This is a genomic window from Acidimicrobiales bacterium, from assembly GCA_016716005.1.
GTDB lineage: Bacteria > Actinomycetota > Acidimicrobiia > Acidimicrobiales > JADJXE01 > JADJXE01.
Genome location: JADJXE010000001.1, coordinates 227,041 through 339,869, shown reverse-complemented (window position 1 = coordinate 339,869; position 112,829 = coordinate 227,041). Strand labels below are relative to the sequence as shown.

The following is a 112,829-nucleotide window of genomic DNA, read 5'->3' as shown; positions in this document are numbered from 1 at the left end:
CCGCCGACGTACCTTCGCTACCTGGAGCGTCGGATCCGTGAGCACTTCGGGTTCGGTGCGACGCCGATCAAGCTGCGGGTGCGCCGCCGCTCCTCGTAGGGCGGGGCAGCGAGGAGCGAGCGTGGAGAACCTGGAGTTCCTGCTGGAGCGGGCCCGGTCGGGCAACCTGGCCAAGGAGGCCGAGAAGCTCGCCCGCCAGAAGAAGCTCTTCGTGCGGGACCGGCTGGCGCTGCTGCTCGATCCGGGGAGCTTCGTCGAGGACGGGCTGCTCGCCAACGCCGCGGCACCGGACCTCCCGGCCGACGGGGTGGTCACCGGGGTGGGGCGTGTCGACGGGCGGGCCGTCTGCGTCATGGCCAACGACCCGACCGTGAAGGCCGGCTCGTGGGGCGCCCGGACGGTGGAGAAGATCGTGCGGCTGACGGAGCACGCCCTGCGACACGAGCTGCCGGTGTTCTGGCTGGTCGACTCGGCCGGCGCTCGCATCACCGACCAGGTCGAGCTGTTCCCCGGCCGTCGGGGGGCGGGGCGGATCTTCGCCAACCAGGTGCGGCTGTCGGGGAAGGTGCCCCAGATCTGCTGCCTCTTCGGGCCCTCGGCCGCCGGCGGCGCGTACATCCCCGCCTTCTGCGACCTGGTGATCATGGTGGAGGGCAACGCCTCGATGTACCTGGGCTCGCCCCGGATGGCCGAGATGGTGATCGGGGAGAAGGCCACGCTGGAGGAGATGGGCGGGGCGCGGATGCACGCCTCGGTGTCGGGGTGCGGCGACAACCTGGCCGTCGACGACGCGGACGCCATCGATCAGGCCCGGCGCTGGTTCTCCTACCTGCCGTCGCACTGGCAGGAGCCGCCCCCCGAGTACCAGCCGGAGGAGCCGGCCCGGCCCCTGCACGCAGGCGTGGTGCCCGACGAGGAGCGGCGCGCGTACGACATGCACCACGTCATCGACGGCATCGTCGACGCCGGGTCGTTCTTCGAGCTGAAGCCGCTCTTCGCGCCGGAGCTGATCGTGGGGCTGGGCCGGCTCGACGGCCGCACCGTGGGCTTCGTGGCCAACAACCCGATGCAGAAGGGTGGCGTGCTCTTCGTCGACTCGGCCGACAAGGCGGCCCGGTTCATCTGGCTCTGCGACGCGTTCAACGTCCCGCTGGTCTTCCTGGCCGACGTGCCGGGGTTCATGGTCGGCACCCAGGTGGAGCGACAGGGGATCATCCGCCACGGGGCCAAGATGATCACGGCGGTCACCGAGGCCACCGTGCCCAAGGTGTCGGTGATCGTGCGCAAGGCGTACGGGGCCGGCCTGTACGCCATGGCCGGGCCGGCGTTCGACCCCGAGGCCACCATCGCCCTCCCCACGGCCAAGATCGCGGTGATGGGTCCCGAGGCCGCCGTCAACGCCGTCTACGCCAACAAGATCGCCGCCATCGACGACCCCGAGGAGCGCGAGCACTTCGTGGCCGAGCGCCGGGCGGTCTACGAGGCCGACGTCGACCTGCTCCGGCTGGCGTCGGAGCTGGTGATCGACGCGGTGATCCCGTTCGAGGCCCTGCGGGGCGAGCTGCTGCAGCGCCTCGAGCTGGCGGTGGGACGCGACCGCCATCTGGTCGACAAGCGCCACGGCATCCCGCCGGTGTAGGGCCGATGCCCTGGTGCGACGAGTGCTCCAAGTTCTGGAGCCCGAACAGCCTGCCGGCCGACGGGCGCTGCCCCTCGTGCGGCCGCGAGCTCGAGGCCACCAAGCCGGCGGCGGTCGCGGCGGCCGAGGAGCGCCGAGAGGGTGAGGCCGAGCCGCGCCCCAAGGTGCCGTGGCACTTCACGCTGCTGGTGGTGGCGGTGGCGCTGTACCTGGGCTGGCGTCTCTGGCAGCTGGTGGCCTGGCTCGTGGGCTGAGCCCGCTCGTCTCGTTCCTGTCGCCCCGACCCCCCACCCCCCCGGGGTCTTCATCGCGCCCGCGACGCGTGGGCCGGCGCCGTCGCGACGTACACGGCACGACCGCCATGCCGTCCGCGGCGGCGACGCGCGAGCCGTCGTCGGCGCGATGAAGACGGGGGGTGGGTCGGGCTGCCCGGTTCCGCGCCCGGGCCGGGCTCGGGTAGGGTCTCGGGTCTCGCGGGCTGTGGCGCAGCTTGGTTAGCGCGCTTGACTGGGGGTCAAGAGGTCCGGGGTTCGAATCCCCGCAGCCCGACCACGAAGAGGCCAGGTCACAAGGTTGACCGGGCCAGCGGGACGGCTCCCCCGCGGGCTTCCTCCGCTGCAGATCAGTCGTGGCATGATGACCGTCGAGGAGTGGCCCGATGAGCGTCAGCAGCCGCACAGCGACGGTGGGTCAGCCCGCCCCCGACTTCACCCTCACCGACCAGCACGGTGCCGAGTTCCGCTTGGCCCATGCCGTCGAGAGCGGTCCGGTCGTCGTGGTGTTCCTGCGAGGGTTCGGCTGACCGTTCTGCCGACGGCACCTCTCGCAGTTGCGAGACGACATCGACAGGTTCCGCCAGGCCGGCGCGTCCGTGGTGGCCATCGCGCCGGACAGCGCTGAGGGAGTCGCTCGGTTCGTACGGGACAGCGACTACCCCTTCTCTCTGTTGCCCGACGCCGACCACACCGTCTTCGACTCCTACGACGTGGTCAGCAAGCTGGTGAGCCTCGGCCAGCGTCCCGCAGTGTTCGTCGTCGACCGGGCCGGGATCGTGCGCTTCGACTCGATCGGCACCCAGCAGTGGGAGATCCCCTCGAACGACAACGTCCTGGGGGTGCTGTCGTCGCTGTGAGCCCCTCAGGGCTGCAGCGTTCGGGGGTCGAGATCGCGCGTCGGAGGCACCACGGCTACAGCTTCGCCCGCCGCTCGGGGTGTCGGTGCCGCGGGTGGTGGGCCCGGGCGTACTGCTCGGCGCCGCGGTCGTCGTCGGTCATCTCCAAGTGGTCGACCTCGAGCCCGGTCGCGCAGATGCCGCCGGACGACATCGTGAGCACACGGGTGGGTGCCGAGGCGCGCAGCCGAACGAGACGGGACCGGACGTCACAGCCCACGCGGGTGACGCTCGTGACCACCGGCATCTCGATGAGCGTGTCGATCACCTCGGACACGTCCACTACCGCACTGGCTTGCCGTCGAGTGCCTCGCGCAGACCGGCCGCGGCACGGTCACCGATACGCCCGAACACCAGACGCAGCCCGGGGTCGGCCAGACGGAGCACACCGTTGAGCCGGAGGTCGGCGTCGTAGGTGACCACCGTGCCCGCGCCGTCGGTCTCGACGGTGATGCGGTCCTCCGAGGTGAACAGGGTGCTCGCGGCGAGCACGAGGAGGTTCCCGGGCGGGGCGTACTCCACCGTGCGGTAGCGCAAGGTGAGGTCACGACCGACGCCGGCGACGGTCACGTCGAAGACGGCACCCGGTCCGGCGCCGTCGCCTTCGACTTGGGCGACGCGACGGATGCCCGGGTCCCACTCGGCGAAGTTGCGCAGGTCAGCGAGGTAGGCGAACACGTCGTCGGCGGGACGGCCGGTGCGCACCTTGGTGATGTAGCGGGCCATGAGCGGTCTCCTCGAGGGGGGTTCTGGCCTGGCGGGAAGGAGCTCCAGGATGCCGACACTCGCACGCCGTTCAACCCCATGGTTCGCCGACGGTCAGGGGCTCGCCGCGAACTGCTCCGAGGCGACCTCGGTCTCGCCCTGCTCGATCGCCGTGACGATGCGGGCAGCGACGAGGTCGGGGTGCAGGCCCGTGCGCAGTGGCGGCGACTGGCCGGCGAGCGGCCTGCTGGCGAGACCCGTCTCGGTGTGCGGCGGCCGCGCATCGCACACGTGGATGCCCGAGCGGCGGAGCTCTCGGGCGAGGGCCCGGTCGGCTGCGGTCAACGCCGCCTTCGTGGCGGAGTAGACCGCCATGTTCGCCAGGGGCTGTTCGGCGACGACGGCGCTGATGTTGAGCACGAAGCCTTGCGACGCCGCGAGCAAGGGCACGAGCCGGCGGAGCAGCCACAGCGGGCCGATGACGTTGGTGAGGAACAGCTCCTCGATGGTCACGTCGTCCGTGTCGGCGAGCGCGCCGAACGCGACGACTCCGGCGGCATTGACGACGCCGTCGAGCCGGCCATGGCGTTCGAGGGCGATCGCGGCCACCCGGTCGCCCGCGGCGGTGTCGCGGAGATCGACGTGGACGGCGACGGCACCGGGGATGGCCAATGCGTCCAGGCGGTCGATGTGTGGCCCGGCCAGCACGAGGTGCGCGCCCCGTTGGGCCAGGGTGCGAGCGATCGGCGTGCCGAGACCACCGCTGGCACCGACGACGGCCACCACGGCTCCGGCCAAGAGTCGCTCGCTCATGGTCGGACCATACGGCGAGACGCTGGGGGGGTCGAACCGGGCGTGATGAGGGAATGCGCTTGCTCAGCAGGAGGTTCTCGATCTGGCACGAGACAACAGATCCCACTCCACGACCCCCGAGGACGTCCCGCTGCGCTCCACCGACCTCGTCCACGGCACCGAGCCCGGCCACGCGGGGCCACCTGCCCGAACCCGTGCGCCGACCGGTGATGGTGCAGCGATGGACCGACGTCGTGTTCCTCCATCGGCCGTTCCGTCCGGACGTGGTGCAGCGACTGCTCCGCTTGGTGTCCCACGCCGGTGGGCGCCGGGGCGTGTGGTTCTTCTCCCTCGACGTCGACCGGGTGCTGCCGGTGGCTGTGGCCCGGTCGACGACCACCTGCCGTACTGCCTGGCCCGAGCCGACCATGGCCGCGTCGGCGACATCGTGACGAGCCGGGTGCAGCGGTGCTGGCCGCGCAAGCATGCTGGTGCGACGACGGGCGTGGCCGTGCAGACCGGTCGACGCGTCGACCAGTCCGACTCCTTCGTCACCTTCCTCACCGCTCGGTGGGGTCTGCTGTCGGCCTCTCGCCGGGGCCGTCTCTGGTATGCGCCCGTCGAGCATCCGGCGTGGTCGCTGCATGAAGCCCACGTCCACCATCTCGACGACCACCTGGTCGGCGCCGCCGGCCTGCCCGCTCCGAGCGACCGTCCTCACGTGCTGTGGGCTCCCGGCGTGGACGTCCGGGTCGGCCGGCCCACCCGCCTCCCGAGGAGCCACTGATGGCCCCGGTCGAGATCCGGACCCCCGAAGGCGAGCGGTCGCATCTGGCGCCGGTCGAGCCTGCCGGCATGCGGAGGCTTCGAGCGAGCCGTCTGGTCGCGGCGCCGCAAGCCCTCGTGTGGGACCTGCTCGTGACCGTGGCGCGTTGGCCCAGGTGGGGTCCGTCGGTGCGTGCCGTCGAGCTCGACACCGAGCGGATCACGCTCGGGAGCCGTGGCGTGGTCGAGACCGTGGTCGGCGTCCGGCTCCCGTTCGAGGTCACCCGCTTCGAACCCGACAGATCGTGGTCGTGGTCGGTCCGGGGCGTGCAGGCGACCGACCACGCCGTGGAGACCACCGCCACGGGCACCCGGGTGAGCTTCGGTGTGCCGTGGGTTGCGGCGCCCTACCTCGGTGTCTGCGCGGTGGCGCTGCGGCGCCTCGAGCGGTTGGCCGTGCAGGAGATCGGACCGTGAGGGTCGCAGTGATCGGGGCGACGGGCTATGTCGGCGGGCGGCTGGTGCCCCAGCTCCTCTCCGCTGGCCACGCGGTGCGCTGCCTGGCCCGCAGCCCGGAGCGACTCGACCGGGTGGCGTGGCGGGACCAGGTGGAGGTCGTGGCCGGCGACGTGCTCGACCGCGACTCCCTCGAGCGGGCCTTCGTCGGGATCGACGCCGTGTTCTACCTCGTCCACGCCATGGGTCAGTCCGGTGACTTCGAGCAGCAGGACCGCATCGGCGCAGAGAACACCCGGACGGCCGGCGAAGCCTGCGGGGTGTCGCGGATCGTCTACCTCGGCGGCCTCGGCCGCGACGATGCCGAGCAGCTCTCACCGCACCTGGCCAGCCGCCACGAGGTCGGCGCCGTGCTGGCGGCCGGCACCGTGCCGGTCACGGAGCTCCGCGCCGCGGTGATCATCGGGTCGGGCAGCGTGTCGTTCGAGATGCTGCGCCACCTCTCCGAGGTGCTGCCGATCATGGTGTGCCCCCGCTGGGTCACCCGGACGAGGTGCCAGCCGATCGGCATCGCGGACGTGCTGCACTACCTCGTTGCCGTCCTCGCCAGCCCGCAGACGGCTGGCCAGGTGCTCGAGATCGGCGGACCCGACGTCTTGACCTATCGGGAGATGATGGACCGCTACGCCGCCGTCGCCGGCCTGCGCCGGCGGGTCATCATCCCGGTGAACGTGCTGTCGCCGCGGTTGTCGTCGCACTGGATCAACCTGGTGACACCCCTTCCGTACCAGCTGGCCAAGCCCCTCGTGGAGAGCCTCGTCAACGACGTGGTGGTCCATCCCGACCGGGACATCCGCCGGCTGATCCCGCACCAGCCCCTCAGCTTCGACGAGGCAGTCCGGCGCGCACTGGACCGGGTGCAGGGCCTCGCCGTGACGACGAGCTGGATCGACAGCGCCCCCAACCGGAGCCCGGCGGCGCCGATGCCCCAGGACCCCGACTGGGCGGGCGGCAAGGTCTTCGAGGACCGCCAGGTCGTGACCACCGCGGCCACCGCCGACGCCGTGTTCGCCGCCGTGTCGGGCATCGGCGGCGAGCGGGGCTGGTACGTCGCCAACTGGCTGTGGACGCTACGAGGCTGGATCGACAAGCTCATCGGCGGCGTCGGCATGCGACGCGGCCGGCGGCACCCCGACAACCTTCGGGTCGGTGACGCGCTCGACTTCTTCCGCGTCGAGGCCTACGACCCGCCGACGCTGCTGCGTCTGCGCGCCGAGATGAAGGTGCCCGGCGACGCCTGGCTCGAGTGGACCATCACCACCGACGACGGCCGAAGGACCACGACGCTGTGCCAGCTCGCCCGCTTCCACCCGCGGCATCGCCGGGCGGCTCTACTGGTGGGGGCTGCTCCCCGTCCACCGCGTCATCTGGCGCCGCCTGGCCCGTCGGCTCGCCGCACCCGCCCGGCGCGAACTGAACCACCTGGCGACCGACGACCGGCTCTCGATCAGCCCCGGCCGCGACGCCCGCCCAGCCGACGGCGACCGAGTCGCCGCGCCGACCACCGACCCGCACGCCTGAGACACCCTCTACCTGAAGACCCACAACTACCACTGGAACGTCACCGGGCCGATGTTCCAGACCCTGCACCTCATGTTCGAGACGCAGTACAACGAGCTCGCCCTCGCCGTCGACCTCATCGCCGAACGCATCCGCGCCCTCGGCGCCCCCGCCCCCGGCAGCTACCGCGAGTTCGGCGCCCTGTCGTCGATCACCGAAGACACCGACCGACCGGACGCGACCGAGATGATCCGGCGCCTCGTCAAGAGCCAGGAGACCGTCGTGCGCACCGCCCGCTCGGTGTTCCCCGTCGTCGAGCAGGCCCACGACGAACCCACCGCCGACCTGCTCACCCAACGCATGCAGGTCCACGAGAAGACCGCCTGGATGCTCGGCAGCCTCCTCGCCTGACGGCGCCCTTCCGGCACGATCGGCCGAGTCGCGGCCAGTGGACCTGCCCCGCTGGCTGCGACTCGCTGCCGGTCGGTCCCCCGCACCCGGCACGAGGCGGGGGAGGTGCATGTCGTCGAGCCTGCGGAAGACGTCGATCTCCGCGGCATCGCAATCGGGTGCTACTCCAGGATCTCGATGGGGCAGCGAGGGCCGGGGGCGTTGGCGAGGCGGCGGTCGAGGGTGATCAGCACGGCATCCAGTGCTTCGGCGAGTGCGACATAGGCGGCGTCGTAGATGGTGAGGCCGGTGCGCAGCTCCCAGCACCGGTCGAGCAGTGGCGTGTGTGGGACACGCTCGATCCGCAGGGCTCGGAGGTCCGCCAGTGCCAGGTTGGCGCGTCGCTGGTCGAGATCGCCGGCCGATGCCAGTCGCCGCCACGCCGACGTGACCTCGAGGTCGATGAGGTGGGGGGCGATCAAGCGTTCGTGCATCAGCCGGGTCCTGGCGGTGTCTCCGTCGGGACCGTCGTCGGCCAAGGCCGTCACGATGACGCTGGCGTCAACGACGATCACCGGGCGTCACGCTCGGCCCGGATCGCGCGCACGGCTGAGGCGAAGCCTGCTCGGCCGCCGGCTCGCGCGCCGGCGCGCTCGAGCACTTCGTCGAGCGTGGGAGCTCTCGCCTGCTCGATGAGCTGCGCGAGGAGGTACTCCTGGAGGGATTGCCCAGCTGCGGCGGCTCGTCTGCGCAGCGTCGCGTGCACGTCGTCGGGCACGTCTTTCACCTGGATGCTCGGCACGCCCCAAGAGTACCGCCAGTCTGGCGCCAGCGCATGCGATGTGGCGCCAGCGGTGTCGAACGGGCGGCACAGCATCGTGGAGCGCTCGACCCGATCACGGCTCGAGCCGCTCGTCCGGCGGCCGTTCGAGGGCGGCGAGCAGTCCGGCGAGCCGGGAGCCGTCGAGGTCTATGGCCAGCCAGAGCGGGGCGCCGCCGTCGCACGATGCCGGCGTCGTCGTTGCCAGCAGCAGGTTCCCGGTGAGAGCGGCGTGCTCGAGCACCTCGAGATGGTCGGGGAGGCCGAACTCGATGGAGAACCGGGCCCGCACCGGCCTGGTGAGCCGGACGGTGAGGATGAGCCCGACGTCGGTCACTTCCAGCGTGGTGGAGAGGTCGCCGATGCCCTCGATGGCGTGCACGCGGGCCAGGTCGGCGACGTCGGGGCGCTCGACCACGTCGAGCACGACGGTCGGGTAGGCGGTGCCGTCGGCGTCGAAGGTGATGCCGACGTCGAGGACGGCGATGGCGGTCACCTGCGGTTCGCCGATCGGGTCCCGTGCGCGGGGGCGGCCGTCAACCGATCAGGCGGAGCGACTGCCATGCGATCACGCCGAGGCCCAGCGCGCGGCGCCAGGGGTTGACACCGCGGATCAGCTCGTCGAATCCCCAGTAGAGCCAGAGCCCGGTCGTGGCGACCGCGATGACCTGGTGCAACGTCGACCCCTCGTTGGTCAGCCGCTCCGCCAGCCACCCGATCCCGATCGCGAAGAGCGGCCAGTTCGGGAACTGGGCGATGGTGATCTCGTGGGTCTCCCGGTTCTCGAACCACCAGCGCCACGAGCCGACCCTCACGGCGCGCATCCTGGCACCACGGGGACCGCATCCGGTTGCTCGACGGCCTGCTCGGTGAGCCGGACAGGCCGGCGCCTCGAGACCGTGGCCTGCCGCCATCAGGGCGCCAAGCCGGCGACGCCCAGGCAGAGCAGCACGATCGATGGCGCCGGGCGCTCACGTGCAGGTTCGCGTCGACCACGCTCAACCGGCCGCCGGCACAACCGATGCCGGCTTGCGCCACGGCTGGAAGGGGAGCGGGCAGGTGAGCAACGAACGGACTGATGCGGAGGCGTACTGCAACGCTTGCACGCCGCCGATCTCCAGGAGGTGCTTGATGTCGATGGCCTCGTGGAGCAGCGGGGGGATCAGATCGGCGCCCCCGACGGTCAGGTCGATCGGACCGACCTGGGCAAGCCCGCGATGTCCACCGAGGTCGAGCACCCAACCGATCTGGCGGAGGTCGACCGCTTCGGCCGGCTCGCCCTGCACCGTCCTGACCGCATTGCGGCCGGCGGCGGTGCCGGCCCGGACGGCGATCTGCGCGGACATGGGCAGGGGGTCACCGTTGACATCGCGATGGGCGGCGATGTCACCGGCGGCAAAGGTGCGCTCGCGGCCGAGTACGCACAAGGTCTCGTCCACGAGGATGCGACCATCTTCGGCTGTCGGCACGCCGTATCGCTGGGCGAGTGCTGAGAAGCCACCGGCCCAGACCACCAGACCTTCGAGGTGAGTGGCGTCGACGACGGCGCCGTGCTCGGTGATCCGTTCGACGCTGTGGCCCAGGTGGATCTGGACGTTGCGGCTTTGGAGGATCCGCTTCGCGCCGGGGCCGAATGCCCTGGGCAGCCCGGCGAGGAGTCGGCACGTGGCCTCCACCAGGTGGATCGTGAGCGACGGGTGCGCAACGGCGGCCGCGCCTGCGAGCTGGACCCCCGTGGCGCCGCCGCCGATGATCACCACCGACGGTGCGCTTCCGATCGATCGACGGAGCGCCAAGGCATCTTCGGCGGACCGGAGGTCGTGGGCGAACTCGATGCCTTCGACACGCGGCCTCGACGGGGAAGACCCGGCGGTGACGACGACTGCGTCGGCTCCGATCGTGCGTCCGCCCGCCAGGGTGACCGAGCCGTCCCCGATCTCGACAACGGAGCCCACCTCGACCCGATCCACGAATGACCGAAGGGGTTGGGAGGCGTCCTCGATCGGGGCGGTCCCCCCGGCCACGGCGGCGAGTCGAGTCACGAAATCGTGCCGCCCGGTGCGATCCACGACGGTGACCGGTACGTGAGACCGACGAACGGCTCGGGCTGCGTGGAGCCCGGCGTACCCGCCGCCGACGACCAGCACGCCCTCGACGTGGTCGGCTTCTGGACTGTCTTGGCTCATGTCGGTCTGCTCTCCCGTGCTCTCCAAGCGGGTTCGGCCCTGCGTCGCGCCCTGGAGGCCGTTCAGCTTCGGCTCCTCGGCCGGCCGACCATCGGTGATCAACCCTTGTAGGGGCCTCGCGGCAACAGCACGCCGAGCTCGGCCTGCTCGACGAAGCCATCGGGCGCAACTGCGGCCACCGTCATCTCGCGGCCCCCCAGCTCGAGCGCGACCTGAAGACAGGCGCCACAAGGGAAGGTGATCGAGCCATTCGTGCGGGGTGAGGCGAGCACCAGGGCCTTTGGACGCTCGCCCAGAGCAATCGATGTGAACAGCGCCACTCGCTCGGCGCACATCGCCAACCCCAATGACACGTTCTCGACGAGCGCACCGGTCACGATGGTGTCGTCGGTGGTCAACACCGCCGCTCCCATGAGAAACCCGGAATAGGGCGCATAGGCACGACCCTGCGCTGCAATCGCAGCCTCGATCACGGCCGTGATGTCCATGGAACCTCCGGATGAGAAGCGATTCGATGGTGACCGGGGTCGCTGGGGAGACTCGTCGTTGCCGGTCGCCGCCGGCTCATCAGCGCGGGCCGGCATCCGCGGGTTCGAGTGCTGAGGAATATTTAGCACTAAAGCCGGTTGCAGCCAACAGTGCCTCCTGGTTGTGACGAAAGGACTTCCGTTGCGAGCGCTCACCCCTTCCCTCCGCCTCAGACTGCCGTTCCTGGCGGCAGGCTTCTTCTCGTTCCTCTTCTCCGTCTACCTCTACTTCGTGGCAGACGAGCAGACCGCAGGCATCTTCGTCGGGCTCTGGGTCCCCTCGATCCATTCGCTCGGAACCCTCTTGCTGGCGCCGGTCGATGACTCGGCGTCCGACCACCGGGCACAGGTGACCTCATGAGCGAGATCATCATCTTCGTCATCGGAGCGGTCATCTTCGCCATCACTGTCTACGGCAGCGTGATGGCGGGCGGGCTGGCCCTCACCCGTCTCGAGGTCAAGGAGAACGATGCGATCGGCCCACGGGTCGACCGTGAGACCGTGAGCTCGGTTCCGCCCACTGAATCCGAGCAGTGACAGGGCCCGTCGCCGAGAGCCCCTGTGCGTCTGACGGCACCGATGGCGGTCGGCTCGACGTCAAAGGCCCGCCCGATCGAGCCGCTCCAGTACCTCTGCGGCCTGGGCGCGCACCGCGTCGAGGTCGGTGAGGCGCTGCGAGGCCCGTACTTGTCGCACCACTCGCGGGTTGCGGGCCAAGCGCTCGGCGTGGCGGGCCAGGAAGTCCCAGTACAGGGTGGTGAACGGGCAGGCGTCGGCACCGGTGCGGCGCTTGCGGTCGTAGGCGCACCCGGCGCAGTAGTCGCTCATGCGGTCGATGTACGCCCCTCCGGCCGCGTAGGGCTTGGTGGCCATTCGTCCCCCGTCGGCGTGGAGGGCCATGCCCACCACGTTGGGGAGCATCACCCACTCGGCCCCGTCGACGAAGCTGCTCCACATCCACTCCACCAGCTCGCGGGGGCGCACCCCGGCCAGCAGGCAGAGGTTCCCCAGCACCATGAGCCGTTGGATGTGGTGGGCCCAGCCGTGGTCGTGCACGCTGGCCAGCGCGTGCGCGACACAGCGCATCCGCGTGGGCGCCCCGAGGAACACCGGTGGGAGCGGCCGGATGGCGGCCAGCTCGTTGAGGTCGCGGTAGGCGGGCATCCACAGCCAGTAGACGCCCCACACGTACTCCCGCCAGCCGATGATCTGGCGGAGCAGCCCCTCGGCCGAGGCGATGGGCACCGCGCCGGCGCGGTAGGCGGCCTCCACCTCGTCGCACACCTCCCGTGGGTGGAGCAGCCCCAGGTTGAGGTACGGGGAGAGCAGGGTGTGGGCGAGGTGCCAGCTGGAGCTGAGCATCGCATCCTCGTGGGGCCCGAAGCGGGGGAGCACCTCGTCGATGGCGTGGCGCAAGCGGCGCCGCGCCTCGACGCGCGTCGTGGCCCAGGTGCCGTCGGGATCGGCGCCCCAGCACGCACCGGGCAGCTCGGCCAGCACGTGGCGGTCGAGGTCGTCCAACTCGTTCCGTACCGGCTCGGGCCAGGACCGGCCATCTCGGGGCGGGCGCTCACGGTTCTCCGTGTCGAAGTTCCACCGACCCCCGGCCGGCTCGTCGCCGTCCATCAAGAAGCCGAGCCGGCGGCGCTGCCACCGGTAGAAGTCCTCCATCTTCAGGGATCGGCGCGTGCCCGCCCACGCGGCGAAGTCGTCGGGGTGGCAGAGAAACTGGTCGGTGCGGACGAGCTCGACGTCCAAGCGTCGAAGCAGCTCCCGACCGTCCCACGAAGCGGGCTCCGTCGCCAGCACGCGCACTGGCCGATGGTCGGCCCGGTGGGCGACCAGCCCGGCGGCCAGCGTGTCGGCGCGCCGGTGATCCACCTCGAAGCCCTCTGCGGCCAGCTCGGCGGCGAACCGGCGCATCGCGGTGATCACCAGGTGAGCCCGCTGGCGGTGCCAGCGCCGCGACGCCAGCTTTGCCCGGCTCTCCACCAGGAGCACCCGGTGGGTGTCGGGACGGGCGGAGCCGAGGGCGCCCAGTCCACGTTGGAGCTGGTCGCCCAGCACCCAGATCGTCAGCACGTTCCGGCCGCCATCACCGGAGTCTCCCGCGCTGATCCTGGGATGATGGGTCTCGCTGCCGGTTGCCGGTGCGGGGAGCTGGGCGGGAGGAGATGGGCATGCGGGCGGTCGTCGTGTACGAGTCGATGTTCGGCAGCACCCACGTGGTGGCCGACCGGATCGCCGAGGGCCTGCGGGAGACCCATGAGGTACTGGTGGTCCCCGTCGGCGACGCCACCGCCGAGGTGCTCGTCGGCATCGACCTGTTGGTCGTGGGTGGCCCGACCCACATGCACGGGATGAGCAGCCACCGGAGCCGCTCGATGGCCGTCGACATGGCGGCCGAACCGGACAGCGACCTCGAGCTGGACCCCGACGCCGAGGGTGAGGGCCTCCGCGACTGGTTCCACCACCTCCCGAAGCTCGAGGGCGTGCGTGGGGCGGCGTTCGACACCCGGCTGGCTTCGGTCGCGCTTGTGATGTCAGGGCAAGCGTCGAAGGGCATCGCGCGCCGCCTGCGTCACCACGGCGCGGTCCTCGTGGCCGAGCCGGAGAGCTTCTCCATCGACGACGACAACCACCTCGTCGAGAGTGAGGAGGACCGGGCCCGCGCGTGGGGTGCCTCGTTGGTCGCCAGCGGCTGAACCGTTCCGTGCCCGTCACTCCTCGGAGGGCGGCGACGGCCGGTCGGCGCCGTGCCCGGCGTCGGCCGACGCCTCGGCGGCCTCGTCGGGCTCGACCCTGCGAACCCGCAGGCACTGCTCGACGCGGAAGGTGCGGAGGTTGCGGCGCTCCTTGTCGGGGAGCGCATCGGCGACCTCGGTGAGCGGGATGATCTCGGGCCGGTGGACCTCGTAGGTCCGGCCGTCGGTGACGAGCGTCGCGGACCCGGCGGCGAGCACGTTCTTCAGCCAGTCGGGGCTGGTGCCGTAGGGGAGCGCGATCACGAACCCCCCTTCGGTGGCGAAGGGCCCGACCGGGGTCTCGTACTCGCTGCCCGACCGTCGTCCGACGTGGCGGATGATGCCGGCGTAGGCACCCGGCGTCCCGGCCGTCTTCATCTGCCTCGGGTTCATGTACCGCCGGTTGAGCTTGCGGACCGCGGTCTGCACCGCCGGCGACTTGGTGCGCATCCCGACCAGGAAGACGACCAGCAGGAGGACCACCCCGACGAGCAGGGCGCCCAGCGCCATCAACAACCGCTTGACCATCCGACGACCTCCTCGCGGGCTGGTGCTCCAGCCTGGCTCCTGCTCGGCGGCTGGGACCAGTCCCGAGAATCGTCCGCATCGGACCCGCGCCGGATCCTGCACCCGTCGGCCGCAGCCCCGGCCCGGCGACCGACCTCGATGAGGGTGAGGTACTCGCGGGCCGTCACGTCGGGAACGATCACCCCGGCCGGGTCGACCCCGGAGCGCTCGCTGGAGGGACGCACGCGTACAGGTGGGCGCCGGGCCAGGCCGTCGTCGATCGGCCGCCTGCCGGCGTCGTTCCCCGCCCTGGGTGCCGCCCCGGGGATCCCGCGTCGAGCGTGTCGCGCGACGATGGCACCTGTGGGGCGGTTGGCGACGTCGTCGGTGGCGGCCGCATCGGCGGCTGGTGTGGCCTATCTCACCTGGTTGCGGCCGCGGCTGCTGCGGTGCGGGGCGACGGACGAGGAGGTGGCGGCCGAACAGCCGGGTGACGGGCTGCTCCCGGTCGCGGATGCCCAGTCGACCATGGCCGTGACCCTGCACGCTGCCCCTGCGCAGGTGTGGCCGTGGTTGGCGCAGATGGGCTGTGATCGGGCCGGGTGGTACAGCTGGGACTGGCTGGACAACGCGCGCCGGCCCAGCAGCGAGCGGATCGTCCCCGAGTGGCAGGAGATCGGCGAAGGCGCCCGGCTCATGTCCACCCCGAGCGGGTCGAGCTGGTTCACGGCGGCGATCGTCGAGCCGCCGCACACCCTCGTGCTGCGCGCCGACATGCACCTTCCCGGTGGGACGCCCTTCGAGCCCGACGAGGCCCCGCCCCGCTGGCACATCCGCTCCACCTGGGGCTTCCACCTCGTGGAGCGCCCCGATGGGTGGACCCGACTGGTGGTGCGGACCCGGTCGACCGGTCGACCGGCGACGTTGTTGCGGCTCTCGAACCTGGTGATGTGGGAACCGGCGCACCTGATCATGCAGCGGCGCCAGTTCGACAGCCTCCGGCGGCGCACGGAGCAGCCAGGACGGGGCTCGCGTTGACCAGAGGGGACACGGGATGAAGGCGATCGTCCACCACGCGTACGGGCCGCCGGATGAGGTGCTGGCATTGCAGGACGTCGACGAGCCGGCCGTCGAGCGCGACGAGCTGCTGCTGCGGGTCCACGCCGCAGGGGTGAACCCCGGTGACTGGTACGTGCTGTGGGGCACGCCCTACGTCCTGCGCGCGGCGAGTGGGCTGGTGAGACCGAGACACCAGGTGTTGGGACTGGCCGTGGCCGGCACGGTCGAGTCGGTCGGCCGTGACGTGAGCCGGTTCCGGCCGGGTGACGAGGTCTACGCCGAAGTGCCCCGTGGTGGCTTCGCCGAGTACGCGCGGGTGCCGGTCGACGCCGCCGCGCCCACGCCGGCCAACGTGGGCTTCGAGCAGGCGGCGGCGGTCCCCGTCGTCGGCGTCACCGCCCTGCAGGCGCTGCGCGACGTCGCTCAGGTGCAACCCGGCCAGCAGGTCCTGATCACGGGGGCGTCCGGGGGTGTCGGCACGTTCGCCGTGCAGGTCGCCAAGACCCTCGGCGCCGAGGTGACCGGCGTGTGCAGCACCGCCAGTGCGGACCTGGTCGAATCGATCGGCGCCGATCACGTCGTCGACTACACCCGCCAGGACTTCACCCGCGGCGGACAGACCTACGACCTCATCCTCGACAACGTGGGCAACCGTTCCCTGTCGGAGCTCAGGCGGGCGCTGGTCCCCGGCGGGATGCTCATCCCCAACAGCAACAGGGGCGGTCGCTGGATCGGCGGCTACGTCCGGCGGGCCACCCACGCGCTCGTGGTGTCGCCGTTCGTGCGCCAACGGCTCCGCCCCTTCTCGGCGAGCGGCAAGGGCGAGGACCTGGCCACCCTGACCGAGCTCGTCGAGGCCGGGAAGGTGACTCCGGTGATCGACCGGACCTACGCGCTCAGCCGGACGGCAGAGGCGCTCGGCTACTACGGGCAGGGCCACGCCAGAGGCAAGGTCGTGATCGCCGTCCGAGCCGCGGACCGTGGCGCCGACAAGACGTGGGGGACCGGTGACGAGCGAGCAGCACCGCTCGAACCGCAGACGAGGAGGCGCACATGACCGGGAAGCCGAAGGCCCCGCGGGTTCCCCCGCGCTGGTTCGTGACGACGGCGTGGAAGGTGCACCGCGGCCTGTACCGGCTCGGCGGCGGCACGAGGTTCCTGTGGCCACCCGGCGGCAAGCGCGGCTGGGGAGCCCTGCGGCTGACGTCGACCGGACGTCGGTCGGGCGAACCACGCAGCGTCATCCTCGGCTACCTCGAGGAAGGCCCCACGATGTTCACCCTCGCGATGAACGGCTGGGGCGAGGGTGATCCCGCCTGGTGGCTCAACCTGCAGGCGCACCCCGACGCCACCGTGCGCACGGTGGAGGGTGAGCGTCCGGTCCGCGCCCGGGAGGCCCAGGGCGAGGAACGAGACAGGCTGTGGGCCCGCTTCGCCCAGGTCGACGAGGGTCTCGACCAGTACGCGCAGCGGCGGGCGACGCCGACCCCGGTCGTCGTCCTGGAGCCCCGCTGACCCGTTCCGACGACCTGGGGATCGCGGGAGGGGCGGCGACTGGACGGGCCGGCTCGGCTGCGTTCAGGGGGCCGGGGCGCTGGGCTCGGCGGCCTCGGGGGGGCCGTGCCACCGCCACCACGGCTGCGCGGCGAGGAGCGCCACCTCGTGCGCGGCCGGCCTGGCGCGATCGCCGGCCTGCTCGACCTCGCGCAGCCAGTCCACGGCCCAGAGGGTCCGCACCGCGGCGGCGGTCTCGTCCCGCCCGCGCTGGGTGGCCCCGGCCAGCACGTCGGCGGCCTCGGGGATCGTGGGGAGCGGGAGGACGAAGCGGACCGCCTCGCGGCTCACCGTGTCCGCCACCGCGCCGAGGCTCGCCGAGGCCGACATCCGCGCTTGCACGAGCACGGCGAGCCCTCCCCGCAGGCGAGCTGCGTCCTGCTCGGGCGAGAAGGCGTTCAGCAGGTCGGCTCCCATCCGCGCCGTGCCCGCCGCGGCGAGCAGCCCGGCACCCGCGTTGCCGGAGAGCGCCTTGCCCCGGCGCGAGCGGAGGAGGTCTTCGTAAGCCACGTCCGCCCGGCGCCGGGCCCGGGTGACGAGGGCGCGGGTGGAGCGGCTGCGACCGCCCGGCGGGGGGATGCTCGCCATGTCGGCGCTGGCGGCCCGGCAGAGCTCGGCGACCGTCCTGGCGAAGGCGGTGGCGGCGCCGCGGGGCCACAGCAGGAGGCTGGCCACCACCGCGATCGACACGCCGAGGGCGACGGCCTCGAGGCGGATCACCCCCACCTCCCAGCCGGCCGGGTCGAGCAGGTTCACGAGCACGACCACGAACAGGGCGAAGGCGGCCTGCCCGGCCACGGCCCCGCCGAACACCGGGGCGGTGGCCGCCAACCCGATGACCAGCGGGAGCACGATCCAGAGGCCGACCGAGCCTGGTTGGAGCACGACGACCACACCCCCGGCGAGGAGCACGCCGAGGACCGTGCCGATCACGGCCTGGACGGCGATGCTCCCGGTGTCGATGGCGTTCGAGCGCAGGGCGCCGATCGTGCCGAGGGCGATCCAGAAGCCGTGGGGCATGTCGGTGAGCTGGGCGGCGACCACGGCGAGCGTGAGGGCCAGCGAGGTCTGCACGCTCGTGCGCAGCCACACCGATCCGCCCGCCACGTGGGCGCCGAGGATCTCCCACGCCCGCCGCAGCGAGGCGGCGGGTCCCGGCCCGCCGACCGGCCCGTCCGGCGGCACGGCCAGGCCGTCGGGCACGTGGAGGCCTCCGATCCGGCGGGCGTTGGCGGCGATCGAGACGGTGAGGATGCTGAGGCCGCGGAGGGGCAGGCGCCCGTGCATGTCCCTCACGACCCGTACCGGATCGACGCCACGACAGAGGCCGTCCACCTCGTCGCCCTGGACCGCGACGCGGTACGCCTCGCGGGCCTCGTCCAGCTCGGCCAGGTCCGGGCCGGGGCCGCTGCGCTCGAGGGCGGCCGCGCAGGCGGCGTACTGACCGGCCAGCAGGGTGCGGAGCCGCCGCGAGTCGGGGTCGGTGCGCCGCATCGCTCCGACCACGAAGTGGAAGGCGAGCGACAGCTCGTCGATTATCGAGCTGAGCGCCTGCCCGCCTTCGCTGGGCCCGTTGGAGCGGTTGGGGATGCGGGCGTACAGGGCCTGCATCTCGCGCAGGTCGCCCTGGAGCCGATCCACGCGGCCGCCGTGGTCGCCCTCGGCGAGCAGAGCGCTGACCTCGCGACACACCAGGGCCATGCGCCGGCGCAGGGCGCGCTGCTCGTGGGCGGGGAACACCAGCATCAGCGCCACCGCCCCCAGGGCACCGGCGGCAACCACGCCGAGCACCCGGGGGGTCACCTCGTCGGTGCCGCCGGGGGTGAGCACGCCGAGGGCGAAGAGGATGAGCAGCGGCGTGGATGCCGCGCTGATGCGACCCCCGAGCACGGCGGCGAACCGGAGCACGAAGCCGACCACCACGGCCGACGCCACCGCCGCCCATCGGTGCTCGCTCACCACGGTGCCGCCGGCCATGAGGGCGGCGCCGACGGCGGTGAAGCCGACGCAGGCCGCGGCGCGCGAGCGGTAGGGGCCCTGGAAGTCGGCCATCACGAGCAGCGAGAACGAGCCGAACGAGGCTGCCAGGGCGAAGCCGGGCTCGTCGAGCACGAGGCCGCCCAGGGCGAAGAGGGGCGTGGTGACGAGCATGGCGCGCAGCGCGCGCCGCGCCGCCATGGCATCGGGGTCGTGGCGGAGCCAGGAGGCCCGCAGCCGGTGCCGCATCGGCTGCAGTCTGGCACCGGGCCGCTGCGATCGCCGGGCCGGCCCATGGGCCCTCAGCTGGGCGGGGTCCACTCCTTGTGGAGGACCCGGCGGACCATCGGCTCGAAGGTCGACATCGGCTCGCTCGGGTAGTCGGGGTCGAAGGACACCTCGTCGTAGAGGGCGCAGAACTCGGCGGTTCGCTCGAAGTGGGGGCTGTCGCGGTAGGCGTCGCGCTCGTTCGGGTCGATCCCGAGGTGCTGGCCGTAGAAGTACACCTGGAACACCGGGTGGTGGGCGAGCATCCAGTGGTTGGCCTCGGAGATGAAGGGGTGCAGGATCGCCGCGACGACCTCGCCGTGGTTGAACGGCCCGAGTGACTCGCCGATGTCATGGAGGAGCGCGCAGACGACGTACTCCTCGTCGCGCCCGTCGCGCAGCGCTCGGGTGGCGGCCTGCAGGCTGTGCTGGCAACGGTCGACGGGGTAGGCGGTGTCGGCCTCGAGATCGGTGAGCATCCCCATGAGCAGGTCCGGCAGTGCCGCCACGTTCTGCTCGTGGACCCGTGCCAGCACCGCGAAGTCGGCGTCGGAACCCTCGTCCATCCGCCGGAAGTGCATCCGCTCCGCGTCGTCCATCCGAGCAGGCTAACGGCGCGACGGGTGGCCGAGCACCCAGCGCTCGAACGACGAACGCGCCTCTGTGACGCGAGACGGCGCGGCCGTACACTCGAGTTGGAGCGTTCTACCGAGAGGGGGCCGACGATGGTGTTGGGTCCCGTGGTCTTGGTCGTCGTCGCGTTGGTCGTGGCGGTCGTGTACGCCCTGGGCCGGTCGAGGCCCGGAGCGCCCTCGGAAGGCGGCGCGACCGGTGTCGGCGCTGCGGCGTCGACCTCGTCGGGGGCGCGGGCGGATCCCGAGGCGCCGCCCGGCCCGGGGCTCCGCGAGGAGCTGTCGCGCTGGGTCGCCGCCGGGTTGCTGTCGCAGGAGCAGTCGTCGGCCATCGAGGCCCACGAGCGGGCGCGTCAGGAGCCGGTGCCGGTGCCGGTGCCGCGTCCGGTGCCGTCCGCGCCGGCCACCCCTGCGCGCCCTCGGCGCATCCCCGTGGTCGCCGAGTCGTTGGGGTACCTGGGCGGGATGCTCACGATCATCGGCGTCGGCCTCGTCGTGGCCCGGTACTGGCCCGACATGGCGACGGCCGGCCGGCTGGCGCTGAGCGGCGCCGGTGCCGTCGCCCTGCTCGCCGGCGGGGCGCTCGTGCGCGAGCAGTCCGATCCCGCGCTGGCGCGCCTGCGCTGGTTCCTGTGGCTGGCGGCGACGGCCGCCACCGGCCTGTTCGCCGGCGTCCTGAGCGCCGGCGCGCTGGGCCTCGGCGTCGAGTCGGTCGTGGTGGTCTGCGCCGGTGCGGTGGCCGTCGAGAGCGGGCTGCTGTGGTGGTGGCGCCCGCGGCCGCTCCAGCAGCTGACCTGCCTGGGCGGCGTGGCCGTGTTCGTGGGCGCCCTCGTGGCCCTGCTCGCACCTGACGCGGCCGTCGGGCTGGCGGTGTGGGCGATCGGGGCGACGTACGTCGCGCTCGGGTTGCGGCGCCGCACGCCGCTGCCGTTGCTGACCGAGGGCGTCGGCACGCTGGCGGTCGTCGCCGGCGCCGGGCTCACGACGGGCAGCTCGCAGACGTTCGGGCTGATCTTCGTCGTGGCCACGGCGATCGGCCTGCTGTCGCTGGCCACGGTGCCCGGGTTGGCCCCCGAGCGGGCCGACCAGGTCATCACCGGGGTGGTCGGTGGGCTCGCGCTGCTCCAGAGCGTGCCGCCCACGCTCGCCTACTTCGCGTACGAGGCCGGCGTGGCCACCGGGACGGTCACCTGGCTGGCCGGCGGCGCGCTGGTCTTCGTCGGGGCTCGACGCCTCGTTCGGCTGCCGCTGGTCGCACAGGCGCTCGGCGGTGTCGCGCTGATCGGGGGAGCGGCGCTCACCGGTGTGCAGTGGCCCGGCTTCGCACCGCTCTTCGGCATCGCGACGGCGGTCGGCCTCATCGGGCTGGGGATGCTCCCCGGCCAGGTGCTGCTGTCGGTGTTCGGCTCGCTCGGGTTGCTGATCAACGTGCCGTGGGCCATCAGCCGGTACTTCCCGGGCGAAGGGCGCGCGCCGCTGCTCCTCGCGGTCTGTGGGGGCCTGATCCTCGCGGTCGCCGTGTGGATGACGCGGATGGGGAGCCGGTTCCGGCGCGACCTGGGCGGCCCTCACCGCGGCGCGCCGCGTCCGCCGGCCGGGATGATGCCGAGGCCCTCGCACTGACCGGCTCACGGTTCGCCGCCCGGCCGGTGATCGGCTGGGCTGCGACGAGGAGGGCACGATGCCGACGTTGGCCTGCGACATCGGCGGGACGGTGATCAAGGTGGGCGTCGTCGAGGGCGCCCGGCTGCTCGCCCGACGGTCGATCGACGCCCGCTCGGAGGAGGGCCTGGCCGCGCGACTCCCCGCGATCCGCGAGGCGCTGGAGCAGGTGGCGCGCGAGGCCGGGACCGCCCCGGGCGACTGCCGCGGCGTGTTCGTGGCGATGCCCGGCATCATCGACGTGCGCGCTGCCCGCGTCGTGTCGGTGCACCAGAAGTACACCGATGCGCCGACCGTCGACCTGCGGGCCTGGGGCGCCGGCCTCTGGGGTCTGCCCCTGCGGGTGGAGAACGACGCTCGCGCGGCGCTGGTCGGGGAGTGGCGGGCGGGTGCCGGGCGCGGCGCCGACGACCTGGTGATGGTCACCCTGGGCACCGGGATCGGCACCGCCGTGCTCACCGGCGGCCGGCTGCTGCGGGGGCCACACGGCACCGCCGGCAACCTGGGTGGCCATCTCACGGTCGACGTCGACGGACGGGCGTGCACGTGCGGCAACATCGGGTGCGCCGAGGCCGAGGCCTCCCAGTCGGTGCTGGCCGACCTGGTGGCCGCCCGGCCCGGGTACGCGGCGAGTCCGCTCGCGGCAACCGATCCGCTCGACTACCGCGCGGTGTTCGACCTGGCCGCCGCCGGCGATCCCACCGCGGCATCGATCGCCCGACGCAGCCTCGACGTGTGGGCCGCACTGGCCGTCACCCTCGTCCACGCCTACGACCCCGACCGGCTGGTCGTGGGCGGAGGCATCGCCCGCGCCGAGCCGGTCGTTCCCACCCTGCGCCAGCACGTGGCCCGCCACGCCTGGACCCCGGATCGCACGGTCGACGTGGTCCCCGCCCGGCTCGGTGACGACGCCGCGCTCCTCGCCGCCGAGTGGGCCCTCGGCGCTCCGGACGGCCACTAGCCGTGGCGGACCCGGCCCGGCGACGCTCGACGTACGACAAGCAGCCGTTCATCGGCGTGCCCGGCGGCGCAGGACGGTGCGTCGCCGGGTGGGAGGCCGCCGGCGCACGGCTCCGTGCCCACGTGGACACGCGCGGCGCTCGCCGGGCCGTGGTGGTCGTCGACTGCTACGTGGGGACGCACGAGCGCGAGATCCGTGCCGCCCTCGACACCGCCCTGACGCCGGTGCTCACCGTGGACCCCGGTGCCGCGCTGCGCCCCGAGGCGGAGATCGAGGCGCTCGCGGCCCCGTACCTGGGCGGCGACGATCCCCTCTTCGGCACGCTGAGCGACCTCGAGCTCCCGCAGCTCTTCTCGCCGCAGGCGCTGGCCGCGCTCCGCCACCGCGTGGAGGCCGTCACCGAGGGCATCGTGCTCGTGGTGGGCTGCGGCGCGCGCCTGGTGCACCCCGGCGACGTCGTGGTGTACGCCGACCTGGCCCGGTGGCAGGCACAGCAGCGCCAGCGGGCGCACGAGATCCCGGCCCTCGGCGTGGACAACCGGGCCCTGGAGCCCAACCTGCAGCTCAAGCGGGCCTACTTCGTCGACTGGAGGGTGTGCGACCGCTGGAAGCTGGCCTGCTGGGAGGGCCTCGACTTCCTGCTCGACACCAACCGGCCCGGCGACCCGAGGCTCGTGGAGGCCGCCGCGCTGCGGGCCGGCCTCGACCACGCGGCGCGCCGGCCGTTCCGGCTGGTCCCGTTCTTCGACCCGGGCCCGTGGGGTGGCCACTGGATGGAGGAGGTGTGCGACCTCCCCCGGGACGCGCCCAACCACGCCTGGTGCTTCGACTGCGTGCCCGAGGAGAACAGCCTCGTGCTCGGCTTCGGACCGCACCGGGTGGAGATCCCTGCCCTCGACCTCGTGCTCACGCGCCCTCGCGAGCTCCTCGGCCCCGACGTGCACGGCCGCTTCGGCGCGGAGTTCCCGATCCGCTTCGACTTCCTCGACACGATGGGGGGCGGGAACCTGTCGTTGCAGGTGCACCCGCTCACGGCCTACGCACGCGAGCACTTCGGGCTGCGCTACACCCAGGACGAGAGCTACTACCTGCTCGACGCGGCCGGCGACGCCTCGGTGTACCTGGGCGTGCGCACGGGGGTCGACCGGGGGGAGATGGTCGCCGCGCTCCGCGCGGCACAGGCCGGCGGGCCGCCCTTCGACGTCGAGCGCTACGTCAACCGGTGGCCGGCCCGGCGCCACGACCACTTCCTGATCCCGGCCGGCACCGTCCACTGCTCGGGCGCGGGTTCGATGGTGCTGGAGATCAGCTCGACCCCGTACCTCTTCACCTTCAAGCTCTGGGACTGGGGCCGCCTCGGCCTCGATGGACGGCCGCGCCCCATCAACATCGATCGGGGTGTCGCCAACATCCAGTGGCACCGCGACACCGAGTGGGTGCGCGGGCAGCTCGTCAACCGCATCGAGCCGCTCGGCGAGGGGACGGGCTGGCGGGCCGAGCGCACCGGCCTGCACGAGCGCGAGCTGCTCGAGACGGTTCGGCACTGGTTCACCGACGCCGTCCCGCTCGACACCCTCGACACGGTCCGCGTCGTCAACCTGGTGCAGGGGGAGGAGGTCGTCGTCGAGAGCCCCGCGGACGCCTTCGAGCCCTTCGTCGTCCACTACGCCGAGACCTTCGTGGTGCCCGCCGCGGTCGGGCCCTACACGGTCCGCCCCTGGGGCGCGGCCGTGCGCCACGAGTGCGCCACGATCACGGCGTCGGTGCGCCCGACGGGCGGGGCGAGCGGGCCGTCGACCCCTCGGGGGTGAGCGAGACCCCGTCGGCGTGCAGGGCGAGGCGCCAGCTCCCGGCGGCCCAGCGCAGGTGGTGGAGCACCCCGGTGGCCGGTCGCGCCTCGTCCGACCGCCACCGTGGGTCGGCCGCGCCGATCTCGGGCCGGAACCCGAACACGTGGGTGACGACGGTCTCGGCGAACGCACCTCCCGCCGAGCCCTCGCGCAGACAGAAGCCCCGCGCCGCGATGCGCACCGGAGCGTCGACCGTGTCGCGCTCCGGTCCCCACAGCTCGTAGGCCTGGCCGACGACGCCCTCGGCCAGCGCCCCGACGACCCGGTGCAGCAGGTCGACGCCCTCCGCGAACCGGCCGAGCTCGAACATCGCCTGCGCGGTGAGCGCGGGCCATGCGCCGAAGGCGCCGTAGGGCCCGTGGTCCGGCCGGTCCGAGGCGGCGGCGGCAGGGTCGAGGAGCGACTGCGCCCGCATCCACGACGCGGTGAGCAGCTCGCGCTGCACGAAGCCGACCATCTCGGCACGCACGGAGTCCGTCAGGCGGTCGCCCAGGAAGGCCCCGGCGCAGATGAAGTCGTAGCAGTGCCGGACCTCGAGCCGTCGACCCTCGTCGTCGAGGCAGCACCAGGTCCCCTCGCCCGGTCGGTAGAGGCCGACCACGGCGTCGGCCACCCGCTCGGCGTCGGCGAGCAGCGCCGCCGCCCTGGCCTCGTCGCCGCGCCCGCGGTGCAGGGCCGCGACGGTGCGCAGCATCCACACGTTGGCGGCGTTCAGCGAGACCACGCGATGGACGTAGGTCGGCACGCACTCGAGGAGGTTGTCGGCGTCGCCGTAGTCGGCGAGGGGGAGCGCCGGATCGGGTACGAGGGCCCGCCACGCCGTGGCCAGCGACTCGAGGTGCGCGAGCACCGTGCGCCCGGCGATCCGCTCGTCGAGGAAGGCGACCTCGCCGGTGACCGCCACGTAGTCGTGGACGAGACGGAAGAGCGCCAGGTGGTTGGCCGCGTACCACGGACCTCGGCGTCCCTCGGCGGACTGGGAGGCGAGGTAGTCGACGGTGTCGAGGTCGACCAGGGCGCCGCCGAGCGGGTCGAGGGCGAGGAACAGCCGGACCTGCTCGCGCAGGCCCCGGGGCTCCAGCAGGGCGAGCAGCCGCGAGATCATCGAGGTGTCCCAGAGGAAGACGGTTCCGTGGGCGCGCTCGCCGCTGGTGACGAACACCCGGTCGCACAGGCCCAGGTCCGTGCGGTGCAGGACCAGCAACGTGAGCACGGCCGTGTAGTAGAGGTGCGCCAGGGCCTCGTCGGCCGTCTCCAGCACCGGCAGGTGGCCCGAGAAGTGCGGGTTGGCGGGCGCGAACACGTGCGCCCAGCGCTCGGCCCACCGCTGTCCGGTGGCGTGCCAGGCGTCGTCGAAGCCCGCGACGAGCTGGTGCGCCCGCGCGCCGACGCTGCGGCGATCGGGCCCCTCGGCCTGGGCCAGCCGCACCGTCGCCGCCTCACCCGGCCCGAGCACGAGCCGCCACGTCGCGGTCGCGCTCCCGGCGCGGGTCGAGACCCCGTGCGGGGCGTCGGCGGGCACCGTCAGCAGCTGCCCGGGACCGGCGTGGCCCCAGGCCAGGTCGTCGACGGCCTCGCCGAGCCCGGAGACCGCCAGCTCGACGATCCGGGGCCCGGGGCCGGGGTTGCGCACGGTGATCCGGGTGAGCAGGCCGGACTCCTCGAACAGGAGGCGCACGACCGTGGCGACCTCGACCCCGCCGACGGTGGCGCGCCGCAGCGCCTGGTAGGCGAACCACCGGCAGGCGTCCGCCTGCACCTCGGTCCCGTCGAGCGAGAGGGCGAGGCGCGGGTAGGAGCGGTAGTCGAGGAACTGCGGACCGACGCGCGCGTACAGGTCGTCCGGCCCGGTCCAGTAGTGCACCCCGAGCACGTCGGGGGCGCACACCGCCATGCGGTGGAAGTTGTGCAGCGACGGCATGTGGGCGAGCTGGGCCACCGCCAGCCACTCGGTGGCCAGGTCGTCGAGCGACGGCACCGACGGCTCGGGCACGGCCCGGACGGTACCCCCACCTGCCGGCTCCCCGCCGCGACCTGCCCCGACCACCGAGACGCGGGCCGGTCCCGCTCCGCTGTGTAGGGTCGACGCCATCGTGACCGGAGATCCGACGACCCCGGCCGCTCCCGCCGGTGACATCGTGGCCCTCGCCCGCTCCGTCGACGAGGCGGTGCGGAAGCTCGCGACCCTCGACGAGCCGGCCCTGTCGCTGGCGCTGGCCCTGCAGGAGGCGGTCGAGGCCCTGCACCACGAGGCGCTCCAGCGCATCGTCTCGAGGCTGGCGTCCGATCAGCGGGGGCAGGTGCTCCTGGCCGAGCTGCTCCGCGACCCGGCCGTGTCCACCGTGCTCGTGCTGCAGGGCCTGGTGCAGGTCGGCGAGCCCGGAGCCCGGGACGTGGAGATCGTGGAGGGCGCGGGCAGCCAGGCCCTGCCGGCCGATCCGTCGGCCGCGGTGATCACCATCGACCTCCCCGAACCGCCCCGCTGACCCCGGGGGCGCCGACCGCGGCCGTCAGGCCCGGTGCAGGCGGCGGTAGCGCCGGATCAGCGCCGAGGTGGAGGAGTCGTGGGCCAGGGCCGGCTCGTCGGGCGACTCGAGCTCGGGGATGATCCGCGTCGCCAGCACCTTGCCCAGCTCCACCCCCCACTGGTCGAAGGAGTTGATCCCCCACACCGCCCCCTGGGTGAACACCTTGTGCTCGTACAGGGCGACCAGCTGCCCGAGGACGTAGGGCGTGAGCCGGTCGGCCAGGATGGTGGTGGACGGCCGGTTGCCCGGGAAGGTGCGGTGGGGCACCAGCTCGGGGGCCACGCCCTCGGCCGCCACCTCCTCGGCGGTCTTGCCGAACGCCAGCGCCTCGGCCTGGGCCAGGCAGTTGGCCATCAGCAGGGCCTGGTGGTCACCGAGCTCCTCGACCGCGTTGGCGAAGCCGATGACGTCGAGCGGCACCAGCTGGGTGCCCTGGTGGAGGAGCTGGAAGTACGCGTGCTGCCCGTTGGTGCCGGGGGTGCCCCAGACCACCGGGCCGGTCTGCCACGACACGGGGGTGCCGTCGAGCGCGACGCGCTTGCCGTTGCTCTCCATGTCGAGCTGCTGCAGGTAGGCCGGGAAGCGGTCGAGGTACTGGCTGTAGGGCACCACGGCCTGGGTGGAGACACCGAGGAAGTTGCGGTACCAGACCCCGATCAGGCCGAGCAGGACCGGAGCGTTGGCCCCGAGGGGGGCGGTGCGGAAGTGCTCGTCGACGCTGTGGAAGCCGGCCAGCATCTCCCGGAAGTGGTCGTGGCCGATGGCGAGCATCAGCGAGAGGCCGATCGCCGAGTCGTAGGAGTAGCGGCCCCCGACCCAGTCCCAGAAGCCGAACATGTGCTGCGGATCGATCCCGAACCGGGCGACCTCCCCGGCGTTGGTCGACACCGCGACGAAGTGGTGGGGCACGGCTGCCTCGCCGAGGGCGCCCACGAGCCAGCGGCGCGCCGAGGTGGCGTTGGCGATGGTCTCGAGGGTCGTGAACGTCTTGGACGAGACGACGAACAGCGTCGTGGCCGGATCGAGGCCGCGGAGGACCTCCAACAGGTCGGTGCCGTCGACGTTGGACACGAAGTGGCAGCGGAGGTCGCGGTCGCTGTAGGCGATCAGGGCGTCGTAGGCCATCGCCGGGCCCAGGTCGGACCCGCCGATCCCGATGTTGACGACGTCGGTGATGCGGTGGCCGGTGGCCCCCAGCCAGGCCCCGGAGCGCACCCGGTCGACGAAGACCGCCATGTGGTCGAGCACCGCGTGCACCTGGGGCACCACGTCGACCCCGTCGACGAGGATGCGGGCGCTGCGGGGCGCCCGCAGGGCGACGTGCAGCACCGCCCGGTGCTCGGTGACGTTGATGGGCTCTCCGGCGAACATGGCGTCGCGGCGCTCGCCGAGGCCGGCCCGCTCGGCCAGGGCGAGGAGCAGCCCCATGGTCTCGTCGGTCACCCGGTGCTTGGCGTAGTCGACGTAGAGGCCGTCGACGTCGATGGCGAGGCGCTCGCCCCGCCCCGGATCACCGGCGAAGAGCTGGCGGAGGTGCACCCCGCGGAGCTGCTCGGCGTGGGCGCGCAGCGCCGCCCACTCGGGCGTCTGGTCGATCGGAGCGGCCATGCTCGGACGCTACCGTGCTCACGCCCCCCGCCCCAGGAGGAATCGTGGCCGAGCCGGACGACCCGACGACGGAGCTGAAGCGGCGTGCCGCCGAAGCCGCGGTGGACGAGGTGGCCTCCGGCATGGCCGTGGGCCTGGGCACGGGGAGCACCGCGATCTTCGCCACCCGGCGGATCGCCGCGCTCCTCGCCGAGGGCGCGCTGCACGACGTGGTCGGCTACGCGACGTCGTCACAGGTGTGGGCCGAGGCCGAGCGGCTCGGGATCCCGATGCTCACGCCCGACCTGCCCCGCGACCTCGACCTCACCATCGACGGGGCCGACGAGGTCGACCCGGATCTCGACGTGATCAAGGGCGGGGGCGGCGCCCTGCTCCGCGAGAAGATCGCCGCCCAGGCCAGCCGCCGCGAGGTGCTCGTGGTGGACGAGGGCAAGCTGTCGCCCCGGCTCGGCACGAACCACCCCCTGCCGGTGGAGGTGCTGGCCTTCGGGTGGCGGTCCCAGGCCCGCTTCGTGGAGCGCCTCGGGGGCCGTCCCGTGCTGCGGCTGTCCGGTGGCGAGCCGTTCCTGACCGACTCGGGCAACCTCGTGCTCGACTGCGACTTCGGGCCGATCGCCGACCCCGAGCGGCTGGCCGCCGAGCTGGGGGCCCGGGCCGGGATCGTGGAGCACGGCCTGTTCCTGGGGGTGGCCGCCGAGGTGGTCGTGGCCGGCCCCGACGGGGTGCGGCGCCTCTCCCGGTAGGCCGCGGGCCGGGCCGCCCGTGCGCGATGCTGCGCCCATGCCCGCCAGCTCCCGGACCGAGCAGGTCGACGTCGCCGACGGATCGTTCGACCTGCACCTCTGGCTCCCCGACTCCGGCCGGGGGCCGGGGCTGCTGCTCCTGCAGGAGATCTTCGGCGTGGGGCCCTACCTGCGCGCCGTGGCCGAGCGGCTCGCCGACCTGGGCTACGTGGTGGGCGCGCCCGACGTGTTCTGGCGCATCGAGCGCAACTGGGAGGCGGACCACAGCGAGGAAGGGCTCACGGCGTCGCTGGCACTGATGCCGGCGTTCGACCTGGCGGCCGGGGTGGCCGACTGCGCCGCCGCCTTCGGGCACCTGGCCGCCCTCCCCGAGGTCTCGGGCGGCGCCGGCGTCATGGGGTTCTGCCTGGGGGGCCTGCTCACGTTCCAGGTGGCGAGGGCCGCCGACCCGGTCGTGGCGGTGTCGTACTACGGCTCCAACATCGTGGCCTTCCTCGATGGCGTCGACGAGATCCGGTGCCCGATCCAGCTGCACTTCGGCGAGCACGACCCGTACATCCCGCTGGAGCAGGTGGAGCAGATCAGGGGTGCCCTGGCGGGACGCGCCGATGCCGAGGTGCACGTGCAGGCGGGCGCGGGCCACGCCTTCGACAACCACGAGGCCCCGATGTTCCACGACCCGGCCGCGGCCGCAGCGGCCTGGGCCCTGACGACGGCGTTCCTGGGGCGCCACCTCCCGGTCCGGCCGCTGGGGGAGTAGGGCCCGTGTGCGGCCGCTTCGCGTCGGCCACCCCGCCCGACCGGCTGGCCCGCTACTTCGACGCCGCCCTGGGCGCGGAGGCGCTGCTCGGGCCCAGCTACAACGTCGCCCCCACGAACGACGTGTACGTCGTGGTCGACACGGCCGAGGGCCGGACGGTCGAGGCCTTCCACTGGGGCCTGGTGCCCATCTGGGCCGAGGACCTGGCCGTCGGGAACCGGATGATCAACGCCCGGGGCGACACGCTGGCCACCAAGCCCGCCTTCCGCTCGGCCTTCCAGAAGCGCCGCTGCCTGGTGCCGGCCGACGGCTTCTACGAGTGGCGCTCGGTCCCGGGCCAGAGGCGCAAGCAGCCGTACTACATCCACCGGGTCGACGGTGAGCCCCTGGCCTTCGCCGGTCTGTGGGAGGTGTGGCGGGGGCCGGACCGGGCCGGCGACCCCGTGCGCTCCACGACCATCGTGACCACCGACGCCAACGACCTGGTGCGGCCGATCCACGACCGGATGCCCGTGATCCTCCCCCCGTCGGCGTGGGACGCGTGGCTCGACCCCGACAACCACGACACCGCGGCGCTGGGCCGGCTGCTGGTGCCGGCACCGCCGGAGCTGCTCCTGCTCACGCCGGTGTCGACCGCGGTGAACAACGTCCGCAACGAGGGACCCGAGCTGATCGAGCCCGATCCCGAGGCGCCGCCCGCCCCGGGGGCTCCGCCGTCCGGCCCTCCCGAGCCCTGAGGGCTAGCCCGCGACCTCTTCGTGGCCCAGGCGTCGGAGGGCGGCTCGCAGCTCCTCGGCGGCGAGGTCGAGATCGGCGGGGTCGGGGTTGCGGGCGGCGTTGGCGAAGTCGAGGTCGTGGACGCCCCAGATGGGGACCACGTGCAGGTGCAGGTGGGGCACCTCGAGCCCGGCGATGAGCAGGCCCACCCTCAAGGGGCCGAAGGCCTGCTGCTGGGCCACGCCGATCGCCCGGGACACCACCATCAGGTGGGCGGCCAGGTCGGGTGGGGCGTCGAGCCAGTGGTCGATCTCCTCGATCGGCACCACCAGCGTGTGGCCGTGCCGCAGCGGGTTGACCGACAGGAACGCCACCGCCCGGTCGTCGCGCCAGACGAAGCGGCCCGGCAGCTGCCCGGTGATGATCCGGGTGAAGATCGAGGCCATCGCCGCCGCCTACCCGAAGGCCCCGGTGAGCGTGAGCACCTCGCCGAAGCAGTACGAGGCCTGGTCGCCGGCGAGGAACCGCACCATCTCGGCGACCTCCTCGGCGCGCCCGAAGCGGCCGGCGCCCACCCGCATGGCGATCATCTGGCGGACCTCGTCGGGAAGGGGCGCCAGCAGCGGCGTGTCGATGAAGCCCGGCGCCACTGCGTTGACGCGAATCCCCAGCGGTGCCACCTCGGCCCCCACCGATCTGGTGAACAGCACGATGCCGCCCTTGGCCGCCGCGTACTCGGCGTTGCCGGGCGCGCCCTGCAGGCCGTAGATCGACGCCAGGTTCACGATGGCGCCCCGCCGCACGGGCTCCATGTGCCGCAGAGCGGCGCGCGTCCCGTGGAACGTGCCGTACAGGTGCACCCTGATCATGCGGTCCCACTGCTCGTCGGTGAGCGTCGACGTGGCGCGGATCGGCTGGGGCTCCTCGCCGGCGAGGCGTCCCAGCAGGTTGGCCGACACCCGCTCGTACACCTCGGGGCGGATCGTCATGATCCCGGCGTTGTTCACCAGGATGTCGAGCCGGCCGTGGGTGGCGCACAGCCGGTCGACGGCGTCGTCGACGGCGCCAGGGTCGGTGACGTCGAACGGGACGGCCTCGCCCCCGATGCGCTCGGCCACCTCGTCCGCCGACGCCCGGTGGAGGTCGTTCACGGCGACGTGGGCGCCGTCGGCGGCGAGGCGGGCGGCGATGGCGGCACCGAGGCCGGAGCCGGCGCCGGTGACCAGCGCGACCCGGCCGGAGAGGTCCGAGGTGGGCATGGGGGCGGATCGTAGGCTGGGCCGGTGAGCGACGCCGCGGCGACGGGGACCCATGCCGGGACCGATCGGATCGTCACGATCCCGAACGTCCTCACGGTGGTGCGGCTCGGCTGCATCCCGGTGTTCCTGTGGCTGCTCTTCGGCCGCGACGACCCGGCCGCCGCGGCCGTGCTGCTCGCGGCCCTCGGGGCGACCGACTGGGTCGACGGCTACGTGGCTCGCCACTTCGACCAGGTGTCGGAGCTGGGGAAGGTCCTCGACCCGATCGCCGACCGCCTGCTCCTGATCGTGGCGGTCGGCGGGATCCTGCTCGACGGCGCGGCACCCCTCTGGTTCGGCCTGGCCGTGGTGGCGCGCGAGGTCGTGGTCGGCGCCGCGACGCTCGTCCTCGCGATCCTCGGCGCCAGGCGGATCGACGTCACCTGGTGGGGCAAGGCCGGCACGTTCGGCCTGATGTGCGCCTTCCCGCTGTTCCTCTACGGCTCGAGCACCGCCCCGGGGGCGGACGCGGCGTGGGTCGCGGGCTACCTGGCCGGCGTCCCGGCCCTCGCCCTGAGCTACTACGCCGCGGTGCGGTACGTGCCCCTGGCCCGCCGCGCCCTGCGCGAGGGCCGGGAGGGCCGCGGCGGCACCGCCGTGGCCGGGGTGCCACCGCCGGGCAACTAGGCTCCGCCCCGTGAAGGCTGTGATCATGGCGGGAGGTGAGGGGACCCGCCTGCGGCCACTCACCTCGAACGCACCGAAGCCGATGCTCCCCCTGGCCAACCGGCCGATGATGGAGCACATCGTCGGGCTGCTCAAGCGGCACGACTTCGACGAGATCGTCGTCACCGTGGCCTTCATGGCCAACGCCATCCAGACGTACTTCGGCGACGGGTCCGAGTTCGGGGTGCGGATCGTGTACGCGGTCGAGGAGCACCCGCTCGGCACCGCAGGGTCGGTGCGGAACGCGATGGAGCAGCTCGACGAGCGGTTCCTCGTGATCTCCGGCGACGTGCTCACCGACATCGACCTCACGTCGATCGTCGCCTTCCACGACGATCGCAAGGCCATGGCGACGATCGCCCTCACCCCGGTCGAGAACCCGCTCGAGTTCGGGATCGTGATCACCAAGGAAGACGGCTCGATCGAGCGGTTCCTGGAGAAGCCCACCTGGGGCCAGGTGTTCAGCGACACCATCAACACCGGGATCTTCGTCCTGGAGCCCGAGGTCTTCGACTACATCGAGGCCGACACCTCGGTCGACTTCTCGAGCGACGTGTACCCGAAGCTGCTCGCCGAGGGCAAGCCCCTCTACGGCGCCGTGACCGAGGGCTACTGGGAGGACGTCGGCACGCTCGAGGCGTACCTCCGGGCCCACAAGGACGTCCTCGACGGAAAGGTGGCCCTCGACATCCCCGGGTTCCGCGTGTCGGAGGGTGTGTGGATCGGCGAGGGCGCCGAGATCAACCCGAACGCCCGGATCGACGGCCCCGCGGTGGTGGGCGACTACTGCCGCGTCGAGGCCGACGCGCACCTCGGCGAGTACACCGTCCTGGGCACCAACGTGCGGGTGCGCGGCGACGTCGATCTCGAGCGGGCGGTGGTGCACGACAACGCGTACCTGGGGGAGGGGGCGCGCCTGCGGGGCACGGTCGTCGGCCGCTCCTGCGACATCCGCGCCGGGGCCCGTTGCGAGGAAGGCGTCGTGCTGGGCGACGAGTGCTTCGTGGGCGAGAACGCGGTGCTCGGTGCCGGCGTGAAGGTGTACCCGTTCAAGACGGTGGAGGCCGGCGCCATCGTCAACACCTCGATCGTGTGGGAGTCGAGGGGCGCCCGCAGCCTCTTCGGGCGCCAGGGCATCGCCGGGCTCGCCAACGTCGACATCAGCCCCGAGCTGGCCACTCGCGTCGCCCTCGCCTACGCCACTGCGCTGAAGAAGGACACCACGGTCGTCACGTCCCGTGACTCGAGCCGCAGCGCGCGGATGCTGAAGCGGGCGATGATGGCCGGCCTCAACGCGGCCGGCGTGAACGTGCTCGACCTCGAGGTGGCGTCGGTGCCGGTGACCCGCTTCCTCGTGCGCTCCCCGCGGGCCTCGGGAGGGCTCACGATCCGCCTGGTCGAGGGCGACGCGCAGCAGGTCGCGATCCGCTTCTTCGACAACAACGGCCTCGACATCGTGGAGGACACCCAGCGCAAGATCGAGCGGCTGTTCCACCGCGAGGACTACCGCCGGGTGTTCCCCCCGGAGATCGGCGACATCGGCTTCCCGCCCCGTGCCCTCGAGGACTACACGGTGGCCCTCGAAGGCACCGTCGACACCGCGCTCATCCGCTCGGCGGCCTTCAAGGTGGTGGTCGACTACGCCTACGGCACCACGTCGTTCGTCATGCCCAACGTGCTGGCGAAGCTGGGGGCCGACGTGCTCGCCGTCAACCCCTACGCCTCCACCGTCGGCGCGATCTCCTACGACCGTGACGCCCACGCAGCCCGCGTGGCGAGCCAGGTCAGGGCGTCCGGCGCCCATCTGGGTGCCGTCATCGACCCCGACGGCGAGCGGCTCACCCTGATCGACGACGAGGGCCACCAGCTCTCCGACACCGAGGCGCTCTTGGCCCTGCTGACGCTGGTGGGCGACCGGATCGTCGGTGACCGGGTGGCGCTGCCGGTGACCACCAGCGCCTTCGCAGCCGAGCTGGTCGGGCGCCACGGCCTGAGCGTCCTGCCCACCAAGGTCGCGGCGGCGGCGCTCATGGACGCGGCCCAGGAGCCCGGCGTGGGCTTCGCGGCCGACGGGCAGGGCGGCTACATCCTGCCCGGGTTCCTCCCCGCCTACGACGGCGCCGCCACTCTCGTGAAGGTTCTCGAGCTGCTGGCCCTGCGCGGCAGGCGGCTCTCCGAGGTCGTGGCCGGCCTGCCGCGGGTCCACATGGCCCACGAGACGATCGTCACCCCCTGGGAGCAGAAGGGCGCGGTCATGCGCAGCCTCGTCGAGCTGGCCAAGGACCGGGAGCTGCTGCTCGTCGACGGCGTGAAGGTGTTCCACGACGGCGGCTGGGCGCTGGCGCTGCCCGACCCCGACGAGCCGGTCACGCACGTGTGGGCCGAGGGCGCGTCCGACACCGACGCACGTCGGCTCGCGCAGGAGTACGCCCGGCGCATCCGCCAGATGCTCCGCTAGGCGTGAGCGGCCGCTCACGCCCCGTGCTGCGTCCGGTAGCGTCACGGCGATGAACGTCCCCGACGACCTCCGCTACTCCGCCGACCACGAGTGGATCCGTCTCGAGGGCGACCGGGCGCGGGTGGGGATCACCGACTACGCCCAGGACGCGCTGGGCGACGTCGTCTTCGTCCAGGTTCCCGAGCTGGGCGCGGTGGTCACGGCCGGGCAGTCCTGCAGCGAGGTGGAGTCCACCAAGTCCGTCTCCGACGTGTACGCGCCGATCGCCGGCACGATCGTCGAGGTCAACACCGAGCTGGCCGACCACCCCGAGCGCCTCAACGACGACCCCTACGGCGAGGGCTGGATCTGCGTCATCGAGCCGTCCGACCCGGCCGAGCTGGCGCGCCTGCTCGACGCCGAGGCCTACCGGAGCCTGATCGAGGGCTGAGGCCGGTCCGGTGGGGGAGGTCTTCTGCACCCAGTGCGGTCACCGGAACCTCCCGGGGTCGCGCTTCTGCTCGTCCTGTGGCGACGCAATCCTCGTCGGCGGCGACGAGCACACCGGCGCCCACAGCGCGGTCGACGCCGAGGACCCCCTCGGGGTCGAGGCCCTCGACGCGACGGTCGCCGAGCTCGCCCCCGGCCAGGCCGTCCTCGTCGTGCTCGGCGGGCCCGGCGCAGGGGTCCGGTTCGAGCTGGGCGGCGCCACGGTGCGCGCCGGGCGCCACCCCGACAGCGACCTCTTCCTCGACGACATCACCGTGTCGCGCCGGCACGTCGAGATCTCCCGTCACGACGGCCGCTTCAAGGCCCGCGACGTCGGGTCGCTCAACGGCACCTACCTCAACCGGGAGCGCATCGACGAGGCCTGGCTGCAGAGCGGCGACGAGCTGCAGATCGGCAAGTTCAAGCTCCTGTTCCTCAGCGGCCCGCCGGCGGGTGCCCGATGACCGAGCGGCAGTACCTGTCGATCGGGGAGGTGCTGGCCCTCCTGCAGGAGGAGTTCCCCGACGTCACGATCTCGAAGATCCGGTTCCTCGAGAGCCAGGGGCTGATCGACCCGGAGCGCACGCCGTCGGGCTACCGGAAGTTCTACGACAACGACATCGAGCGCCTGCGCTGGATCCTGCGGGAGCAGAAGGAGAACTTCCTCCCGCTGCGGGTCATCAAGGATCGCCTGGCGGCCGTCGGTCCCCACGGCGTGCCCGCTCCGGTGGAGCCGCCGGCGGCCGAGGGGGTCCTGGCGCTCGACGTGGACGAGGTGGCGGTCGAGGGCGGGGGGGCCGACGCCACGACCGGCGCCGCGACCGCCACCGGCGCCGCGGCCGACCCCCTCGACACTGGGGCGTCGGCGGCAAGCTTCACCCTCGAGGAGCTCGCGACCGCGAGCGGGCTCGGCCTCGACGCCGTCACCGAGCTCGAGCAGTACGGCCTCGTCACCGGCCGGGCGGTCGGGCGCGTCACGTACTACGACGAGGAAGCCCTCATCGTCGCCCGGCTGGCGGCCGGCTTCCTGCGCTACGGGGCCGAAGCCCGCCACCTCCGCATGTACCGCAACGCCGCCGACCGGGAGGCCGGGCTCTTCGAGCAGGTCGTGCTGCCCATGCTCAAGCAGCGGAACCCGGTGGCCCGCCGCCACGCCCGCGAGGCGCTGGTCGACCTGGCCCGGTTGGGCGAGGGCCTGCGGGCGGCGATGCTGCGGGCCGCCCTCCGGCAGCTCACGGAGGGGTCCTGACCCTCCGGGTGCTCGTCGGCGCCGACGAGCTGCGCGCCGGCGTGGCCCGACTCGGCGCCGAGGTCTCGGCCGCCTACGACGACGGGCTCGTGCTGGTGGGGGTGCTCAAGGGGAGCGTGGTCTTCCTCGCCGATCTGGCCCGGACGCTCACCGTCGACCCGGTCGTCGACTTCCTGGCCCTCTCCTCGTACCGCCCCGGCGGCCCCCGGGTGCGGCTGGTGAAGGATCTCGACACCGACATCGGGGGCCGCCACGTGGTGGTGGTGGAGGACGTGGTCGACACCGGGCTCACCCTCACCTGGCTGCTGGGCGAGCTCGACCGGCGCGGCCCGGCGTCGCTGGCGGTGTGCACCCTGCTCGACAAGCGGGCCCGGCGACTCGTGCCGGTCCCGGTCCGCTTCGTGGGCTTCGAGGTCCAAGACGAGTTCGTGCTGGGGTACGGCCTCGACTACCAGGGGCGCTACCGCAACCTCGACGTGATCGTGGCCGGCGACCTGGAGGCGCTGCGCGTGGACCCCGACGCCCACGTGCCCGAGCTGTACCGGCGACGCGGCTCGCCGCCTCCGCCCGCGGGGTAGCGTGGCGGTGTGGTGGAGATGGAGCTGATGGGCGTTCGCGTCGAGGTTCCGGCCAACGCACCGATCGTGCTCCTCCGCGAGGCCGCGGGCGACCGGCGGGTCCTCCCGATCTACATCGGGGGAGCCGAGGCCACCGCCATCGCCTTCGCCCTGGAGGGTGTGGTCACGCCCCGGCCGCTCACCCACGACCTGCTGAAGGACGTACTCGACGGCCTCGGGGTGGCCCTCGAGCGGGTGGTGGTCACCGAGCTGCGCGAGCACACCTTCTTCGCCGAGCTGCACCTGCGGCTCGGCGACCGCGTGCAGCTGGTCTCCAGCCGTCCGAGCGATGCCATCGCCCTCGCGGTGCGCACCGGCACGCCGATCTTCGCCGACGAGGCCGTGCTCGACGAGGCCGCCCAGCCGGCCGAGGACGAGGACGAGGCCGAGGAGCCCGCCGACCAGGACGAGCTGGTCGACGAGTTCCGCGACTTCATCGAGCGCGTCAACCCCGAAGACTTCGCGTCCTGACGGGCTCGGCCGGGACGGGTGGCCGGGATGCGCACCGACCCCTGGCGGCGCGTGCGCGTGGGCGCCGCGCTGCTGGTCGGCGTGGTCGCGCTCGGCACCCTCGGGTACGCGCTGCTCGGCCTGAGCGCCTTCGACGCGCTGTACCAGACCGTCACCACGGTCACCACGATCGGGTTCAAGGAGGTCGGCGACTTCACGACGGCCGACCGGGCCTTCACCATCGTGGTCGCCCTCGCCGGGGTGGGCACCGCCCTGTACACCTTCACCGCCGTCCTCGAGGTGCTGGTCGAGGGGCACCTGAGCGACCTGTTCGGGAGGCGTCGCATGCAGAGCCGCATCGCCGGGCTGTCCGGCCACGTGATCGTGTGCGGATGGGGGAGGGTGGGGCGGACGATCGGTCAGTTCCTCGCCGGCGCCGGGCGCGAGCTGGTGGTGGTGGATCGTGACGCCGACCGGCTCGTCAGGACCGACGCCCCGTACGTGGTGGGTGATGCCACCGATGACGACGTGCTCGCCGCTGCCGGTCTCGACCGGGCGTCGGTGCTTGTCGCCGCCCTCGATGCCGACGCCGCGAACCTCTACGTCACGTTGAGTGCCCGGGCGGTGCGACCCGACCTGTTCATCGTCGTCCGGGCGCGGGTGCCCGGGGCGGAGGCCAAGCTGCTGCAGGCCGGAGCCGACCGCGTCGTCAACCCGCAGCACATCGGCGGTGCCCGGATGGCGGCGCTCGCCCTCCAGCCCCACGTGGCCGACTTCCTCGACGTGGTGATGCACGACGGCAGCCTCGAGTTCCGCCTGGGCGAGGTGACGGTGCCGGCGGGGTCGGCCCTGGCCGGCTCCACCATCCGCGAGGCCGAGGTGCGCGAGCGCACGGGCGCACTGGTGCTGGCGGTGCGCGACCCGACCGGTGCGTTCGGCCTCAACCCCGGCCCGGACGACCGCCTGGAGGCCGGGCAGGTGCTCATCGTGATCGGCACACGGGCCCAGCTCGACGCCCTCACCACGCTGATCGGCTCGACGGGCCGTCGTTGACGCCGGAGCGGGCCGGGCCCTAGCCTCGAAGCACACGTCCGTAACTACAGGGCTGTGGTCCGGGCACGTCCGGGGAGGGCCAGTGAGCGAAGAAGGCTTCAGCGGCCGGCAGGCGGCCGACATCGTCGGGATCACGTACCGCCAGCTCGACTACTGGGCCCGCACCGACCTGGTGCGGCCGTCGCTCGCCGACGCTCGGGGGAGCGGCAGCCGCCGCCGCTACTCCTACCGCGACCTGCTCGAGCTGAAGGTGGTGAAGACGCTCGTCGACGCCGGGATCCAGCTGGCATCGGTGCGCCGGATCTTCCGGTACCTGCGCGACCAGCTCGGCGAGGACGTGACCTCGGCCAACCTCGTCATCAACGGGCCCCAGACGCTCCTGGTGTCGGGCGAGGATCTCGTCGACGTGGTCCGCCAGGGCCAGGGGGTGCTGAACGTGCTGCCGCTGGCGACCGTGAAGTCCCAGGTCGACGCCGCCATCCTGCCCCTGCGCGCCCCTGTGGCGGGCCCTCCGGCGGCCGGCGACGAGGAGCCCGGCATGGGCGCAGGCGGCGTGGCCGGGGTCCGCTAGCCCCGACCCGGAAGGGTGAGGCGACCAGTGGTGGGCGTGCCGGCCACGGCCGACTTCGCCCACGAGTCCGAGCGGCAGTTCGCCGAGCTTCTCGACTTCTACGGGATCGCATGGGAGTACGAGCCCCGCACCTTCACACTCCAGGCCGACGACGAGGGCCGGCCCCTGCAGGAGTTCACGCCCGACTTCTACCTCCCCGCCTACGACCTCTTCATCGAGATCACGACCCTCAAGCAGTCGCTGGTCACCAAGAAGAACCGCAAGGCCCGCCGGCTCCGGGAGCTCCATCCCGACGTCCGGGTGCAGATCCTGTACCAGCGCGACTACGTCAACCTCCTGGCCAAGTACGACCTCGACGACGCCCGATCCACGGCGGCGCCGGGCGGGCCCAGGGCCAGCCTCGGGCTGTTCGACCTCGACCCGTGAGCCCGACGGGGGTGCAGCCCGTGCCCGGTAGGGTGCCGCGGTGACCCTGCGGCGCTCGCCCCTCGACGCCTGGCACCGGCGCGCCGGCGCCAAGATGGTCGACTTCGGCGGCTGGGACATGCCCGTCGCCTATCCGGCCGGCACCATCGCCGAGCACCTGGCCTGCCGCCGGGGGGTGGCCGTGTTCGACGTGAGCCACCTGGGCACCGTCCGGCTCGTCGGGCCCGGGGCCCTCGACCGGCTGCAGTCCGCGTTCACGAACGACCTCGCCCGCATCGGGCCGGGTCGAGCCCAGTACACCCACCTCCTCGACGACGCCGACGGGTCGGTGGTCGACGACGTCATCGTGTGGTGGGTGGAGCCCGACGTGTTCGACGTGATGCCCAACGCGTCCAACACGTCGAGCGTGCGGGGGGCCGTGGGCGGTGACGACGTGACCGCCGAGCGGGCCGTCGTGGCGGTGCAGGGGCCCGCTGCTCGGACCCTGCTCGAGGGCGTGGCCGCCGACGCCGCGACCGTGCCCCGGTTCGGCGTGCAGCGGGTCTCGTGGCGTGGGGTGTCGTGCGTGGCCGCCGGCACCGGGTACACCGGCGAGGACGGCGTCGAGATCGCCGTGCCCGCCGACGCCGCCCCCGCCCTCTGGGGCGCCCTGGTCGAGGCCGGGGCGCAACCGGCCGGTCTCGGGGCCCGGGACACCCTCCGGCTCGAGGCCGCCCTCCCGTTGCACGGCCACGAGCTGGGGCCCGGGATCACACCGCTCCAGGCCGGGCTGGGCTGGGTGGTGGCGTGGGAGAAGCCCGTCTTCCGGGGCAGGGCCGCGCTCGAGGCCGAGCGGTCCCGCGGCGTGTCGCGGCGGATCCGGGGGCTCGAGGTGGACGGGCGGCGCCCGCCCCGGGCCGGACAGGCCGTGCTCGTGGGCGGCGAGGTCGTGGGCGAGGTGACGAGCGGCAACTACTCCCCGGTCCTCGAGCGGGGGATCGCCCTCGCCTTCGTCCCGCCCCACCTCGAGCCGGGCACCGGCGTGGAGGTCGACGTGCGGGGCACCCGCACGCCGGCCACCCTGGTGCCGACGCCCTTCGTGCGCCGGACCCGCTGAGGCCCTCGCCCGGCCCGGGGCCGCGTGCCGCCGTCAGCTCTCGGCCAGCTCCTCGATCGGGGGGCAGGAGCAGGTGAGGTGGCGATCGCCCCACGCGGCGTCGATGCGGGCGACGGGCGGCCAGTACTTGTCGGCGCGCAGCCACGGCAGCGGGAACGCGGCCTCGTCGCGGCGGTAGGGGCGATCCCAGTCGTCGCCGGCGACGGCCGTGACGGTGTGGGGCGCCCGACGTAGCGGGCTGTCCTCCAGCGGCCAGTCGCCGGCGGCCACCCGGTCGATCTCGCGCCGGATCGCCACCATGGCGTCGACGAACCGGTCGAGCTCGGCCAGCGACTCCGACTCGGTCGGCTCGACCATCAGCGTGCCCGAGACGGGGAACGACACCGTCGGCGCGTGGAACCCGTAGTCCATCAGCCGCTTGGCCACATCGTCCACGGTGACCCCGGTGGCCCGGGTGAGGGGCCGGAGATCGAGGATCAGCTCGTGGGCGACCAGGCCGTGCTCGCCGCGGTACAGCACCGGGTAGTGGGGCCCGAGGCGGGCAGCCAGGTAGTTCGCGCTCAGCACGGCAGCCTCGGTGGCCACGTGCAGGCCGTCGGACCCCATCATCGTGATGTACATCCAGGAGATGGCGAGGATCCCGGCCGAACCCCACGGGGCGGCGGCGATGGGACCGACCCCGGTCGCCGGGCCGGCCTCGGGCACGAGCGGGTGGTTGGGGAGGAAGGGCGCCAGGTGGGACCGCACGCCGACCGGCCCCACCCCGGGGCCGCCGCCCCCGTGGGGGATGCAGAACGTCTTGTGCAGGTTCAGGTGGCTGACGTCGGCGCCGAAGCGGCCGGGCCTCGCCACCCCGACCAGGGCGTTGAGGTTGGCGCCGTCGACGTAGACCTGGCCACCGTGGCCGTGCACCACCTCGCAGAGGGTGGTGATGCCCTCCTCGTACACGCCGTGGGTCGACGGGTACGTCACCATGGCCGCGGCCAGGCGGTCGGCGTGCTGGTCGGCCCGGGCGCGCAGATCGGCCAGGTCGACGTTGCCCTGCTCGTCGCAGGCCACGACCACCACCCGCATCCCCGCCATCACGGCACTGGCGGCGTTGGTGCCGTGGGCCGACGACGGGATCAGGCACACGTCCCGGTCGAGGTCGCCGCGTGAGCGGTGGTAGCCGCGGATCGCCAGGAGACCCGCCAGCTCGCCCTGGGAGCCGGCGTTGGGCTGGAGCGAGACGGCGTCGTAGCCGGTGATCTCGACCAGCATGGCCTCGAGCTCGCGGATCAGCCGGAGCGTGCCCGCGGCGGTGTCGAGGGGGGCGAAGGGGTGCTGGCCGGTTATCTCGGGCCAGGTCACCGGCGCCAGGGCCGCGGCCGGGTTGAGCTTCATCGTGCACGAGCCCAGCGGGATCATCGTGCGGTCGAGGGCCAGGTCACGGTCGGAGAGACGGCGGAGGAGCCGCATCATCGCGGTCTCGGAGCGGTGCTGGTGGAACACCGGGTGGGTGAGGATCGGAGAGGTCCGCAGGAGCTCGGTCGGCAGCGCGTCGGGGGCGACCCGGTCGAGGTCGTCGACCGGAGCGGCGCCGGGTCCGGCTCCGAAGGCCGCGAGCACCCGCAGCAGCACCGCACGGTCGGAGGTCTCGTCGAGGGTGATTCCCACGGTGTCGTCGTCGACGGACCGCAGGTCGAGGCCCTGGCGCCGGGCGGCCGCCAGCACCCCTGCCGCCCGGCCCGGCACGCGCACCGTCAGCGTGTCGAAGAAGGCGTCGTGGACCACCTCGGCCCCGGCCTCGCGCAGGCCGGCGGCCAGGACGGCGGTGAGACGGTGCACCCGTGATGCGATCAGCCGCAGCCCCTCCGGGCCGTGGTACGCGGCGTACATGGCGGCGACGACCGCGAGCAGCACCTGTGCGGTGCAGATGTTGCTGGTGGCCCGCTCGCGGCGGATGTGCTGCTCGCGGGTCTGGAGGGCCAGCCGGTAGGCGGCCCGTCCCTCGGCGTCGGTGGACACGCCGACCAGCCGGCCGGGGAGGCTGCGGACCAGCCGGTCGCGGGTGGCCAGGTAGGCGGCGTGCGGCCCCCCGAACCACAGGGGCACCCCGAAGCGCTGGGTGGACCCGACCACCACGTCGGCGCCCAGCTCGCCCGGCGGGGTGAGCAGGACGAGCGCGAGGGGATCGGCCGTGACCGCCACCAGCCCCCCGGCGGCGTGCACCCGCTCGATGACGGGGGAGGGGTCGACCACGGCGCCGCTCGAGCCCGGGTACGCCAGGACGGCGCCGAAGCAGGCCTCGGCGTCGAGGTCGGTGCGGGGGTCGCCGACCACCAGGTCGATCCCGAGGGGTTCGGCCCGAGCGGCGACCACGGCGGCGGTCTGCGGATGGCAGTCGGCGTCGACGAAGAAGGCCGTGCCGCGGTGATCGGTGGCCCGCCGCAGCATGGTCATGGCCTCGGCCACGGCCGTGGCCTCGTCGAGCAGCGACGCGTTGGCCACGTCCATCCCCGTCAGGTCGGCCACCATCGTCTGGAAGGCCAGCAGGGCCTCGAGCCGCCCCTGGGAGATCTCGGGCTGGTACGGCGTGTACGCGGTGTACCAGGCGGGATCCTCGATCAGGCTCCGCTGGATGACGGGCGGGGTGATCGTGCCGTGGTAGCCGAGCCCGATCAGCGGGGTGCGGGCCACGTTGGCCGCCAGCATCGTCCGGAGCAAGGCGAGGGCCTCGTGCTCCGGCACCGACGGCCCGAGGGCCAGGGGCGTCGTCTCCCGGATGGTCCGCGGGATCGCCCGGGCCAGGAGCTCGTCGATGGTGGTCAGCCCCAGCTCGGCCAGCTGGCGGGCTCGGTCGTCGGCCGACGTGCCCACGTGCCGCTGGACGAAGGCGTCCCGCTGCTCGAGGTCGCTCAGGCGGGTGCGGCGGGTGCTGACGTCGGCCATGGCCGGGGACCTCCGGGGCGCGATGGGTGGGCTCGTGCCCCCCTCTGTCGGGAGGACCTGAGAGATTCACCGCGGCCGGAGCCCGGCCACGGCTTACCCCGTCGGTGAGGCGCCGGGGCGCCTGCTCTCCAGAGGTGCCTCACCCCCGCGGTCCGGGTGCCTGAGAGGTTCCGGGGGCGGTTGCTCCTTCGGCGGCTCCGCACCGCCCGGCTGGCTGCCGGGACGGCCGGTGCGCTCTCCCGCAGGGGGTCGACGACCGGGGCAGCATACCCCCCGCTACTCGCCTGCGGCGGCTCCTGCGGCCCGGGCCTCCCGCTCGGCCGCGTAGTCGCCCATGGCCTTGATCTGGGCGTTCAGGGTGGCGCTCACCCACCGGTCGCCGGCCCCCATGACCTTGTCGTACGCGGTCCGGACGGGCGCCAGCTGGCCCGAGAAGCAGGGCATGACCTCCTGGGCCACCAGCTCGTAGTGCCGCTTGGTGGCGGGCCAGTCGGCCAGGTCGGCGCCGAGGAAGAGGTAGCAGCCGAAGCCACCGGACTGGTCGATCAGCCGCTGGATCTGGGCGACCGCCATCTCGGGGGTGCCGATGACGCCCCGGCCGGTCTCGTTCATCAGGTCGACCGTCTCGTCGAAGCTGCGCACGACGCCGTCGGAGCCGGTGGGGATGATGTGGTTGAGGTAGTCGAACACCCACTCCAGCCCGTACCGGCAGTTCTCCTTGGCCTCCTCGACGGTGTCCGCGACGTGCATCGGCCCCATGAGGCGCCAGGCGCGCCGGTCGGGGACGTGACCGTGGGCGGCTGCCTCCTCCTCGACGACCGTCCAGTGGTTGGCGAGCACCTCGAAGCCCATGGGGTCGGTCGCGGCGACCGAGAGCATGCCCACGCCGTAGCGGCCGGCCAGCTTGGAGCCCGACGGCGAGATGGACGCCGCGACGGCGATGTCGAAGTCGGTGTACGGCCGGAGCTGGAGGACCGCCTCGTCACAGGTGAACCAGTCGCTGTGCCGGGTGACGGTCTCGCCCCGGAACAGGCGCATCATCACGTCGAACGCCTCCTCCATGCGGGGTCGCTGGAGGTCGGGATCGATCCCGAGCATCGCGGCGTCGGACGTGAGCTGCCCCGGACCTGCCCCGAACATCATCCGGCCCCGGGTGAGGTGGTCGAGCATCACGATGCGGTCGGCGAGCATGAAGGGGTGGTGGTAGGGGAGCGAGTTCACCCCGGTCCCCAGCTTGATGTGACGGGTGCGCTGGGCCGCGGCGGCGATGAACACCTCTGGTGAGGCGATCAGCTCCGACCCCGCCGAGTGGTGCTCGCCGACCCAGGCCTCGTGGTAGCCCAGCTCGTCGAGCCACTCGATCAGCTCGAGGTCGCGGTGGAGCAGCAGGGTGGGGTTCTGGCCCACCTTGTGGATGGGCGGCAGGAAGATCCCGAAGCGCAGCGGCCAGTCCATGTGTCCCCCCGTGGTGCGATCGCGGACGGTTCTAGTCGAGCAGGTCGGGCTCCTGGGCCACGATCCAGTCGTACAGCGGCTGGAAGCTGAACCAGCCCGCCAGGTGGCTCCCCACCTGGCCGCGGGTGCGCGCCGCGTCGTCGTCGTCGATCAGCACCGGCGAGCCGGCCGCCTCGGCGAGCAGCTGTGCCTGGCAGCTGCGGTCCATGGTGACGAACCACCACACCGCCTCGTCGACCGACCGACCCACCGTGAGCAGGCCGTGGTTGCGCAGGATCACGGCCTTGTGGTCGCCGAGCGCGTGGGCGATCCGCTTGCCCTCCTCGGTGTCGAGCACCACGCCCGTGTAGTCGTCGAACAGGGAGTGGTCCCGGTGGAAGGCGCAGGCGTCCTGGGTGATCGGGTCGAGCAGCCGCCCCAGGGAGGACCACGCCTTCCCGTGCATCGAGTGCGAGTGGGCGGCGGCGACGACGTCGGGCCTGGCCGCGTGCACCTGCGAGTGGATCGCGAAGGCCGCCCGGTTCACCGGTGCGTCGCCCACCACGACCTCGCCGGCGTCGTTCACGAGCAGCAGGTCGGACACGCGGATCAGGCCGAAGTGCCGGGCGAAGGGGTTCACCCAGAAGTGATCGGGGAGCTCCGGGTCGCGGGCCGTGATGTGGCCGGCCGGCCCCTCGTCGAAGCCGAAGCGGGCCCACAGCCGGAACGAGGCCGCGAGGCGCTGCTTGCGGTGGAGCCGCTCGTCGTCGACCGAGGAGAACACGGGCGGGTGCGACAGGGGCTGGACGGCCACGGTGGGACCTCCGGTCGGGGGCGGCGAGGCGAGTCTACGGCGGGTGGGACGGAGGGTCTTTGGTCCCCGATGTCGTGACCTGCTCCCCTCCCTGGGTGCGGAGACCCCCCGTAGCGTCGGCGGGAGAGGCGAGCGGCGGGATCGCGATCGCGTGGAGGGGCAGATGGCAGGCAGCGGTACGGGTACGGCGACAGGCCCCTCGTGGACGTGCGTCGACGGCAACGAGGCGGCGGCCGAGGTCGCCTACGCCCTGTCGGAGGTGATCTCGATCTACCCGATCACCCCCGCCTCCGCGATGGGGGAGCTGGCCGACGCGTGGTCGGCCAGCAGCCGGCCCAACGCCTGGGGCAACGTGCCCGAGGTGATCGAGATGCAGTCGGAGGCCGGCGCGGCCGGCGCGCTGCACGGCGCGCTGCAGCGCGGGGCGCTGGCCACCACCTTCACGGCCTCGCAGGGCCTGCTCCTGATGCTGCCGAACATGTTCAAGATCGCGGGGGAGCTCACCCCCGCGGTGATCCACGTGGCCGCACGGGCCATCGCCACGCACGCCCTGTCGATCTTCGGCGACCACAGCGACGTGATGGCGGCCCGGTCCACCGGCTTCGCGCTGCTGTCGTCGGGCTCCGTCCAGGAGGCACAGGACCTGGCGCTGGTGGCCCACGCCGCCACCCTGCGCTCGCGGGTGCCGTTCCTGCACTTCTTCGACGGGTTCCGGACCTCGCACGAGGTCAACCGCATCGAGCGCCTCACCGTCGACGACCTGCTGGCGTTGGTCGCGGAGGACGACATCCTCGCCCACCGCGCCCGGCGCCTCGACCCGAACCGACCGGTCCTGCGGGGGTCGGCCCAGAACCCCGACGTGTTCTTCCAGGCGCGCGAGGCCTGCTCGCCCTACTACGCCGCGGTGCCGGCCATCGTCCAGGACGCCATGGACCGCCTGGCGGAGCGGACCGGCCGCCCGTACGCCCTGGTGGAGCTCAGCGGCCACCCCGAACCGGAGCGGCTCATCGTGCTCATGGGATCCGCTGCCGGAGCCGTGGGGGAAGCCGTCGACGCCCTGGTGGCCGAGGGGGAGAGGGTCGCCCTGGCCCAGGTGCGGCTGTTCCGGCCCTTCCCCGTGGAGGCCTTCCTGGCGGCGGTGCCGGCGAGCGTGCGCTCCATCGCGGTGCTCGATCGCACCAAGGAGCCCGGCTCGGTCGGCGAGCCGCTCTTCCAGGACGTGATCACCGCCCTGGCCGAGGCGGTGGCCACCGGCGCCCGCGCCACCATGCCCCGCGTGATCGGGGGGCGCTACGGGCTGGCCTCCAAGGAGTTCAACCCGGCGATGGCCAAGGCCGTCTTCGACGAGCTGGGCCGCGCCGAGCCCCGGGCGCGCTTCACGGTCGGCATCGTCGACGACGTGTCCCACTCCAGCCTCGAGGTCGACCCGACGTTCATGACCGACCGCAGCGAGACCCGCGCCGTCTTCTACGCGCTGGGCAGCGACGGCACCGTGGGGGCCAACAAGAACTCGGTGAAGATCATCGGCGAGCAGGCCGGCCTGTTCGCCCAGGGCTACTTCGTGTACGACTCCAAGAAGGCGGGCGCGGTCACCGTCTCGCACCTGCGCTTCTCCTCGTCGCCGATCCGCTCCACGTACCTCATCGACCAGGCCGATCTCGTCGCCTGCCACCAGTTCCACTTCCTCGACCGCATCGACGTGCTGTCGCTGGCCAAGCCGGGGGCGTCGTTCCTGCTCAACAGCCCCTACGGCCCCGACGAGGTGTGGGAGCACCTGCCCGAGGAGGTCCAGCACCAGATCCTCGACAAGGGGATCGAGCTGTGGGTGGTCGACGCCCACCGCCTCGCCGGCGAGCTCGGCATGGGCGGGCGGATCAACACCGTGATGCAGCCGTGCTTCTTCGCGCTGGCCGGCATCCTGCCGGCCGAGCGGGCCGTCGAGGAGATCAAGCGCTCGATCGAGAAGACCTACGGGCACCGAGGCGGCCAGGTGGTCGTGGAGCGCAACTTCGAGGCGGTCGACCGGGCCCTCCAGGAGCTGCACCGGGTGGAAGTCCCGGCCGCGGTGGCGGCCGGGATCCACCGCCGCCCCGTCGTGCCGCCCGAGGCCCCCGACTTCGTGCAGCGGGTCACGGCCCGGATGCTCGCGGGGGAGGGCGACCTGCTGCCCGTCAGCGCGCTCCCGGTCGACGGCACGTTCCCGACGGCGACGGCTCGCTGGGAGCGCCGGTCCCTGGCCCGCGAGCTGCCGATCTGGGATCCCGACATCTGCATCGACTGCGGCAAGTGCGCCATCGTCTGCCCGCACGCCGCCATCCGGATGAAGGTCTTCCCCGTCGACGACCTGCCCGCGGCCGACGGGTTCCTGGCCAAGGACTTCCGGTCGCGGGACCTGCCCGGGCACCTGCTCACCATCCAGGTCGCCCCCGACGACTGCACGGGCTGCGGCGTGTGCGTCGACACCTGCCCGGCCAAGAGCAAGGAGGCGGTGAAGCACAAGGCCATCAACATGGAGCCGGCCGACGAGCACCGCGACGCCGAGCGGGCCCGCTTCGACGCCTTCCTGACGATCCCCGAGCTCGACCGGTCCCTGCTCGACCCCGCGTCGGTCAAGGGATCGCAGGTGCTGGAACCGCTCTTCGAGTTCTCCGGGGCCTGCGCCGGGTGCGGCGAGACGCCGTACCTGAAGCTCCTCAGCCAGCTCTTCGGCGACCGGATGGTGGTGGCCAACGCCACCGGCTGCTCGTCGATCTACGGCGGCAACCTGCCCACGACGCCCTGGAGCGTGAACGCCGAGGGCCGGGGGCCGGCGTGGGCCAACTCGCTGTTCGAGGACAACGCCGAGTTCGGCCTCGGGCTGCGGCTCGGCCTCGAGGGCCACCAGCACGAGGCCCACCGGCTGCTCACCAGGCTGGCGCCCGCCGTCGACCACGACCTGGCGTCCGACCTGCTGGAGGCCGATCAGTCCGACGAGGCCGGCATCGCGGCGCAGCGGCGGCGGGTCGCGAAGCTGCGCGACCGGTTGGCCGCCGTCGGTGGCGACGAGGCCGTGCTGGCCCGGCGACTGGCCTCGATCGCCGACGACCTGGTCCGCACGAGCGTGTGGATCGTCGGCGGCGACGGGTGGGCCTACGACATCGGCTACGGGGGCCTCGACCACGTGCTGGCGTCGGGGCGCGACGTGAACATCCTCGTGCTCGACACCGAGGTGTACTCCAACACCGGTGGGCAGGCGTCGAAGGCGACGCCGCGGGGCGCGGTGGCCAAGTTCGCCATGGCCGGCAAGTCGACCGGCAAGAAGGACCTCGGGGCCGTCGCCCGGGCCTACGGGCACGTGTTCGTCGCGCAGATCGCGATGGGCGGCAGCGACGTGCAGGCCGTCAAGGCGCTCCTCGAGGCCGACGCCTGGCCCGGCCCGTCGCTGGTGATCGCCTACAGCACCTGCATCGCCCACGGGATCGACATGACCACGTCCATGGCCCACCAGCGCGACGCGGTCCGCAGCGGCTACTGGCCGCTGTACCGGTTCCAGCCCGGCGTCGACGAGCACACCCACCCGTTCCACCTCGACTCCCACGCGCCGTCGCTCCCGCTGCGCGACTTCACCCTGGCCGAGGCCCGCTTCGCCATGTTGGCGCGCTCCGACCCGCTGCGGGCCGAGCGCCTCCTCCAGCTGGCCCAGGCCGACGTCGACGAGCGTTGGCGCTACTACGAGCAGCTCGCCGGCATGGAGCGGACCGTGCCCCACTCGGGCGGTGGCGACGAGGACGGACCGGCCGAAGGGGGTCTGGCGTGACCGACCTGCGAACCAGCTACCTGGGGCTCGACCTGCGGTCGCCGATCGTGGCCTCGGCGTCGCCCCTCACCGGCGACCTCGACGTGCTGGCCCGCCTCGAGGCCGCCGGCGCCGCCGCCGTGGTCCTCCCGTCCCTGTTCGAGGAGCAGGTGGAGCACGACCTGTTCGAGCTCCAGCGGGTCCTCGACACCGGCGCCCAGAGCTTCACCGAGGCCAGCGACTTCTTCCCGGAGCTCGACGTCTACAACACCGGGCCGGAGCGCTACCTCACGCTGGTCGAGCGGGCCAAGGAGCGGTTGTCCGTCCCCGTGATCGCGAGCCTCAACGGCACCACCGCGGGCGGGTGGATCCGCTATGCCCACCTGCTGCAGAACGCCGGGGCCGACGCCCTCGAGCTCAACCTCTACGTGATGGCCGCCGACCCGGCCGTGCCGGCGTCGGCGGTGGAGGAGACCGAGCTGGAGCTGGTCGCGGCGGTCAGCAGCAGCGTCGACGTGCCGGTGGCGGTCAAGCTCGGTCCCTTCTACTCGTCGCTGCCGAACTTCGCGACCCGGGTGGTCGGGGCCGGGGCCCGGGGCCTCGTGCTGTTCAACCGCTTCTACCAGCCCGACCTCGATCTCGAGCGCCTCGAGGTCGCGCCCCGGGTGGCCCTGAGCACCTCGGAGGAGCTGCGGCTCCCGCTGCGGTGGATCGGCGTGCTGCACGGTCACGTCGACGCGTCGCTGGCGGCCACCACCGGCATCCACACCGGCTACGACGCGGCCAAGCTGCTGCTCGCCGGCGCCGACGTGGTCATGCTGGCGTCGGCCCTGCTCCGCAACGGCCCGGAGCACGTCGGGCGGGTGGAGGCGACGCTCCTCGAGTGGATGGCCACCCACGAGTACGAGTCGGTGGGCCAGCTGCGGGGGAGCGTCAGCCAGCGCGCCGTGGCCGATCCGTCCGCTTACCTGCGGGCGAACTACCTGCAGACCCTCGCCAGCTACTCCAGCCCCTTCCTCGCCTAGCCCGACCGCCGCCTCACGGCTGCGGTGCGCCCGGGGGCCCGTCGCGGTCGACGGTGAGCGTCAGGAAGTGCGTCGCGCACGAGATGCACGGGTCGTAGTTGCGGATGGCCTGCTCGCACCGCTGCGTGAGCTCGGCGTCGTCGAGGTGGAGGCCGGCCTCGACGACGAGCCGGAGGTCCTCCTCGATGCGAGGCTGGTTCTGCGAGGTCGGCGGCACGATGAGGGCCGCGGCGATCGTGCCGTCGGCAGCCAGCTCGTAGCGGTGGTACAGCAGGCCGCGTGGCGCCTCCGAGGCGCCATGGCCCGTGGCTGCCCGCGGTTCGACCGCCACCGCCGGCGGGTCGGGCGGCTGGTAGCCCTCCAGGATCGCCAGGGCCTCCTCCGCGGCGTGCACGATCTCGACGGCCCGCACGACGATGGTGCGGAACGGGTTGCGGCACGACGGGTCGAGACCCGCGTCGGCGGCCGCGGCGCGTGCCGCCGGTCGGAGCCGGTCGGCGTTCAGCGCGAACCGGGCCAGGGGCCCGACGAGGTAGGGGCGGTCGTCGCCCACGAGCCGCCCGTGCAGGGCCGTCGAGTGGGGCACCTGCGTCTCGACCACGGCGTCGCCGAAGCGATCCACGGCCAGATCGAGCCCACCGGTGGAGGTGAGCCGTCCGTCGAGCACCGCGTACTCGGTCGGGTGGCGGAGCGCGACCAGCGTGGCGTCGATGGCCAGGTCGGGCCCGTCGAAGCCGCTCACCCACCGCACCGTCGCCAGGGCGTCGTCCAGGGCCTGCTCGAGGCGAGCGCGGAGGGGGTCGAGCTCCCTCGCCGTGGGCGCCCGGTGGAAGCCCCCCACGCAGACGTTCACCGGGTGGATGGCACGGCCCGCGACCGCGGCCACGAGGTCGTTGCCGGCCTCCTTGAGGGACAGGCCCCGCTCCACGACCTCGCGGTGGTCGCGGGCCATCTCGAGCGCGCCCGGGTACCCGAGGAAGTCGGGGGCGTGGAGGAGGTACACGTGGAGGGCGTGGCTCTCGATCCACTCACCGCAGTACAGGAGGCGGCGGAGGTCTCGCACCGGTTCGTCGACGTGGACGCCGCAGGCGTCCTCGACGGCCTGGCACGCGCTCATCTGGTAGGCGACCGGGCAGATGCCGCAGATGCGGGCGGTGATGTCGGGTGGATCGGTGTACCGCCGGCCGCGCAGCAGGCCCTCGAAGAAGCGGGGCGGCTCGTAGATCCGCAGCCGCACGTCGGTCACGGCGCCGTCGCGGATCCGCACGTCGAGGCCGCCCTCGCCCTCCACCCGGGCCAGGGCGGCCACCTTCAGGGTCCTCCGGTCGCCCCCGCCCCCCGTCACGTGCGCCCCCCCTCCTCCTCGATCCTCGCCGCGGTGCGCCGGAAGGGCTCGGCGCCCACGTTGAACGATCGGAGCGGCCCGAGCAGCGCGGAGGCGGGCGCGCCGCCGGCCAGGACGTGCCGGCTCAGCGAGGCGCCGTTGACCGTCTCGGCCGGACCGAAGCACCCGTAGCAGCCCCGGTGCCAGGTGGGGCAGAGCGCCCCGCAGCCGGCCTGGGTGATCGGGCCCAGGCACGGGGTGCCGCTGGCGACCAGCACGCACACCGTGCCCCTGGCCTTGCACTCCCCGCACACGCTGTGGGTGGAGAGGTCCGGGCGGCGGCCGTGGAGCAGCGCGTCGATGACGGTGAGCAGCTGACCTCGGTCGATCGGGCAGCCCCGGAGCTCGAGGTCGACACGGACGTGGTTGGCGATCGGGGTCGACCGGGGAAGCACCTCGAGCCAGTCCGGGTCCGGGTAGACGGCCCCGGCCAGCTCGGCCAGCTCGGCGGTGTCGCGGAGTGCCTGGATGCCGCCGGCGGTGGCGCACGCGCCGATCGTCACCAGCGTGCGCGACGCCTTTCGCACCCGCTGGATGCGGGCCGCGTCGGCCGGCGTGGTGATGGAGCCCTCGACCAGCGACACGTCGTACGGGCCTTTCCCCACGGCGCTCGAGGCCTCCAGGAAGTGGGCGATCTCGACGGCCTCGGCCACCGCGAGCAGCTCGCGCTCGCAGTCGAGCAGGCTGAGCTGGCAGCCGTCGCACGACGAGAACTTCCACACCGCCAGGCGGGGCCGACGAGACGCCGCGGCTGCCATCACAGCTCCCAGACCGCGACCAGGCGGGCCACCCGGTCGTAGGGGAGGACCGCACCGTCCCGGCACACGAGCACCGGACCCAGCTGGCAGTGGCCGCACTGGGCGATGCCGCACTTCATGTTGCGCTCCAGCGAGACCCGGATGTGCGACGGATCCACACCACGGGCCTCGAGGGCCTGGGCGGTGAACCGCATCATCACCTCCGGGCCGCACACCATGGCCACGGCGACCGTCGGGTCGAAGGGCACGCGGGGGATGAGCTTCGTCACCACCCCCACGTCGCCGCGCCACCCCGGCCCCGCGTAGTCCACGGTAACCTCGACCGCCACGTCGAGGTGGGTCCGCCAGGCCCGCAGGTCGCGCTGGAACGGCAGGTCGTCGGGCGAGCGGGCGCCCACCAGCACCACGATCCGCCCGTAGGCGTCGCGCTCGCCGAGGGCCCGTTGGAGCACCGGGCGCAGGGGCGCCAGCCCGATGCCACCGGCCACCAGCACAAGGTCGTGGCCCCGGGCCGAGGCGACGCCCCAGTCGGTGCCGAACGGACCGCGAACACCGACCACCGTGCCCCGGCGCGCGTCGCAGAGCGCCGCCGTCACCGCTCCCACCGAGCGGATGGTGTGCGAGAGGGGCGCGCCGGTGCCCGGGTCGGCGCTCACCGAGATGGGCACCTCGCCCACACCGAAGGCCGTCACCATCGTGAACTGCCCCGGCTCGGGCGGGTCGATGGGCGCGTCGAGGGGCTCCAGCTCGATCGTGACGGTCTCCCTGGTCTCCCGGCGGCGCCCGGCGACGCGGTACCGGCGGGGCACCCACGGGTCGGTGCCGACGATCGTCGGGGCAGCGCTGCTAGCGGCTGGGGCCATCGCCGTAGACGTCGAGGAGCTGGAACCGCGTGGTCTGCAGGCGGTCGATCGCGATCTGGGCGAACCGCAGCATGAGATCCCGGCCCAGCACCGCGTCCTCGTCGCAGCGCAGCCGGATGCACCGGCCGTCGAAGGCGATGGCGCGCGTGGCCTCGATCGCCACCGCGTCGCTCGTCCAGCGGTACGGCGGGAACAGCCACGACCAGCCCACGACCTCCCCGGGGCCCAGGGTCGCCACCGTCATGGCCGCCCGGCCCGGCCGGGCGATGCGCACGGCGATGCGCCCCTCGCGGACGACGTGCCAGGTGTCGGCCTGCGACCCCTCCCGGAACACGACCTCGTCCTCGGCGAAGGCGACCTCCTCGGCGCACCCGGCCAGCTCGACCACGTGGTGGGGATCGAGGTCGTTGAAGGGGGCGTGGCGGGCGAGGAGCTCGGCGAGGATGGCGCTCGGCACGCTCATGACGCACCTCCGATCCCATCTGGCGGCCAGGCCCGGCCGGCGACGGCGCTGGCCTCCTCGACCAGGTCGATCCCGACCGGGCACCAGGTGATGCACCGGCCGCAGCCCACACACCCGAGCGATCCGAACTGGTCGGCCCAGGTCGACAGCTTGTGCAGCAGCCACTGGCGGTACCGTGCGGCGGTCGAGGCCCGCACCGTCCCCCCGTGGATGTACGAGAAGTCGGCGGTGAAGCAGGTGTCCCACCGCCGCCACCGCTCGGTGCCCGAGCCGTCCAGGTCGGCCACGTCCTCCACGGTGGAGCAGAAGCAGGTCGGGCACACCAGGGCGCAGCTGCCACAGGCGAGGCACCGGTCCGCCACCTGCTCCCACCGGGGGTGCTCGAGGTGGGCGGCCAGGGCGGCGGGCAGCCCCTCCGGGTCGAGGGCGCGACCCATCCGGCCGGCCGCGGCCGACACCCGGGCCGCGGCCGCCGCCTCGTCGTCGGGCCCGGCCGGCCGGCCGGCCACCTCGGCCAGCAGGTCGGCCCCCCGAGCGGTGTCGGGCCGGGCCACGAACCGGTGGCCGCCGTCGAGCACCTCGGTCAGGGTCAGGTCGGCGCCGGCCTCCGGCGCGACCGCCGGGCCGGTGCCGAGAGACGCGCAGAAGCAGGTGCCGCCGGGGTCGGTGCACTGCACGGCCACCACCCAGGAGGCCGCTCGCCGAGCCTGGTAGGCGAGGTTCGGGTGCGAGGGGTCGCCGAAGATCCGGTCGTGCACGGCCAGGGCCGCCAGGTCGCAGGCCCGCACCCCGAGCAGCGCCCGGCTCGGGGTGACCTCCACCGCCGACACCGCCGGCCCGAGCTCGGCCCCGGGCGCCCGCTCCGCGCGCCACAGGCGCTCGCGGGGCGGGTGCAGCACCCGCTTCCACGCATGGGGGCCCAGGGCGTGCCCGAACCGGGCCGCGTCCTGCCGGCGGCGGAGCCGGTACCGTCCGGGTGCCTGGTCGTCGGTCCACCCGGCGGGCAGGTCGTCGGCGGTCTCGATGCGATCGAGGACGACGGCCGCGTCGCGCACCACGGGCCCGATCACCTCGGTGCACCGGCGCTGGAGCGCCTCGACGAGGCGCGCGAGGCCGTCGAGGTCGACCACCATGCCCTGGCTGGCAGTGGGTGCGTCCACCGGCCGTCCTCGCAGGTGTCGGCGGGCGCCGACGCGTCTGGCGTACCGCGATCGGAGCGGAGGGGGGAAGGGCCGAAGGTCATCGGCCGGTGGCACTCCGGGTTCGTGGACTCTCGTCGTGACCGAGCCGGCGTCGTCGCCGACGGGCGGGGCCCCGAGACGCTCAGCCCTCGGCGGTCACGGTGACCGGGACGGGTGCATAGGCCTCGGCCAGCTCGGGGCCGAGGCCTACGGGCTCGGGGTCGATCCCGTACAGCGCCCGCAGCCATGCGGTGGTGGTGTGATCGATGATCGGGAAGGTGCTCTCCACGGGCGTGGGGTCGGCACAGCCGTCGTCGATGAGCTGCACGGTCCGCTCGGGGAACGTCAGGCCGATCTGCGTCGCGATGCCGGGCAGGCGACCGAGGTCGGGCCGGATCAGGCAGATGTCGGAGAACGCCTGGTGGCCTGCGCCACCGATCACGATCAGCTCCTTGGGCGCCGGCAGCCGCTCGTAGGCCTGCTCGACCCGGTCGAGGTCGGCGATGTCGTCATCGTCGCCGGCGATGAGCAGCGACGGCTTGTCGGGTGGGGGTGGCGCCGTGACGCTCGACGTGGTGCTCTCGCCGGGGGCCGGCGGGCGCGGCACGCCGACCGGCGAGGCCAGTGCCACGTAGCCGAGCACCCGGGGATCCTCGGCGAGGAGGAAGGCGCTGCCGCCGCCGGCCGAGTGGCCGACCACGGCGAGCAGCTCGGTGTCGACCAGGCCGTCGAGGGGCGAGCCGGGCGTCGTGGCCTGGCTCGACACCAGCTCGATGGCGTCGAGCAGATCGTCCTCGCCGGTTCCCTGCGACGGCGCACCGGAGAGCAGGACCGCAGGGCCCCGCGACGGGTGATCGGGTGAGGCGACCACCATCCCCCACGAGGCCAGGTGGGTGGTGAGCTCCGTCGACTGGGTGCGGACGCCGCCGAAGCCGTGGCTGAACAGCACCAGGGGGTACGGGCCCTCGGTGGCGGGGGGGAGGTCCGGGTAGGCGGCGGTCTCGTACACCGGCGCCAGGTCGTCGGTGACCAGTGCCGACAGCGTGTCGGGAAGGCCGTCGCGCAGATCCCACGACGCCGGCGTGCGGCCCGCCTCCGAGCCCGCCACCGCCGGGTACCAGACCTCGACCTCGCGGCCGTCGGCCAGGGGCAGGGTGATCACGCCCACCGGGTACGGGCCCGGCTCGGCGTAGGCCCGGGCGGCCGCCACGGGGTCGATCGTGGTCGACGTGGAGACCTCCGACCCGCCGGCTGTCGACGACCCGTCGTCGCCGTCGTCGCTCCCGCAGGCCACCAGCAGCACGAGGCCGACGAGCACGGGGGAGAGGGCGAGCACAGGTCGACGCAGCATGGACGATCGCTCCACGGTCAGGCTTCCGGGCCCGAGCGGCGCCGGTCGAGGGCTGCAACCCCGGGGCACGTCGACTGATTCCGGTCGCAGGGGTCGCAGGGGTCGCGGGAGGAGCGGCGGGGCCAGGGGGAGCGTTGGTCGAGGGCCCCGCAGGGTCGCGCTCCCCTCAACTCGACATAACGAGGATTCTGGGCGCACGTGGCCCGTCGTCGGGGGGTCGGCGGGCTCGTACCGAGACCGGGTCAGGCCGGCGGGGCCTCGTCGACGTCGATGCGGGTGGCGTACGGGTCGAAGGCCCGCACGGCTCCGGCGGCGCGGACGGCGGCCGCCTGCCGGTGGAAGGTCTCCATGCCCTCGGGCAGGCGCAGGACGACCTTGAGGTCGGTGCCGTGGCGGAACACCTGGACGTCGACGGAGCTGGGGTCGACGCCCGCCAGCTCGAGCACCTCCGGGAGGGCGGCCAGGGCAGCCTCGGCGTGAGCCGTCTGGTTGCCTCGGGCCGCCTGCTCGACGCCGGTGACCACGTCGTCGCCCACCACGGTCGCGAACGGTGCGAAGGGGCTGTCGTCGGTGTCGCCGGCGACCACCACCGGCAGGCGCCGCCGGATGGCGCACGACACGCCGTCTTCCATGGTCGACGGCGTGGTGGCGGCCTCGCTGCGCACGAGCAGCGTGACGTCGACGCCCTGCTCTGCCGGGCAGGCGTGCGGATCGCTCAGCGCCGCACACGGGAAGGCCGCCGAACCAGGCTCGTGGCAGCGGGCCACCTGGTGTCCGGCCTTCTCCAGCTGCTCGATGCTCTGATCGGCGACGCCGGCGTCGCTCTCCAGCACGAGGATCTTCACGGGCTTCCTCCCCCCGGGCGCGCGACGGCGCTCCGCAGTGGCGTCATGGTGCACGACTGGCCACGCGCGGCGAAGGGCACGGGGTCACCGCTCCATGGGACCAAGGTCCCGACCGGCGGTTCTGCGGACCAGCGGGCACGACTAGGGTGATCCCCCGTGCCGCGGAGGATCGACGTCGAACTCACCAGCGCGCGCGACGACGGGTCGTGGACCTGGCGGGCCGCCGGTGCGCGCGAGCCCCGAGGGGTGCTCGACGGCTCGCTCCTTCCCCGGGCGGCCAAGGTCGGCGACGTGCTGCGCGTCGAGGCCGACGTCGACGTCGACGGCATCAGCGTCCTCGCCGTGCTCCCCCCCAAGAGCGCGAAGGCCGACGAGGACCGCCTCGAGATCCTGGGCTCGGAGCAGGGCTTCCAGGGCATCACGACGTCGCTCGTCAGGCGACCTCGCCCGGATCGCCGCGACCGCGAGGGCGGCGAGCGCCGCCGCCCGGATCGCCCCCGCCGCACCGAGGGGCCGCCCCGTGAGGGCCGCAGCTCGGGCGGGCAGCGAGCCGAGGCGCCCGCCGACGGCGGCGCGGCCGGAAGCCGCCCGCCCCGCGAGCGGCCCACCCGTCCCCGGCCCGCCCGACCCGCGCGGCCGGCACCGGAGCCGAAGCCCAAGCCCAAGCGGCTGCGACCCGGCCGAGCCCACCGGGCCGCGGTGCTGGCGTCGCTGCCCGAGGAGCAGCGCCCCGTCGCCGAGCAGCTCCTTCGCGGCGGTATCCCGGCGGTCCGTCAGGCCCTCGAGACGCAGAACGTGGAGGCCCGTGCCGCCGGCCATCCCGAGGTGAACCCGGCGGGCGTGCTGGCGCTGGCCGAGGAGCTCCTCCCCCGCCTGCGCGCCGCGGAGTGGCGCGACCGTGCCGATGCGGCCCTCTCCGAGGTGGACGATCTCGATCTGCGCGACCTCCGCTCCGTCGTGGTGGCCGCCGACGACGCGGCAAAGGACGACGAGAGCCGCGAGCAGGCCGTCCGGCTGCGGGACGCGCTCGCCCATCGGGTCGAGCGCGAGCACGCCGAGTGGCTCGCCGAGATCGCCACCACCCTCGGGGACGGCCGCGTGGTCCGCGCCCTCCGCCTGAGCTCGCGGCCGCCGAAGGCCGGCGCGCCCTTCCCGGAGGCCTTGGCCGCCCGCCTCTCCTCCACCGCGTCGGCCGGGCTCACCGCCGACACGGCCACGGAGCGTTGGGTCGCCATGGTGGAGGCAGTCGCGCTCTCACCGGTGCGCCGGGCCGTGGTTGCCGAGAGCGTGCCGGTGGAGCCCGGCGCCGAGCTGCTGTCGTCGCTGCGGCGCCTGGCACCCCAGGTGCCCCAGCTCGCCGCCCAGTTCGGCATCGAGCCCGCGCCGAACGCTCGGCCGAGCCGTCCGCGGCCCCCTCGCCGGCCGTCTGCGCCCAAGCGGCCCGCGCCCGGCACCCGAGGCGACTCGGGTCGCGAGCCCCGCGCCAAGACGCCTCCGGTCACCCCGGCGCCGCCCGCCGCGGTGACGCCCGCCCCGGCACCCGAGCCGCCCGCCGCCGCCGAGCCGCCCGCCGCCGCCGAGCCGCCCGCCGCGGTGACGCCGGCTCCGGCACCCGAGCCGCCCGCCGCGGTGACGCCGGCTCCGGCACCCGAGCCGCCCGCCGCGGTGACGCCGGCTCCGGCACCCGAGCCGCCCGCCGCGGTGACGCCGGCTCCGGCACCCGAGCCGCCCGCCGCGGTGACGCCGGCTCCGGCACCCGAGCCGCCCGCCGCGGTGACGCCGGCTCCGGCACCCGAGCCGCCCGCCGCGGTGACGCCGGCTCCGGCACCCGAGCCGCCCGCCGCGGTGACGCCGGCTCCGGCACCCGAGCCGCCCGCCGCGGTGACGCCGGCTCCGGCACCCGAGCCGCCCGCCGCGGTGACGCCGGCCCCTGCACCCGAGCCGCCCGCCGCGGTCGAGCCTCCGGTCACCCCGGAGCCGCCCGCCGCGGTGACGCCGGCCCCTGCACCCGAGCCGCCCGCCGCGGTGACGCCGGCCCCTGCACCCGAGCCGCCCGCCGCGGTGACGCCGGCTCCTGCACCGGAGCCGCCCGCTGCGGTGACGCCGGCGCCGCCCGCCGCGGTCGAGCCTCCGGTCACCCCGGCGCCGCCCGCCGCGGTGACGCCCGCCCCGGCACCCGAGCCGCCCGCCGCCGCCGAGCCTCCGGTCACCCCGGAGCCGCCCGCCGCGGTGACGCCCGCCGCGGTCGAGCCTCCGGTCACCCCGGAGCCGCCCGCCGCGGTGACGCCCGCCCCGGCACCCGAGCCGCCCGCCGCCGCCGAGCCTCCGGTCACCCCCGAGCCGCCCGCCGCCGCCGAGCCGCCCGCCGCGGTCGACCACTAGGGAGTCAGCGGAGGAGGTCGAGGGCCTCGCGGGGGTCGGCCAGAACCAGGTCGCCCCCGAGACCGGTGGCCCGCCGGTTCCAGCCCGCCACCCAGAACGGGCAGCCGACGGCTGTCGCGCAGGCCCGATCGTGCTCGGTGTCCCCGACGAACACCACCTCGTCGGGCCCCAGGCCCAGCGCGTCGAGCACGGGTTCCAGCTGCTTCGGCCCGCCGAACGCGTCCGAGAAGAGCGCCACGTCCGGCGTCCAGCCCAGCCGGCGCAGCTCGGCCGAGCCCGAACGCGGGTGCTTGTTCGAGCAGATGGCCCAGCGCTGGAGCGCCGCGAGCAGCTCCTCGACACCCGGGTAGGCGTCGGCGGCGGTGTCGTCGTAGCGGTCGAGGTAGGCCTCCGGGTCGATGCCCAGCCGGGCGCACTCGTCGGCGAGCAGGGCACCGAAGCGAACGGCGTCGCGTGGCACGCCGAGCGCGACGAACGGGGCCACGAGGGCGTCGTCGGAGTCGAGCAGGGTGCCGTCGAGGTCGAACACCGGCACGCAACCGGCGCCCGGCGGACGGCTCACAGGTTGCGGGGCGTCACCGCCGAGCTGCGACTCGCCAGCCCCCGGTACCCACCCGTGGTGCGCTCCTCGTCCCACCGAGCGCAGCAGGAGCGGCAGCGGCACGCGTCCAGGCCGAGCGTGGCCAGGTAGAGCCGCTCGACCTCGTAGGTGCCGCAGAACGGGCAGCGCAGGTGCCCGGAGCCGTCGATCTCGTGCCTCCCAGCGCTCGGCGAGCCTGCAGGCTACCGAGCCGCGCCCCCGTGCCCGCGGGATGGGTGTGCGCCGGCTTGGGCGGGCCGCTCCCCTCTCGCTAGCCTGCGCCGCCATGGTCGACTACGAAGTCCGGGGCAAGGTTGCCCTCATCACCCTCAACCGGCCCGAGGCCCGCAACGCGGTCAACGGTCAGGTCGCCACCGAGATGGAGGCCGCCATCGACCGCCTCGAGGAGGATCCCGGCCTGTGGGTCGGGATCATCACGGCGGTCACGCAGGGCGATCGCCCCGTGTTCTGCGCAGGTGCCGACCTCAAGGCGCTGAACTCCGGGGAGGGCGCCTCCCTCAGCACTGCCAAGGGCGGCTTCGCAGGCTTCGCGTACCGTGAGCGCACCAAGCCGGTGATCGCCGCGATCGACGGGCTGGCCACCGCCGGGGGGTGCGAGATCACGCTGGCCTGCGACCTGGTGGTCGCCTCCACCCGGTCGGCGTTCGGCCTGGCCGAGGTCAAGCGCAACCTGGTCGCCGGGGCCGGCGGGCTGTTCCGCCTGCCCAGGGCGGTGGGTCAGCGGGTCGCCCTGGAGGCGATCCTCACCGGCGAGCCGATCCCCGCCGAACGGGCCTACGCCCTGGGGATGGTGAACCGCCTCACCGAGCCGGGCAAGGCCCTCGACGGGGCCCTGGCCCTCGCCGAGCAGATCTGCCAGTCGGCGCCCCTCGCGGTGTGGGAGAGCCGCAAGGTGGTGCTGGCCGCCGAGACCGGCGACGACGACACCCTGAAGGCGATGACCGACGCAGCCATGGGGGCCGTCCTGGGGTCGGAGGACCTGACCGAGGGCCTGCAGGCGTTCATCGAGAAGCGGCCGCCGCAGTGGAAGGGCCGCTGAGCGATCGGCGCACCACCAGATGATCTGCCGGTGCCGGCCAGTGGGCCGGCACCGTCGCGTCAGGTGAACGTGTCGATCACCCCGTGGTCGTGCAGGAACTCGGCCAACCCCTCCACCAGGGGCCACTCCGCGACCTCGTGGAGGGGCACCCAGGCCACCTCGGCGGCGTCGTCGCCGGCCACGGGCTCCTGGTGGTCGAGGACGGTGACGAGGAAGTCCAGGATCACGAAGTGGTGGTCGGCGGCGATCCGCTCCACCCACCCCAGCAGGGGGCCGCAGACGCCCTCGAGGCTCGTCTCCTCGAGGAGCTCCCGCACCACGGCCTCGGCCAGCGTCTCCCCCGCCTCGACCCTGCCCCCCGGCACCGACCACTCCCCCGCGGCCGGCCCCCGGCCACGCCGAACGAGCAGGAGGCGCTCGTCGTCGACGACCACCGCGCCGACGCACACGAGCGGCTGCGGTGCGTCGCCGCTCACGGTCCCGGCTCCTCGAGCCGGCGGTGCACGACGATCGCTCGGGCCGTGAACCCGAAGGTCTCGAAGAAGTTCTTCGTGTCCCGGTTGCCCGGGAGCGCCAGCCCGTCGATCCCCCGGCAGCCCCGGTCCCGGCACCAGGCGATCACCTCGTCGATCAGGGCCTCCCCCACCCCGACCTCCCGGGCGCCGGGCTCCACGAACAGGTCGTCGATCACCCCGAGCGTCGTGCCGTCCTGCAGCTGCTCGAGGCGGGTGACCGCATAGCCGACGACGGTGCCGTCGATCGTGCCCACCGCCGCCAGCTGGTCGGGGTCGGTGATGGCCGAGGCCAGCGAGCGCTCCACCGGCCTGGCGCGGGCCTCGCGGGCGGCCCAGACGGCGCCACCCCTGGTCGGCGCCAGCTCGGCCCGGCCGGCCTCGGCCAGGGCGGCCAGGCGATCCAGGTCGTCGGGCGTGGCCGGACGAGCCGCCTCCATCAGCTGGCGTGGAGCTGCACGATGCGGGCCAGGATGGTCTTGCGCCCGCGGTGTGCCTCCTCGTACCGCCGCACCGCGTCGAGCTCGGTCGTCGACAGCCCGGCCAGCCGGGGCACGACCTGTGACGCGGCCAGCGAGTCGTAGTCGGGTATGGCCAGCGAGCCGACGGCCACGGCGGCCCGTCCGTTCGGCCGGGACGCCGGCGGGCCGGGCGCGTCGTCGGGCGGGTGTGGCGCGAGAGGCGCCGTGGCCGCCGAGACCGGCGGCGCCGCCGTCACCGCGACCTCGCTCTCCCCGCGGAACCGGGCGAGCCGCTTGTCGATCTCGGCCCTGCCCATCTGCACGGCGAACTGGCCGACGACCTTGGCCATGCCGACCTGGCTCTCGAGCTGGCTGCGGCCCCGCTCCGTCAGGTGCGGGAGCAGCTCACGTGCCTCGAGGGCGAGCCCCAGGGGCGCGAAGACGAGCAGGTCGAGCGCCCGATCGGCAGGGTTGCGCGCGTCGGTCATGCACGGATCATGACCCACGCGGTCGCGGCCGGGCGAGTCCCCGTACGCCCGGGTTCGGCCGTCAGACGCAGTCGCGGCAGAGCATCCGGGTGGGGTCGGCGAGCTGGCTGGGGTGCTTGACGAGGAAGCAGGACTGGCAGACGAACTCCCCGGGGCGTCGCGGTTGGATGCGGTCGGCGCCCTCACCGCGATCGTCGACCTCGGCCTCCTCCTCGTCCTCCTCCTCCTCGTCGGGCGCGGTGACCAGGCGGTCTTTGAGGATGGTGTCCAGGTCGGCCTCGACGTCGTCCGGGTTGAGGATCTCGTCCTCTTCCTCGTCCTCCTCGGCCGCTTCCTCGGTCACTGGGGCGGCGACGACCACGTCTTCTTCGTCCTCGTCGGTGTCGAGGACGACGTCCTCCTCGAACTCGTCGGGCTCCTCGACAAGGTCCTCGAGGTCCTCCTCGTCGATCTCCGTGGCCGTGAGGTCCTCCTCGAACTCGGTCTCGTCGGTGAAGTCGTCGGCGCTCTCGTCAGCCATGTCGTCCTTGCCGGGTGAGCCGGTGGGGCGCGGGATCATACCCACGCCAGGAGGTCCCGTTGCCTCCGTGTGCCGGCAGTCACCGTGGGACGGGTGCTCAGCTGCGCTGACGGCGGGCCTCGGCTCGCCGCTCCGCCTCCAGCCGTTCGAGCTCGGGCTCGGAGTGGTCGACGAACGCCATCGCCGCGGCCAGCGCCCGGTGACCGGCCTGGTCGCCGATCAGCCGGTGCATCTCCTGGGCGATCCGACGGTAGGAGGGGTGGCCCTGCGGGGAGCTGCGCAGCTCGACGAGGTGCATCGCCTCCCGGGCGTTCAGCTGCATCGAGAAGCGCACGCGGTAGGCCAGCGCCACGGCGTACGACGCCTGATCGGGGAACCGCCCCGACAGATCGCCGTAGAGCGCCGCCGACCGGGCCATCGCCTCGTCGAAGCGCTCCGCCTGCCCGGCGGCGTCGACGGCGTCGGGCCGCACGTACCCGTGATGGGGCGTGAGGGGCTGCCACTCGATCGTGAGCATGCGATGACGTTGCAGGTCGCGGAAGGCGCCGTAGTCGGCCAGGACGTCGAAGCGGTACGCGACCCGCTCGAACGCCCGGCCGGGCTTGTGGCGCCGGTTCGTCCGGTCGCCCACGTAGGCCCGCAGCACGGCCAGCCGCTCGTCGGTGGTCATCGCCCGCACCCGGGCCTCGATCTGATGCTCGGGGACGCAGGTGAGGGGGTAGAGGGCGGCCGTCACGACCTTGATCTCGCCGTCGGGATCGAAGTCGACCAGCGCGACGCCAGGGGCCCGCTCCGGCTCGACCGAATCGAAGAGAGCATCGGCTAGCTTGCCCGTGCGCGCACGGGTGTCGGCCAGGTGGCGAGCCCAGGCCCCACCCCGGTCGTCGCGGTCGATGCGCTTCAGGAACGACGGGATCACCTTGCGGAGCTCGGTGAGCATGAGATCGGCGTAGTCGCGGGCCTCCGGCAGCGGGTGGGACCGCATCCGCAGCAGGAGGGCCTCGTAGGCCTGGCCGGAGCCGTAGATCCCGACGTTCGACAGCGAGGCCGCGGGCAGGATGCCCCTCAGCGCGTCGAAGGCCTTGGCCCGGATGGCCTGCCGGTACACGAAGTCGGAGTCGGCAGGCTCCTTGGGGTGGCGGTCCCGCAGCCAGTCGGCCAGGAGCGGCACCAGGTCTGCATAGGTGTCGAACAGACGGTCGAGGTCGCCGACGTAGCGCGTGCCGAGGGGCGAGGCGAGGATCTGCGGGTCGCGGAAGTACCGGTACCGACCGCCGAGCCGGGTGTCGTACGCGATGTAGCGGGTCGACTGCTCCAGGTACGACATCAGCCTGCCCCACTCGAGCACCTTCGTGAGCAGGTTGGACGCCTGCTCGCAGGCCAGGTGGACCCCACCCAGCTGGGCCACCGAGTCGTCGCCGTACTCGAGGAAGACCCGGTCGTAGAGCTCCTCGGCCCGTCGCAGGCCCACCGTGGCGTCGATGCTCACGTCACCGCTGATGTCGAGATCACCGACGAACTCGTCGAGGAAGAGGCGCCGCAGGCTCTTGGGCGACCGGGAGTACCGGGCGAAGAGCGCGCCCTTGACCACCTCGGGCAGGTTGACGAGCGCGAAGACGGGCCCGTCGAGGTTGGTGAAGTACCGCCGGAGGACGTCGCCTTCCTCGTCGCTGAACTCCTCGGCGACGTAGAGCGTCACGACGGCCAGCCTAGGGGCGGCGGCGGCGTGGCCCGGTGACCACGCACCGTGGCCCCTACCGGCCGGCGTCGGACGGGCCCGGCACCGGGGCCTCGAAGCCGGCGCGAACGGCGTCGAGCACGTCGGAGCGGTCCCAGACGTCGACGGCCGTGGCCGCGAGGAGGATCGCACCGTCGATCACCGCCCGGTCGCCCTCGGGTGACGCCGCCCAGCGCGCGAACTCCTCCGAGTGGATCGGCACACCGGCCGGGGCCACCTGGATCATGGGGTGGATCGACGGCACCACCTGGCTCACGTTGCCCATGTCGGTGCTGCCGACCACCTGCTGGGAGGGCGTGGGATCGACCGGGCTCCGCCCCACCAGCGCGCCGTTGGCCGCCCACAGCTGCTGCAGCGCCCGGTTGTCGCGCACCTCCGCGTACGTCTCGTTGACCTCCCGGCACACCAGGCGGCAGCCGGCCGCTTCGGCGCCGGCCTGGAGGCAGGCAACCACCCGCGGCTGGAGCTCGGCCAGCGAGGCGAGCGTCGGCGAGCGCACGTACCAGCTGGTCGAGGCGTGGGCGGGCACGATGTTGGGGCGCTCGCCGCCGGCAACGAAGACGCCGTGCACCCGCTCGTCGGGCCGGATGTGCTGCCGGAGCGCGGCCACGTTGACGTAGCCGAGGACGGCGGCGTCGAGCGCGTTCCGACCCAGGTGCGGGAACGCCGCGGCGTGCGCCGCCCGACCGTGGTAATCGGCCTCGAGCTGGGTGATCGCGACCGACGTCATGGCGGTGAGCTCGGCGTCGGCCGGGTGGACCATCATGGCCACGTCGACCCCGTCGAAGGCGCCGGCCCGCAGCAGCTGCACCTTGCCGCCGCCGCCCTCCTCGGCCGGCGTGCCCAGCACCAGCAGGCGGCCACCCAGCCGGTCGGCCAGCCCCGCCAGGGCCAGCGCCGCCCCCACCCCGGCCGCGCCGATGACGTTGTGACCGCACGCGTGACCCACGCCCGGCAGGGCGTCGTACTCGCACAGCACCGCGACCAGCGGCCCGCGAGTGCCTGCCCGAGCCGCGAACGCGGTCTCGAGCCCGTAGGCGTGGCGCTCGACCTCGAGCCCACCGCCGTCGAGCAGCGAGCACAGCAGGTCGTGCGCGGGTGCTCCTCGTACCCCAGCTCCGGGTGCTGGTGGATCTGGTGCGACACCCCGACGAGCGCCGTCGCCCGCGCGCCGACCGCTCGCACCACCTCGGCCTTCACGGCGTCGAGGCCGGCCATCAGCGGTGGGCCAGGACGATCTTGCCGAGCTGCTCCCCCGCCTCCAGCCGCGCCAGCGCGGCTGCGTACTCGGCCAGGGGCAGCACCTCGTCGACCACCACCGGGAGGCCCTGGGCCACCAGCTCGGTGACCTCGGCGAACTCCTCGTAGGAGCCCATCGACGATCCGATGATCTCGTGCTGTGAGAAGAAGAGGCGTGGGAGGTTCAGCTCCACCTTGGGGCCCGACGTGCCCCCGCACACCACCAGCCGCCCGCCCGGCGCCAGCGCCTTGACCGACTGGCGCCACGTGGCCGGGCCCACGCTCTCGACGACGACATCGGCTCGCACCGGCCAGTCGGCGCCGGAGTCGAAGGCGCCCTCGGCCCCGAGCTCGAGCGCCCGAGCACGCTTCGACTCGGCCCGCGAGGTGGCGAACACGCGGGCGCCCATGGCTCGGCCGAGCACGACGGCTGCGGCCGACACGCCGCTGCCCACCCCCACCACCAGCAGGGTCTCCCCGGCGCGGAGGCGGCCCCGCCGCAGCATGCGCCACGCCGTGAGGGTGGTGAGGGGGAAGGCCGCCGACTCCTCCCACGACCTGCCGGCCGGGCGCGGCAGCACGTTGGCGGCCGGCAGCACCACCAGCTCCCCGTGCCCGCCCCAGCGGTGCTCCCCCAGGATCTCGAAGTGCCGGCAGAGCGGCGACTCGCCCGACAGGCACGACCGGCACGCCCGGCACGAGACGGAGGGGTTCAGCACCACCTCGTCGCCGACGGCGACGCCCTCGACCCCGCTGCCGACCGTGTCCACGATGCCGGCCACGTCACAGCCGGGCACGTGGGGCAGCGGAGGCTTGGGCAGACCGCGCGTGACCCAGAGATCCATGTGGTTCAGGGCGCTGGCCACGACCCGCACCCGCACCTCGCCCGGGCCGGGCTCCGGATCGGCGATCGCCCCCCAGCGGTACGTGCCGGGGGACTCGTCGAGGATCCATGCCTCCATGCCTGCGACCGTAGCCGGGACGCCCGCTAGACGACCACGGTGAGGGCATCCGGCTCGACCCACACGGTCAGGCGCGAGGCCGGACCGATCTCGAGGCCGTCCAGGGCGACGCCCAGCGGGGGGTCGAGCGCGATCTCGAACCGGGCGGCCCGCTGCTCGCGGATCTCCGGGTGCGGCACGTGGGTCGCCGATCGCAGCCGGCGACGGGCGCGCAGCCGATCGCGCAGCGGCGGTGAGCCGTCGAGGAGGTCGAGGAGGCCGTCGGCGGGGTGGGCGCGCGGGGCCACGTCCCAGCGGCCGAGCCACTCCGCGTTCATCACGGCCACGATCCGCCCCCGCAGCCAGGAGCGCCGCGCCACCAGGTGCGCCACGAACCAGTGCGGCCGCTCGTCCACGAGGACTGCTCCCACGTCGACGGTGAGGCGGGTGCCCTCCGGCGAGAACAGGCGCTGCTCGTCCCCCCGGCCACCCAGCGTCCGGCAGAGGTCACCGCCGACGAGGCCCAGGGGCGGCAGGGGCCGGCCTTCGCGCCGGGCCCGCTCGACCACCAGTCGGGCATCGGCGTCCGACGCCACCACCACGCCACCGGGCGGCAGCGGGCCGTGCTCTCCCCAGTCACGCCCCCGTTGGATGGTCATGGTGGGCTCCCGGCCGCGGCCGCGGCCACCGCCACCGCCCCGCTGGCCGACACCACGCCGCGATCGAGGCGTGCCGCGGCCGTGCGGGCGGACGTGGCCGTGGCCGGATCGGGAGCGAGGTCGGCCAGCTGGCGCAGCAGGTCGATCAGCTGGCGGACGTTCCGCACGAAGTCGCCCCCCGACAGGTCCTCGTCCTCCAGCACGTCGTGCAGCCCCTCCCCCGCGGCCCAGCCGTGGGCCAGGGCGCAGAACGTGGGGTCCGGCGGGCGGGTGAGCGGGAGCCCGGCCTCCTCCTCCGCGGCCTGCAGCTCGGCGGCGAGCCCCTCCACCTCCGCCCACCGCCGTCGCACCTCGGGCGAGGGGAACCACGGCGGTGGCGGAGGCTCCGGGCTGCGGTGCTCGTAGGTGAAGCACGAGAGCAGGCCGGCCAGCCCGGCGGGGTCGAGGCCGTCGAAGAGCCCGTGCTCGAGGCACTCGGCCACGAGCAGGTCGCACTCGTGGTAGAGCCGCGCCAGGCGCTCCCCGGCCGGCGTGAGGGCCCAGCCCTCCAGGTAGCCCCAACCCTCGAGGATGCGCAGGACGCGGTCGAAGTGGCGGGCCAGCGACTCCGTCCGCGTGGTGATGCGGTCCCTCAGCTCGCCCACCTCCCGGGCGACCCGTTCGGCCTGGACGCCGGCTCGCACGTGGCGGTCGGCATCCGGGCATCGAGCCACCGGGTGGTCGACCGAGCCACGGCCCCGTGGCCGCCGTCGGTCCGGCACGGCACCCGGTTCGGGCACCGACCGGAGGGCCCGGAGCAGCCGGGCCGCCTCCCGCTGGAACGACGGACGGTGCGGCGCGTACGGGCGCGGCAGGTCGATCTGATCGAACCGGCGCGGGGGCTCGTCGAAGTCGGCGGCGGCGAGCGACACGAGCCGCTGATCGGCCGTGAGCGCACGGAGCCTCGTGGCCCCGCCCCGCCGGGACGCGACCGTCAGGACCACCGCCGGCCGGGCAGGACGCCGGCCCGGCAGCACCAGCACGTCCCCCGGGCGGATCTGCGCGAGGGCCCGCTCGATCAGCCCGCGGGGCGCCCGCTCGGCGGCCGGCCCGGCGGCCTGGCGGAGCAGGCGCCGGTACTCCTCCACGTCGCCGAGCTCGCAGGATGCCTCCTCGCGGAGCCGCACCAGGGTGGCGGCCCGCTGCTCGAGGCGGGCCTCGAGCCGCACGACCTCCCGGTCGGCCTGGTACTGGCCGAACGAGAGGTTCAACAGGTGGTGGGCCAGCTCGGGCGGATAGCGGCGGACGAGGTTGGCGGCCATGTTGTACGTGGGCCGGAACGCGGAGGTGAGGGCGTAGCTGCGGCTGGCGGCCAGGGCGGCCACCTGCCCGAACGGCACGAACGGCGACCACAGCACGACGGCGTACCCGACCTCGTCGATCCCGCGGCGACCGCCCCGCCCGGTGAGCTGGGTGTACTCCCCGGGCTTCAGGAGCTGGTGGCGCTCGCCGCCGAACTTGCTGAGCCGTTCGATCACCACCGCCCGTGCCGGCATGTTCACCCCGAGGGCGAGCGTCTCGGTGGCGAAGACCACCTTCACCAGGCCCTCGACGAAGCAGGCCTCGACGGCCTCCTTGAACGGCGGCACCATGCCGGCGTGGTGCGGGGCGAACCCCGCCTCCAGGGCGGCGAGCCAGCGCCCGTAGCCGAGCACCGCCAGATCGGCGTCGGACAGCCCGCCCAGCCGCTGCTCGACGATCGCCCGGATCCGGGCTCGCTCGGCGTCGGTGGTGAGCCGCAACCCGGAGTCGAGGCAGGTGCGTGCGGCCTCGTCGCACCCCACCCGGCTGAACACGAACGTGATGGCCGGCAGCATCTCCTCGTCGCGGAGGCGCTCGACCACCTCGACGCGCCGGGGCGTGAAGAGCCGACGCCGGGGCCGCCCGCGTGGCCCCGGTCGGCGCTCGCCCTCGGCCTCGAGGCGCTCCAGCTCGGGGTTCGGGCGGCCGTCCACCAGCGTGGGGAGCAGGAGCAGCCGCTCCGACGTCCGGTCGCCGACCGCGCACAGGTGCTGCAGCGGCACCGGACGGTCGTGGGCGACCACGACGGCGGTGGGCCCCCGGACGGTGCTGATCCACCCGGCCAGCTCGTCGGCGTTGGACACGGTCGCCGACAGGCAGACCAGGCGCACCTCGCGCGGGGCGTGGACGATGACCTCCTCCCAGACCGGACCGCGGTAGGCGTCCTGCAGGTAGTGGACCTCGTCCAGGATCACGACGTGGAGGCGCTCCAGTGCCGCCGAGCCCGTGTAGATCATGTTCCGGAGGACCTCGGTGGTCATCACGACCACCGGCGCGTCGCCGTTGATGCTGTTGTCGCCGGTGAGCAGCCCGACGCGCCCGGCCCCGTACCGACGGCCGAAGTCGGCGTACTTCTGGTTCGACAGGGCCTTGATCGGCGTCGTGTAGAACGCTCGGCCGCCCTCGGCCACGGCTCGGGCGACGGCGTACTCGGCCACCAGTGTCTTGCCCGACCCGGTGGGGGCGGCGACCAGCACCGACTCGCCGGCATCGATGGCGTCGAGGGCCCGGCGCTGGAAGGCGTCGAGGGCGAAGCCGTACCCGGCGAGGAACGTCGTGCGGTCGAACCCGCTCACTCGGTCGCCCGGCCGGCGGCCTCGGCCGCCTTGCGCTTGCGACGACGGACCAGACGGCCGATCAGGATCGAGATCTCGTAGAAGAGGTACATGGGGATCGAGAGGCCGAGCAGGCTGTAGGGATCGCCGCTCGGTGTGATCACGGCGACGATGACCACGATGGCGATGATCGCGTAGCGCCGCCAGCTGGCGAGCTGCTCGGGGGTCAGGACGCCGGCCAGCTCGAGGAACACGAGCAGCACGGGGAACAGGAACCCGACCCCGAACGAGACCACCATGAAGACCACGAGGTTCAGGTACCGGTCCGGCGTCAAGAGGGGCTGCAGGTCCCCCCCGATGCCGAGCAGGAAGTCGAGCGCCCGCGGCAGCGTCCAGAAGGCGAGGGCAGCTCCCAGGAGGAACAGCACGATCGACGACACGAGGAACGGGACGGCGTAGCGCTTCTCCTTCGGGTAGAGGCCGGGGGTGACGAAGCGCCAGACCTGCCACAGGACGACGGGGAGGGCGAGGATCAGGCCGCCGTAGCCGGCGATCTTCATCCGCACGGTGAGGCCGTCCATCGGACCGGTGATCACCAGCTGGCATTCGCCGGGCGCGCCGTGGGCGGCCTGGTAGTCGCAGAACGGGCCGGTGAGCAGCTCGAGGATGCGCGGGTAGAGCAGGAAGGCCACCAGCCCGCCGACGGCGATGGCCAGGATCGACCTGATCAGCCGGCTCCGGAGCTCGGCCAGGTGCTCGACGACCGTCATCCGCTCGCCGGCCGGTGCGGCCACGCCCCGGGGGTCGTCGGACCGGGTGCTCATCGCGGTGCCCGGGGGGTGGGGACGCTCACGCGGCCGAGGAGCCGGCCGACCGCCCCTCGTCCTCGGCCGACGTCACGTCGGCCGCCCCGGCCCCGGGCAGGTCGCCGGCCGGCGTCTCGTCGCTGTCCGCCGGTGCCTCGCCGTTCGTCGGGGAGCCGGGCGGGGATGGCGCGGTGGCGGCCTCGTCCGTCGGGATCGGATCGACCGGCGTGGGCGCCACCCGCATGGGCGTGGCCCGCGCCGGTGGCACCTCGACGTCGGAGAGGGCGTCGCGCACCTCGTCCTGGAAACCGCTGCTGATCCGGCGGATCTCGCGCATGAAGCCGCCCATCTTGCGGACCGCCTCCGGCAGCTTGTCCGGACCGAGCACGATCAGGGCCACGACCAGGATGATCAGGATCTCCGGCCCTGACACGTTGAACATCCCGCGATCCTACTGAGGGGCCCGTCGGGCCACGGCGGCGCGCAGGCCCTCGCCGCCCGACCGCAGCACCGCGCTGCGGGCCGCGAGGGGGTCGAGCCGCGCCAGTGCCGCCGTGGCCGAGGCTGCGCCCGCGGCCAGCCGGCGCACCCGGGCCGCCAGGATCACGGAGCCGGCGACCAGCGCCAGCGTGGGCAGCGCCCACAGGACCACCACCGCACCACGGTACCGCCGCCCGGGCCCGACGGCCGGGCGCGACGGAGCCGGGCATCGGAGGGCCGTCAGCGGCCGATCATCGCCTCCAGGCGGGCGAACCACCCCTCGTCGGCCAGCTCGGTGTGGAACTCGAGCAGGTCGTCGTGGCAGATCGGGGGCCCCACGCGGGTCTCGCTCAGCTCGGCCGGCAGGTGCCAGGTGGTCAGGTCGGCCCCGGCCGCGGCCAGCAGGTCGACGACGTGCGGGGCCGCGTCCTTCACCGTCAGGGCGCCACAGCCGGGGCAGCGGAAGACGTACGTGCCCTGTCCCGACTCCGCGCAGACCCGGACCAGCACGTCGGCGCTCGCGAACTCCACGTCGCCGCAGTGGTCGCAGGTCGCTCGAACGGTTGCCATCTCCTCCGCCTCCTGGGCTGCGGTGCACCAGCAACATCGGTCGCGAGCCGAGTGGCCTTGAGGCGGATGGGCCGATCGGCCCACCTGCGGGGTCGGGCTGACCGACCGGTCACGGCGAGCGAGGATGGAGGGGTGGAACAGCAGCGCCTCCCGAGCCTCCGACCCCCGATCGGCTTCGCCCACCGGGGGGCGCGGGCGCACGCCCCCGAGAACACGCTGGAGGGGTTCCGGCTCGCCCTCAGGCTCGGCGCGACCGGCCTGGAGAGCGACGTGTGGCTCACCGCCGACGGGGTGGCCGTCCTCGACCACGACGGCGTGGTCCGCACCGGGATGCGCCGCCGACCCATCGGCAGCGTGAACCGCTCGTCGCTGCCTCCCCACATCCCCGGCCTCGAAGATCTGTACGGTGCCTGCGGGACCGACTTCGAGCTGTCCCTCGACGTGAAGGATCCCGCAGCCGCCCCCGTCGTGGTGGCGGTGGCGATGGCCGCCGGCTCCGACGCACCCGGCCGACTCTGGCTGTGCCACCACGACTGGAACGTGGTGGCGAGCTGGCGATCGCTCGCCGAGGGGGTCCGGCTCGTCGACTCGACCCGGTTGAGCCGCATCAAGGAGGGGCCCGAGCGCCGGGCGGCCCGGCTCGCCGACCTCGGCGTCGACGCCGTGAACCTCCACCACACCGACTGGTCCGGTGGGCTCACGACCCTGTTCCACCGCTTCCAGCGCTACGCGCTGGCGTGGGACCTCCAGCACGAGCCCGTCCTGCGCTCGGTGCTGCGGATGGGCGTCGACGGCGTCTACAGCGACCACGTCGACCGGATGACAGAGGTCCTGGCCCGGCTGGGCTGACCGTGGGGCGCGGCTACAGCAGGCCCAGGTGGGTGGGCGGCCACACGCGCACGAAGGCGCGGCCGACGATGCGGTCCTCGGGGATGGCGCCGAAGAACCTGGAGTCGCGCGAGTCGTCGCGGTTGTCCCCCATCACGAACACGTGCCCCTCGGGCACGGTGACGGGCTCGTCGAGCCCTGCCGTGACGGTGCCCGGGGGCAGGTAGGGCTCCCCGAGCACCCTCCCGTCGATGATCACCTGGTTGTCACGGATCTCGATCGTCTCGCCCGGCAGGGCGATGACCCGCTTGATCAGGTCGCGGACCGATCGGTTCTGCTCGCCCTCGGGTCGCTCGAACACGATGATGTCGCCTCGGTGGACGTCGTGCAGGCGGTAGCTGAGCTTGTTCACCAGCACCCGGTCGCCCACCCGCAGCGTCGGCTCCATCGAAGCCGAGGGGATGAAGAAGGCCTGGAGCAGGAAGGTCTTGACCAGCAGGGCGACGGCCAGCGCCCCGACGATCACCGCCAGCCACTCGACGGCCGATCGCACCCGCTGGTGCCGGCGGTCGCGGTCGACCTCGCCGTCGCCGGCTTCGGCCTCGCCGGCTTCGCCCTCGGCGGGTTCGGCCTCGGCAGGTTCGGGCCCGGCGGTGCCCACTGGGCCGCCTCGGTCGGGTGGGGGCTCGGCCGGCTCGTCGTGCGGTGCCGGTGGCGCCAGGGTCGCCGCCAGCCCGGCGGCCTCGGCCGGACGGGCCGCGGACGGCACGGGGTCGGCGCCGAAGTCACCGAGGTAGCCGCGCGGGCGGGGCTCGCTGGGCGCACCCGGCGGTGACGAGGATCGGGACGGTTCGTCGGGTGCGCTCACTCGGGGTCAGGGTAGTGCAGGGCCCCCGTCGCACCGACGGCGCCCGCCGCCGCCGCACCGACGGCGCCCGCCGCCGCCGCACCCGCCGCCGCCGCCGCGGCGAAGAAGGCGGGGTCGTCGGAGGGGCCCCGGCCCATCGTCGTCACCCGCAGGTCGGCGGCCTCCAGCAGCGCGCCGACCGCCGGCACCTCCACCGTCACGCCACGGTGCCGGTCGAGCAGCCCGCCGCCCCGCAGGTCGTCGAGGATGGGCGCCTCCCAGTCACCGCTCGGTATCGGCAGGTCGACGGCGGCGTGGGCCAGGCGCAGCGCGGTGAGGCTGTGGTGGCTCACCCCACGGTGACGGTCGCGGGGGTCGGCCCCCGACACCCGGAGGCACGCGATGGCGCGACCCCCGAGGGCCGACGCGGTGTCGAGGATCGCCGCCACCTCGACGGCGCTGAAGCCGAGCCTCGATGCCGTGCCCACGACCCCAGGCCCCATCGCGACCACCACTGCATCCGCGCCCACGACGGCACGGGCGGCGGCGAGGGCCGACGCCAGCGACACCGCCTCGTGGTCGCCACCGAAGGCCTGGCCGGCGGTGATCGTCGCGTGGACGAGGCCGGCGCGGCGGCAGTCGGCCACCAGGTCGGAGAGGACCAGCGGCAGGGCGGCGGCGTCGGTCATCACGTACGCCAGCCGCCGGCCGGGAGCCAGCGACCCGAACACGGCTGCCACCACGGCGAGCTGGCTGTGCAGCCCGCAGGCCACCACCGGCAGGCCGTCGAGGTGCCCGGCCTCCCCGAGGAGCTGCGGGTGGTGCTCCTCCACGCTGCCGGTGTCGGTCTGGAGGCTGGTGTAGCGCAGCTTCATGATGTGGCCCGGCCCTCGCCGCTCCCACGCCTGCCGCGACAGGTTCCAGTGCACGACGTGCCAGCCGCCGGTGCCCAGGCCGAGTTCGACCGCGGTGGTGTTCATCACGACGCGGTCCCCCACCGCCACCGGACCGATCAGGTCGGTGAGCACATAGGCCCGCTCCGGCCCCCGCTCGGCCGTCACCTCGACCCGTTGCAGGCCGGGTCGCTCGGCGAGCATCGCCGTGACGGTCCCGGTGCGGAAGGAAGGCACCGCGTGCGACGCCTACAGGCTGGCGATCAGCTTCTCGACCCGCTCGTCGCGGGCCTTGAACGGGTCCTTGCAGAGCACCGTGCGCTGCGCCTGGTCGTTGAGCTTCAGGTGCACCCAGTCGACCGTGTAGTCGCGCTTGCGCTCCTTGGCCCGTCGGATGAACTCGCCCCGGAGCCGGGCGCGGGTGGTCTGCGGCGGGTGCTCGACGGCGTGGTCGATGTCGGCGTCGGTGCACACCCGGTCGACGAGCCCCTTGTGCTGCATCCGGTAGAACAGCCCGCGGTCCCGGTTCACGTCGTGGTACTGCAGGTCGACGAGCGCGACCCGTGGGCTCGACAGCGGCAGGTCGTGGCGGTCGCGGTAGGCCTCGATCAGCTGGTGCTTGATGACCCAGTCGACCTCCCGCGACAGGCTGAGCGGGTCCTTCTCGAGGGCCGTGAGGCAGTGCTCCCACATGCCCAGCGCCTGCTGCTCGAGCGGGCTCAGGCCGCGGGTCTCGGCATAGCGGATCGCGCGGCTGAGGTACTCGCCCTGGATGTCGAGGGCGCTGGCCTCACGACCGTTGGCCAGGCGCACCCGCCTGGTGCAGGTCGTGTCGTGGCTGACCTCACGGATGGCGCGGATCGGGTTCTCGAGGGTGAGGTCGCGCAGCACCACGGCCGGGTCCTCCAGCATGCGCAGCAGGATGCTGGTCGCCCCCACCTTCAGGAACGTGGCGTACTCGCTCATGTTGGAGTCGCCCACGATCACGTGGAGGCGGCGGTAGCGCTCGGCGTCGGCGTGGGGCTCGTCGCGGGTGTTGATGATCGGTCGACTGCGGGTCGTCGCCGACGACACGCCCTCCCAGATGTGCTCGGCCCGCTGGCTGATGCAGTAGATGGCCCCCCGGGCCGTCTGCAGCACCTTCCCCGCCCCGGCGTAGATCTGGCGGCTCACGAAGAACGGGATCAGCACCTCGGCGTAGTGGCTCAGGTCGTCCCGGCGGCTGGTGAGGTAGTTCTCGTGGCAGCCGTAGGAGTTGCCGGCGGAGTCGGTGTTGTTCTTGAACAGGTAGATGACGCCGCGGATCCCCTCCTCCCGCAGGCGGTGCTCGGCGCTGGCCAGGAGCTGCTCGAGGATCCGCTCACCCGCCTTGTCGTGCACGACCAGGTCGTAGATCGAGTCGCACTCCGGGGTGGCGTACTCGGGGTGCGAACCGACGTCGAGGTACAGGCGGGCGCCGTTGGCCAGGAAGACGTTGCTGCTCCGGCCCCAGGAGACCACCCGGCGGAACAGGTAGCGGGCGACCTCGTCCGGGCTCAGGCGCCGCTGCCCCCGGAGCGTGCACGTGACCCCGTACTCGTTCTCGAGGCCGAAGATGCGCCGCTCCATGGGGGGAGCGTACCGACACCCGGCGGTGGTGGAGCGCACCGGGGGGACGCCGGCACCGCTCCCCAGCCGGCCCGCCGGCCGTCGGACGGTAGCCTGCGGCTGATGCTCGAATCCCGGATGGTGCCCGTGGTGCGGGCGCCCGACGCCTTCTCGGCCAAGGTGGCGGCGGCGCGGCTCGGCGCCGAGGGCATCGTGTGGCAGCTCCGCGGCGCGGTCGACGGCCCCTACCCCGTGGGGGCGGTCGACGTCCTGGTGGGTGAGCACGACGCCGAGCTGGCGCGGGCCCTGCTCGGCCCGGTGGAGCCGGACGAGGGCGTGCTGGCCGAGCCGCGCCGCGGGCGGCCCCTGCTAGTCGCGGTTGCCGCCGTCGCCCTCGTCGCCGCCCTGGCCGGCTGCTTCGCCCGCCTCGTCACCCTGCTCTGACCCGCCTCCGAGCAGCTCGACGAGCTCGGCACCCTCGATCCGGCGGAACGCTCGCCGGCCGTCGTGGCGGGCCAGGATCGCGACCTCGAGCTCGCCCGGGCCCAGGGTGCGGTCCGACCCGGCCAGGGCCGCGGCCGCGGCCCGCAGCGCCTGGGCCAGGGTCAGGCCCGGGTGCCAGCCGTCGGCGAGCCGCTGGCCGATGATCTCCGCCTCGCCGCCGAGCGCCGCGAACCCGTCCTCGTCGCCGACGGTGCCGTCGTAGAGGATGTGGAAGAGCTGGTCGTCCGCCGGCTCGCCGCCGACCTCGACGACGAGGATCTCGACCTCCAGGGGCTTCATCTCGTGGGTGAAGATCTGCCCGAGGATCTGGGCGTACTGGTTCGCCAGCGTGCGGGCGTCGACGTCGTCGCGGCTGTACGCGTAGCCCTTGAGGTCGGCGGCCCGCACGCCCGCGACGCGCAGCTGGTCGAACTCGTTGTAGCGGCCGACGCCCGCGAAGGCGATCCGGTCGTAGATCTCGCTGACCTTCCGCAGCGTGCTGCTGGTGTTCTCGGCGACGATCACGATGCCCTCGTCGTAGGAGGCCGCGGCGAGGGCCCGCCCCCGGGCGATGCCCTTGCGGGCGAAGTCGGCCCGGTCCTTCATCACCTGCTCGGGCGCGACGTAGAAGGGCATGGTCATGGCTCGATGCCTCCCGTGGGCTCGGTGCCCCGGAGCCGCTCGACGAGCGCTCGGAACCGCTCGGCCGTCTCGTCGTCGTCGACGCGCTCGAAGCCCGTGTCGGTGATCGTGGCCAGGATGGGGTAGATGCCCCGCACCGGGTCGGGACCGCCGGTGGCGGAGTCCTCGTCGGCCGCCTCGAAGAGGGCCCGCACGCACGCGTCGATGGCCTCCTCGCGGCTCAGGTCCTCTCGGTACTGCAGCTTCAGCACCGTGCCGGCGTGCAGGCTCCCCGAGCCGGTGGCCGTGAAGTCGCGGTCTTCGTAGCGGCCCCCGGTCACGTCGTACTGGAAGATGCGGCCGGTCTGGCGCCGCTGGTCCCATCCGCCGAAGATGGGTATCACGACCAGGCCCTGCAGGGCCGCCGGCAGGTTGCTGCGCACCATCTGGGCCAGCTGGTTGGCCTTGCCCTCCAGGCTCAGCAGCTGCCCCTCGACCTTCTCGTAGTGCTCGAGCTGCAGCTGGAACAGCTTCACCATCTCGAGGGCCGGGCCGGCGGCACCCGCGATGGCCACCCCCGAGTGGCGGTCGGCGGGGAACACCTTCTCCATGGTGCGATGGCTGATGAGGTTGCCCGACGTGGCCCGCCGGTCGCCTGCCATCACCACACCGTGTGCGTACCGGACGGCGACGCACGTGGTGCCGTGGGTGATCGGGAGCTGGCCCGTGCCGGCCGCCAACGGCGGGAAGGGATCGAGCCCCTGGCGCCGGGCCAGGGCGGCGAAGCTGGGACCGGGGTCGTCAGCGGGGTGGAAGAGGGGCATGGGCATCGGGCGCCGAGGCTAGCGCCCGGGGCAGCCGATTCCCGCCCGCTCCCCGAGCGGCGCTCGGCGCGTACGCTGCCCCGGCCGACACCGGGAGGAGCCGTGCACTACGTCCGCATCTGGGCCGACGAAGCCGGGGAGAGCCACCTCGACGACGTCGAGCTGCCCGTGACCGTGCACGACGCCGAGGTGGGGGTGCCCGTGCTGGTCGAGTCGGCCCCGCTCACCGTCGACCGGCTCACGTTCGCCCAAGTGCGGGCCAGCGACCAGCGCCCGGACTGGCACACGGCCCCGCGTCGCCAGCTGGTCGTGTTCCTCACCGGGGTGGTGACCCTCGAGGTGAGCGACGGCACCGTGCGGACGTTGGCCCCCGGGAGCACCGTCCTGGCGGAGGACACCTGGGGTCGGGGGCACGTGACCACCCACGCCCCCGGCGACCAGCGGGTGCTGGTGATCCACCTCGACCCGGGCTGATCCTCCTCGGCCGGCCGAGCCCTACTGGCCGCCCTTCTGGACGTAGGACTTCACGAACTCCTCGGCGTTGTCCTCGAGGACCTCGTCGATCTCGTCGAGGAGGTCGTCCAGCTCGGCCTTGATCTTCTCGCCCTGCTTCGACGGCGCGACCTCGTCCTCGACGACCTCGTCCTGTCGGGCAGGGGCGGTCCTGCGCTTCTGCTCTCGCTCGCTCATGTGGTCGCTCTCCGTCTCGCCCTACGAGGCCAGGCGGTCGAGGAGCTCGGCCGCCGTGTCGCACTCGGCGATCAAGGTACCAACGTGGGCGGCCGTTCCACGGAGCGGTTCCATCATCGGCACCCGGCGCAGGGGCTCGGCGCCGACGTCGAACACGAGAGAGTCCCAGTTGGCGGCCACGATGTCGGCCCCCCACTTCTGGAGGCACGCGCCCCGGAAGTAGGCACGGGTCTCCCGGGGAGGCTCGGTCATGGCCGCCTCCGCCGCCTCCTCGGCGACCAGGCGCTGCATGGGCAGGCGCGCGAACAGCGACCTGGTGGGCCGCAGGTCGTGGTACTGCAGGTCCATGGCGGCCAGCCGGGCGTCGCCCCACGCCAAGCCGTGACGATCGGCGTAGGCGCGCAGCAGCTGGTACTTCGCCACCCAGTCGAGCTGATCGGCCAGCTGCATCGGGTCGGCTTCCAGCGCGGCCAGCACGGCCTCCCAGCGGCGCAGCACGTCGGCCCCCACCTCGGCGCCCACGCTCTCGAGCCCTCGATCCCTGGCGTACTTGGAGGCGTGCTCGAGCAGCTGCCACTGCAGGTCGATGGCGGTCAGGTGCCGGCCGTCGGCCAGCTCGAGGGGCCTGGCCAGGGTGAGGTCGTACGACACCCGGCGGATGGCCTGGACGGGCCGGGCCAGGGCCAGGTCGCCGGGCAGGACGTCGTCCTCGATCATCGACAGCACCAGCGCGGTGGTGCCGACCTTCAGGAGCGTCGCGACCTCGGAGAGGTTGGCGTCGCCCACGATCACGTGCAGGCGCCGGTACTTCTGGGCGTCGCAGTGCGGCTCGTCGCGCGTGTTCACGATGGGCCGCTTGAGGGTGGTCTCCAGGCCGACCTCCTCCTCGAAGAAGTCGGCCCGCTGGGAGAGCTGGAAGGGCACGTCGGCCGACGACAGGCCGGGGGCCTCGCAGCCGACCTTCCCGGCGCCGCACACGAGCTGACGGGTGACGAAGTGGGGCGTGATCTGCTGCACGATCCGGGCGAACGGCACGGCCCGGTCCATCAGGTAGTTCTCGTGGCACCCGTACGAGTTGCCCTTGCCGTCGCTGTTGTTCTTGTAGACGACGAGCTCGGCGCCGGCGGGCAGCACGGCCCGGGCGGCCTCCATGGAGCGCTGCAGGATCCGCTCGGCGGCCCGGTCGTAGAGCACCGCCTGCAGGGCGTCGATGCACTCCGGTGTGCTGAGCTCGGGGTGGGCGTGGTCGACGTAGTAGCGGGCGCCGTTGGTGAGGACGGCGTTGACGAGGTGCGTCTCCACCTCCGGGGCGTACACCTCGTCGACGGGGTTGTAGCCACGGGCGTCGCGGCCCGGCGACTCGTCCTCGAAGTCCCAGCCCACCCTGCGGTTGCGCTCGGCGACGTAGCTGTTGATCAGCACCGAGGACGCGGCCACCGGGTTCGACTCGCCGGCGCCGCGCACGACGATGCCGTACTCGGTCTCGATCCCGCAGACCTTCGTGATGGCCACGCCGGCGCTCAGAGGTACTGCCCGGTGGCCACCCGCTCGATGGACCGGCCGCCGGTGGCCTCCTGCTCGGTGGCGATGAGCGTGCGGACGTAGACGATGCGCTCGCCCTTCTTGCCGGAGATCTTGGCCCAGTCGTCCGGGTTGGTGGTGTTGGGGAGGTCTTCGTGCTCCTTGAACTCCTGGTGGATGGACGCCAGGAGGTCGTCGGTGCCGATGCCCTTGGGGCCACCGGCGAGCACCCGCTTGATCGCCAGCTTCTTGGCCCGCCGGACGATGTTCTCGATCATGGCGCCCGAGGAGAAGTCCTTGAAGTACATGACCTCCTTGTCGCCGTTCTGGTACGTGACCTCGAGGAACCGGTTCCGGTCGTCGGTCGTGTACATCTCGGCGACCGTCCGCTCGATCATGACGTCGATCGCCCGCTGGCGGTCACCGCCGCCGAGCGAGGTCACTTCCGACGCGGCGAGGGGCAGGTCGGTCGTGAGGTAGCGGCCGAAGATCTGGGTGGCCGCGCCCTCGTCGGGACGCTCGATCTTGATCTTCACGTCGAGCCGCCCCGGCCGCAGGATGGCGGGGTCGATCAGGTCCTCACGGTTCGAGGCGCCGATCACGATCACGTTGCGGAGCGTCTCGACCCCGTCGATCTCGGCGAGCAGCTGCGGGACGATCGTGCTCTCCATGTCGGACGAGATGCCCGTGCCGCGGGTGCGGAACATCGAGTCCATCTCGTCGAAGAAGACGATGACCGGCCAGCCCTCCTCGCTCTTCTCGCGGGCCCGCTGGAACACCAGGCGGATCTGGCGCTCGGTCTCGCCCACGTACTTGTTGAGCAGCTCCGGGCCCTTGATGTTCAAGAAGTAGCTCCGGGCCTGCTCGTCGCCGGTGGCCTCGGCCACCTTCCTGGCCAGGGAGTTGGCGACGGCCTTGGCGATCAGGGTCTTGCCGCACCCGGGCGGCCCGTACAGCAGGATCCCCTTGGGCGCGGGGAGCCGGTGCTCCGCGAACAGGTCCGGATGCAGGAACGGCAGCTCGACCGCGTCGGCGATCTGCTCGATCTGCCCGTCGAGGCCGCCCACGTCGGCGTAGGTGACGTCGGGCACCTCCTCGAGCACCAGCTCCTCGACCTCCGGGCGGGGCAGGCGCTCCAGCAGGAGGCCGGAGCGGGCGTCCATGAGGAGCGTGTCGCCGGAGCGGAGCTTCTGGTCGCGCAGGCTCTCGGCCAGCTCCACCACCCGCTCCTCGTCGGCCCGGCCGACGACCATGGCCCGGTCGCCGCCGTCCAGGACCTCCTTGAGGGTCACGACCTCACCCGCGCGCTCGGGGCCCCGGGCCAGCACGACGTTGAGCGAGTCGTTGAGCACGACCTCCTGGCCCCGGACCAGCGCCTCGTCGTCGAGGTCGGGGTGCGTCGACACCCTCATCTTGCGCCCACCGGACAGGACGTCGGCGGTGCCGTCGTCGTTGCGGCCGAGGAACGTGCCGTACGCCGACGGGGGCTGGGTGAGCTTGTCGACCTCCTCGCGGAGGGTGGCGATGTGATCGCGCGCCTCGCGGAGCGTGTACGAGAGCTTCTCGTTCTGCGACACGGCCTGGGCCAGCTGGCCCTTGGTCTCCAGGAGCCGCTCTTCGAGGGTGCGGACGCGCTTGGGGGCCTCCTGCAGCTTGCGCCGCAGCGAGATGACCTCCTCCTCGAGGGCCTTGGCGTGCTCGCGGAGTTCCTCGATCTCGCCCTCGTAGGCCGCAAGCCGGCGTTCGAACTCGGGCTCGTTGACGGCAACCACCTCCTCCGCCCCCTCTCCGGCGGACGATACACCGCACCCCTCGGGATCCCGTGCACCCGGGTGGTTTCTTTTCCCGGCCGAGACCGTGTAAATTGCGACCTGCGGGGCGCCGTCTCGGGAGCCCCGGGACCGCACCGTCAACGAAGGAAGGCGACGCCACCGATGAAGGTCTGGATCGATCAGGATCTCTGCACGGGCGACGGCCTCTGCGAGGAGATCGCCCCCGACGTGTTCACGCTCCTCGACGACGGCCTCGCCTACGTCAAGGAGGGTGGCAAGGTGTTCAGCGACCCGGGCGGCGCCGAGGGCCTGGCCGCCATCCCCGACGGCCAGCTGGACGCGGTGATCGAGGCCGCCGAGGAGTGCCCGGGCGAGTGCATCTTCATCGAGGCCGGCTGAGTCGTCCGCCCACCCGCTGATCAGAGGGGCCCGGCCGGGCCCCTCTGGCGCGTCCGGGGCCGGTGCCTCGCCGGGCGATCCTCCAGGTCAGGCCAGGCACGGGCCGGTGTCGACCGGCCCGTCGAGGGGGCCGTCGAGCACGGCCTGCAGCTCGGACACGGTGAGGGCGTAGGCGACGTCGGAGCGGTCAGGGGCGATGGCGAACGCCATCCCCACCACCTGGCCGCTGGGGTCGATCAGCGGGGCCCCCGAATCGCCCGGCCGGAGGGCGGCGGCCAGGAAGTACACGTCGCGTGTCGTCGTCCGGCGGTCGTAGAGGTCCTTGCCCACCGCCCGCAGCTGGCGGGCGATCTCGTAGGGGGCCAGGCGCAGGTCGCCGCCACCCGGGTGCCCGAACACGGCCCCACGGTCGCCGATCTGGGCGTCGGCCAGCCCGAGCGGCTGCTCGTCGAGCCCCGGCACCGACAGCACGGCGACGTCACGCTCGGGGTCGAAGGCGACGACGGTGCCCGCCACCCGGCGACCGTCGAGCGTGAGCACCGTCGTGTCGTCCTCGCCCGCCACGACGTGCGCGTTGGTCATCACCAGGTCGGAGCCCACCGCGAAGCCGCTCCCCTGCTGCACCCGCCGGCAGGCATCGCCCTCCACCTTCACCGTCGACTCGGCGACCCTGCCGGCCAGCTCGACCCCCAGGCCGCTGCTCGCCGGGGGCGGGCCGAGGTCGGGTGCGGCCTGGAGCCCGCTGAGCACCTGGGGGAACTGGTCCGCGCCCACCAGCCGCCGGAGGGCCTGGAGCGTGTCGGGCGGCTCGGGCAGGGCGTCGTGGAGCGCACGGGCGATCACCGACGTGCGGGCCTGCCGGGCCGGCCACTCCGGCACGGCCGCCATCGCCGGGAGCAGGAGCCACACGGCGAGGAGCACGCCGACCACTGCGGCCGCTCCCCCGGCGACCCGATCGGTGTGCCGGGCCCCCGGGCCCGGCAGCTCCTGCTGGATCCGCGAGCCGACCAGCAACCCGAGCGCCTGGCCCACCAGCCCGCTGCCCACCAGGACGCCGGCGGCCACGAAGAAGAGCTCGGCCTGGCCGGCGTCGGGCATGGCCCGCAGCAGGGGTGGCAGGAGACGGGCGCCGAGCAGCAGGCCGAGCCCCAGGCCCACCCACGAGGTGATGCGGGTGAGGAAGCCGAGCCGGTAGCCACCGATGCCGGCGGACACCACCACGAGCAGGATCACCACGTCGAGGACGTTCATGGCCGTGGTCGAACCTGCCCGCTCACAGGTCGCCGCCGAGGAGGCGCGCCCGGGTGAGGAAGCCGGTGTGGGCGACCATCCGGTGGTCGGGCCGGACGGACTGGCCCTCGATGTGCCACGACCGCTGCAGCACCTCGATCGTCTCGGCCTCGGCGAAGGGGCTGCGCGCCAGCGCCTCACGCAGCGAGGCGGCCTGGCCGATCGTCGGGGTGTAGGCCACCAGCAGCCCGCCGGCGTGCAGCGCCTCGGCGGCCGGCCCGACCACCTGCCACGGCTCGGGGAGGTCGAGCACGACCCGGTCCAGGCCGGCTTCCGCGATGCCCTGGTAGCAGTCGCGGATCTCGACCCGGTACCGGGCCAGGGCACCCTCGCCCAGGAACGCGACCACGTTGTCGCGGGCTCGCGCCGCGAAGTCGTCCCGCACCTCGTAGCCGACCACCTCGGCGCCGGCGCGCAGCAGCGTCATCGACAGGGCCCCCGAGCCCACGCCCGACTCGAGGATCCGCGCCCCGGGGAACACATCGGCCAGGATCAGCAGCGGGCCCAGGTCCTTCGGGTAGATCACCTGCGCCCCCCGGGGCATCTTCAGCACGAAGTCGGCGAGGGTCGGGCGGAACGCGGTGAAGCGCGCGCCCCGGGTCGACCGCACCACCGTGCCCTCGACCTGGCCCAGCAGCTCGTCGTGGGCCACGACCCCTGCGTGCGAGTGGAACGCACCTTCGGGCTCGAGGGTGACGAGGTAGCGCCGGTGCTTGGCGTCGACCAGGAGCACCCGCTCACCCGGCCGGAACAGGCGGCTCACCGCCGGTGCCTCGCGAGGCCGGCGCTGCGGGCCCGGGCCCGAGGCCCACGGCCGCGCCTCACGGGGCCGGCTCGCCCGGCGGCCCGAGGCGGACGGCCCGGCCGGTCGGCGGGTGCCCGCCCGCGCGCTCGACGAGGCGGCAGAAGGCGCACACCTCGCCCGACGTGGGCGCCCCGCAGACCAGGCAGGCCCCGAGCTCGTCCCGCTCGGCCAGGGTGTCGGCGGTGAAGCGGCCTGAGGCCCGGGCCAGGAAGCCGAAGTAGAAGTCGTGCTTGCTGCCCGGCGACTGGCACTCGACCGCGTTCAGCGCCTCCTTGTAGCCGAGGTGGCGGTTCCCGTCGGCCATCGGGCACTCGTCGACGATGTAGTCGATGCCGCGCAGGATGCAGTAGGCGGCCGTCTCCCGTTCGGACAAGCGCACCAGCGGCTTCACCTTGCGGGGGAACCCCGGCCGGGCCGGGAGCACGGGCAGCTGGCGGCCCAGGTACTCGGTGTTCCACCGGAGCACGTTGCCGAACAGCACGGCCGCCTCGTCGTCGAGGTTGTGCCCGGTCGCGACCGCGTCGTAGCCGCCGTCGAGGGCCGCCTCGTCGAACAGGTGGCGCTTGGAGAGCCCGCAGGCCGAGCAGGGTGCACGGCGGGCGGCGCGGGCGCCGCCGGGGATGTCGTAGCCGTACGCCGCGGGGAGGTCGACCTCGAGCAGGCGCGCACCCCGGTCGGCCGCGAAGGCTCGGGCGTGGCGGCCCGACGCCGCGCTGTAGTCACCGATCCCGAGCCCGAGGTAGAGGCCATCGGCCTCGTACCCGAGCTCGAGGAGGAGGTCCCAGAGGGCCAGCGAGTCCTTGCCGCCCGACACCGCCACCAGCACCCGCTCGCCGGTGGCGATCATGTCGAACTGCTCGATGGCCCGCGCCACCTGGTCCCGGCAGAGGCGCAGGAAGTGGTCGACGCAGAAGTTGGCGTTGTGCCGGCGGACGTCGATCACCGCGGGCTCCCGGCACACCCGGCACTTCACCCGGCGCCCCCCGAGATCACCGGCCGGATCTCCACCACGTCGCCGTCGTCGAGGAGGGTGTCGCCGGGGACGAGCGTGTCGTTGCGGATCACGAGCACCGACTCCCGGTTGCACTCGAGCCGCTCCAGCAGCGCGTGAACACGCATCGGCCCCTCCACCTCGACCTCGCGTCGCGGGTTCCGGAGCACGACCTTCATCCCCACATGATGCCGCGGGACCCGCCGCCGGCGGCAGCAGCCGCGTGCCGGTCAGCGGCGCCGGCGGCTCTTGGCCGGTGGGGGCAGCTGGGTGATCAGCAGCTTCTCGCCGGGAGCCAGCTCCTGGGAGAACACGACGGTGCCCACCTTGGCCCGGGCCCGTGCGCCGAGGTAGAGGGTGAGGCCGAAGGCGAGCAGCGGTGACCGGGCGCCCACCCAGCCGGTGAAGCGGCGGCGGAGGTCGCGCCGGAACCAGTAGAGCGACTGGCCCCGGCTGAGCAGGCGCGACCTCGGCACCTCAGACCCTCCGGATCTCGACGATCGCCCGTGAGCGGCGACCCTTGCGCCGCCCGAAGAGGTACGCGCCCACGACCACCGCGACGACGACGACGATGCCGGCGATGATGACGCCGTTCTTCGTCTCCTCCTCGATGTCGGTGACCTCGCCGCGCACCGCCCGGAGCTTGGCCTCGATGTCGTCGCGGGTGATCCGGGTCGTCGTGTCGCTCACAGACCACTCCCCTTGCGGTTCACGCGCGACAGGGCGACGGCGATCACGATCCCGGCCAGCGCGAGCACGATGAAGTACGGGGCCCACGACCAGTTGCCGTCGAAGACGTCGCCGGTCTCGGTCTGGAGCACCCGGAGCAGCGAGACCAGCAGGAGGATCGCTCCCAGGCCGAGGCAGAGCGAGCCGGCCACCCCGTAGCCCAGGTAGCGCCCGGCGCCCTTGAGCGGGTCGATCAGCTCCTGGCGCGCGTAGGCCTTCAGGAGATCGAACAGCTCCTGGAGGTGCTCCTGGAGCGACGATGCAGTTGAGGGAAGGGCCACGGCTCGCTCCTCGGGGGTGCCTCTTCCTAGCCCCGCCACCCCTGGGGTGCAAGCAACCGGGCCGGCTACGCCTCCGGGCCGCCCGACGCGTCGGCCAGGCGGATGCGCAGCACCTCCTCGGCGTCGACCAGCAGCGCACCGAGCTGCCGGCAGCGATCCTCGGGGGATCCGGCCGCCAGCAGCGCCTGGTGGTCGGCCGGACCGATCGGCGCCAGCGCGGCCGCCTGGTAGCCGCCCAGCACCGGGTCGTCGGCCAGCTCGACGGTGGCCGGGGCGGTCGCCTCGCCCATCTCGGCGGCGTGCGCCAGCACCCGGCGCAGCAGCGCGACCGCCCGGACGTGGTCGTCGTGCAGCCCGGGCCCCGGCTCGGGATCGGGCCAGTCGACGACCTCGGCCCGTGGGTAGGGGGCGTCGTCCAGCCAGCGCTGCACGCGGATCCGGCGGGTCCCCACGGTGCCGAGGACCCACCGGCCGTCGTCGAGCTCGGCGGCCTCCAGGATGCGGGCCACGGTGCCGACCCCGAACCGCACGTCGCCGCCTCCCACCTCGCTCCCCCGCTCGATGAGCACCACCCCGAACTCCCGGTCGCCGTCGAGGCAGTCGCGCACCAGCCGCCGGTAGCGGGGCTCGAAGACGTGCAGCGGCAGGAACAGCGTCGGGAACAGCACCGAGCCGAGCGGGAACATCGCCAGGACGGTCACCGCCGCAGGGTACGGCGCTCCCGGGCCGTCCGCCCGTTCGGGCGCACCGCCGCGCAGGCGCGTCAGGCGCCGGGCGCCCCCGCCGGGAGAGGGCCGAGCTGCTCGACCGAGGGGGCGTCGGGGTAGCGGGCGAGGATGTCGACGAGGGCGTCCTGCAGGGCGAACCCCTGGCGATCGGCCTCGGGCCCGTTGACCACCAGGGCGAACGTCAGGGTGTGGCCGGCGGCGGCGGTGACGAACCCGCTGAGCGACGACACCTCGCGGATGGAGCCGGTCTTGCCCAGCAGGCGCCCCTCCGCCGCCGTGCCCCGGAACCGGGCACCGAGGGTGCCGCGCTGGCCGGCCACGGCCAGCCCCTGGCCGAGGTCAGACGACGGGCCCGCCGCCCGGAGGATGCCATCGAGCAGCGAGCAGGTGACGAGGTTGCCCCGGTCGAGCCCGGAGCCGTCGACCGGGACCGAGCCGCTCAGCGGCAGGCCCCGCGCTCCCAGCGCGGCCGCCGTCACCTGGACGCCCGCCGCGGTGCTGGCGCTGCCCGCGCCCACCCGGCCGATCTCCTTGAGCAGCAGCTCGGCCGTGCCGTTGTCGCTCTCGGCCAGCATCTCGCCGACGACCTCGCGGAGCGGCGCCGACGGGATCGACGCCACGGTGGCGGCCCCGGCGGGCGCCTGGCCGGATCGGGCGCCGTCGCGGATCACCACGCCCCGCTGGCGCAGCAGGTCGGCGAGCACCGCGGCCGCCGACGCCGCCGGGTCGGCCGCCGGTTCGGGGTTGGGCCGGAACGAGGAGAAGCCGTCGTTCACGGACAGCGCGGTGAGCGGGCCGACCTGGCGCTCGGCCAGGTAGCTCGACGGCCAGCTGGGCACAGTGCGGACCTGGTCGAAGCGGGACTCGTCGCCCACGACCGCCCCCCGCACCTCGCGCACCCCGGCCGCGACCACGTCGTCGGCGAGCTGCTCGACGGGGGTCCGCAGCTGCGGCTGCCGGCGGAGCGTGGCCGCGTAGTCGGCCGTCATGAGGAGGGGGTCGCCCCCTCCCACGAGGAACAGATCGCCCTCGACGACCCCACCGGCGGGCGGAGCGGCCGCCAGGACCTGCGTGGTGAGGCGGGTCTCGGACCCCAGCACGTCGAGCGCGGCCAGGGCGGTGAGCAGCTTCTGGTTCGAGGCCGGGATCAGCGCGACGTCGGGGTCGCGCTCGGCGATGCGCTCGCCGTCGACGGCGACGACGAGGCACGCACCCCCGGGAAGCGCCTGCGCGTAGGCATCGAGCTCGGCCCGGAGCCGGCGGTCGGCCACCGGTGCGACCAGGACCTCGGGCACCCGGCGGAGGGACAGGATCGGCGTGCCGGCCGCCGGGGCCCGCGCCCCGGCCGGCGGGGGGCTCGCGGCGAGGCTCTCGGCGTCGGCCGCCATGGCCACGGAGAACCCGGCCAGCCCGACGAGCAGGCTCGGGACAGCGAGCCACACGAGGGCCCGGCGGACGTGGTGGCGACGCACGCGCATCAGCCTCGCCGCTCCCGAGCCGCAGGGGGCGTCACCCGGCGCCGCCGGGACGGGGCCGGCCGGCTCACCGCTCGTGGCGCTGGCGGTGCCGGGCGTAGCGCCACAGGTGGTCGAGGGCGGTCACGGCCCGGTTCGCCGACGCGTAGCACAGGCGTCCCGTCGCTCGGACACCGGCCGGGCCGGGGTTGTCGGGCGACGCCACCGCCAGCTCGGTGGCCAGCAGGATCGGCTTGCCGGTCGCGTCGGAGACCGAGGCCGCGGCCTCGGCGTACCGGGCGTCCTGGCGCTCGTGGAACGCCACGATCCGGTCGAGCCCGTGATCCGGGTAGAAGGGGCCGGTCCGCATGAGGCGCGCCTGGTTCGACTGGATGCCGAGCCCGAGCTGGATCACCGCGTCGACCTCGGGGTGCGAGGCGATCAGCTCGAGCACCTCCGGGATGGTGTCGCGCGTCTCCCCGCCGGCGAGGTCGACCGGGTTGTTGCGGCTCCACCGGGGAGGGAGCTTCTGGTCGACCGCGGCGCGGAGGTCGTCGGGGAGGGCGGCCAGGGTGAGGCTGCCCCTGCTGATGGCGTCGGCCGTGACGACACCCCACCCGCCGGCTGTGGTCAGCACGACCGTGCGGGGGCCGCGCGGCAGGGGCTGGGTGGCGAAGGTGGCGGCGGCCTCGAAGGCCTCCTCCACCGTGGCGGCCCGGGTGGCACCGGCCTGGTGGACGGCGCCGTCGAACACGCGGTCGTCGCTCGCCAGCGAGCCGGTGTGGGAGGCGGCAGCCCGCTGGCCGCCGCTGGTGGCGCCCCCCTTCACGAGCACGAGAGGCTTGCGGGCGGCGACCGACCGGATCCGCTCGAAGAAGCCGCGACCGTCGGCCACGCCCTCCACGTAGGCCAGGCCCACCGCCGTCGCCGGGTCGTCGGCGTAGAAGTCGAGGTAGTCGGGCACGGTGACGGCCGCGGCGTTGCCGGCCGACACGGCGCGGCTGATGCCGATGCCCGTCATGACCGCGTAGTTGAGGAAGGAGGACACGAAGTTGCCCGACTGGCTGGCCACGCCGATCCGGCCGGCGGGCGGGTACGGCGCCACGATCTGGGCGCACAGGTTCGCCGGCGTCGAGACCACGCCCTGGCCGTTGGGGCCGGCCAGCAGGATCCCCAGCTCGGCGGCCACGGCCACCAGCTCGTCCTCGGCGACCCGCCCCTCGGGACCGGCCTCGCCGTAGCCGGCCGACGTGACGAACGCGGCGCGGATCCCCTTGGCCGCGCAGGCCCGGAGCAGGTCGACGTTGGCCGCCGCGGGCGTGCAGACGAACACGAGGTCGGCGCAACCGTCCGGGAGATCCTCGATCGACGGCACCGACGGCACGCCGAGCACCTCGGCCCCCTCCCGGTTGGTGGCGAGCACCCGGCCGCCGAACCCGGAGGCCAGCAGGTTGTGGAGGGCGACGAAGCCGAACTTGCCCGGGTGCGTCGAGGCACCCGCGACCACCACGCCCCGGGGCTCGAACAGGGCGCGGAACTGCTCGTCGGACGGCCGGGTCATCGGGCCACCTCCACCAGGGCGTCGACCGGCAGCGGTCGCCCGTCGACCACGATGAGCGGGTTGAGGTCGACGGCCCGCACCGACGGCTCGTCGATCGCCACCCGGGACAGCCCGAGCAGCACGTCGGCCAGGGCGTCGCGCTCCACCGGCGGCTCGCCCCGGAACTGGCCGAGGAGCGCCTGCGTCCGCAGCTCGTCGATCATGTCGTACGCGTCCTCGCGGTGGATCGGCACCAGCCGGAAGACGACGTCGGCGATGGCCTCGGCGAGGATCCCGCCCAGGCCCAGCATGACGGTCATCCCGAACTGCGGATCGTGGTGGAGGCCGGCGATCAGCTCGCGGTTGCCCTTCACCATGGGCGCGACCAGCACGGCGACGTCGCCGTCGTCGGGTGTGGCGGCAGCCAGCAGCTCGGCCGCGGCCGCCCGCACCGCCCCCGCGTCCGGGAGGTTGAGCCGCACCAGGCCGCGCTCGGTCTTGTGGGCGATGGCGTCGCCGCAGAGCTTGGCGACGACCGGGAAGCCGACCGCGGCCGCCGCCTCGGCCGCGGCCGCGGGGGTGGAGGCCACCCGCTCGTCGAGCACGGGGACACCGTGCCGGGCGAGCAGCGCCTTGGAGTCGGCCTCGGAGAGCGTGGCGGTGGTGGGATCGGGCACGGCCTCCTACCGTACCGACCCGTGACCAGCCCGTCGGCGACGCCGGCCGCCACCGTCGCCGGCCCCGTCGCCGGCCTCGTCGAGGGGTTCTACGGCCGGCCATGGACCTGGGACGAGCGTGTGGAGGTGCTGCGCCGGTGCGCGGCCCGGGGCATGACCCACTACGTCTACGCGCCCAAGGACGACCCTCGGCACCGGGCGGAGTGGCGGGAGCCGTACGGTCGCGAGGCCCTCGACGGGTTCCGGCGGCTCGTGGCCGAGTCGGGCCTGGTGGTGGGATTCGGGATCTCGCCGGGCCTGTCCGTCGACGCGCGGTCCCGGGCGGATCGGGACGCGCTGCTGGCCAAAGTGGACCAGGCCCTGTCGGTGGGTGTCGGCCTGGTGTGCCTGGCCCTCGACGACATCCCGGAGCGCCCGGGCCTGGGCGAGGAGCACGCCGAGCTCACGATCTGGCTGCGTGACCGCCTGGCCGGACGGGCCGGCCTGGTGCTGGTTCCCACCGAGTACGTCGGCGTGCGGTCGACCCCGTACCTCGACGCGCTCGCGACGATCCCGACCGACGTCCTCATCGGGTGGACCGGCACGGCGGTGGTGAACGACACCATCACCGCGGCCGAGGCCCGGGGCCGGGCAGCGTCGCTCGGCGGTCGCCCACCCCTGCTCTGGGACAACTACCCCGTCAACGACGCCGTCATGGGCGACCGGCTCTTCCTCGGCCCGCTGCGCGGCCGCGGGCCCGCCCTGCTCGACGCCTGCGGCGGCTACCTCGCCAACCCGATGGTGCAGCCGCGGGCGTCGACCCTGCCACTGGCCTCGGTGGCCGCCTGGCTGCGCGGCGAGGACCCGGTCGCGGCGTGGGCCGAGGAGGCCGACGCCCTCGGCTGGCGCACCTTCGCCGAGGCCTGCGACGGCGAGGTGCCGCGCCGGCTGGTCGCCGCGGTGGCGGCGGCTGCCCCGGGTGCGGCCCGCGACGCCGGGGTGGCCCGGCTCCGCTCGTGGCTGACCGCCGCCGCCGAGTGCGAGGCGCCCGGGCTGGAGGACGAGGCCGGACCCTGGCTCGACCAGGTGCACGCCGAGGCCGCCCTGGGCCGGCGGGCCCTCGACGTGCTCGAGGCCGCCTGGAGCCCTGCCGGGCGCGAGGCGGGCGGGGCCGGCGCCCTCGGCGCCCTGGCGATCGCCACCAGATGGCCCTCGCTCCGGCGGTCGGCGGTCTCCGTGCTCGGCCCCCGGTGCTCGTTCCGCCCGGTCCTCGGGCAGGGTCGCCACGGCGGCTGGGCGTACCGGGCCGAGAGCCTGCAGGAGGACCTGAACGCCCTCGACCACCTGGTGCGCCTGGCCCTGCGCCAGCTCGCCGAGACCGCCGGGGCGGCCTGACGCGACCCGGCCCCGACCGCGCCGGCCGGCCGATCAGCCCTGGCGGGCGTGCTGGGCGAGCAGCTCCACGAGCTGCGGGGCCCGCTCGGCGTAGAGGAGGTGCCCGGCGTCGAGCTCGACGAGCCTCGCCTCCGGGATCGCCGAGGCCAGGTGCCGGCTGTGGCGGACGTCGACCCACCGGTCCTCGAGCCCGCCGACCACGAGCGTGGGTGCCGAGATCGCAGCGAGGCGGTCGGCGATGTCGACCCGCTGGTCGAGCTCGAGCTGGCGGTCGGAGCCGGGCTCGGGGGTGCTCACCGTGAGCATCGACTCGACCATGTCGCCGGCCATCTCGAAGAACTCGGCGGTGAAGCCGTCGGCGTACGCGTACCGGTTGAACAGCACCGGGTCGGTGGCGATGAGGTGCCGCCAGAGGCCGAAGGTGAAGCGCATCCGCTGGTCGGTGGTGGCCCACCCGGCGATGAGGCTGAGCGTGCGCACGCGCTCGGGGGCGGCCGCCGCGGTGGTCGCGGCGACGACCGCGCCGAGGGAGTAGCCGACCAGGTGGAAGCGGTCGGCTCCGGCGTCGTCGGCCACGGCGACGACCAGCTCGGCGAGGTCGTCGAGCTCCAGCGGGCCGCCGGCGTCGGTCGTCGAGCCCGAGCCCGGCAGGTCGACGAGGACGGCCCGCACCTGGCCTGCCAGGGCAGGCACGTGCAGCAGCCACATCTCCTTCGTCTGCGTGGTGCCGTGCAGGAAGACCATCGGCTCCCCGTCCCCCATGACCTCGTACGCGACCTCGGTGTCCCCCACCCGCACGCTCGGCATGGGCCGGGAACCTACTGCGCGTCAGATGTCGCGGAACCCGCCGTCGGGCTCGAGGGCCGCCCGGAAGAAGGCCCGCACGTGCTCGAGCCGGGCCTCCAGCGCCCTGGGATCGAGCGGGTCGTGCTGGAGGAGGCCGGCCAGGAAGGGCAGGTCGCTGAAGTAGCTGAGCAGGGCGCCGTAGCCGGTGAGCAGGAGCTGCTCCGGGTCGTGGGCGCGGAACAGGCCGCTGTCCATCTCGCGCTGCAGGTAGCCGACCGCCCGGACGAACAGCGGCCGCAGCGCGCCGCCGAGGTCCTGGCCGAGGCGATCGCCGCCGTCGAGCGCCTCGCGCCGGATGAGGCGCACGAAGTCGGGGTGCTGGCGGAAGAACCGGAACCCGGCCGTGAGCAGGGCGTCGATCTGCGGCCAGCCACCCCGGTCGACCTCGGCCAGCGCCTCCACCTCGAGGTACCAGTCGGTCAGGGACCGCTCCACGACCTCGCGGTAGAGGGCCTCCTTCGATGCGAAGTGGTGCAGCAGGCTCGGCTTGCGGATCCCCACCACCTCGGCGATGTCGTTCAGCGACGTGCCGTCGTAGCCGTGCTCGGCGAACGAGTGGAGGGCGGCCTCGAGGATCGCTTCGCGCGTCGAGATCGCGGGGGCAGGGGTGGCCATGTGTTCACCCAGGGTAGCGGGGGGGCCTCATCCGGCCCCGGAAGGGCTCGATGTCTCCCTACCGACCGGTCGGTAGGGTACGGTGGTCGGGTGCTCCTCATCGCGGTCCTCGTCGGCCTCCTCGTCTCCCAGGTGGCCATGGTGGCCACGACCGTCTACCTCCACCGTGCCCTGTCCCACCGGGCCGTCACGCTGGCTCGCCCGCTGGCCTTCGGGTTCCGGGTCATCACGTGGATCACCACCGGCATCCGCCCGCGCGAGTGGGTGGCCGTGCACCGGGCCCACCACGCCTTCACCGACGTGGAGGGCGACCCGCACTCCCCGGTGCTGCTCGGGTGGGTGCGGGTGCAGCTCACCAACGTCGCCCTCTACCGGCGGGCGGCCCGCTCGCCCGGCCTGGTCGAGCGCTACGCCCGTGACCTGCCGGCCGACCGATGGGATCGCGCCCTGTTCGACCGGGCGTGGCTCGGCCTCGGGATCGGCATCGGCATCCTCGTCGTGGCCCTCGGGCCGGTGTGGGGCCTGGTGGCCGCAGCCGTCCACACGGTGGCCTACCTGTCGCTCAACGCCGCGGTGAACTCGCTGGGGCACACCTTCGGCCGGCGCCCCCACGAGAACTCGGCCACGAACCTCCAGTGGCTCGCCCTCCTCACGGTGGGCGAGGGGCTCCACAACAACCACCACGCGGCCGCCACCTCGGCTCGGCTGTCGTTCCGTCGCGGCGAGATCGACCCCGGCTGGTGGGCCATCGGCCTGTTCCGCCGGTTCGGGTGGGCGACGGTGCGCCACGACCGGCCGGTCGTGCGATCGGGTGAGCCCCGGGTGCCCGCCGGCCGCCACTGAGGCGCCGGGCGGCGGGCCCGTGACCTCCATCCGCGCGGCCCGTGTCGTCACCCCCGGGGGGGTGCTGGCCCCCGGCGAGGTCGTGGTCGACGACGGCACCATCGTGGCGGTGGGGCCGACCGCCGGGCCGGTGCCCGACCGGACCCTGGCACCCGGGTTCGTCGACCTGCAGGTGAACGGGATCGACGACGTCGACGTGGCCCACGCGGCCGGCACCGACTGGGCGCGCCTCGACGAGCTCCTCGCCCGCCAGGGCGTGACCACGTGGTGCCCGACCCTGGTGACCGCTCCCCTCGACGCCTTCGACGCGCCCCTGGCCCGCATCGCCGGCGCGGCCACCCGGCCCGGACCCCGACCGACGATCGGCGGGGCCCACGTGGAGGGGCCCTTCCTCGGTGGTGCGCCCGGCGCCCACCCGGTCGAGCTGCTCCGGCCACCCGATCGGGCCTGGCTCGCGAGCCTCCCGCCCGTGGTGCGGCTGGTCACCCTCGCACCCGAGCTCCCGGGCGCCATCGGTGCCGTGCGCGACCTCACGGGCCGGGGCGTGCTGACCGCCCTGGGACACTCCACGGCCACCTTCGAGCAGGCCCGGGCGGCCGTGGACGCCGGGGCCCGCCTGGTGACGCACTGCTTCAACGGCATGGCGCCGCTCCACCACCGGGCGCCGGGGCTCGTCGGCGCGGCCCTGACCGACGACCGCCTGGCCGTCTCGCTCATCGCCGACCTCGTCCACGTGCACCCTGCCGTGCTCGCCCTGGCGTTCCGGGCCAAGCCGGCCGGCCGGGTGGTGCTGGTGACCGATGCCGTCGCGTGGCGCGCCGGGCAGGTCGGCTCGATCGCGGTGCGGCTCGGCGACGGGGTCCCCCGCCTGCCCGACGGCACGCTGGCGGGCAGCACCCTCACCATGGACCGGGCCGTCGCCAACGTCGTGGGCCGGGCCGGGGTGACCCTCGCCGAGGCCGTGCGGGCCGCGTCGACCACCCCGGCCGGGCTCCTCGGGCTGCACGACCGGGGCGAGATCACCCCCGGGAAGCGAGCCGACCTGGTGGCGCTCGACGGCGAGCTGCGCGCCGAGACCACGTGGGTGGCCGGCGAGGCGATCCACGGGCCCCACCGGTAGGTTCCCGGCATGGACATCGTCTCCGCCCTGTTCGTCGAGTCGTTCAACCTCCGCCAGGTCCCCGGACCGTCCACGCGGCTCGACCTCGGCGGCGTCTTCTTCTCGCTCCCCGCTCCCCAGCCGGTCCCCTGCACGATCGAGCCGCACCTGGTGGTGCTGATCCGTTGCCGGCCCGACGAGCCCGGCAACGGGATCCTCGAGGTCGTCTTCCGCCGCGGCGACGCGCAGGTCGCGCGCAACGTGCAGCCGTTCACGGTCGAGCCCGGCCGGTTCACCTACCGGCTGGTGCGGGGTGAGCTCGAGTTCGCCGACTACGACACCGTCGAGGCGCACTGCCGCATCGACCAGGGGCCGTGGACGGTGGTGCCGGTCACCCTCCTCCCGCCGGCCGAGTAGCGATGCCGTTCGCGGCCGGCCTGTCGGAGCACCCGCTGGCCACGCACGCCGTGGGCGAGGTGGTGGGCGAGGTGCTCGAACGGCTGGGCCCGGAGCCCGACCTGGCCGTCGTCCTCGTGACGGCGCCGCACGCCGGAGCGCTCGAGGACATCGCGGGGGTCGTGCGGGCCACCCTCGCCCCACGGGTGCTGCTGGGCGCCACCGCCGTGTCCGTCCTCGGGGGGCGGCGCGAGGTGGAGGACGCCGCCGCGGTCGCGCTGTGGGCCGGCCGGCTGGGAACGGTCGCCCCTGTGCGCCTCACCGCCCGCACGACGGGCGGCGGCCTGCGGATCGACGGGCTCGACCCCGAGCGCCTCGACCGGGCCTCGACGCTGCTGCTTCTCGCCGACCCCTTCAGCCTCCCGGTCGAGCGGCTGCTGGCCGACGTCCACGACCGCCACCCCGGGCTCACGGTGGTCGGGGGGCTCGCCTCGGCGGCCCGCGGGCCGGGCGGCAACCGGCTGGTCCTCGGCGAGGCGACGCACGCCGACGGTGCCGTCGGGGTCCTGCTCCACCGACCCGTCGCCACGGTCGTCTCGCAGGGGTGCCGCCCCATCGGTCACCCCCTCACCGTGACGCGGAGCGAGCGCAACGTCGTGTACGAGCTGGCGGGCCGGCCGGCGCTCGCGCGGCTCCAGGAGGTCCTCGGTGGGCTCGACGCCGACGAGCGGGCGCTGGCGGCGCGGGGGCTGCACGTCGGGCGGGTCATCGACGAGCACCGTGCCGAGTTCGGTCGGGGCGACTTCTTGATCCGCGGGGTCCTCGGCGCCGATCGCGAGGTCGGCGCCCTGGCCGTCGGCGAGGTCGTCGAGGTCGGTGCGACCCTGCAGTTCCAGGTGCGCGACGCGGCCTCGGCCGACGAGGATCTGCGGGCGCTCCTCGCCGGCACCTCCGCCGACGCCGCGCTGGTCTTCACGTGCAACGGGCGCGGCACCGGCCTGTTCGGCCGGCCGGACCACGACGCCTCGCTGGTGAGCGACCTGCTCGGCGGCGTGCCCGTGGCCGGCATGTTCTGCGCCGGGGAGATCGGCCCGGTGGGTGGCCGCCCCTTCGTGCACGGCCTCACCGCGTCCGTCGCGCTGTTCCGCGACGACCCGGGGCCGCCCGGTTAGGGTGGCCGCCGGGGTCGGCGGCCGAGCGGAGGGCAGCGTGAGCGACATCGAGCAGCGGGCCGTCGCCGTCATCCGCGGCCTGGCCATGGACGGTCCGCAGCGGGCCAGCTCGGGCCACCCCGGAACGGCCATGGCCCTCGCGCCCCTGGCCCACGTGCTGTGGACCCGGGTCCTCCGGTACGACCCCGCGGCACCGGGCTGGCCCGATCGCGACCGGTTCGTGCTCTCGTGCGGCCACGCGTCGATCCTCCTCTACTCGATGCTCCACCTGACGGGCTACGGGCTGACGCTCGACGACCTGAGGGCCTTCCGCCAGTGGGGCAGCCGCACGCCCGGGCACCCGGAGGCCGGCGAGACCCCGGGCGTCGAGGTGACGACCGGCCCGCTGGGGCAGGGGATCTCCAACGCCGTCGGGATGGCGCTGGCCGAGCGGTGGCTGCGGGCCCGCTTCGGCCCCGAGCGCTGCGACCACCGGGTGTTCACCTTCTGCAGCGACGGCGACCTCATGGAGGGCATCAGCCACGAAGCCGCCTCGTTCGCCGGGCACCAGCGGCTGGGTCGGCTGATCGCCGTGTACGACGACAACCACATCACGATCGACGGCCCCACCGAGCTCGCCCTCACCGACGACCCGGCCCGGCGCTTCGAGGCCTATGGCTGGCGGGTCGACGTGCTGGGAGAGGCCGCGAACGACCTCGACGCGCTCGAGGCGGCCCTGCGGCGCGCCATCGCCGACGACGAGCGACCCTCGCTGCTGGTGCTGCGCAGCCACATCGGGTACCCGTCGCCGCACAAGACCGACACCTCGGCGGCCCACGGCTCGCCGCTCGGCGCCGACGAGGTGCGGGCCACCAAGGAGATCCTCGGGCTGCCTCCCGACCAGGACTTCTACGTGCCCGACGACGTGGCCGCCTGGTACCGGCAGGTGGCTGCGCGGGGTGCCGCCGAGCGCCAGGCCTGGGACGAGCGGGTCGCCGGCCTCGCGGCCGACCGCGAGGCGTGGGAGGCGTGCCTGGCCGGTCGGGGGCTACCGGGGTGGGAGTCCGCCCTGCCGCGCTGGGAGCCCGGGGCCGAGGTCGCGACCAGGACGTCGAGCGTCGCCTGCCTCAACGCCCTGGCACCGGTGGTGCCCGGGCTGGTGGGTGGAGGGGCCGACCTCACCGGCAACACCGGGGTCGACCTCGAGGGCGCCGGAACCCAGGCGCCCGACTCCCCCGGTGGCCGCCTGGTGCACTTCGGCGTGCGCGAGCACGCCATGGGCGCGGTGATGAACGGCATGGCCCACCACGGCGGGGTCCTGCCCTTCGGCGGCACCTTCCTGGTGTTCAGCGACTACATGCGGGGCGCCGTGCGCCTGGCCGCGCTGAGCCGGGCCAAGGTGGTGCTCTCCTGGTCCCACGACTCGGTGGGGCTCGGCGAGGACGGCCCGACCCACCAGCCCGTCGAGCAGCTCGCCGCGCTGCGGGCCATGCCGGGCCTGCGGGTGATCCGCCCGGCCGACGCCAACGAGTCGGCCCACGCCTGGCGGGTGGCGGTCGACGGCGACGGGCCCACCGCGCTGATCCTCAGCCGCCAGGGCCTGCCCGTCCTGGCCGGCACCGACGATCCGGCCTCGGTGGCCCGGGGCGGCTACGTGCTGGTCGACGCCGGCCCCCCCGACGTCGTGCTGATCGGCACCGGGAGCGAGGTGCACCTGTGCGTGGCCGCGGCCGAGCAGCTCGGCGCGGCCGGGGTCACCGCCCGGGTGGTGTCGCTGCCCTGCTGGGAGCTCTTCTCGGAGCAGCCCGCCACCTACCGGGCGGAGGTGCTCCCCCCCGGCGTCCCCCGGCTGGCGGTCGAGGCCGCCTCCCCCTTCGGGTGGGAGCGGTGGGCCGACGACGTGGTCGGCATCGACCACTTCGGCGCCTCCGCCCCCGGCCCCGAGGTCCTCGCCCGGTTCGGCTTCACCGCCGAGAACGTCGCCGAACGCGCCCGGGCCCTCCTGGCCCGCCGATCCGAGGAGGCAGCACCGTGAGCCGGCTCGTCGACCTCTACCGGAGCCAGGGCCAGAGCCCCTGGCTCGACAACCTGCGCCGCGGGTACCTCGCGTCGGGCCAGCTCCAGCGGCTGATCGACCAGGGCGTCCGAGGCCTGACATCGAACCCGACGATCTTCCAGAAGGCCATCGAGGGATCCACCGACTACGACGCCGAGTTCGCCGAGCTGGTCGCCGGCGGGGCACCCGTCGATGCCGCCTACTGGCAGATGGCCGTGGAGGACATCGGCCACGCCCTCGACCTGTTCGCCCCCCTGTACGAGACCAGCGGGGGCACCGACGGCTTCGTGAGCCTCGAGGTCGACCCCGGGTTGGCCCGCAAGACGGCCGAGACCACCGCCGCCGCCCGCGACCTGCACCAGCGGATCGCCGCGCCCAACCTGCTCGTGAAGATCCCGGGGACGGCCGAGGGCCTCCCGTCGGTCCGGAGCGTCATCGGCGACGGTCACAACGTGAACGTCACCCTGATCTTCAGCCTCGAGCGCTACGACGGGGTGATCGAGGCGTACCAGTCGGGGCTCGAGGCCTGCGACGGCGACCTGGCGCGGGTGCACAGCGTGGCCTCGTTCTTCGTGAGCCGCGTCGACACCGAGGTGGACCGCCGCCTCGAGGCGATCGGCACCGACGCCGCGTTGGCCCTGCGCGGCAAGGCGGCCGTGGCCCAGGCGAAGCTGGCCTACCAGCACTTCCTCCGGCGCTTCTCGGGCCCCCGGTGGGAGGCCCTGGCGGCGCGCGGGGCACGGGTGCAGCGGCCCCTCTGGGCCTCCACCTCCACCAAGAACCCGTCGTACCCGAGCACGCTGTACGTCGACACCCTCATCGGCCCCGACACCGTGAACACCATGCCCGACGGCACCATCGACGCCTTCCAGCAGGAGGGCACCGTGGCCCGCACCGTCGACGCCGGGGTCGACGACGCCCGGGCCCACCTCGACGCCCTCGCCGACGTCGGCGTCGACCTCGACGACGTCACCCGCGTGCTCGAGGACGAGGGCGTGGCCTCGTTCTCCGCGTCGTTCGGCGACCTGCTCGCCAGCCTCGAGGCGAAGGCCCGCCGGCTCCGGAGCTGACGAGGTCGGTTCGGCGGGCGAACCGATTCGGTTCTGTTCGCGAACCGACTGCTAGCGTGCCCCTCGTGGGCGAGCCCCAGGCCACCGATCCCAGCGGTTCGTGCTCGATCGCTCGCACCCTCGAGGTGATCGGCGACCGCTGGACGATCCTGGTGCTGCGGGACGCCTTCCGGGGCATCCGCCGCTTCGACGACTTCCGCCGCGACCTCGGGATCGCCCGTCCCGTGCTCGCCGACCGCCTCCGCAAGCTGGTCGAGCACGGCGTGCTGGAGAAGCGCCAGTACCAGGCCCATCCGCCACGCTTCGAGTACCGGCTCACGCCGATGGGCGTCGACCTCTCGCCTGCCCTCGTGGCCCTGATGCGCTGGGGTGACCGGTGGCTCTCGGGCGGGGCGGGACCGCCCACGGTCCTGGTGCACGCCCCGTGCGGCCACGAGCTCGACCAGCCGTTCGTGTGCTGGGAGTGCAACCAGACGTTCTCGCCCCCGGCGATCCGCTCCCGGCCCGGCCCGGGCCGGGAGCACCCCTCCCCCGCGCCGGCCGGCGACCACCTCGCCCACCGCGGCCGAAAGGACGACCCGCGTGCCTGACGTCTTCGACCTGCCCCTGGCCGAGCTGCTGGCGCGGGCCGGCGCGGTGCGCGACGCCACCACCGGGACGCGCGTCACGTACTCGCCGAAGGTCTTCATCCCGCTCACGATGCTCTGCCGGGACCGCTGCGGCTACTGCACCTTCGCGCAGCCGCCCGCACGCCTCGACGGGCCCTACCTCACCCCCGAGCAGGTGCTCGCCATCGCCCGAGCCGGTGCCGACGCCGGCTGCCACGAGGCCCTCTTCACGCTGGGCGAGCGGCCCGAGGACCGGTACCCGGTCGCCCGCGACTGGCTGGCGAAGCACGGGTACGGCTCGACGGTCGAGTACCTGGCCGCCATGTGCCGGCTCGTGCTGGACGAGACCGGGCTGCTCCCCCACGCCAACGCCGGGGCGCTCCACCGCGACGAGCTGGCCGCGCTCCGAGAGGTGTCGGCGTCGCAGGGGATGATGCTCGAGTCGCTCGACCCGGCCCTGGACTGCCATCGCGGTTCGCCCGACAAGACGCCGCAGCGGCGACTGGCCACCCTGGAGGCGGCCGGCGAGCTCGCCATCCCGTTCACGACGGGCATCCTCGTGGGCATCGGCGAGAGCCGCCGCGACCGCCTCGATGCCCTCGATGCCATCGCGGCGGCGCAGCGGCGCCACGGGCACGTCCAGGAGGTGATCGTCCAGAACTTCCTGCCCAAGCCCGGCACCGGCATGCACGCGGCGCCGGCCTGCCCGCCCGAGGAGTTCCTCCGGACCATCGCCGCGGCCCGTCTCGTGCTCCCCGCCGACATCCACCTGCAGGCACCGCCGAACCTGAGCGACGACTTCGGCGTGCTCCTCGAGGCGGGCATCGACGACTGGGGCGGCGTCTCGCCCGTCACCGCCGATCACGTCAACCCCGAGCGGCCCTGGCCGGCCCGCGACCGCCTCCGGGCCGTGACCGAGGAGGCCGGGTTCACGCTGGCTCCACGGCTCACCGTGTACCCCGGCCACGCCCTGGACCCCGGGCGATGGCTGGCACCGGCGCTGCGCTTCCCGGTGCTCGACCGCAGCGACGCCGAGGGCCTCGGCCGCGACGACCCCGGCTCGATCGTGCCCGAACGGGCCCTACCCGGCCCCGACGGGGTGCACCCCGGGCTCGCGTCCACGGCCTGGTGCTCCGGCGCCGACGCGCGCCCCCACCGCCTGCTCCCGGCGGCCCCGGCGGCCCGGGGGGCGGTCGGCGAGGTGCTCGCCGGGGTGCTCCTCGGCCAGGAGCCGGGCGTCGCCGAGCTCGTCACCCTCTTCGGCGCCCGCGGACCCGAGGTGGCCGCGGTGGCCGAGGTCGCCGACGACCTCCGGCGGCAGGCCGTCGGCGACGCCGTCACCTGGGTCCACAACCGCAACATCAACTACACCAACGTGTGCACCTTCAAGTGCCGGTTCTGCGGCTTCTCCAAGGGGCCCCTCAGCCTCAACCTGAGGGGCGCCCCCTACCTGCTCACCCTGGACGACATCCAGGAGCGGGTGGTCGAGGCCGTCGCGCTGGGCGCCACCGAGGTCTGCCTGCAGGGCGGCATCCACCCCGACTTCGACGGCGACTACTACGTCGACGTGTGCCGGGCGGTGAAGGAGGCGGCCCCCGGCATCCACGTCCACGGCTTCACCGCGCTCGAGGTGACCGAGGGCGCCCGACGGTTGGGCGAGCCCCTGGGCCGGTACCTGGGCCGCCTGCAGGAGGCCGGTCTGCGCACGCTGCCCGGCACCGCCGCCGAGATCCTCGACGACGACATCCGAGCGGTGCTCTGCCCGGACAAGATCACCACCGACGAGTGGCTCGACGCCCATCGCACGGCCCACCGGGTCGGCCTGCGCTCCAACGTCACGATCATGTTCGGGTCGGTGGAGCAGCCGGTGCACTGGGCGCGCCACCTGGTGCGGACCCGGGCGCTCCAGCAGGAGACGGGGGGGTTCACCGAGCTCGTGCCGCTCCCCTTCGTGCACATGGCCGCACCCATCTATCTGCAGCGGCGGGCCCGCCGGGGCCCCACCTTCCGGGAGGCCCTGCTCCTGCACGCGGTCGGCCGCATCGCCTACCACGGCTGGATCCCCAACATCCAGGTCTCGTGGGTGAAGATGGGCCTCGACGGGGCGCGCCAACTGCTGCAGGCCGGTGCCAACGACCTGGGCGGCACCCTCATGGACGAGAACATCTCGCGTGCCGCCGGTGCCTCGCACGGACAGGCCATGGACGAGGTGGGGTTCGCCGCCATGATCGACGGCCTCGATCGCCGCCTCGAGCAGCGCACCACCCTGTACGGCCGCGTGGCCACGGTCGGCTAGCGGGTCCGCCGGCGCGCGAGGCTGGCACCCGCATGAGCGAGCGCGCCCCCCGGACCCGAACCGGCGACCCCGATCTGGATGCCCGGCTGACGGGGCTGCTCGACGCGGTCGGGGCGACCGCCGACCGCGACCAGCTGTTCGAGATCTTCGTCTCGGCGGTGCGCCTCGCCGGCGACGGCAGCGAGCGGTTGAACCTCAAGATCGCCAACGCCGCGCTGCAGGAGATGCGGGCCGCCTTTCGCATGTTCGCCCCCTACGTGGGCGTGCCCAAGGTGACGGTGTTCGGCTCGGCCCGCACCCGGCCGGACGACCCGCTCTACGTCCAGGCGCGCGAGCTGGCCCGGGCGCTGGCGGCGCAGGGTTGGATGGTCGTGACCGGTGCCGGCCCGGGCATCATGGCCGCCGGGATGGAGGGGGCCGGGCGTGAGCGCTCCATCGGGGTCCGGATCCGCCTGCCCTTCGAGTCCGGCGCCAACCCGGTCATCGCCGGCGACGAGAAGCTCGTCGCCATGAAGTACTTCTTCACCCGCAAGCTGATGCTGATCAAGGAGTCGGCCGCGTTCGTGTCGCTCCCCGGCGGCTTCGGCACCCTCGACGAGACCTTCGAGCTGCTCACCCTGGTGCAGACGGGCAAGGCCCTGCCGGCACCGATCGTCCTGCTCGACGTCCCCGACGGCACGTACTGGCAGGTCTGGAGCCGCTTCGTCGTGGACGAGCTGCTCGAGCGGGGCCTGATCTCGCCGGACGACCTCGACCTGTACCTGGTCACCGACGACGTGGACGCCGCGTGCCGCGAGATCGTCAGCTTCTTCGCCGTGTACCACTCGCTGCGCTGGGTCGGCGACCGCCTGGTGCTGCGGCTGCAACGCCCCCCGAGCGACGAGCAGCTGGCCGCCCTGAACCACGAGTTCGCCGACCTGTGCACGGCCGGGGCCATCGAGCGGACCGCCCCGCTCGCTCCCGAGGTCGCCGACGACGACGAGGTCGAGCGGCCCCGTCTGGTGCTGCGCTTCGACGGCCGCCAGCACGGCCGGCTCCGGGCGCTGATCGACGCCGTCAACCGCGGCGCGATGCCGGGCTGAGACCGCGCCCGAGCCCGACCAGGGCGGCGAGCCGATCCGGCTGGGGCTCACTCGGCGTCGTCGGGCTCCCGCAGGATCGCGATCGCCTTCTCCACCGCCCGCCGGGCGCGCGTGAGCCGCCGTTCGTCGACGGGCAGCTCGGTGCCCCCGGCGTCGATCGACTCCCGGAGGCGCTGGATGGCCAGGTCGGCCAGCTCCTCGGCGATCGCCTCCAGTCGGGCACGGATGTCGTCGAACTCTCCAGCCACGAGGGCTCCGATCTGTCGAGGTCAACCACAGGCCGAGCGTTCCACGAGGAACGGCCGACGATCTGCCACGAACATCGACCTGAAGTGGAGGATGAGGATCAACGGCGGGTCAAGGCGGGCCCCAGCGCTTCGGCCACCAGATCGAGGGGATGGCGGACGCGCACACCGGCGCCGCCCAGGTGCAGCGCGCACCCCGGGTTGGCGCTGGCGACGGTGCCGGCGCCGCTGGCGGCGATGGCAGCCAGCTTCCGGGCCCGGATCTCGCCGGCCGTGTCGGGGTGCAGCGCCGCGTACGCGCCACCGGCACCGCAGCACAGCCCGTCGTCGCCCAGCTCGACCAGCTCCTCCACGTACGGGGCCAGCACCGTGCGCACGTGCTGGTGGGCACGCTGCACGTGGCGGAGGTGGCAGGGGTCCTGCACCGCGACCCGCCCGGGCACCGGCCGGGCGGGCCGCGGCAGGGCCCCCACGCGGGGCGCGAGCCACTCGTGCACGTCGAGCACCCGTTCACCGAACGCACGGGCCGCGGCCGTGCCCAGCAGGTGCCCGTAGTCGCGCAGGGCGGCGCCGCACCCGGCCGCATCCACCAGCACGGGGGCGTCACCCGGCATCGAGGCCATCACCCGCTCCGCCCGCCGACGGGCGTCGTCGACCAGGCCGGCGTGCAGGTGCAGGGCGCCGCAACAGGCGCCGCCCGGCCCGGGGAACGCCACCCCGGCCCCGGTGGCCTCCACGAGGCGCTGGGCCGCGAGGTGGGTCGGGCGCATCCAGGCGTCCATGACGCACCCCGTGAACAGCCACACGTCGTCGCCGCTGGGCACCAGACCCGGGCGGCGGAGGGGCAGCGGCGGCAACCCCAGGCGGCGAGGGACGAGGCCGAGCCGCTGGCCCACGGCGAGCGCGGTCGAACCGGCGAGCACCAGCCGGTGGTGCGGCAGGGCCCGCAGCCCCGCCCGCTGCCACCAGGGCGTGAGGCGGTGCTCGGCGGCGAGGGTCTCACGGGTCCCCTCCATGAGGTGCCCGTACCGCACCCCCGACGGGCACGCCGTCTCGCAGCCCCGACACTGCACGCAGGCGTCCATGGCGGCCACGAAGTCGTCGTCGATCGGGGCGCCGCCGAGGTGGACCAACCGCATGGCGGCGATGCGGCCCCTCGGCGATGCCACCTCCTCGCCGCTCACCCGGTACGTCGGGCAGTGCGGCAGGCAGAGCCCGCAACCGACGCACGCGGCCAGCTCGGCGTCGTCGATGGCCAACCGCCCTGCGTGCACCGGGCCGGGCCCGTGCGGGCCGCTCATCGCACCAGCGGGTCGCGGCCGGGCCCGAGCCGGCCGGTGGGATCGAACGCGGCCTTGAGCCGCTCGTGCAGGCGTCGCACCGGCTCGGAGACCACCCGCGGCGGCGGCGGCTGGGCCACGTGCACCGTGCCCACCCCGACCTCGGCCACGAACGGCCCGTCGAGCTGGCGCAGCGACCGCGGCGGCACCGACCGGCGGAACGGCGGCAGCGGCGGCGGGCCGGCCACCTCGCGCAAGCCCGACGCCACCGCCTGCTCGGCCACGTCGCGCGGGTGCCCCTCGAGGAGCACCCAGGTCGTCACGCCGTCCCAGAGGATCGACGAGGGCGCGTGGAGGCGGCGGCGCAGCGCGACGGGGTCGGCCTCGCCGGCCAGCCACCTGGCGGCCGCCGGACGGGGGCGGACCCGCAGCACCACCTCGCCCAGCAGGCCGAGGGTGCCGACCGAGCCCACCAGCAGCCGGCACAGGTCGTACCCGCTCACGTTCTTCACCGTGGGGCCGCCGGCTCGGATCAGCCGTCCGTCGGCCGACACGTAGCGGGCCTCGAGCAGGGCGTCGCGGACGGGGCCGTGGCGGAGCCGCCGGGGCCCGGACAGGCCGGCCGCGAGCACCCCGCCCACCGTGGCCCGAGCCGGGTCGGCCGGGTCGAGGGGCACCATCTGGCCCCGCTCGGCCAGGGCGGCGTCGAGCTCGATCACCGTCGTCCCGGCACCGCAGCGGACCGTGAGCTCCTCGGGGTGGTGGGAGAGGATCCCCGCCGGTGCCCGCACCTGGCGGGCGCCCCCCGCCGGCGCGCCACCGACCCACCAGTGGGTCCGCCCCCCCAGCGCGACCACCGGCCCCTCCCGGCCCACCTCGGCGACGAACCCGGCCAGCCGGCCGGCCGGCTCGGTCACACCCACAGCCCGGGCGGCACCTGCTGGAGCTCGCCGCAACGCGAGCCCGCCGGCAGGATCTTCTCGGGGTTGGCCAGCCCGTCCGGGTCGAAGGCGTCCCGCAAGCGGGCCTGCGCGTCGAGGTCGTCGGGCGAGAACTGCAGGGCCATGAGCTCGCGCTTCTCGATGCCGATCCCGTGCTCCCCGGACAGCACGCCGCCGGCCGCCAGCGACACCCGGACGATCTCCTCCCCGGCAGCGTGGACACGCTCGAGCACGCCGGGCTCCCGCCGGTCGAAGACCAGCAGCGGGTGCAGGTTGCCGTCCCCGGCGTGGAACACGTTCATCACGATCAGGTCGTGGCGCTCGGCGATCTCGTAGATCTGCCGGAGCACCTCGACCAGCCGCGACCGCGGCACCACGGTGTCGTGCAGGTAGTAGTCGGGCTTCACCCTGGCGATGGCACCGAAGGCGGTCTTGCGGCCCTTCCACAGCAGTGCCCGCTCGGCGTCGTCGGCCGCCACCCGCACCGAGGTGGCACCGTGCTCGCGAGCCAGCTCGGCCACCCGACCGGCATCGTGCTCGACCCCTGCGGGCAGCCCGTCGACCTCGACGAGCAGCACGGCAGCCGCGTCGCGCGGGTAGCCGGCGTGCACGTAGTCCTCCACGCACGCGGTGATGCGTGCGTCCATCATCTCGATGGCGGCGGGCACGATCCCGGCCGCGATCACGGCACCGACCGTGGCCGCGGCGGCCTCGACCGACGAGAACGCCACCAGCAGCGTGCGGACCGCCGGTGGGTTCGGGGTGAGGCGCACCGCCACCCGCGTGGCGATCCCCAGGGTCCCCTCGCCACCCACGAACACACCCCGCAGGTCGAAGCCGGGCGGATCGGGATCGAGGCCGCCCAGCAGGGCCAGCTCACCGTCGGGCAGCACGACCTCGACGGCCAGCACGTGGGCGGCGGTGACGCCGTAGGCGAGGCAGTGCGGCCCTCCCGAGTTGGTGGCCACGTTGCCCCCGATGGAGCACGACTGCTGGCTCGAGGGGTCGGGGGCGAAGTGCAGGCCCAGCGGGAGCAGGTGGCGCGTGAGGTCGAGGTTGACCACCCCGGGCTCCACCCACGCCACCCGCTCGTCGGCGTCGACCTCGAGGATGCGGTCCATCTTGGTGGTGACGATCACGACCGGGGCGCCGATGGGTACCGCTCCCCCGGCCAGACCCGTGCCCGACCCGCGGGCCACGAACGGCCGGCCGTGGGTCCGGGCCAGCCGGACGCACGCCTGCACCTCGGCGGTGGAGCGTGGGAAGCAGACGACCCCGGCGTCGCCCTGCAGGCCCGAGGCGTCGTGGCCGTAGAGCGACAGCTCGAGCGCCCCGGTGCGGACGCGGTCGGGTGCCAGCGCGCCGCGGAGCTGGTCGACGAGCGGGTCGTGCACGCCCGGCACGTTACCGGCCCGCCTCGCGGCGGCACCCTAGGCTTCGGCCCGTGCGCGACACCGAGCCTCGCGACCTGCACGAGTGGGTCTCCTTCGACGACCCCCACGAGGCCCGCACGTGGGTGTTCGACCTCACGTTCCTCGCCAGCAGCTGGACGTGCGTCTTCGGCGCGGGCTGCCCGGGGGTCCTCACCGGGCCGGCTCCCGAGCTCGAGCACGGGTGCTGCTCGTACGGCGCCCACTTCACCGACGACGCCGACCACGACCGGGTGGCGGCCGCGGCCGCCACGCTCACCCCCGACCTCTGGCAGCTCCAGCACGTGGCCCGCCGGCGCGACGGCTTCGCCAGGCGCCGCAAGGACGGCTCGTGGCGCACCCGGCTGGTCGACGACGCCTGCATCTTCCTCAACCGGCCGGGGTTCCCGGGGGGCGCAGGGTGTGCGCTGCATCGCGCCGCGCTGGAGCGGGGCCTCCCCCCGCTCGACCTGAAGCCCGACGTGTGCTGGCAGCTCCCGCTCCGCCGGGTCGACAGCGTGGACGAGCTGGGCCACGTCACCTCGACCATCCGGGAGTGGAAGCGCCGCGACTGGGGCGAGGGCGGCGATCACTTCCACTGGTGGTGCACCGACGCGCCGGACGCGTTCGTGGGGCACCACCCGGTGTACGTCACCATGCGGGACGAGCTCGTGGCCATGGTCGGCGACGAGGTCTACGCCCTGCTCGCCGGCCATCTGGGCCCGCGGTCGCGGCGCGCCCGCCTGCTCCCCCACCCGGCCACGCGGGGCTGACCGCAGCGCCGGTGGGTCAACGCTTGGCGGCTCGCCGGCGGTCCTGCTCGCGGAGCAGGCGCTTGCGGATGCGCACCGCGCCGGGGGTGATCTCGACCAGCTCGTCGTCGGCAAGCCACTCGATGGCCGTCTCGATGGTGTGCACCCTGGGCGGGGCCAGCTTGACGCCCTCGTCGTGGGAGTGGGTGCGGATGTTGCTCTTCTCCTTCTCGCGCACGGCGTTCACCACCATGTCGCCGGCGCGGCTGCACTCGCCGACCACCATGCCCTCGTAGACGACGTCGCCCGGGCCCACGAACAGCTCGCCCCGGAGCTGGAGGTTGTCGAGCGCGTGGGGGGTGCACGTGCCGGCCCGGTCGGCGAGCATGGCGCCGTTCACGCGCGCCGGCAGGTCGCCGGCCCACGGCACCCACCCGGCGGCGTGCTGGTGGATCAGGCACGTGCCGCGCGTGGCCGTGAGCAGCTGGGACCGGAAGCCGAGCAGGCCGCGCGCCGGGGCCTCGGCCGTGACGATCGTGCGGCCGGTGTCGCCGGGGCGGAGATCGGTGACACGGCCCCTACGGGGAGCCAGGGCCTGGGTGACCGTGCCGACGTGCTCCTCGGGGACGTCCACGACGACGCGCTCCAGGGGCTCGTGGCGGTGCCCCTCGATCTCCTTGGTGATGACCTCGGGCCGGCTCACCTGGAGCTCGTAGCCCTCGCGCCGCATCGACTCGATCAGCACGGCCAGCTGCAGCTCGCCCCGGCCGGCCACCTCGATCACGTCGGGGGACTCGGTGTCGGCGATGCGGATGGCGACGTTGCCGAGCACCTCCCGCTCGAGCCGCTCGCGCAGGTGGCGTGAGGTGAGGTAGGTGCCCTGCTGGCCGGACAGCGGGGAGGTGCTGACCCCGAACGTCATGCGGAGCACGGGCTCGTCGACGGTGAGGCGCGGCAGGGGCGTCGGGTCGACCGGATCGGCCAGCGTGTCGCCGATCTCCACCTCGGGGAACCCGGCGATCACGAACAGCTCCCCGGCCGGCGCCTCCTCCGCCTCCGTCCGATCGAGACCCTCGAAGCCCAGCAGCTGGGTCAGCTTGCGGCGCAGCGGCGGCTGGCCCTCGTCCTCCTCGCAGAGAGCGATCTGCTCGCCCCGGCGGAGGGTGCCCTGGACCACCCGCCCGATGGCGAGCCGGCCCAGGTAGTCGGAGGCGTCGAGGTTCGTCACCAGGGCCTGGAGCGGGGCCGAGGGGTCACCGCTCGGCGCGGGCACGGCGTCGAGCACGGCGTCGAGCAGGGGTCCCAGGTCGGCGTCGGCGGCCGGCATCCCGACCCCGGCCACGGCCCGCCCCTCCCGGGCCACGGCCGACACGACCGGGAACTCGATGTCGTCCTCGCTGGCGCCCAGGTCGAAGAACAGCTCGTAGATCTCGTCCACGACCTCGGCCGGTCGGGCGTCGGCCCGATCGACCTTGTTGAGCACCACCACCGCCGGGATGCCCCGGGCCAGCGCCTTGGACAGCACGTAGCGGGTCTGGGGCAGCGGTCCCTCGGCCGCGTCGACGAGCAGCAGGACCCCGTCGACCATGGTGAGGGCCCGCTCGACCTCGCCGCCGAAGTCGGCGTGGCCCGGCGTGTCGACCAGGTTGATCTTCACGCCCCGCCAGCGCACCGACGCGGCCTTGGCGAGGATCGTGATGCCCCGCTCGCGCTCCTGGTCGTCGGAGTCCATCACCCGGTCGGGCATCGTCTGGTGGGAGCGCACCGCCCCGGTGGCGCGCAGGATGGCGTCGACCAGCGTCGTCTTGCCGTGGTCGACGTGGGCGACGAGCGCCACGTTGCGGAGCGCAGGAAGCGGGTGGGAGGGGCCGGCCAGCCGGTCAGCGGTCGTCGTCGTCCTCGAGCTCGGCGTCGGCGTCCTCTTCGGCCAGGCACCACGACGCGTGCGACTCGCCCGGCTCGGCTCCGCACTCGGCACAGGGCTCCGTGGACACACGGCGCTCACCCTCGTCGTCGAGGACGAGGTCGAGCGACTCGTGGCTGCGCTTCAGGGCGCGTGCCTCCTCGAAGCGCCGGTGTCGACCCTTCTTCACCAGAAGACTCCCTGGACGGGGACGGTTGACCGTTGAGTCTACCGCTCCACCGGGCCGGACCCGTGGAGCCCCGCGTCTAGCATCCCTCGGTGCCCGAGCCCTGGTGGAAGTCGGCGGTCGTCTACCAGATCTACCCGCGGTCGTTCGCCGACAGCGACGGGGACGGCGTCGGCGACCTGGAGGGGCTCCGCTCCCACCTCGACCACCTCGTGTGGCTTGGCGTCGACGCGCTGTGGCTCTCGCCCGTCTACCCGAGCCCCATGGCCGACTTCGGCTACGACGTGGCCGACCACTGCGACATCGACCCGGTGTTCGGCACCCTCGCCGGCTTCGACCGGCTCCTCGACGAGGCCCACCAGCGGGGGCTCCGGGTGCTGCTCGACTGGGTGCCGAACCACACGTCCGACCGCCACCCGTGGTTCGTCGAGGCCCGCTCCTCCCCGACCAGCGCGCGCCGCGACTGGTACGTGTGGCGCGACCCGGCGCCGGACGGCTCGGTGCCCAACAACTGGGTGGCCGCGTTCATGGACGGCGCGCCGGCGTGGACCCTCGACGAGGCGTCGGGCCAGTACTACCTGCACCTGTTCCTGCCCCAGCAGCCCGACCTGGACTGGTCGAACCCGCAGGTCGTGGCGGCGATGCACGACACGCTGCGGTTCTGGCTCGACCGTGGCGTCGACGGCTTCCGGGCCGACGTGATCCACGCCATCGGCAAGGACCCGGCGCTGGCCGACGACCCCCCGGAGCTCATCCCCATCCCGCACTCGGCGCTCAACGACGACCCGGCCACCCACCGCCTGCTGCGCGACCTCCGGTCCCTGCTCGACTCGTACCCCGGCGACCGGGTGATGGTGGGCGAGGTCTACCTGCTGTCGACGGAGCTGGTCGCCACGTACTACGGCCGCG

The 112,829-nt window shown here is 73.8% G+C and carries 120 protein-coding genes, 1 tRNA gene, 1 pseudogene and 1 riboswitch (2 of these 123 only partly in view); of the genes and pseudogenes, 54 read left to right on the top strand and 68 right to left on the bottom strand.

All coding sequences use genetic code 11. From position 1 onward, the window contains the following. From der to IPM45_01700, 6 genes are all read left to right on the top strand, one after another. A protein-coding gene (gene der / locus IPM45_01725; protein MBK9178289.1) for a ribosome biogenesis GTPase Der crosses the window boundary here: on the top strand, positions 1-99 show its final stretch. 1,230 nt of this gene lie to the left of the window's left edge; the window shows 99 of its 1,329 coding nt (coding positions 1,231-1,329); its start codon lies beyond the left edge, outside the window; the stop codon is at positions 97-99. Positions 100-121: 22 nt separating this feature from the next. Continuing rightward, positions 122-1,639, top strand: coding sequence for an acyl-CoA carboxylase subunit beta (locus IPM45_01720; protein MBK9178288.1), 1,518 nt, complete (start codon positions 122-124; stop codon positions 1,637-1,639). Between the two features lie 5 nt (positions 1,640-1,644). Then, a complete protein-coding gene (locus IPM45_01715; GenBank protein MBK9178287.1) occupies positions 1,645-1,893 on the top strand; it encodes a hypothetical protein in 249 nt (82 codons plus the stop codon). Between the two features lie 220 nt (positions 1,894-2,113). Then, a tRNA-Pro gene (locus IPM45_01710) sits at positions 2,114-2,191 on the top strand. Between the two features lie 106 nt (positions 2,192-2,297). Continuing rightward, positions 2,298-2,441 (top strand): redoxin domain-containing protein, encoded by a 144-nt coding sequence (locus IPM45_01705; GenBank protein MBK9178286.1) that lies wholly within the window; start codon positions 2,298-2,300, stop codon positions 2,439-2,441. 27 nt (positions 2,442-2,468) lie between these two features. Continuing rightward, positions 2,469-2,771, top strand: coding sequence for a redoxin domain-containing protein (locus tag IPM45_01700; protein ID MBK9178285.1), 303 nt, complete (start codon positions 2,469-2,471; stop codon positions 2,769-2,771). 55 nt (positions 2,772-2,826) lie between these two features. Here IPM45_01700 and IPM45_01695 read toward each other — a convergent pair whose 3' ends face one another. From IPM45_01695 to IPM45_01685, 3 genes are all read right to left on the bottom strand, one after another. After that, entirely contained in the window at positions 2,827-3,087 is a 261-nt protein-coding gene (locus IPM45_01695) for a hypothetical protein (protein MBK9178284.1), read from the bottom strand. A 5-nt stretch (positions 3,088-3,092) separates the two neighbouring features. Continuing rightward, entirely contained in the window at positions 3,093-3,536 is a 444-nt protein-coding gene (locus IPM45_01690; GenBank protein ID MBK9178283.1) for an SRPBCC family protein, read from the bottom strand. A 93-nt stretch (positions 3,537-3,629) separates the two neighbouring features. Continuing rightward, positions 3,630-4,298, bottom strand: coding sequence for an SDR family NAD(P)-dependent oxidoreductase (locus tag IPM45_01685; GenBank protein MBK9178282.1), 669 nt, complete (start codon positions 4,296-4,298; stop codon positions 3,630-3,632). 346 nt (positions 4,299-4,644) lie between these two features. On the opposite strand from IPM45_01685, the gene IPM45_01680 reads away from it, so the two are divergent. From IPM45_01680 to IPM45_01665, 4 genes and pseudogenes are all read left to right on the top strand, one after another. Continuing rightward, on the top strand, positions 4,645-5,094 hold the full coding sequence (locus tag IPM45_01680) for a DUF2071 domain-containing protein (GenBank protein ID MBK9178281.1): 450 nt from the start codon (positions 4,645-4,647) through the stop codon (positions 5,092-5,094). Positions 5,095-5,162: 68 nt separating this feature from the next. Continuing rightward, positions 5,163-5,549, top strand: a complete 387-nt coding sequence (locus tag IPM45_01675; protein ID MBK9178280.1) for an SRPBCC family protein — start codon at positions 5,163-5,165, stop codon at positions 5,547-5,549. Continuing rightward, positions 5,546-7,109: pseudogene (locus IPM45_01670) on the top strand (DUF2867 domain-containing protein). Before IPM45_01675 ends, IPM45_01670 begins: the two are co-directional and overlap by 4 nt. 12 nt (positions 7,110-7,121) lie before the next feature. Next, positions 7,122-7,499, top strand: coding sequence for a DNA starvation/stationary phase protection protein (locus tag IPM45_01665; protein MBK9178279.1), 378 nt, complete (start codon positions 7,122-7,124; stop codon positions 7,497-7,499). Between the two features lie 161 nt (positions 7,500-7,660). Here IPM45_01665 and IPM45_01660 read toward each other — a convergent pair whose 3' ends face one another. The 6 genes from IPM45_01660 to IPM45_01635 all read right to left on the bottom strand — a co-directional run bounded on the left by IPM45_01660 (position 7,661) and on the right by IPM45_01635 (position 10,972). Beyond that, the gene (locus tag IPM45_01660; GenBank protein ID MBK9178278.1) at positions 7,661-8,053 is read right to left on the bottom strand and encodes a type II toxin-antitoxin system VapC family toxin; all 393 of its coding nucleotides are present in this window, start codon (positions 8,051-8,053) and stop codon (positions 7,661-7,663) included. Beyond that, positions 8,050-8,280, bottom strand: a complete 231-nt coding sequence (locus IPM45_01655; GenBank protein MBK9178277.1) for a hypothetical protein — start codon at positions 8,278-8,280, stop codon at positions 8,050-8,052. The genes IPM45_01660 and IPM45_01655 overlap by 4 nt, the downstream gene beginning before the upstream one ends. Before the next feature lie 94 nt (positions 8,281-8,374). Further along, positions 8,375-8,794 carry a hypothetical protein gene (locus tag IPM45_01650; GenBank protein ID MBK9178276.1) on the bottom strand — a complete coding sequence of 140 codons (420 nt, stop codon included), beginning with the start codon at positions 8,792-8,794 and terminating at the stop codon, positions 8,375-8,377. 40 nt (positions 8,795-8,834) lie between these two features. Next, positions 8,835-9,122 (bottom strand): hypothetical protein, encoded by a 288-nt coding sequence (locus tag IPM45_01645; protein ID MBK9178275.1) that lies wholly within the window; start codon positions 9,120-9,122, stop codon positions 8,835-8,837. A gap of 174 nt (positions 9,123-9,296) precedes the next feature. Next, positions 9,297-10,586: an FAD-dependent oxidoreductase gene (locus IPM45_01640; protein MBK9178274.1), complete on the bottom strand. Its 1,290-nt coding sequence runs from the start codon at positions 10,584-10,586 to the stop codon at positions 9,297-9,299. Then, a complete protein-coding gene (locus IPM45_01635; protein ID MBK9178273.1) occupies positions 10,583-10,972 on the bottom strand; it encodes a cytidine deaminase in 390 nt (129 codons plus the stop codon). Before IPM45_01635 ends, IPM45_01640 begins: the two co-directional genes overlap by 4 nt. 181 nt (positions 10,973-11,153) lie before the next feature. Between IPM45_01635 and IPM45_01630 the strand changes: the two genes are divergently transcribed. After that, on the top strand, positions 11,154-11,372 hold the full coding sequence (locus IPM45_01630) for a hypothetical protein (protein ID MBK9178272.1): 219 nt from the start codon (positions 11,154-11,156) through the stop codon (positions 11,370-11,372). After that, positions 11,369-11,548, top strand: coding sequence for a hypothetical protein (locus tag IPM45_01625; GenBank protein ID MBK9178271.1), 180 nt, complete (start codon positions 11,369-11,371; stop codon positions 11,546-11,548). Before IPM45_01630 ends, IPM45_01625 begins: the two co-directional genes overlap by 4 nt. A 60-nt stretch (positions 11,549-11,608) precedes the next feature. Here the strand turns inward: IPM45_01625 and IPM45_01620 are convergent, their stop codons facing one another. Beyond that, entirely contained in the window at positions 11,609-13,093 is a 1,485-nt protein-coding gene (locus tag IPM45_01620; protein ID MBK9178270.1) for a cryptochrome/photolyase family protein, read from the bottom strand. A gap of 98 nt (positions 13,094-13,191) precedes the next feature. Between IPM45_01620 and IPM45_01615 the strand changes: the two genes are divergently transcribed. Next, positions 13,192-13,716: a flavodoxin gene (locus tag IPM45_01615; GenBank protein MBK9178269.1), complete on the top strand. Its 525-nt coding sequence runs from the start codon at positions 13,192-13,194 to the stop codon at positions 13,714-13,716. A gap of 15 nt (positions 13,717-13,731) precedes the next feature. On the opposite strand, the gene IPM45_01610 is transcribed toward IPM45_01615, so the two are convergent. Next, a complete protein-coding gene (locus tag IPM45_01610) occupies positions 13,732-14,283 on the bottom strand; it encodes a nitroreductase family deazaflavin-dependent oxidoreductase (protein ID MBK9178268.1) in 552 nt (183 codons plus the stop codon). Between the two features lie 507 nt (positions 14,284-14,790). Here IPM45_01610 and IPM45_01605 point away from each other — a divergent pair. The 3 genes from IPM45_01605 to IPM45_01595 are packed head-to-tail and all read left to right on the top strand — an operon-like array spanning position 14,791 to position 16,836. Further along, complete coding sequence (locus IPM45_01605; GenBank protein MBK9178267.1) at positions 14,791-15,300, top strand: hypothetical protein; 510 nt, start codon at positions 14,791-14,793, stop codon at positions 15,298-15,300. A gap of 16 nt (positions 15,301-15,316) precedes the next feature. Continuing rightward, entirely contained in the window at positions 15,317-16,378 is a 1,062-nt protein-coding gene (locus IPM45_01600) for an NAD(P)-dependent alcohol dehydrogenase (protein ID MBK9178266.1), read from the top strand. Beyond that, positions 16,375-16,836, top strand: a complete 462-nt coding sequence (locus IPM45_01595; protein MBK9178265.1) for a nitroreductase family deazaflavin-dependent oxidoreductase — start codon at positions 16,375-16,377, stop codon at positions 16,834-16,836. The genes IPM45_01600 and IPM45_01595 overlap by 4 nt, the downstream gene beginning before the upstream one ends. 63 nt (positions 16,837-16,899) lie before the next feature. Here the strand turns inward: IPM45_01595 and IPM45_01590 are convergent, their stop codons facing one another. Together IPM45_01590 and IPM45_01585 are read right to left on the bottom strand one after the other, a co-directional pair. Then, positions 16,900-19,101: an FUSC family protein gene (locus tag IPM45_01590; protein MBK9178264.1), complete on the bottom strand. Its 2,202-nt coding sequence runs from the start codon at positions 19,099-19,101 to the stop codon at positions 16,900-16,902. A 53-nt stretch (positions 19,102-19,154) separates the two neighbouring features. After that, complete coding sequence (locus IPM45_01585) at positions 19,155-19,718, bottom strand: phosphohydrolase (GenBank protein MBK9178263.1); 564 nt, start codon at positions 19,716-19,718, stop codon at positions 19,155-19,157. A 126-nt stretch (positions 19,719-19,844) separates the two neighbouring features. Between IPM45_01585 and IPM45_01580 the strand changes: the two genes are divergently transcribed. The 3 genes from IPM45_01580 to IPM45_01570 are packed head-to-tail and all read left to right on the top strand — an operon-like array spanning position 19,845 to position 24,185. Continuing rightward, positions 19,845-21,374 (top strand): DUF2157 domain-containing protein, encoded by a 1,530-nt coding sequence (locus IPM45_01580; GenBank protein MBK9178262.1) that lies wholly within the window; start codon positions 19,845-19,847, stop codon positions 21,372-21,374. Between the two features lie 58 nt (positions 21,375-21,432). Next, on the top strand, positions 21,433-22,374 hold the full coding sequence (locus IPM45_01575; protein MBK9178261.1) for an ROK family protein: 942 nt from the start codon (positions 21,433-21,435) through the stop codon (positions 22,372-22,374). Positions 22,375-22,376: 2 nt separating this feature from the next. Beyond that, positions 22,377-24,185 (top strand): class I mannose-6-phosphate isomerase, encoded by a 1,809-nt coding sequence (locus IPM45_01570; GenBank protein ID MBK9178260.1) that lies wholly within the window; start codon positions 22,377-22,379, stop codon positions 24,183-24,185. Here the strand turns inward: IPM45_01570 and IPM45_01565 are convergent. Continuing rightward, positions 24,127-26,217, bottom strand: a complete 2,091-nt coding sequence (locus IPM45_01565) for a hypothetical protein (protein ID MBK9178259.1) — start codon at positions 26,215-26,217, stop codon at positions 24,127-24,129. The genes IPM45_01570 and IPM45_01565 overlap by 59 nt on opposite strands. Positions 26,218-26,317: 100 nt before the next feature. Here IPM45_01565 and IPM45_01560 point away from each other — a divergent pair, with 100 nt between their 5' ends. Beyond that, positions 26,318-26,710 carry a hypothetical protein gene (locus tag IPM45_01560; protein ID MBK9178258.1) on the top strand — a complete coding sequence of 131 codons (393 nt, stop codon included), beginning with the start codon at positions 26,318-26,320 and terminating at the stop codon, positions 26,708-26,710. 24 nt (positions 26,711-26,734) lie between these two features. Here IPM45_01560 and pgi read toward each other — a convergent pair whose 3' ends face one another. Further along, entirely contained in the window at positions 26,735-28,360 is a 1,626-nt protein-coding gene (pgi, locus tag IPM45_01555; protein MBK9178257.1) for a glucose-6-phosphate isomerase, read from the bottom strand. 41 nt (positions 28,361-28,401) lie between these two features. On the opposite strand from pgi, the gene rpiA reads away from it, so the two are divergent. Genes rpiA through IPM45_01540 form a run of 3 tightly spaced genes read left to right on the top strand, consistent with a single transcriptional unit; the run spans position 28,402 to position 30,600 of the window. Further along, positions 28,402-29,103, top strand: a complete 702-nt coding sequence (gene rpiA, locus IPM45_01550; GenBank protein ID MBK9178256.1) for a ribose-5-phosphate isomerase RpiA — start codon at positions 28,402-28,404, stop codon at positions 29,101-29,103. Positions 29,104-29,140: 37 nt separating this feature from the next. After that, positions 29,141-29,863, top strand: coding sequence for a dienelactone hydrolase family protein (locus tag IPM45_01545; protein ID MBK9178255.1), 723 nt, complete (start codon positions 29,141-29,143; stop codon positions 29,861-29,863). Between the two features lie 5 nt (positions 29,864-29,868). Next, positions 29,869-30,600, top strand: coding sequence for an SOS response-associated peptidase (locus tag IPM45_01540; GenBank protein ID MBK9178254.1), 732 nt, complete (start codon positions 29,869-29,871; stop codon positions 30,598-30,600). A gap of 3 nt (positions 30,601-30,603) precedes the next feature. Here IPM45_01540 and IPM45_01535 read toward each other — a convergent pair whose 3' ends face one another. Further along, the gene (locus tag IPM45_01535) at positions 30,604-31,026 is read right to left on the bottom strand and encodes an HIT family protein (GenBank protein MBK9178253.1); all 423 of its coding nucleotides are present in this window, start codon (positions 31,024-31,026) and stop codon (positions 30,604-30,606) included. Between the two features lie 9 nt (positions 31,027-31,035). Next, entirely contained in the window at positions 31,036-31,839 is an 804-nt protein-coding gene (locus IPM45_01530) for an SDR family oxidoreductase (GenBank protein ID MBK9178252.1), read from the bottom strand. Positions 31,840-31,863: 24 nt separating this feature from the next. On the opposite strand from IPM45_01530, the gene IPM45_01525 reads away from it, so the two are divergent. The 11 genes from IPM45_01525 to gcvT are packed head-to-tail and all read left to right on the top strand — an operon-like array spanning position 31,864 to position 40,932. Beyond that, positions 31,864-32,505 carry a CDP-alcohol phosphatidyltransferase family protein gene (locus IPM45_01525; GenBank protein MBK9178251.1) on the top strand — a complete coding sequence of 214 codons (642 nt, stop codon included), beginning with the start codon at positions 31,864-31,866 and terminating at the stop codon, positions 32,503-32,505. 10 nt (positions 32,506-32,515) lie between these two features. Further along, complete coding sequence (locus IPM45_01520) at positions 32,516-35,002, top strand: NTP transferase domain-containing protein (protein ID MBK9178250.1); 2,487 nt, start codon at positions 32,516-32,518, stop codon at positions 35,000-35,002. A 49-nt stretch (positions 35,003-35,051) separates the two neighbouring features. After that, positions 35,052-35,432: a glycine cleavage system protein GcvH gene (gcvH, locus tag IPM45_01515; GenBank protein MBK9178249.1), complete on the top strand. Its 381-nt coding sequence runs from the start codon at positions 35,052-35,054 to the stop codon at positions 35,430-35,432. Positions 35,433-35,442: 10 nt separating this feature from the next. Then, positions 35,443-35,934: an FHA domain-containing protein gene (locus tag IPM45_01510; protein ID MBK9178248.1), complete on the top strand. Its 492-nt coding sequence runs from the start codon at positions 35,443-35,445 to the stop codon at positions 35,932-35,934. After that, positions 35,931-36,719 (top strand): MerR family transcriptional regulator, encoded by a 789-nt coding sequence (locus IPM45_01505; GenBank protein MBK9178247.1) that lies wholly within the window; start codon positions 35,931-35,933, stop codon positions 36,717-36,719. The genes IPM45_01510 and IPM45_01505 overlap by 4 nt, the downstream gene beginning before the upstream one ends. After that, a complete protein-coding gene (hpt, locus tag IPM45_01500; protein ID MBK9178246.1) occupies positions 36,716-37,297 on the top strand; it encodes a hypoxanthine phosphoribosyltransferase in 582 nt (193 codons plus the stop codon). The genes IPM45_01505 and hpt overlap by 4 nt, the downstream gene beginning before the upstream one ends. 9 nt (positions 37,298-37,306) lie before the next feature. Further along, positions 37,307-37,807 (top strand): bifunctional nuclease family protein, encoded by a 501-nt coding sequence (locus tag IPM45_01495; GenBank protein ID MBK9178245.1) that lies wholly within the window; start codon positions 37,307-37,309, stop codon positions 37,805-37,807. Between the two features lie 27 nt (positions 37,808-37,834). Further along, positions 37,835-38,839, top strand: coding sequence for a potassium channel protein (locus IPM45_01490; protein MBK9178244.1), 1,005 nt, complete (start codon positions 37,835-37,837; stop codon positions 38,837-38,839). 52 nt (positions 38,840-38,891) lie between these two features. After that, positions 38,892-39,410, top strand: a complete 519-nt coding sequence (locus IPM45_01485; GenBank protein MBK9178243.1) for a MerR family transcriptional regulator — start codon at positions 38,892-38,894, stop codon at positions 39,408-39,410. Between the two features lie 30 nt (positions 39,411-39,440). Beyond that, a complete protein-coding gene (locus tag IPM45_01480; protein ID MBK9178242.1) occupies positions 39,441-39,836 on the top strand; it encodes a hypothetical protein in 396 nt (131 codons plus the stop codon). A gap of 40 nt (positions 39,837-39,876) precedes the next feature. Next, positions 39,877-40,932: a glycine cleavage system aminomethyltransferase GcvT gene (gene gcvT / locus IPM45_01475; GenBank protein MBK9178241.1), complete on the top strand. Its 1,056-nt coding sequence runs from the start codon at positions 39,877-39,879 to the stop codon at positions 40,930-40,932. Between the two features lie 33 nt (positions 40,933-40,965). Here the strand turns inward: gcvT and gcvP are convergent, their stop codons facing one another. The 3 genes from gcvP to IPM45_01460 all read right to left on the bottom strand — a co-directional run bounded on the left by gcvP (position 40,966) and on the right by IPM45_01460 (position 46,111). After that, positions 40,966-43,863, bottom strand: a complete 2,898-nt coding sequence (gene gcvP, locus IPM45_01470; protein MBK9178240.1) for an aminomethyl-transferring glycine dehydrogenase — start codon at positions 43,861-43,863, stop codon at positions 40,966-40,968. A gap of 34 nt (positions 43,864-43,897) precedes the next feature. Next, positions 43,898-44,005: riboswitch (glycine riboswitch) on the bottom strand. Positions 44,006-44,139: 134 nt separating this feature from the next. After that, a complete protein-coding gene (locus IPM45_01465) occupies positions 44,140-45,306 on the bottom strand; it encodes an LLM class flavin-dependent oxidoreductase (protein ID MBK9178239.1) in 1,167 nt (388 codons plus the stop codon). Positions 45,307-45,349: 43 nt separating this feature from the next. Then, the gene (locus tag IPM45_01460) at positions 45,350-46,111 is read right to left on the bottom strand and encodes a class II aldolase/adducin family protein (protein ID MBK9178238.1); all 762 of its coding nucleotides are present in this window, start codon (positions 46,109-46,111) and stop codon (positions 45,350-45,352) included. A gap of 163 nt (positions 46,112-46,274) precedes the next feature. Here IPM45_01460 and nifJ point away from each other — a divergent pair, with 163 nt between their 5' ends. Together nifJ and IPM45_01450 are read left to right on the top strand one after the other, a co-directional pair. After that, on the top strand, positions 46,275-49,907 hold the full coding sequence (nifJ, locus tag IPM45_01455) for a pyruvate:ferredoxin (flavodoxin) oxidoreductase (GenBank protein MBK9178237.1): 3,633 nt from the start codon (positions 46,275-46,277) through the stop codon (positions 49,905-49,907). Then, on the top strand, positions 49,904-50,911 hold the full coding sequence (locus IPM45_01450; protein ID MBK9178236.1) for a dihydroorotate dehydrogenase-like protein: 1,008 nt from the start codon (positions 49,904-49,906) through the stop codon (positions 50,909-50,911). The genes nifJ and IPM45_01450 overlap by 4 nt, the downstream gene beginning before the upstream one ends. Positions 50,912-50,924: 13 nt before the next feature. Here IPM45_01450 and IPM45_01445 read toward each other — a convergent pair whose 3' ends face one another. The 7 genes from IPM45_01445 to IPM45_01415 all read right to left on the bottom strand — a co-directional run bounded on the left by IPM45_01445 (position 50,925) and on the right by IPM45_01415 (position 57,756). Then, positions 50,925-52,256, bottom strand: coding sequence for a Ni/Fe hydrogenase subunit alpha (locus tag IPM45_01445; GenBank protein MBK9178235.1), 1,332 nt, complete (start codon positions 52,254-52,256; stop codon positions 50,925-50,927). Beyond that, positions 52,253-53,053 carry an oxidoreductase gene (locus tag IPM45_01440; protein MBK9178234.1) on the bottom strand — a complete coding sequence of 267 codons (801 nt, stop codon included), beginning with the start codon at positions 53,051-53,053 and terminating at the stop codon, positions 52,253-52,255. Before IPM45_01440 ends, IPM45_01445 begins: the two co-directional genes overlap by 4 nt. Then, positions 53,053-53,916 carry an FAD/NAD(P)-binding protein gene (locus tag IPM45_01435; protein ID MBK9178233.1) on the bottom strand — a complete coding sequence of 288 codons (864 nt, stop codon included), beginning with the start codon at positions 53,914-53,916 and terminating at the stop codon, positions 53,053-53,055. The genes IPM45_01440 and IPM45_01435 overlap by 1 nt, the downstream gene beginning before the upstream one ends. Then, positions 53,900-54,379 (bottom strand): cyclic nucleotide-binding domain-containing protein, encoded by a 480-nt coding sequence (locus IPM45_01430; GenBank protein MBK9178232.1) that lies wholly within the window; start codon positions 54,377-54,379, stop codon positions 53,900-53,902. Before IPM45_01430 ends, IPM45_01435 begins: the two co-directional genes overlap by 17 nt. Then, positions 54,376-55,512: a 4Fe-4S dicluster domain-containing protein gene (locus tag IPM45_01425; GenBank protein MBK9178231.1), complete on the bottom strand. Its 1,137-nt coding sequence runs from the start codon at positions 55,510-55,512 to the stop codon at positions 54,376-54,378. Before IPM45_01425 ends, IPM45_01430 begins: the two co-directional genes overlap by 4 nt. Positions 55,513-55,702: 190 nt before the next feature. Then, on the bottom strand, positions 55,703-56,911 hold the full coding sequence (locus tag IPM45_01420) for a hypothetical protein (GenBank protein ID MBK9178230.1): 1,209 nt from the start codon (positions 56,909-56,911) through the stop codon (positions 55,703-55,705). A gap of 242 nt (positions 56,912-57,153) precedes the next feature. After that, on the bottom strand, positions 57,154-57,756 hold the full coding sequence (locus IPM45_01415; GenBank protein ID MBK9178229.1) for a hypothetical protein: 603 nt from the start codon (positions 57,754-57,756) through the stop codon (positions 57,154-57,156). A 156-nt stretch (positions 57,757-57,912) separates the two neighbouring features. On the opposite strand from IPM45_01415, the gene IPM45_01410 reads away from it, so the two are divergent. Further along, complete coding sequence (locus IPM45_01410) at positions 57,913-60,138, top strand: hypothetical protein (GenBank protein ID MBK9178228.1); 2,226 nt, start codon at positions 57,913-57,915, stop codon at positions 60,136-60,138. A gap of 4 nt (positions 60,139-60,142) precedes the next feature. Here the strand turns inward: IPM45_01410 and IPM45_01405 are convergent, their stop codons facing one another. Then, a complete protein-coding gene (locus IPM45_01405; GenBank protein ID MBK9178227.1) occupies positions 60,143-60,700 on the bottom strand; it encodes an HAD family hydrolase in 558 nt (185 codons plus the stop codon). Positions 60,701-61,004: 304 nt separating this feature from the next. Between IPM45_01405 and IPM45_01400 the strand changes: the two genes are divergently transcribed. After that, positions 61,005-61,778, top strand: a complete 774-nt coding sequence (locus IPM45_01400; protein ID MBK9178226.1) for a crotonase/enoyl-CoA hydratase family protein — start codon at positions 61,005-61,007, stop codon at positions 61,776-61,778. A 59-nt stretch (positions 61,779-61,837) separates the two neighbouring features. Here the strand turns inward: IPM45_01400 and IPM45_01395 are convergent, their stop codons facing one another. The 13 genes from IPM45_01395 to IPM45_01335 all read right to left on the bottom strand — a co-directional run bounded on the left by IPM45_01395 (position 61,838) and on the right by IPM45_01335 (position 72,807). Beyond that, a complete protein-coding gene (locus IPM45_01395) occupies positions 61,838-62,254 on the bottom strand; it encodes an NUDIX hydrolase (GenBank protein ID MBK9178225.1) in 417 nt (138 codons plus the stop codon). Beyond that, the gene (locus IPM45_01390) at positions 62,251-62,730 is read right to left on the bottom strand and encodes a GNAT family N-acetyltransferase (protein ID MBK9178224.1); all 480 of its coding nucleotides are present in this window, start codon (positions 62,728-62,730) and stop codon (positions 62,251-62,253) included. Before IPM45_01390 ends, IPM45_01395 begins: the two co-directional genes overlap by 4 nt. After that, positions 62,730-63,239, bottom strand: a complete 510-nt coding sequence (locus IPM45_01385; protein MBK9178223.1) for a hypothetical protein — start codon at positions 63,237-63,239, stop codon at positions 62,730-62,732. The genes IPM45_01390 and IPM45_01385 overlap by 1 nt, the downstream gene beginning before the upstream one ends. A 61-nt stretch (positions 63,240-63,300) precedes the next feature. Continuing rightward, positions 63,301-63,759 carry a DUF4193 family protein gene (locus tag IPM45_01380; GenBank protein ID MBK9178222.1) on the bottom strand — a complete coding sequence of 153 codons (459 nt, stop codon included), beginning with the start codon at positions 63,757-63,759 and terminating at the stop codon, positions 63,301-63,303. Positions 63,760-63,856: 97 nt separating this feature from the next. Next, positions 63,857-65,458 (bottom strand): FAD-dependent thymidylate synthase, encoded by a 1,602-nt coding sequence (locus IPM45_01375; GenBank protein ID MBK9178221.1) that lies wholly within the window; start codon positions 65,456-65,458, stop codon positions 63,857-63,859. 55 nt (positions 65,459-65,513) lie between these two features. Continuing rightward, the gene (locus IPM45_01370; GenBank protein MBK9178220.1) at positions 65,514-66,584 is read right to left on the bottom strand and encodes a M20 family metallopeptidase; all 1,071 of its coding nucleotides are present in this window, start codon (positions 66,582-66,584) and stop codon (positions 65,514-65,516) included. Positions 66,585-66,714: 130 nt separating this feature from the next. Further along, positions 66,715-67,698, bottom strand: a complete 984-nt coding sequence (locus IPM45_01365) for an alcohol dehydrogenase catalytic domain-containing protein (protein MBK9178219.1) — start codon at positions 67,696-67,698, stop codon at positions 66,715-66,717. 26 nt (positions 67,699-67,724) lie between these two features. Further along, a complete protein-coding gene (locus IPM45_01360) occupies positions 67,725-68,336 on the bottom strand; it encodes a hypothetical protein (protein ID MBK9178218.1) in 612 nt (203 codons plus the stop codon). Further along, positions 68,333-70,972, bottom strand: coding sequence for a DEAD/DEAH box helicase (locus tag IPM45_01355; GenBank protein ID MBK9178217.1), 2,640 nt, complete (start codon positions 70,970-70,972; stop codon positions 68,333-68,335). Before IPM45_01355 ends, IPM45_01360 begins: the two co-directional genes overlap by 4 nt. After that, a complete protein-coding gene (gene tatC, locus IPM45_01350; protein ID MBK9178216.1) occupies positions 70,969-71,775 on the bottom strand; it encodes a twin-arginine translocase subunit TatC in 807 nt (268 codons plus the stop codon). Before tatC ends, IPM45_01355 begins: the two co-directional genes overlap by 4 nt. Positions 71,776-71,800: 25 nt before the next feature. Next, the gene (gene tatB / locus IPM45_01345; protein ID MBK9178215.1) at positions 71,801-72,199 is read right to left on the bottom strand and encodes a twin-arginine translocase subunit TatB; all 399 of its coding nucleotides are present in this window, start codon (positions 72,197-72,199) and stop codon (positions 71,801-71,803) included. A gap of 9 nt (positions 72,200-72,208) precedes the next feature. After that, positions 72,209-72,412, bottom strand: a complete 204-nt coding sequence (locus tag IPM45_01340; GenBank protein MBK9178214.1) for a hypothetical protein — start codon at positions 72,410-72,412, stop codon at positions 72,209-72,211. Between the two features lie 65 nt (positions 72,413-72,477). Then, on the bottom strand, positions 72,478-72,807 hold the full coding sequence (locus tag IPM45_01335) for a hypothetical protein (protein ID MBK9178213.1): 330 nt from the start codon (positions 72,805-72,807) through the stop codon (positions 72,478-72,480). A gap of 132 nt (positions 72,808-72,939) precedes the next feature. Here IPM45_01335 and IPM45_01330 point away from each other — a divergent pair, with 132 nt between their 5' ends. Then, complete coding sequence (locus tag IPM45_01330; GenBank protein MBK9178212.1) at positions 72,940-73,656, top strand: glycerophosphodiester phosphodiesterase; 717 nt, start codon at positions 72,940-72,942, stop codon at positions 73,654-73,656. Positions 73,657-73,669: 13 nt separating this feature from the next. On the opposite strand, the gene lepB is transcribed toward IPM45_01330, so the two are convergent. The 3 genes from lepB to pafA all read right to left on the bottom strand — a co-directional run bounded on the left by lepB (position 73,670) and on the right by pafA (position 76,983). Further along, complete coding sequence (gene lepB, locus IPM45_01325) at positions 73,670-74,188, bottom strand: signal peptidase I (GenBank protein MBK9178211.1); 519 nt, start codon at positions 74,186-74,188, stop codon at positions 73,670-73,672. Between the two features lie 311 nt (positions 74,189-74,499). After that, positions 74,500-75,579, bottom strand: coding sequence for a DUF3866 family protein (locus IPM45_01320; protein MBK9178210.1), 1,080 nt, complete (start codon positions 75,577-75,579; stop codon positions 74,500-74,502). Between the two features lie 45 nt (positions 75,580-75,624). After that, on the bottom strand, positions 75,625-76,983 hold the full coding sequence (pafA, locus tag IPM45_01315) for a Pup--protein ligase (protein ID MBK9178209.1): 1,359 nt from the start codon (positions 76,981-76,983) through the stop codon (positions 75,625-75,627). Positions 76,984-77,085: 102 nt separating this feature from the next. On the opposite strand from pafA, the gene IPM45_01310 reads away from it, so the two are divergent. Next, entirely contained in the window at positions 77,086-77,406 is a 321-nt protein-coding gene (locus tag IPM45_01310; GenBank protein ID MBK9178208.1) for a hypothetical protein, read from the top strand. Here the strand turns inward: IPM45_01310 and prcA are convergent. Next, positions 77,332-78,087 carry a proteasome subunit alpha gene (gene prcA, locus IPM45_01305; protein ID MBK9178207.1) on the bottom strand — a complete coding sequence of 252 codons (756 nt, stop codon included), beginning with the start codon at positions 78,085-78,087 and terminating at the stop codon, positions 77,332-77,334. The genes IPM45_01310 and prcA overlap by 75 nt on opposite strands. Then, on the bottom strand, positions 78,084-78,896 hold the full coding sequence (prcB, locus tag IPM45_01300; GenBank protein MBK9178206.1) for a proteasome subunit beta: 813 nt from the start codon (positions 78,894-78,896) through the stop codon (positions 78,084-78,086). Before prcB ends, prcA begins: the two co-directional genes overlap by 4 nt. Before the next feature lie 96 nt (positions 78,897-78,992). On the opposite strand from prcB, the gene IPM45_01295 reads away from it, so the two are divergent. Next, the gene (locus tag IPM45_01295; protein MBK9178205.1) at positions 78,993-79,364 is read left to right on the top strand and encodes a hypothetical protein; all 372 of its coding nucleotides are present in this window, start codon (positions 78,993-78,995) and stop codon (positions 79,362-79,364) included. Positions 79,365-79,385: 21 nt separating this feature from the next. On the opposite strand, the gene IPM45_01290 is transcribed toward IPM45_01295, so the two are convergent. From IPM45_01290 to arc, 3 genes are read right to left on the bottom strand one after another with little or no spacing between them, the layout of a single operon-like run. Next, the gene (locus IPM45_01290) at positions 79,386-79,580 is read right to left on the bottom strand and encodes a ubiquitin-like protein Pup (protein ID MBK9178204.1); all 195 of its coding nucleotides are present in this window, start codon (positions 79,578-79,580) and stop codon (positions 79,386-79,388) included. Positions 79,581-79,601: 21 nt separating this feature from the next. Then, complete coding sequence (locus tag IPM45_01285; GenBank protein ID MBK9178203.1) at positions 79,602-81,092, bottom strand: proteasome accessory factor PafA2; 1,491 nt, start codon at positions 81,090-81,092, stop codon at positions 79,602-79,604. Positions 81,093-81,100: 8 nt separating this feature from the next. Continuing rightward, the gene (arc, locus tag IPM45_01280) at positions 81,101-82,873 is read right to left on the bottom strand and encodes a proteasome ATPase (protein MBK9178202.1); all 1,773 of its coding nucleotides are present in this window, start codon (positions 82,871-82,873) and stop codon (positions 81,101-81,103) included. Positions 82,874-83,035: 162 nt separating this feature from the next. Here arc and IPM45_01275 point away from each other — a divergent pair, with 162 nt between their 5' ends. Further along, positions 83,036-83,272: a ferredoxin gene (locus tag IPM45_01275; GenBank protein MBK9178201.1), complete on the top strand. Its 237-nt coding sequence runs from the start codon at positions 83,036-83,038 to the stop codon at positions 83,270-83,272. An 87-nt stretch (positions 83,273-83,359) separates the two neighbouring features. Here IPM45_01275 and IPM45_01270 read toward each other — a convergent pair whose 3' ends face one another. The 11 genes from IPM45_01270 to IPM45_01220 all read right to left on the bottom strand — a co-directional run bounded on the left by IPM45_01270 (position 83,360) and on the right by IPM45_01220 (position 91,767). After that, positions 83,360-84,523 (bottom strand): MarP family serine protease, encoded by a 1,164-nt coding sequence (locus tag IPM45_01270; GenBank protein ID MBK9178200.1) that lies wholly within the window; start codon positions 84,521-84,523, stop codon positions 83,360-83,362. A gap of 22 nt (positions 84,524-84,545) precedes the next feature. Next, positions 84,546-85,325, bottom strand: coding sequence for a tRNA (adenine-N1)-methyltransferase (locus IPM45_01265; GenBank protein MBK9178199.1), 780 nt, complete (start codon positions 85,323-85,325; stop codon positions 84,546-84,548). A gap of 58 nt (positions 85,326-85,383) precedes the next feature. After that, the gene (locus IPM45_01260) at positions 85,384-86,340 is read right to left on the bottom strand and encodes a tRNA(Ile)-lysidine synthetase (GenBank protein MBK9178198.1); all 957 of its coding nucleotides are present in this window, start codon (positions 86,338-86,340) and stop codon (positions 85,384-85,386) included. Continuing rightward, entirely contained in the window at positions 86,337-86,537 is a 201-nt protein-coding gene (locus tag IPM45_01255) for a MoaD/ThiS family protein (GenBank protein ID MBK9178197.1), read from the bottom strand. The genes IPM45_01260 and IPM45_01255 overlap by 4 nt, the downstream gene beginning before the upstream one ends. Positions 86,538-86,588: 51 nt before the next feature. Beyond that, positions 86,589-86,834: a hypothetical protein gene (locus IPM45_01250; protein MBK9178196.1), complete on the bottom strand. Its 246-nt coding sequence runs from the start codon at positions 86,832-86,834 to the stop codon at positions 86,589-86,591. A 1-nt stretch (position 86,835) separates the two neighbouring features. Then, on the bottom strand, positions 86,836-87,048 hold the full coding sequence (locus IPM45_01245) for a hypothetical protein (GenBank protein MBK9178195.1): 213 nt from the start codon (positions 87,046-87,048) through the stop codon (positions 86,836-86,838). Further along, positions 87,045-87,368, bottom strand: a complete 324-nt coding sequence (locus IPM45_01240) for a phage holin family protein (GenBank protein ID MBK9178194.1) — start codon at positions 87,366-87,368, stop codon at positions 87,045-87,047. The genes IPM45_01245 and IPM45_01240 overlap by 4 nt, the downstream gene beginning before the upstream one ends. Positions 87,369-87,433: 65 nt before the next feature. Further along, positions 87,434-88,069: an LON peptidase substrate-binding domain-containing protein gene (locus IPM45_01235; GenBank protein MBK9178193.1), complete on the bottom strand. Its 636-nt coding sequence runs from the start codon at positions 88,067-88,069 to the stop codon at positions 87,434-87,436. A 62-nt stretch (positions 88,070-88,131) separates the two neighbouring features. Further along, on the bottom strand, positions 88,132-89,574 hold the full coding sequence (gene dacB / locus IPM45_01230; GenBank protein ID MBK9178192.1) for a D-alanyl-D-alanine carboxypeptidase/D-alanyl-D-alanine-endopeptidase: 1,443 nt from the start codon (positions 89,572-89,574) through the stop codon (positions 88,132-88,134). 64 nt (positions 89,575-89,638) lie between these two features. After that, positions 89,639-91,111, bottom strand: a complete 1,473-nt coding sequence (locus tag IPM45_01225) for a CoA-binding protein (protein MBK9178191.1) — start codon at positions 91,109-91,111, stop codon at positions 89,639-89,641. Further along, entirely contained in the window at positions 91,108-91,767 is a 660-nt protein-coding gene (locus tag IPM45_01220) for an acetate--CoA ligase family protein (GenBank protein ID MBK9178190.1), read from the bottom strand. The genes IPM45_01225 and IPM45_01220 overlap by 4 nt, the downstream gene beginning before the upstream one ends. Positions 91,768-91,788: 21 nt before the next feature. Here IPM45_01220 and IPM45_01215 point away from each other — a divergent pair, with 21 nt between their 5' ends. Beyond that, entirely contained in the window at positions 91,789-93,141 is a 1,353-nt protein-coding gene (locus tag IPM45_01215; protein MBK9178189.1) for a beta-N-acetylglucosaminidase domain-containing protein, read from the top strand. Positions 93,142-93,174: 33 nt separating this feature from the next. Here the strand turns inward: IPM45_01215 and IPM45_01210 are convergent, their stop codons facing one another. Further along, positions 93,175-93,948, bottom strand: a complete 774-nt coding sequence (locus IPM45_01210; protein ID MBK9178188.1) for an alpha/beta fold hydrolase — start codon at positions 93,946-93,948, stop codon at positions 93,175-93,177. A 21-nt stretch (positions 93,949-93,969) separates the two neighbouring features. After that, positions 93,970-94,602, bottom strand: a complete 633-nt coding sequence (locus IPM45_01205; GenBank protein ID MBK9178187.1) for a TetR family transcriptional regulator — start codon at positions 94,600-94,602, stop codon at positions 93,970-93,972. 90 nt (positions 94,603-94,692) lie between these two features. On the opposite strand from IPM45_01205, the gene IPM45_01200 reads away from it, so the two are divergent. The 9 genes from IPM45_01200 (at position 94,693) to IPM45_01160 (ending at position 105,203) form a co-directional block, all read left to right on the top strand. After that, the gene (locus IPM45_01200; GenBank protein MBK9178186.1) at positions 94,693-95,445 is read left to right on the top strand and encodes a fatty acid desaturase; all 753 of its coding nucleotides are present in this window, start codon (positions 94,693-94,695) and stop codon (positions 95,443-95,445) included. 19 nt (positions 95,446-95,464) lie between these two features. After that, on the top strand, positions 95,465-96,565 hold the full coding sequence (locus IPM45_01195) for an N-acetylglucosamine-6-phosphate deacetylase (GenBank protein MBK9178185.1): 1,101 nt from the start codon (positions 95,465-95,467) through the stop codon (positions 96,563-96,565). 9 nt (positions 96,566-96,574) lie between these two features. After that, positions 96,575-96,961, top strand: coding sequence for a hypothetical protein (locus IPM45_01190; protein MBK9178184.1), 387 nt, complete (start codon positions 96,575-96,577; stop codon positions 96,959-96,961). A 2-nt stretch (positions 96,962-96,963) separates the two neighbouring features. Further along, positions 96,964-98,112: an FIST C-terminal domain-containing protein gene (locus tag IPM45_01185; protein MBK9178183.1), complete on the top strand. Its 1,149-nt coding sequence runs from the start codon at positions 96,964-96,966 to the stop codon at positions 98,110-98,112. A 37-nt stretch (positions 98,113-98,149) separates the two neighbouring features. Beyond that, positions 98,150-100,126, top strand: coding sequence for a transketolase (gene tkt / locus IPM45_01180; GenBank protein ID MBK9178182.1), 1,977 nt, complete (start codon positions 98,150-98,152; stop codon positions 100,124-100,126). Next, positions 100,123-101,217 (top strand): transaldolase, encoded by a 1,095-nt coding sequence (tal, locus tag IPM45_01175; protein MBK9178181.1) that lies wholly within the window; start codon positions 100,123-100,125, stop codon positions 101,215-101,217. The genes tkt and tal overlap by 4 nt, the downstream gene beginning before the upstream one ends. Before the next feature lie 65 nt (positions 101,218-101,282). Beyond that, complete coding sequence (locus tag IPM45_01170; GenBank protein MBK9178180.1) at positions 101,283-101,807, top strand: helix-turn-helix transcriptional regulator; 525 nt, start codon at positions 101,283-101,285, stop codon at positions 101,805-101,807. 28 nt (positions 101,808-101,835) lie between these two features. Continuing rightward, positions 101,836-104,121: a 5-amino-6-(D-ribitylamino)uracil--L-tyrosine 4-hydroxyphenyl transferase CofH gene (gene cofH, locus IPM45_01165; GenBank protein ID MBK9178179.1), complete on the top strand. Its 2,286-nt coding sequence runs from the start codon at positions 101,836-101,838 to the stop codon at positions 104,119-104,121. A 32-nt stretch (positions 104,122-104,153) separates the two neighbouring features. Beyond that, positions 104,154-105,203: a TIGR00730 family Rossman fold protein gene (locus IPM45_01160; protein ID MBK9178178.1), complete on the top strand. Its 1,050-nt coding sequence runs from the start codon at positions 104,154-104,156 to the stop codon at positions 105,201-105,203. Positions 105,204-105,250: 47 nt separating this feature from the next. Here the strand turns inward: IPM45_01160 and IPM45_01155 are convergent, their stop codons facing one another. From IPM45_01155 to IPM45_01140, 4 genes are all read right to left on the bottom strand, one after another. Further along, positions 105,251-105,451, bottom strand: a complete 201-nt coding sequence (locus IPM45_01155; GenBank protein MBK9178177.1) for a hypothetical protein — start codon at positions 105,449-105,451, stop codon at positions 105,251-105,253. Between the two features lie 98 nt (positions 105,452-105,549). Further along, entirely contained in the window at positions 105,550-106,749 is a 1,200-nt protein-coding gene (locus tag IPM45_01150) for a (Fe-S)-binding protein (GenBank protein MBK9178176.1), read from the bottom strand. Continuing rightward, the gene (locus IPM45_01145; GenBank protein ID MBK9178175.1) at positions 106,746-107,645 is read right to left on the bottom strand and encodes an FAD-binding protein; all 900 of its coding nucleotides are present in this window, start codon (positions 107,643-107,645) and stop codon (positions 106,746-106,748) included. The genes IPM45_01150 and IPM45_01145 overlap by 4 nt, the downstream gene beginning before the upstream one ends. Then, positions 107,642-109,072, bottom strand: coding sequence for an FAD-binding protein (locus IPM45_01140; protein ID MBK9178174.1), 1,431 nt, complete (start codon positions 109,070-109,072; stop codon positions 107,642-107,644). Before IPM45_01140 ends, IPM45_01145 begins: the two co-directional genes overlap by 4 nt. A 41-nt stretch (positions 109,073-109,113) precedes the next feature. Here IPM45_01140 and IPM45_01135 point away from each other — a divergent pair, with 41 nt between their 5' ends. Continuing rightward, entirely contained in the window at positions 109,114-109,851 is a 738-nt protein-coding gene (locus IPM45_01135; protein MBK9178173.1) for a hypothetical protein, read from the top strand. A 16-nt stretch (positions 109,852-109,867) separates the two neighbouring features. On the opposite strand, the gene typA is transcribed toward IPM45_01135, so the two are convergent. Further along, on the bottom strand, positions 109,868-111,706 hold the full coding sequence (gene typA, locus IPM45_01130; protein ID MBK9178172.1) for a translational GTPase TypA: 1,839 nt from the start codon (positions 111,704-111,706) through the stop codon (positions 109,868-109,870). 4 nt (positions 111,707-111,710) lie between these two features. Then, positions 111,711-111,923 carry a hypothetical protein gene (locus IPM45_01125; protein ID MBK9178171.1) on the bottom strand — a complete coding sequence of 71 codons (213 nt, stop codon included), beginning with the start codon at positions 111,921-111,923 and terminating at the stop codon, positions 111,711-111,713. Positions 111,924-112,012: 89 nt separating this feature from the next. On the opposite strand from IPM45_01125, the gene IPM45_01120 reads away from it, so the two are divergent. Continuing rightward, positions 112,013-112,829: the 5' portion of a DUF3459 domain-containing protein gene (locus IPM45_01120; protein MBK9178170.1), read on the top strand. The gene runs 722 nt beyond the window's last position; only the first 817 of its 1,539 coding nucleotides appear in the window; the start codon lies at positions 112,013-112,015; the stop codon falls past the right edge of the window.

Bases quoted from the DNA above. Each gene is read 5' to 3' on its own strand.
- IPM45_01590 (MBK9178264.1), bottom strand. From the start codon at position 19,101: ATGCGGCACCGGCTGCGGGCCTCCTGGCTCCGCCACGACCCCGATGCC.
- IPM45_01440 (MBK9178234.1), bottom strand. From the start codon at position 53,053: ATGGCAGCCGCGGCGTCTCGTCGGCCCCGCCTGGCGGTGTGGAAGTTC.
- IPM45_01185 (MBK9178183.1), top strand. From the start codon at position 96,964: ATGCCGTTCGCGGCCGGCCTGTCGGAGCACCCGCTGGCCACGCACGCC.
- IPM45_01160 (MBK9178178.1), top strand. From the start codon at position 104,154: ATGAGCGAGCGCGCCCCCCGGACCCGAACCGGCGACCCCGATCTGGAT.
- IPM45_01190 (MBK9178184.1), top strand. From the start codon at position 96,575: ATGGACATCGTCTCCGCCCTGTTCGTCGAGTCGTTCAACCTCCGCCAG.
- IPM45_01705 (MBK9178286.1), top strand. From the start codon at position 2,298: ATGAGCGTCAGCAGCCGCACAGCGACGGTGGGTCAGCCCGCCCCCGAC.
- IPM45_01430 (MBK9178232.1), bottom strand. From the start codon at position 54,379: ATGAGCGTGCCGAGCGCCATCCTCGCCGAGCTCCTCGCCCGCCACGCC.
- IPM45_01610 (MBK9178268.1), bottom strand. From the start codon at position 14,283: ATGGTCAAGCGGTTGTTGATGGCGCTGGGCGCCCTGCTCGTCGGGGTG.
- IPM45_01210 (MBK9178188.1), bottom strand. From the start codon at position 93,948: ATGCCGAGCGTGCGGGTGGGGGACACCGAGGTCGCGTACGAGGTCATG.
- IPM45_01715 (MBK9178287.1), top strand. From the start codon at position 1,645: ATGCCCTGGTGCGACGAGTGCTCCAAGTTCTGGAGCCCGAACAGCCTG.
- IPM45_01365 (MBK9178219.1), bottom strand. From the start codon at position 67,698: ATGGAGGCATGGATCCTCGACGAGTCCCCCGGCACGTACCGCTGGGGG.
- IPM45_01490 (MBK9178244.1), top strand. From the start codon at position 37,835: ATGCGCACCGACCCCTGGCGGCGCGTGCGCGTGGGCGCCGCGCTGCTG.
- IPM45_01425 (MBK9178231.1), bottom strand. From the start codon at position 55,512: ATGGTGGTCGACCTCGACGGCCTCGCGCGCCTCGTCGAGGCGCTCCAG.
- IPM45_01225 (MBK9178191.1), bottom strand. From the start codon at position 91,111: ATGACCCGGCCGTCCGACGAGCAGTTCCGCGCCCTGTTCGAGCCCCGG.
- pgi (MBK9178257.1), bottom strand. From the start codon at position 28,360: ATGGCCGCTCCGATCGACCAGACGCCCGAGTGGGCGGCGCTGCGCGCC.
- IPM45_01205 (MBK9178187.1), bottom strand. From the start codon at position 94,602: ATGGCCACCCCTGCCCCCGCGATCTCGACGCGCGAAGCGATCCTCGAG.
- dacB (MBK9178192.1), bottom strand. From the start codon at position 89,574: ATGCGCGTGCGTCGCCACCACGTCCGCCGGGCCCTCGTGTGGCTCGCT.
- IPM45_01645 (MBK9178275.1), bottom strand. From the start codon at position 9,122: ATGCGCGCCGTGAGGGTCGGCTCGTGGCGCTGGTGGTTCGAGAACCGG.
- nifJ (MBK9178237.1), top strand. From the start codon at position 46,275: ATGGCAGGCAGCGGTACGGGTACGGCGACAGGCCCCTCGTGGACGTGC.
- tatB (MBK9178215.1), bottom strand. From the start codon at position 72,199: ATGTTCAACGTGTCAGGGCCGGAGATCCTGATCATCCTGGTCGTGGCC.
- IPM45_01150 (MBK9178176.1), bottom strand. From the start codon at position 106,749: ATGAGCGGCCCGCACGGGCCCGGCCCGGTGCACGCAGGGCGGTTGGCC.
- IPM45_01435 (MBK9178233.1), bottom strand. From the start codon at position 53,916: ATGGCCCCAGCCGCTAGCAGCGCTGCCCCGACGATCGTCGGCACCGAC.
- IPM45_01625 (MBK9178271.1), top strand. From the start codon at position 11,369: ATGAGCGAGATCATCATCTTCGTCATCGGAGCGGTCATCTTCGCCATC.
- IPM45_01275 (MBK9178201.1), top strand. From the start codon at position 83,036: ATGAAGGTCTGGATCGATCAGGATCTCTGCACGGGCGACGGCCTCTGC.
- IPM45_01535 (MBK9178253.1), bottom strand. From the start codon at position 31,026: ATGGCCTCGATCTTCACCCGGATCATCACCGGGCAGCTGCCGGGCCGC.
- IPM45_01615 (MBK9178269.1), top strand. From the start codon at position 13,192: ATGCGGGCGGTCGTCGTGTACGAGTCGATGTTCGGCAGCACCCACGTG.
- IPM45_01420 (MBK9178230.1), bottom strand. From the start codon at position 56,911: ATGCTGCGTCGACCTGTGCTCGCCCTCTCCCCCGTGCTCGTCGGCCTC.
- gcvH (MBK9178249.1), top strand. From the start codon at position 35,052: ATGAACGTCCCCGACGACCTCCGCTACTCCGCCGACCACGAGTGGATC.
- IPM45_01320 (MBK9178210.1), bottom strand. From the start codon at position 75,579: ATGCTCGCCGAGCGACCCGGCCTGCAACGGGTCGAGGTGACGGCCGAG.
- IPM45_01390 (MBK9178224.1), bottom strand. From the start codon at position 62,730: ATGGAGGCGGCTCGTCCGGCCACGCCCGACGACCTGGATCGCCTGGCC.
- IPM45_01505 (MBK9178247.1), top strand. From the start codon at position 35,931: ATGACCGAGCGGCAGTACCTGTCGATCGGGGAGGTGCTGGCCCTCCTG.
- pafA (MBK9178209.1), bottom strand. From the start codon at position 76,983: ATGGAGCGGCGCATCTTCGGCCTCGAGAACGAGTACGGGGTCACGTGC.
- prcA (MBK9178207.1), bottom strand. From the start codon at position 78,087: ATGACCATGCCCTTCTACGTCGCGCCCGAGCAGGTGATGAAGGACCGG.
- IPM45_01595 (MBK9178265.1), top strand. From the start codon at position 16,375: ATGACCGGGAAGCCGAAGGCCCCGCGGGTTCCCCCGCGCTGGTTCGTG.
- IPM45_01335 (MBK9178213.1), bottom strand. From the start codon at position 72,807: ATGGCAACCGTTCGAGCGACCTGCGACCACTGCGGCGACGTGGAGTTC.
- IPM45_01580 (MBK9178262.1), top strand. From the start codon at position 19,845: ATGGTGTTGGGTCCCGTGGTCTTGGTCGTCGTCGCGTTGGTCGTGGCG.
- IPM45_01545 (MBK9178255.1), top strand. From the start codon at position 29,141: ATGCCCGCCAGCTCCCGGACCGAGCAGGTCGACGTCGCCGACGGATCG.
- prcB (MBK9178206.1), bottom strand. From the start codon at position 78,896: ATGCCCATGCCCCTCTTCCACCCCGCTGACGACCCCGGTCCCAGCTTC.
- IPM45_01310 (MBK9178208.1), top strand. From the start codon at position 77,086: ATGCTCGAATCCCGGATGGTGCCCGTGGTGCGGGCGCCCGACGCCTTC.
- IPM45_01530 (MBK9178252.1), bottom strand. From the start codon at position 31,839: ATGCCCACCTCGGACCTCTCCGGCCGGGTCGCGCTGGTCACCGGCGCC.
- IPM45_01600 (MBK9178266.1), top strand. From the start codon at position 15,317: ATGAAGGCGATCGTCCACCACGCGTACGGGCCGCCGGATGAGGTGCTG.
- IPM45_01270 (MBK9178200.1), bottom strand. From the start codon at position 84,523: ATGAACGTCCTCGACGTGGTGATCCTGCTCGTGGTGGTGTCCGCCGGC.
- IPM45_01575 (MBK9178261.1), top strand. From the start codon at position 21,433: ATGCCGACGTTGGCCTGCGACATCGGCGGGACGGTGATCAAGGTGGGC.
- IPM45_01690 (MBK9178283.1), bottom strand. From the start codon at position 3,536: ATGGCCCGCTACATCACCAAGGTGCGCACCGGCCGTCCCGCCGACGAC.
- IPM45_01360 (MBK9178218.1), bottom strand. From the start codon at position 68,336: ATGACCATCCAACGGGGGCGTGACTGGGGAGAGCACGGCCCGCTGCCG.
- IPM45_01635 (MBK9178273.1), bottom strand. From the start codon at position 10,972: ATGGACATCACGGCCGTGATCGAGGCTGCGATTGCAGCGCAGGGTCGT.
- tatC (MBK9178216.1), bottom strand. From the start codon at position 71,775: ATGAGCACCCGGTCCGACGACCCCCGGGGCGTGGCCGCACCGGCCGGC.
- IPM45_01255 (MBK9178197.1), bottom strand. From the start codon at position 86,537: ATGAAGGTCGTGCTCCGGAACCCGCGACGCGAGGTCGAGGTGGAGGGG.
- IPM45_01605 (MBK9178267.1), top strand. From the start codon at position 14,791: ATGGCCGTGACCCTGCACGCTGCCCCTGCGCAGGTGTGGCCGTGGTTG.
- IPM45_01385 (MBK9178223.1), bottom strand. From the start codon at position 63,239: ATGACCGACGCGCGCAACCCTGCCGATCGGGCGCTCGACCTGCTCGTC.
- IPM45_01585 (MBK9178263.1), bottom strand. From the start codon at position 19,718: ATGGACGACGCGGAGCGGATGCACTTCCGGCGGATGGACGAGGGTTCC.
- IPM45_01380 (MBK9178222.1), bottom strand. From the start codon at position 63,759: ATGGCTGACGAGAGCGCCGACGACTTCACCGACGAGACCGAGTTCGAG.
- IPM45_01675 (MBK9178280.1), top strand. From the start codon at position 5,163: ATGCGGAGGCTTCGAGCGAGCCGTCTGGTCGCGGCGCCGCAAGCCCTC.
- IPM45_01290 (MBK9178204.1), bottom strand. From the start codon at position 79,580: ATGAGCGAGCGAGAGCAGAAGCGCAGGACCGCCCCTGCCCGACAGGAC.
- IPM45_01400 (MBK9178226.1), top strand. From the start codon at position 61,005: ATGGTCGACTACGAAGTCCGGGGCAAGGTTGCCCTCATCACCCTCAAC.
- gcvP (MBK9178240.1), bottom strand. From the start codon at position 43,863: ATGGCCGACGTCAGCACCCGCCGCACCCGCCTGAGCGACCTCGAGCAG.